General features: G+C 61.7%; 114 protein-coding genes, 4 tRNA genes and 1 pseudogene (1 of these 119 only partly in view). 46 read left to right on the top strand and 73 right to left on the bottom strand.

Annotated elements, in window-relative coordinates; all coding sequences use genetic code 11:
* The 3 genes from OXI69_15740 to OXI69_15730 all read right to left on the bottom strand — a co-directional run.
* Positions 1–846, bottom strand: partial view of a hypothetical protein gene (locus OXI69_15740; GenBank protein ID MDE2667593.1) — the 5' end (the start) only. Its footprint begins 957 nt before the window's first position; the window shows 846 of its 1,803 coding nt (coding positions 1–846); it begins with the start codon at positions 844–846; the stop codon falls past the left edge of the window.
* A 24-nt stretch (positions 847–870) separates the two neighbouring features.
* Entirely contained in the window at positions 871–1,995 is a 1,125-nt protein-coding gene (locus tag OXI69_15735) for a DUF4432 family protein (protein ID MDE2667592.1), read from the bottom strand.
* Positions 1,996–2,065: 70 nt separating this feature from the next.
* Positions 2,066–4,096, bottom strand: coding sequence for an alpha/beta hydrolase domain-containing protein (locus tag OXI69_15730; GenBank protein MDE2667591.1), 2,031 nt, complete (start codon positions 4,094–4,096; stop codon positions 2,066–2,068).
* Between the two features lie 391 nt (positions 4,097–4,487).
* On the opposite strand from OXI69_15730, the gene OXI69_15725 reads away from it, so the two are divergent.
* From OXI69_15725 to OXI69_15685, 9 genes are all read left to right on the top strand, one after another.
* A complete protein-coding gene (locus tag OXI69_15725; protein ID MDE2667590.1) occupies positions 4,488–4,916 on the top strand; it encodes a hypothetical protein in 429 nt (142 codons plus the stop codon).
* Between the two features lie 124 nt (positions 4,917–5,040).
* Positions 5,041–5,415 (top strand): DUF423 domain-containing protein, encoded by a 375-nt coding sequence (locus OXI69_15720; GenBank protein MDE2667589.1) that lies wholly within the window; start codon positions 5,041–5,043, stop codon positions 5,413–5,415.
* 53 nt (positions 5,416–5,468) lie between these two features.
* A complete protein-coding gene (locus OXI69_15715; protein ID MDE2667588.1) occupies positions 5,469–5,915 on the top strand; it encodes a DUF1801 domain-containing protein in 447 nt (148 codons plus the stop codon).
* Between the two features lie 169 nt (positions 5,916–6,084).
* Positions 6,085–7,920 (top strand): hypothetical protein, encoded by a 1,836-nt coding sequence (locus tag OXI69_15710; protein MDE2667587.1) that lies wholly within the window; start codon positions 6,085–6,087, stop codon positions 7,918–7,920.
* Between the two features lie 38 nt (positions 7,921–7,958).
* Positions 7,959–8,978, top strand: a complete 1,020-nt coding sequence (locus OXI69_15705) for an amidohydrolase family protein (protein MDE2667586.1) — start codon at positions 7,959–7,961, stop codon at positions 8,976–8,978.
* A 347-nt stretch (positions 8,979–9,325) separates the two neighbouring features.
* Positions 9,326–10,267 (top strand): alpha/beta hydrolase, encoded by a 942-nt coding sequence (locus tag OXI69_15700; GenBank protein ID MDE2667585.1) that lies wholly within the window; start codon positions 9,326–9,328, stop codon positions 10,265–10,267.
* A 103-nt stretch (positions 10,268–10,370) separates the two neighbouring features.
* Complete coding sequence (locus OXI69_15695; protein MDE2667584.1) at positions 10,371–12,140, top strand: family 10 glycosylhydrolase; 1,770 nt, start codon at positions 10,371–10,373, stop codon at positions 12,138–12,140.
* 307 nt (positions 12,141–12,447) lie between these two features.
* Positions 12,448–14,673, top strand: a complete 2,226-nt coding sequence (locus OXI69_15690; protein MDE2667583.1) for a sialidase family protein — start codon at positions 12,448–12,450, stop codon at positions 14,671–14,673.
* A 46-nt stretch (positions 14,674–14,719) separates the two neighbouring features.
* On the top strand, positions 14,720–15,883 hold the full coding sequence (locus OXI69_15685) for a CaiB/BaiF CoA-transferase family protein (protein MDE2667582.1): 1,164 nt from the start codon (positions 14,720–14,722) through the stop codon (positions 15,881–15,883).
* 46 nt (positions 15,884–15,929) lie between these two features.
* Here OXI69_15685 and eno read toward each other — a convergent pair whose 3' ends face one another.
* Positions 15,930–17,210 (bottom strand): phosphopyruvate hydratase, encoded by a 1,281-nt coding sequence (eno, locus tag OXI69_15680; GenBank protein ID MDE2667581.1) that lies wholly within the window; start codon positions 17,208–17,210, stop codon positions 15,930–15,932.
* Positions 17,211–18,413: 1,203 nt separating this feature from the next.
* Between eno and OXI69_15675 the strand changes: the two genes are divergently transcribed.
* The 5 genes from OXI69_15675 to OXI69_15655 all read left to right on the top strand — a co-directional run bounded on the left by OXI69_15675 (position 18,414) and on the right by OXI69_15655 (position 23,596).
* Positions 18,414–19,154 (top strand): acetoacetate decarboxylase family protein, encoded by a 741-nt coding sequence (locus tag OXI69_15675; GenBank protein ID MDE2667580.1) that lies wholly within the window; start codon positions 18,414–18,416, stop codon positions 19,152–19,154.
* A gap of 70 nt (positions 19,155–19,224) precedes the next feature.
* A complete protein-coding gene (locus OXI69_15670; GenBank protein MDE2667579.1) occupies positions 19,225–20,349 on the top strand; it encodes a Gfo/Idh/MocA family oxidoreductase in 1,125 nt (374 codons plus the stop codon).
* Complete coding sequence (locus OXI69_15665; GenBank protein MDE2667578.1) at positions 20,340–21,128, top strand: phytanoyl-CoA dioxygenase family protein; 789 nt, start codon at positions 20,340–20,342, stop codon at positions 21,126–21,128. Before OXI69_15670 ends, OXI69_15665 begins: the two co-directional genes overlap by 10 nt.
* A gap of 115 nt (positions 21,129–21,243) precedes the next feature.
* Positions 21,244–22,806, top strand: coding sequence for a hypothetical protein (locus OXI69_15660; GenBank protein MDE2667577.1), 1,563 nt, complete (start codon positions 21,244–21,246; stop codon positions 22,804–22,806).
* A gap of 25 nt (positions 22,807–22,831) precedes the next feature.
* Positions 22,832–23,596, top strand: a complete 765-nt coding sequence (locus OXI69_15655; protein MDE2667576.1) for a phytanoyl-CoA dioxygenase family protein — start codon at positions 22,832–22,834, stop codon at positions 23,594–23,596.
* A 601-nt stretch (positions 23,597–24,197) separates the two neighbouring features.
* Here OXI69_15655 and OXI69_15650 read toward each other — a convergent pair.
* Positions 24,198–25,742, bottom strand: coding sequence for a BCCT family transporter (locus tag OXI69_15650; protein ID MDE2667575.1), 1,545 nt, complete (start codon positions 25,740–25,742; stop codon positions 24,198–24,200).
* A gap of 307 nt (positions 25,743–26,049) precedes the next feature.
* Between OXI69_15650 and OXI69_15645 the strand changes: the two genes are divergently transcribed.
* Together OXI69_15645 and OXI69_15640 are read left to right on the top strand one after the other, a co-directional pair.
* A complete protein-coding gene (locus OXI69_15645; GenBank protein ID MDE2667574.1) occupies positions 26,050–26,286 on the top strand; it encodes a DUF2007 domain-containing protein in 237 nt (78 codons plus the stop codon).
* Positions 26,287–26,442: 156 nt separating this feature from the next.
* Positions 26,443–27,447, top strand: coding sequence for a sugar phosphate isomerase/epimerase (locus OXI69_15640; GenBank protein ID MDE2667573.1), 1,005 nt, complete (start codon positions 26,443–26,445; stop codon positions 27,445–27,447).
* A 39-nt stretch (positions 27,448–27,486) separates the two neighbouring features.
* Here OXI69_15640 and OXI69_15635 read toward each other — a convergent pair whose 3' ends face one another.
* Positions 27,487–28,380 (bottom strand): endonuclease/exonuclease/phosphatase family protein, encoded by an 894-nt coding sequence (locus OXI69_15635; protein ID MDE2667572.1) that lies wholly within the window; start codon positions 28,378–28,380, stop codon positions 27,487–27,489.
* Positions 28,381–28,485: 105 nt separating this feature from the next.
* On the opposite strand from OXI69_15635, the gene OXI69_15630 reads away from it, so the two are divergent.
* From OXI69_15630 to OXI69_15610, 5 genes are all read left to right on the top strand, one after another.
* On the top strand, positions 28,486–29,880 hold the full coding sequence (locus tag OXI69_15630) for a hypothetical protein (protein MDE2667571.1): 1,395 nt from the start codon (positions 28,486–28,488) through the stop codon (positions 29,878–29,880).
* 388 nt (positions 29,881–30,268) lie between these two features.
* The gene (locus OXI69_15625; protein MDE2667570.1) at positions 30,269–30,643 is read left to right on the top strand and encodes a type II toxin-antitoxin system RelE/ParE family toxin; all 375 of its coding nucleotides are present in this window, start codon (positions 30,269–30,271) and stop codon (positions 30,641–30,643) included.
* The gene (locus tag OXI69_15620) at positions 30,634–30,960 is read left to right on the top strand and encodes an XRE family transcriptional regulator (protein MDE2667569.1); all 327 of its coding nucleotides are present in this window, start codon (positions 30,634–30,636) and stop codon (positions 30,958–30,960) included. The genes OXI69_15625 and OXI69_15620 overlap by 10 nt, the downstream gene beginning before the upstream one ends.
* A gap of 25 nt (positions 30,961–30,985) precedes the next feature.
* Positions 30,986–31,840: a DUF1295 domain-containing protein gene (locus OXI69_15615; protein MDE2667568.1), complete on the top strand. Its 855-nt coding sequence runs from the start codon at positions 30,986–30,988 to the stop codon at positions 31,838–31,840.
* Between the two features lie 40 nt (positions 31,841–31,880).
* Entirely contained in the window at positions 31,881–32,474 is a 594-nt protein-coding gene (locus OXI69_15610) for a hypothetical protein (GenBank protein MDE2667567.1), read from the top strand.
* Positions 32,475–32,563: 89 nt separating this feature from the next.
* Here the strand turns inward: OXI69_15610 and OXI69_15605 are convergent, their stop codons facing one another.
* The 21 genes from OXI69_15605 to OXI69_15505 all read right to left on the bottom strand — a co-directional run bounded on the left by OXI69_15605 (position 32,564) and on the right by OXI69_15505 (position 47,701).
* Positions 32,564–33,538 (bottom strand): contractile injection system protein, VgrG/Pvc8 family, encoded by a 975-nt coding sequence (locus tag OXI69_15605; protein ID MDE2667566.1) that lies wholly within the window; start codon positions 33,536–33,538, stop codon positions 32,564–32,566.
* A 117-nt stretch (positions 33,539–33,655) separates the two neighbouring features.
* Positions 33,656–33,871 carry a tail protein X gene (locus OXI69_15600; protein ID MDE2667565.1) on the bottom strand — a complete coding sequence of 72 codons (216 nt, stop codon included), beginning with the start codon at positions 33,869–33,871 and terminating at the stop codon, positions 33,656–33,658.
* A 41-nt stretch (positions 33,872–33,912) separates the two neighbouring features.
* A complete protein-coding gene (locus OXI69_15595) occupies positions 33,913–34,311 on the bottom strand; it encodes a phage tail protein (GenBank protein ID MDE2667564.1) in 399 nt (132 codons plus the stop codon).
* Complete coding sequence (locus OXI69_15590) at positions 34,311–36,776, bottom strand: phage tail tape measure protein (GenBank protein MDE2667563.1); 2,466 nt, start codon at positions 36,774–36,776, stop codon at positions 34,311–34,313. Before OXI69_15590 ends, OXI69_15595 begins: the two co-directional genes overlap by 1 nt.
* A gap of 144 nt (positions 36,777–36,920) precedes the next feature.
* A complete protein-coding gene (locus OXI69_15585; protein ID MDE2667562.1) occupies positions 36,921–37,178 on the bottom strand; it encodes a phage tail assembly protein in 258 nt (85 codons plus the stop codon).
* A gap of 50 nt (positions 37,179–37,228) precedes the next feature.
* On the bottom strand, positions 37,229–37,735 hold the full coding sequence (locus tag OXI69_15580) for a phage major tail tube protein (GenBank protein MDE2667561.1): 507 nt from the start codon (positions 37,733–37,735) through the stop codon (positions 37,229–37,231).
* The gene (locus tag OXI69_15575; protein MDE2667560.1) at positions 37,735–39,345 is read right to left on the bottom strand and encodes a phage tail sheath subtilisin-like domain-containing protein; all 1,611 of its coding nucleotides are present in this window, start codon (positions 39,343–39,345) and stop codon (positions 37,735–37,737) included. Before OXI69_15575 ends, OXI69_15580 begins: the two co-directional genes overlap by 1 nt.
* A gap of 36 nt (positions 39,346–39,381) precedes the next feature.
* A complete protein-coding gene (locus tag OXI69_15570; GenBank protein ID MDE2667559.1) occupies positions 39,382–39,573 on the bottom strand; it encodes a hypothetical protein in 192 nt (63 codons plus the stop codon).
* Positions 39,566–39,814, bottom strand: a complete 249-nt coding sequence (locus OXI69_15565) for a hypothetical protein (GenBank protein MDE2667558.1) — start codon at positions 39,812–39,814, stop codon at positions 39,566–39,568. Before OXI69_15565 ends, OXI69_15570 begins: the two co-directional genes overlap by 8 nt.
* A gap of 15 nt (positions 39,815–39,829) precedes the next feature.
* The gene (locus tag OXI69_15560) at positions 39,830–40,498 is read right to left on the bottom strand and encodes a hypothetical protein (protein ID MDE2667557.1); all 669 of its coding nucleotides are present in this window, start codon (positions 40,496–40,498) and stop codon (positions 39,830–39,832) included.
* 1 nt (position 40,499) lies between these two features.
* Complete coding sequence (locus tag OXI69_15555; GenBank protein MDE2667556.1) at positions 40,500–41,228, bottom strand: hypothetical protein; 729 nt, start codon at positions 41,226–41,228, stop codon at positions 40,500–40,502.
* A 12-nt stretch (positions 41,229–41,240) separates the two neighbouring features.
* The gene (locus tag OXI69_15550) at positions 41,241–41,855 is read right to left on the bottom strand and encodes a phage tail protein I (GenBank protein ID MDE2667555.1); all 615 of its coding nucleotides are present in this window, start codon (positions 41,853–41,855) and stop codon (positions 41,241–41,243) included.
* Complete coding sequence (locus OXI69_15545) at positions 41,848–42,780, bottom strand: baseplate J/gp47 family protein (protein MDE2667554.1); 933 nt, start codon at positions 42,778–42,780, stop codon at positions 41,848–41,850. The genes OXI69_15550 and OXI69_15545 overlap by 8 nt, the downstream gene beginning before the upstream one ends.
* Entirely contained in the window at positions 42,777–43,115 is a 339-nt protein-coding gene (locus tag OXI69_15540) for a GPW/gp25 family protein (protein ID MDE2667553.1), read from the bottom strand. Before OXI69_15540 ends, OXI69_15545 begins: the two co-directional genes overlap by 4 nt.
* 7 nt (positions 43,116–43,122) lie before the next feature.
* On the bottom strand, positions 43,123–43,704 hold the full coding sequence (locus OXI69_15535; GenBank protein ID MDE2667552.1) for a phage baseplate assembly protein V: 582 nt from the start codon (positions 43,702–43,704) through the stop codon (positions 43,123–43,125).
* A 29-nt stretch (positions 43,705–43,733) separates the two neighbouring features.
* Positions 43,734–44,324, bottom strand: coding sequence for a hypothetical protein (locus OXI69_15530; GenBank protein MDE2667551.1), 591 nt, complete (start codon positions 44,322–44,324; stop codon positions 43,734–43,736).
* Position 44,325: 1 nt separating this feature from the next.
* Entirely contained in the window at positions 44,326–44,778 is a 453-nt protein-coding gene (locus tag OXI69_15525) for a phage virion morphogenesis protein (protein ID MDE2667550.1), read from the bottom strand.
* A 2-nt stretch (positions 44,779–44,780) separates the two neighbouring features.
* The gene (locus tag OXI69_15520) at positions 44,781–45,209 is read right to left on the bottom strand and encodes a DUF1320 domain-containing protein (protein ID MDE2667549.1); all 429 of its coding nucleotides are present in this window, start codon (positions 45,207–45,209) and stop codon (positions 44,781–44,783) included.
* A 66-nt stretch (positions 45,210–45,275) separates the two neighbouring features.
* Positions 45,276–46,193, bottom strand: coding sequence for a Mu-like prophage major head subunit gpT family protein (locus tag OXI69_15515; protein ID MDE2667548.1), 918 nt, complete (start codon positions 46,191–46,193; stop codon positions 45,276–45,278).
* Between the two features lie 47 nt (positions 46,194–46,240).
* On the bottom strand, positions 46,241–46,639 hold the full coding sequence (locus OXI69_15510; protein MDE2667547.1) for a hypothetical protein: 399 nt from the start codon (positions 46,637–46,639) through the stop codon (positions 46,241–46,243).
* A 102-nt stretch (positions 46,640–46,741) separates the two neighbouring features.
* On the bottom strand, positions 46,742–47,701 hold the full coding sequence (locus OXI69_15505) for a hypothetical protein (GenBank protein MDE2667546.1): 960 nt from the start codon (positions 47,699–47,701) through the stop codon (positions 46,742–46,744).
* Positions 47,702–47,931: 230 nt separating this feature from the next.
* Between OXI69_15505 and OXI69_15500 the strand changes: the two genes are divergently transcribed.
* Positions 47,932–50,652 carry an N-6 DNA methylase gene (locus OXI69_15500; GenBank protein MDE2667545.1) on the top strand — a complete coding sequence of 907 codons (2,721 nt, stop codon included), beginning with the start codon at positions 47,932–47,934 and terminating at the stop codon, positions 50,650–50,652.
* A gap of 184 nt (positions 50,653–50,836) precedes the next feature.
* Positions 50,837–51,649, top strand: coding sequence for a toll/interleukin-1 receptor domain-containing protein (locus tag OXI69_15495; protein MDE2667544.1), 813 nt, complete (start codon positions 50,837–50,839; stop codon positions 51,647–51,649).
* A gap of 292 nt (positions 51,650–51,941) precedes the next feature.
* Here the strand turns inward: OXI69_15495 and OXI69_15490 are convergent, their stop codons facing one another.
* The 26 genes from OXI69_15490 to OXI69_15365 form a co-directional block, all read right to left on the bottom strand.
* Positions 51,942–52,544: an ankyrin repeat domain-containing protein gene (locus OXI69_15490; protein ID MDE2667543.1), complete on the bottom strand. Its 603-nt coding sequence runs from the start codon at positions 52,542–52,544 to the stop codon at positions 51,942–51,944.
* A 1-nt stretch (position 52,545) separates the two neighbouring features.
* Positions 52,546–54,606: a phage minor head protein gene (locus tag OXI69_15485; GenBank protein ID MDE2667542.1), complete on the bottom strand. Its 2,061-nt coding sequence runs from the start codon at positions 54,604–54,606 to the stop codon at positions 52,546–52,548.
* A 1-nt stretch (position 54,607) separates the two neighbouring features.
* On the bottom strand, positions 54,608–56,194 hold the full coding sequence (locus OXI69_15480; GenBank protein ID MDE2667541.1) for a DUF935 domain-containing protein: 1,587 nt from the start codon (positions 56,192–56,194) through the stop codon (positions 54,608–54,610).
* Positions 56,191–57,717: a hypothetical protein gene (locus OXI69_15475; GenBank protein MDE2667540.1), complete on the bottom strand. Its 1,527-nt coding sequence runs from the start codon at positions 57,715–57,717 to the stop codon at positions 56,191–56,193. The genes OXI69_15480 and OXI69_15475 overlap by 4 nt, the downstream gene beginning before the upstream one ends.
* Positions 57,717–58,280: a DUF3486 family protein gene (locus OXI69_15470; protein MDE2667539.1), complete on the bottom strand. Its 564-nt coding sequence runs from the start codon at positions 58,278–58,280 to the stop codon at positions 57,717–57,719. Before OXI69_15470 ends, OXI69_15475 begins: the two co-directional genes overlap by 1 nt.
* A 2-nt stretch (positions 58,281–58,282) precedes the next feature.
* On the bottom strand, positions 58,283–58,582 hold the full coding sequence (locus OXI69_15465) for a hypothetical protein (GenBank protein MDE2667538.1): 300 nt from the start codon (positions 58,580–58,582) through the stop codon (positions 58,283–58,285).
* A gap of 2 nt (positions 58,583–58,584) precedes the next feature.
* A complete protein-coding gene (locus OXI69_15460; protein ID MDE2667537.1) occupies positions 58,585–58,983 on the bottom strand; it encodes a hypothetical protein in 399 nt (132 codons plus the stop codon).
* A gap of 4 nt (positions 58,984–58,987) precedes the next feature.
* Positions 58,988–59,431 carry a lectin MOA-related protein gene (locus tag OXI69_15455; GenBank protein ID MDE2667536.1) on the bottom strand — a complete coding sequence of 148 codons (444 nt, stop codon included), beginning with the start codon at positions 59,429–59,431 and terminating at the stop codon, positions 58,988–58,990.
* 9 nt (positions 59,432–59,440) lie between these two features.
* Positions 59,441–60,142: a hypothetical protein gene (locus tag OXI69_15450; protein ID MDE2667535.1), complete on the bottom strand. Its 702-nt coding sequence runs from the start codon at positions 60,140–60,142 to the stop codon at positions 59,441–59,443.
* Positions 60,142–60,396 carry a hypothetical protein gene (locus OXI69_15445; protein ID MDE2667534.1) on the bottom strand — a complete coding sequence of 85 codons (255 nt, stop codon included), beginning with the start codon at positions 60,394–60,396 and terminating at the stop codon, positions 60,142–60,144. The genes OXI69_15450 and OXI69_15445 overlap by 1 nt, the downstream gene beginning before the upstream one ends.
* Positions 60,396–60,725: a hypothetical protein gene (locus tag OXI69_15440; protein MDE2667533.1), complete on the bottom strand. Its 330-nt coding sequence runs from the start codon at positions 60,723–60,725 to the stop codon at positions 60,396–60,398. The genes OXI69_15445 and OXI69_15440 overlap by 1 nt, the downstream gene beginning before the upstream one ends.
* A 1-nt stretch (position 60,726) precedes the next feature.
* A complete protein-coding gene (locus tag OXI69_15435) occupies positions 60,727–60,918 on the bottom strand; it encodes a hypothetical protein (GenBank protein MDE2667532.1) in 192 nt (63 codons plus the stop codon).
* On the bottom strand, positions 60,915–61,427 hold the full coding sequence (locus OXI69_15430) for a mechanosensitive ion channel (GenBank protein MDE2667531.1): 513 nt from the start codon (positions 61,425–61,427) through the stop codon (positions 60,915–60,917). The genes OXI69_15435 and OXI69_15430 overlap by 4 nt, the downstream gene beginning before the upstream one ends.
* Before the next feature lie 184 nt (positions 61,428–61,611).
* Entirely contained in the window at positions 61,612–62,244 is a 633-nt protein-coding gene (locus OXI69_15425; protein ID MDE2667530.1) for a transglycosylase SLT domain-containing protein, read from the bottom strand.
* A complete protein-coding gene (locus tag OXI69_15420; GenBank protein ID MDE2667529.1) occupies positions 62,241–62,582 on the bottom strand; it encodes a hypothetical protein in 342 nt (113 codons plus the stop codon). The genes OXI69_15425 and OXI69_15420 overlap by 4 nt, the downstream gene beginning before the upstream one ends.
* A gap of 3 nt (positions 62,583–62,585) precedes the next feature.
* Positions 62,586–62,927, bottom strand: a complete 342-nt coding sequence (locus tag OXI69_15415) for a hypothetical protein (protein MDE2667528.1) — start codon at positions 62,925–62,927, stop codon at positions 62,586–62,588.
* 190 nt (positions 62,928–63,117) lie between these two features.
* The gene (locus tag OXI69_15410; protein ID MDE2667527.1) at positions 63,118–63,789 is read right to left on the bottom strand and encodes a DUF4145 domain-containing protein; all 672 of its coding nucleotides are present in this window, start codon (positions 63,787–63,789) and stop codon (positions 63,118–63,120) included.
* A 141-nt stretch (positions 63,790–63,930) separates the two neighbouring features.
* A complete protein-coding gene (locus tag OXI69_15405; GenBank protein ID MDE2667526.1) occupies positions 63,931–64,254 on the bottom strand; it encodes a hypothetical protein in 324 nt (107 codons plus the stop codon).
* A gap of 1 nt (position 64,255) precedes the next feature.
* A complete protein-coding gene (locus OXI69_15400; protein ID MDE2667525.1) occupies positions 64,256–64,801 on the bottom strand; it encodes a regulatory protein GemA in 546 nt (181 codons plus the stop codon).
* A gap of 15 nt (positions 64,802–64,816) precedes the next feature.
* Positions 64,817–65,095 (bottom strand): hypothetical protein, encoded by a 279-nt coding sequence (locus OXI69_15395; protein MDE2667524.1) that lies wholly within the window; start codon positions 65,093–65,095, stop codon positions 64,817–64,819.
* Entirely contained in the window at positions 65,092–65,616 is a 525-nt protein-coding gene (locus tag OXI69_15390) for a hypothetical protein (protein ID MDE2667523.1), read from the bottom strand. Before OXI69_15390 ends, OXI69_15395 begins: the two co-directional genes overlap by 4 nt.
* A 41-nt stretch (positions 65,617–65,657) precedes the next feature.
* Positions 65,658–66,572, bottom strand: coding sequence for an AAA family ATPase (locus tag OXI69_15385; GenBank protein ID MDE2667522.1), 915 nt, complete (start codon positions 66,570–66,572; stop codon positions 65,658–65,660).
* A 10-nt stretch (positions 66,573–66,582) separates the two neighbouring features.
* Positions 66,583–68,385 (bottom strand): Mu transposase C-terminal domain-containing protein, encoded by a 1,803-nt coding sequence (locus OXI69_15380; GenBank protein MDE2667521.1) that lies wholly within the window; start codon positions 68,383–68,385, stop codon positions 66,583–66,585.
* Positions 68,382–68,657 carry a hypothetical protein gene (locus OXI69_15375; protein MDE2667520.1) on the bottom strand — a complete coding sequence of 92 codons (276 nt, stop codon included), beginning with the start codon at positions 68,655–68,657 and terminating at the stop codon, positions 68,382–68,384. The genes OXI69_15380 and OXI69_15375 overlap by 4 nt, the downstream gene beginning before the upstream one ends.
* Positions 68,658–69,104: a hypothetical protein gene (locus tag OXI69_15370; protein ID MDE2667519.1), complete on the bottom strand. Its 447-nt coding sequence runs from the start codon at positions 69,102–69,104 to the stop codon at positions 68,658–68,660.
* Positions 69,101–69,349 carry a helix-turn-helix transcriptional regulator gene (locus tag OXI69_15365; GenBank protein ID MDE2667518.1) on the bottom strand — a complete coding sequence of 83 codons (249 nt, stop codon included), beginning with the start codon at positions 69,347–69,349 and terminating at the stop codon, positions 69,101–69,103. Before OXI69_15365 ends, OXI69_15370 begins: the two co-directional genes overlap by 4 nt.
* Before the next feature lie 1,579 nt (positions 69,350–70,928).
* Between OXI69_15365 and OXI69_15360 the strand changes: the two genes are divergently transcribed.
* A complete protein-coding gene (locus tag OXI69_15360; protein ID MDE2667517.1) occupies positions 70,929–71,531 on the top strand; it encodes a DUF1295 domain-containing protein in 603 nt (200 codons plus the stop codon).
* Positions 71,532–71,587: 56 nt separating this feature from the next.
* Here the strand turns inward: OXI69_15360 and bstA are convergent, their stop codons facing one another.
* The gene (gene bstA / locus OXI69_15355) at positions 71,588–72,130 is read right to left on the bottom strand and encodes a bacillithiol transferase BstA (protein MDE2667516.1); all 543 of its coding nucleotides are present in this window, start codon (positions 72,128–72,130) and stop codon (positions 71,588–71,590) included.
* 1,063 nt (positions 72,131–73,193) lie between these two features.
* Between bstA and OXI69_15350 the strand changes: the two genes are divergently transcribed.
* Positions 73,194–75,221 carry an acetylxylan esterase gene (locus tag OXI69_15350; GenBank protein ID MDE2667515.1) on the top strand — a complete coding sequence of 676 codons (2,028 nt, stop codon included), beginning with the start codon at positions 73,194–73,196 and terminating at the stop codon, positions 75,219–75,221.
* Between the two features lie 114 nt (positions 75,222–75,335).
* Positions 75,336–76,244 carry an acetamidase/formamidase family protein gene (locus OXI69_15345; protein MDE2667514.1) on the top strand — a complete coding sequence of 303 codons (909 nt, stop codon included), beginning with the start codon at positions 75,336–75,338 and terminating at the stop codon, positions 76,242–76,244.
* A gap of 61 nt (positions 76,245–76,305) precedes the next feature.
* On the opposite strand, the gene OXI69_15340 is transcribed toward OXI69_15345, so the two are convergent.
* Together OXI69_15340 and OXI69_15335 are read right to left on the bottom strand one after the other, a co-directional pair.
* Positions 76,306–76,698, bottom strand: coding sequence for a putative toxin-antitoxin system toxin component, PIN family (locus OXI69_15340; protein ID MDE2667513.1), 393 nt, complete (start codon positions 76,696–76,698; stop codon positions 76,306–76,308).
* Positions 76,695–76,988: an AbrB/MazE/SpoVT family DNA-binding domain-containing protein gene (locus tag OXI69_15335; GenBank protein MDE2667512.1), complete on the bottom strand. Its 294-nt coding sequence runs from the start codon at positions 76,986–76,988 to the stop codon at positions 76,695–76,697. The genes OXI69_15340 and OXI69_15335 overlap by 4 nt, the downstream gene beginning before the upstream one ends.
* A gap of 196 nt (positions 76,989–77,184) precedes the next feature.
* Between OXI69_15335 and OXI69_15330 the strand changes: the two genes are divergently transcribed.
* Positions 77,185–78,072 carry a sugar phosphate isomerase/epimerase gene (locus tag OXI69_15330; protein ID MDE2667511.1) on the top strand — a complete coding sequence of 296 codons (888 nt, stop codon included), beginning with the start codon at positions 77,185–77,187 and terminating at the stop codon, positions 78,070–78,072.
* 185 nt (positions 78,073–78,257) lie between these two features.
* Here the strand turns inward: OXI69_15330 and OXI69_15325 are convergent, their stop codons facing one another.
* Positions 78,258–78,557 carry a hypothetical protein gene (locus OXI69_15325; GenBank protein ID MDE2667510.1) on the bottom strand — a complete coding sequence of 100 codons (300 nt, stop codon included), beginning with the start codon at positions 78,555–78,557 and terminating at the stop codon, positions 78,258–78,260.
* Positions 78,558–78,604: 47 nt separating this feature from the next.
* Positions 78,605–79,945 (bottom strand): starvation-sensing protein RspA, encoded by a 1,341-nt coding sequence (locus OXI69_15320; protein MDE2667509.1) that lies wholly within the window; start codon positions 79,943–79,945, stop codon positions 78,605–78,607.
* A gap of 349 nt (positions 79,946–80,294) precedes the next feature.
* Here OXI69_15320 and OXI69_15315 point away from each other — a divergent pair, with 349 nt between their 5' ends.
* The 6 genes from OXI69_15315 (at position 80,295) to OXI69_15290 (ending at position 87,407) form a co-directional block, all read left to right on the top strand.
* A complete protein-coding gene (locus OXI69_15315) occupies positions 80,295–80,714 on the top strand; it encodes a cobalamin B12-binding domain-containing protein (GenBank protein MDE2667508.1) in 420 nt (139 codons plus the stop codon).
* A 15-nt stretch (positions 80,715–80,729) separates the two neighbouring features.
* Complete coding sequence (locus tag OXI69_15310; GenBank protein MDE2667507.1) at positions 80,730–82,160, top strand: phenylacetate--CoA ligase family protein; 1,431 nt, start codon at positions 80,730–80,732, stop codon at positions 82,158–82,160.
* 3 nt (positions 82,161–82,163) lie between these two features.
* Positions 82,164–83,138 carry a methylmalonyl Co-A mutase-associated GTPase MeaB gene (gene meaB / locus OXI69_15305; GenBank protein ID MDE2667506.1) on the top strand — a complete coding sequence of 325 codons (975 nt, stop codon included), beginning with the start codon at positions 82,164–82,166 and terminating at the stop codon, positions 83,136–83,138.
* Positions 83,135–84,826 (top strand): methylmalonyl-CoA mutase family protein, encoded by a 1,692-nt coding sequence (locus OXI69_15300; protein MDE2667505.1) that lies wholly within the window; start codon positions 83,135–83,137, stop codon positions 84,824–84,826. The genes meaB and OXI69_15300 overlap by 4 nt, the downstream gene beginning before the upstream one ends.
* A gap of 16 nt (positions 84,827–84,842) precedes the next feature.
* The gene (locus tag OXI69_15295) at positions 84,843–86,276 is read left to right on the top strand and encodes a tetratricopeptide repeat protein (protein MDE2667504.1); all 1,434 of its coding nucleotides are present in this window, start codon (positions 84,843–84,845) and stop codon (positions 86,274–86,276) included.
* Between the two features lie 213 nt (positions 86,277–86,489).
* Entirely contained in the window at positions 86,490–87,407 is a 918-nt protein-coding gene (locus OXI69_15290; GenBank protein MDE2667503.1) for a hypothetical protein, read from the top strand.
* A 264-nt stretch (positions 87,408–87,671) separates the two neighbouring features.
* On the opposite strand, the gene OXI69_15285 is transcribed toward OXI69_15290, so the two are convergent.
* Complete coding sequence (locus tag OXI69_15285; protein MDE2667502.1) at positions 87,672–88,970, bottom strand: PQQ-binding-like beta-propeller repeat protein; 1,299 nt, start codon at positions 88,968–88,970, stop codon at positions 87,672–87,674.
* Between the two features lie 593 nt (positions 88,971–89,563).
* On the opposite strand from OXI69_15285, the gene OXI69_15280 reads away from it, so the two are divergent.
* The 3 genes from OXI69_15280 (at position 89,564) to OXI69_15270 (ending at position 92,776) form a co-directional block, all read left to right on the top strand.
* Positions 89,564–90,493: a hypothetical protein gene (locus OXI69_15280; GenBank protein ID MDE2667501.1), complete on the top strand. Its 930-nt coding sequence runs from the start codon at positions 89,564–89,566 to the stop codon at positions 90,491–90,493.
* Positions 90,486–91,430 (top strand): glycosyltransferase family 2 protein, encoded by a 945-nt coding sequence (locus OXI69_15275; protein MDE2667500.1) that lies wholly within the window; start codon positions 90,486–90,488, stop codon positions 91,428–91,430. The genes OXI69_15280 and OXI69_15275 overlap by 8 nt, the downstream gene beginning before the upstream one ends.
* A gap of 74 nt (positions 91,431–91,504) precedes the next feature.
* Positions 91,505–92,776, top strand: coding sequence for a hypothetical protein (locus OXI69_15270; protein MDE2667499.1), 1,272 nt, complete (start codon positions 91,505–91,507; stop codon positions 92,774–92,776).
* 12 nt (positions 92,777–92,788) lie between these two features.
* Here the strand turns inward: OXI69_15270 and OXI69_15265 are convergent.
* Both OXI69_15265 and OXI69_15260 read right to left on the bottom strand, forming a co-directional pair.
* Positions 92,789–92,866, bottom strand: a tRNA-Glu gene (locus tag OXI69_15265).
* A 71-nt stretch (positions 92,867–92,937) separates the two neighbouring features.
* Positions 92,938–93,013, bottom strand: a tRNA-Lys gene (locus tag OXI69_15260).
* A 194-nt stretch (positions 93,014–93,207) separates the two neighbouring features.
* Between OXI69_15260 and OXI69_15255 the strand changes: the two genes are divergently transcribed.
* From OXI69_15255 to OXI69_15245, 3 genes and pseudogenes are all read left to right on the top strand, one after another.
* Positions 93,208–93,283 (top strand) — tRNA-Val (locus OXI69_15255).
* A gap of 20 nt (positions 93,284–93,303) precedes the next feature.
* A tRNA-Asp gene (locus tag OXI69_15250) sits at positions 93,304–93,380 on the top strand.
* Between the two features lie 12 nt (positions 93,381–93,392).
* Positions 93,393–93,947: pseudogene (locus OXI69_15245) on the top strand (DUF507 family protein).
* Between the two features lie 89 nt (positions 93,948–94,036).
* On the opposite strand, the gene OXI69_15240 reads toward OXI69_15245, so the two are convergent.
* The 6 genes from OXI69_15240 to OXI69_15215 all read right to left on the bottom strand — a co-directional run bounded on the left by OXI69_15240 (position 94,037) and on the right by OXI69_15215 (position 99,183).
* On the bottom strand, positions 94,037–95,047 hold the full coding sequence (locus OXI69_15240) for a M48 family metallopeptidase (GenBank protein ID MDE2667498.1): 1,011 nt from the start codon (positions 95,045–95,047) through the stop codon (positions 94,037–94,039).
* Positions 95,048–95,157: 110 nt separating this feature from the next.
* Positions 95,158–95,823 carry a CDP-alcohol phosphatidyltransferase family protein gene (locus OXI69_15235; GenBank protein MDE2667497.1) on the bottom strand — a complete coding sequence of 222 codons (666 nt, stop codon included), beginning with the start codon at positions 95,821–95,823 and terminating at the stop codon, positions 95,158–95,160.
* Positions 95,824–95,829: 6 nt separating this feature from the next.
* The gene (locus OXI69_15230) at positions 95,830–96,312 is read right to left on the bottom strand and encodes a transcription elongation factor GreA (GenBank protein ID MDE2667496.1); all 483 of its coding nucleotides are present in this window, start codon (positions 96,310–96,312) and stop codon (positions 95,830–95,832) included.
* A 182-nt stretch (positions 96,313–96,494) separates the two neighbouring features.
* A complete protein-coding gene (locus tag OXI69_15225; GenBank protein ID MDE2667495.1) occupies positions 96,495–97,568 on the bottom strand; it encodes an MlaD family protein in 1,074 nt (357 codons plus the stop codon).
* 11 nt (positions 97,569–97,579) lie between these two features.
* On the bottom strand, positions 97,580–98,404 hold the full coding sequence (locus OXI69_15220) for an ATP-binding cassette domain-containing protein (GenBank protein ID MDE2667494.1): 825 nt from the start codon (positions 98,402–98,404) through the stop codon (positions 97,580–97,582).
* Positions 98,404–99,183 (bottom strand): ABC transporter permease, encoded by a 780-nt coding sequence (locus OXI69_15215; GenBank protein ID MDE2667493.1) that lies wholly within the window; start codon positions 99,181–99,183, stop codon positions 98,404–98,406. Before OXI69_15215 ends, OXI69_15220 begins: the two co-directional genes overlap by 1 nt.
* Before the next feature lie 317 nt (positions 99,184–99,500).
* Here OXI69_15215 and def point away from each other — a divergent pair, with 317 nt between their 5' ends.
* Genes def through OXI69_15195 form a run of 4 tightly spaced genes read left to right on the top strand, consistent with a single transcriptional unit; the run spans position 99,501 to position 103,689 of the window.
* Complete coding sequence (def, locus tag OXI69_15210; GenBank protein ID MDE2667492.1) at positions 99,501–100,010, top strand: peptide deformylase; 510 nt, start codon at positions 99,501–99,503, stop codon at positions 100,008–100,010.
* Positions 100,010–100,948: a methionyl-tRNA formyltransferase gene (gene fmt / locus OXI69_15205; protein MDE2667491.1), complete on the top strand. Its 939-nt coding sequence runs from the start codon at positions 100,010–100,012 to the stop codon at positions 100,946–100,948. The genes def and fmt overlap by 1 nt, the downstream gene beginning before the upstream one ends.
* A 2-nt stretch (positions 100,949–100,950) precedes the next feature.
* Complete coding sequence (rsmB, locus tag OXI69_15200; protein ID MDE2667490.1) at positions 100,951–102,297, top strand: 16S rRNA (cytosine(967)-C(5))-methyltransferase RsmB; 1,347 nt, start codon at positions 100,951–100,953, stop codon at positions 102,295–102,297.
* Between the two features lie 48 nt (positions 102,298–102,345).
* Entirely contained in the window at positions 102,346–103,689 is a 1,344-nt protein-coding gene (locus OXI69_15195; protein ID MDE2667489.1) for a hemolysin family protein, read from the top strand.
* Positions 103,690–103,721: 32 nt separating this feature from the next.
* On the opposite strand, the gene sppA is transcribed toward OXI69_15195, so the two are convergent.
* A complete protein-coding gene (gene sppA / locus OXI69_15190) occupies positions 103,722–105,458 on the bottom strand; it encodes a signal peptide peptidase SppA (protein ID MDE2667488.1) in 1,737 nt (578 codons plus the stop codon).
* A gap of 322 nt (positions 105,459–105,780) precedes the next feature.
* Between sppA and OXI69_15185 the strand changes: the two genes are divergently transcribed.
* The gene (locus tag OXI69_15185; GenBank protein MDE2667487.1) at positions 105,781–107,490 is read left to right on the top strand and encodes a DUF885 domain-containing protein; all 1,710 of its coding nucleotides are present in this window, start codon (positions 105,781–105,783) and stop codon (positions 107,488–107,490) included.
* 132 nt (positions 107,491–107,622) lie between these two features.
* A complete protein-coding gene (locus OXI69_15180) occupies positions 107,623–108,630 on the top strand; it encodes a homocysteine S-methyltransferase family protein (GenBank protein MDE2667486.1) in 1,008 nt (335 codons plus the stop codon).
* A gap of 110 nt (positions 108,631–108,740) precedes the next feature.
* Here the strand turns inward: OXI69_15180 and OXI69_15175 are convergent, their stop codons facing one another.
* The 5 genes from OXI69_15175 to tmk form a co-directional block, all read right to left on the bottom strand.
* On the bottom strand, positions 108,741–109,610 hold the full coding sequence (locus tag OXI69_15175; protein MDE2667485.1) for an isocitrate lyase/PEP mutase family protein: 870 nt from the start codon (positions 109,608–109,610) through the stop codon (positions 108,741–108,743).
* 9 nt (positions 109,611–109,619) lie between these two features.
* Positions 109,620–110,138 (bottom strand): hypothetical protein, encoded by a 519-nt coding sequence (locus OXI69_15170; GenBank protein ID MDE2667484.1) that lies wholly within the window; start codon positions 110,136–110,138, stop codon positions 109,620–109,622.
* A gap of 68 nt (positions 110,139–110,206) precedes the next feature.
* Complete coding sequence (locus tag OXI69_15165; protein ID MDE2667483.1) at positions 110,207–110,515, bottom strand: RNA chaperone Hfq; 309 nt, start codon at positions 110,513–110,515, stop codon at positions 110,207–110,209.
* A 301-nt stretch (positions 110,516–110,816) separates the two neighbouring features.
* Positions 110,817–111,821, bottom strand: a complete 1,005-nt coding sequence (gene holB, locus OXI69_15160; GenBank protein ID MDE2667482.1) for a DNA polymerase III subunit delta' — start codon at positions 111,819–111,821, stop codon at positions 110,817–110,819.
* Positions 111,808–112,464, bottom strand: a complete 657-nt coding sequence (tmk, locus tag OXI69_15155; protein ID MDE2667481.1) for a dTMP kinase — start codon at positions 112,462–112,464, stop codon at positions 111,808–111,810. Before tmk ends, holB begins: the two co-directional genes overlap by 14 nt.
* Positions 112,465–112,724: 260 nt before the next feature.
* Here tmk and OXI69_15150 point away from each other — a divergent pair, with 260 nt between their 5' ends.
* Complete coding sequence (locus OXI69_15150; GenBank protein ID MDE2667480.1) at positions 112,725–113,444, top strand: YggS family pyridoxal phosphate-dependent enzyme; 720 nt, start codon at positions 112,725–112,727, stop codon at positions 113,442–113,444.
* Positions 113,445–113,538: the final 94 nt, after the last annotated feature.

The raw sequence follows: 113,538 nt of genomic DNA, 5'->3' as shown, positions 1-113,538 counted from the left end.
GACTTCGGTGGCAGATGCCGGCTGGACATTCGGCTTTTCGGCAGACTTGTTCAAGCGAATCTCATAGTCCACTGTCGGGAGGCGCTTCCGGACCACATAGCGCTTGAAGTCGCTCTCGACCTGATCGAGAGTCTTTCCGTAAACCCATCGAAAAGCCTCTTCGCCCGTGTCGCCGTCGACTCCCTTGAGAAAGTCCGGAAACCGTTCCCGGTATTGATTCGAAAGGCAGAGCATGTGGGTGAGCGCCCAGCTCTGAGCGTAGAAGACCTTGGTGCGGTCGCTCTCATCGAAATGAGTAGAGTTGTAATCCACCGTAATCAATTCCCGGATCGACAGCCACTGCCTGTCCCCAAGCACGCGAGCGGCCTTGCCGAACGCCACCTGCTTTCCTCGAGGTTCAAGCGTGGAATAGAGCTCGGCCAGCCCCTCGTTCAACCAGACGGGCAGTTCCGCTCCGGAGTGTTTCACCAGCAGGTGGACGTACTCGTGAACCGCTGCACTCTTGGTCTGGCGGTTCGGTGTGCCCATCACAATCAGGTCCCGCTTGGGGCTGGACATATAGAAGGCGGATGCTGCTTTGAAGGGCCGGTAGGGTTCAAACTCCTTGGGGGAACGGAATCGGACAATGCGGACGGGTGAAGAAGGTACGCTGCCCACGTTGCCGGTCCTGAGGAAAAATTCTCTGACCTGCTCGAAAAAGAGAATGGTTCGGCGCCCGCTTCTCTCTCCGGCATTGGTGAACAGCTCGAAATGCTGCGATTCGATCCGGACCCAGTTAGGGGCCGCAGCCGCGGTACCGGCCGCGACCGCCAGCACGGAGACTAGGAATAAACCCTGGAATTTCATGGCGCCGTAGTCCCGGGAACCCGGTTACAGGTCCCAACTCAGCGGTGGTCTCCCATCCAGAAGACCGTCGATTGCGGTCGGGCCGGAGTGCGCGCGGATTTCAACCTCGTAGAGTCGAGTCTGACCCGGTTCCAGCCACTGGGCGGCCAGGGGATGGTTGTCCTGGTCCTTGCCCCAGAGGGAGCCTCTGAAGGGCTCCAGCGCGGAGACGTAGGAACCGCCGGGAGCGTAATGCTGCCAGTTGGCCAGCCGGGGCAGTTGTCGAACCGGGTAACAAAGCTCCACGGCCAGGTCGAGTCCCCGGTTGACCACTGCACAGTGGGCGAGACCCTCGGCATCGCCGGCGATATCCAGGATCAGGCCCCGCGAACCGCAGGCGGCGTGCTCCGGGAGCGGTTCGGGCACGGTCAGGTAGCCTGGGAGGTCGCTGTCCGATCGGGAGAGGTCGGCCATGGACATGTCGGCGTTCATCTGCCAGCCTCCGTTGACCCGGCCGCCGTAAACCAGTTGAGACCCTGTGTCCAGCAGGGGATACCCCAGGTTGACGTGGTACAGCCAGTTGTGGGCCACGGTCGAGTTTCCAAGGTTGGCCACTTCGTCCCGCAGCCGGATCACGGGCTCACCCAGCCGGCAGGCGATCTGTCTGCGGACTTCAACCACCGGCCCATACATCTGGGTGTCGCGGATCACCAGCCCCAAACGCATGTCCAGGTCGCCGCGGCCGGGATTTGGGTTCTTCAATTCGAGCAGCGCCGCCGGGGTATTGGTGTGTTGACCGTGCAGGGCCAGCTCGAGGCCGTCTTCCTCGCGCCCGGGTCCGATGTAGCGGGGCCCGCAGGAGGTCAGGAGCCCCCCGGGCCAGGCGGCCAGCCAGTCCTCGTCGCGGTGGAGCGGCTGCCGCGGCGGGCGGTAGCCGTTGGGAGTCAGGTAGGCCAGGCTGTGGCTCCCGTAAAGCGCCTCCACAATGTCGCCGCCGCGGTCCAGCGCCACCGTGAAGCGCAGGTCTGAACCCGTATTCACCATCGCCACCCGGCACCCCGGGGCGCCTCCGGCATCGGGCCAGTCGAAGGTGGCTGTCCGGATGCCGCCCACCTGGTGAATGAGCTCGAACTTGTTGGCGTCGAAAGCGATTGGAGTGTCTCCCTTCATCGATGGTGTTATTGCTGGTCCGGCCGGTCCAAGGTCCCTGAATGAACCTCTGAGAATTGACACATGCCCGTTAGCGCCCACTCCTCAAATAGTCCCAAAGCTCGGACGCTTGCCGGGTGAGATGGGGGATGTCGCTGCCGATGATATAGCGCTGCCTCGCCAGGCGCCCGGCCTCGGTTCGAATCCGCCGCAGATAGGAATCGCGGCTCGAATAGCGCTCGGCGATGGAGAGACGGGGGTCTCCCGCCTGCAGGCGTTCCCGGCGGGTCCCGGGGAAGGGGATAAAGGATCCCACCATGCTGTAGAGCTCGTCCGGTGAGCCGATGTCGGGATGCCGGAGATTCCAGCCGGTATAGGTGGCCAGGGGCACCTGGATGACGGGAAGCCGGATGCCGGCAAGCTCGTTGCCGTCCCGGTCCACCTGAAGAACCAAAGGCCTGAAGGCCCCTCCCACCCGGGGCGGCTGCAGGGTCACAATCCCCCTGGTTCGGAAATCGGGACCGTAATCGAGGCGGTAGGGCTGCATCATCCTTACGGGAAGCCGGACACCGGGAATCCTTGGGAAGCTCATCCGGTCCAGGGGCACCATCTCTCCCTTGGAAATGCGGGGATACTGTGAGGGAGGCGGTTGCCTGTCCTCGGCCAACCAGTCCTGCAGGGCCAGCAGCAGCGCCCGCATGGGCCAGCGAAAATCGTTGGGATTGGGCAGGTTGGCGGTGCTCCTGCTTTGGGGCGGGAAGGAGGCGGGGCCGTGCTGGGTGCCGGAGAAGACATAGACCCGGGTGTTGGGCGCCAGCGGTACGTCCCGGGCGCCGTCGAGGCTGGTGTGAATCAGGGAAGCGGCCCTCCCGTAGTATTCGTAAGAGGCGTTGGTGTAGAAGATCTTCGGCGTCGACTGCTGCCGCCGGCTGCGGTCAAGCACCCCTTCGTTGAGGCCTCTTTCACGGTCCGGCAACGGAAGGTCGGCAAAAGGGTAGATGACCGTGGGATAAAAGGTGTTCATGAAGGAGTGGGCGTCCCGGGAGGGCTGGGCGAAGCGGTGGTTGAAGCTGCCGCGGCTGGCGCCGGCCACGTGGGAGATGACGCCGTCGAAGACAGGGCGCCGACTCTCGTCCTGGTTGAAACCGTAGTAGAGAAAGGTTCGAAGGAAGCGCCCGCTCTGAGACGTCCCGAAGCCGATGGCTCTCCGCACGCTGGTTCCCAAACCCCGCTCCGAACCGTCCTCCTGGAAAGCTCCGCCGTACTTCAGGAATGCGATGAAGTCGCGGGTGGCCGCCGGGCCCAGTCCCACCAGTGTCGGATTCTCGGCCGCATAGACCAGCTCGTAGATTCGACCCGGTTCGAATCCCGCGGCCATGAAGACGTGACCGTTGCTGGGGACCAGTTTTCCATTTTCCTCCCGAGCCAGGCGCCACTGATCGCGTGGCACGATCTGTCTGGGTCCGTCGGTGAGGTCTCTGACGGTCAGCTTCAGGTCGGGGTCATCGAGATCGACGGCGGGATAGGCGGGCTCCATGTTCCGGTCGGCCAGGGGAAAGCTCAGAACCCTGGTTTCGGTAACGAACTCGGCCCGTACCAGTCCCCGAATGGGGGCAGAGCCCTGCCGGGCCACCGGTGCGTACAGCCTCAGACGGTTGGAAACTCGGGGCACGTCGAACTGCCAGCCCAGCCAGGCCAGGCTGAAGCCGTGGTCCAGCGGCAGCGCGTCTCCGAATTCGGTCGGGGTGGTCAGTTCCCGGGAGGAAGTCGCCCGGCTGAACATGCCCAGCATCCCCTTGCGGCCTCGATTGCAGACCTCGTAGAGGACGGTCCCGTTTCCCTTGCCGGGATGGGTGGGTCGGATGAGATAGAAGTCGGAGGAGAACTCGACCTTGCCTCGCCGATTGCGAGGCGCCAGGTCGATGTCGCAGATGATCCGGTTCTGTTCCAGCCGGGGGTCGACTTCGAAGAAAACCCTTCCGTGGATCTTCTCGTAGGTGCCGGCCGCACCGAAGCTGCGGCCGTGCAGGACCTCCGAGCGGCCCTGCACTTCCACGCCGACCACCGCCGCGGAAGCAAGCTGTCCCAGAAGCAGCCAAAGACCGAATACGCGGAAAGCCATGCCGTGATCTTAGTACAGCCGCCGGTCTCTTTCCATCGCTTTCGGATCAGCGCCGAGGGGCGCCGTAAGGGACGATGAACCACGAATGGACACGTCGGGTGGGGCTCGGCAAAAAATGCTGTCTAACCACAAAAGGCACAAAAGTCATGATTTGTGTTTTTGTGACCTTTGTGGCCATTCGCGGTAAACGTCCCGCTGCCGAATTTTGCAAACGCCTCAACTCACCAGTCGGATTATTGTTGTTCATTGGTGTCCATTCGTGGTTCGTCGTTCCCCTGCGAGGATTTCTCTTTCCGGTCCCTCATGGATACTCCTTCAGTTGTCCTGAGCAAGCAAATCCCGGAGGATCAGGGTTGGACTTTTGGGTCGGGTTGGAGACAATAGAGGGCCCATGAGCAAATCCGTGTTTCCGCACCTGTTGCTGGCGGCGCTCCTGGCCGGCTGTGCCTCGGACCCGGATCTCCCGGCCTCTCCCGGTGACCGGGTGGCAGTCCTCAAGGAGCGAGTCCGGGAACTCTACCAGCAAGCCCGGGAGTCGGGGCAGAAGGTTCCCAAGGACGCCCTGGAGTGGGCCAGGCAGGATCTGCACCGGATCGGCGACTGGGAGTACAGGATCGTGGACCTGCCGCGGGAAGACGCCCAATCCCGCCAGGCACGGCTCAATGAACTGGGAGCCGAGCGCTGGGAAGCGTTCTGGATGGAACCTGCCGGGGACGGCATCCGGGTCTACCTGAAGCGCCGCTCCAAGAGCTGGCTGGAGAAACTTCCTCTCTCGGAGTTGCGGCGGCTCCTTCCTTCCGGCGGAGGGGGTGGAGAATAGCTGAAAATGGTCCCGCCGAAGTAGGGGTTCCAGAGGTGGGAAATGGCTCCGGAGACTCCCGGGGCGGCGGGTGCTCGAAAAGAGGTTTCCGTCAGGCGACGAGCATTTTGAAGGAGGTTCTGCAATGCCACGATTCTGGTTCGGGATGGGCTGCCTGATGGTGGGTCTGGCGGTGGCTGCCGGCGCTTTTGGCGCCCATGTGCTCAAACAGCGGCTTTCCGCCGACCTGCTCGAGATTTTTGAAGTCGGAGCCCGCTACCAGGTGTATCACGGCCTGGGCCTGGTGGCGCTGGCTCTGGCCATGGACCGGTGGGGCGGCGCCCTTTTTCAGTGGACCGGCGGCCTCTGGTTGGCTGGCATCGTTCTATTTTCCGGAAGTCTCTACGCGCTGAGCCTCACCGGAATTCGAGGCCTGGGAGCCATAACCCCTTTGGGAGGTCTCTGTTTCCTGGTGGGTTGGGGCTTGCTGGTCTGGGAGGCCTGGAGGAAGCTGGCCTGATTGCCGGCGTGGTGCGCTCCCTGCACGGGGGTGTTTTTCGATAGGGTGCGAGCATGGCAAGAAGCAGCGCCGCCACGGTTGAAGAGTACCTGCAGGAGCTTCCCGAGGAGCGTGCGGAGGCACTGGGGGTCGTGCGACAGGTGATTCTGGACCATCTGCCCCCGGGCTACGTCGAGACCATGAACTGGGGCATGATCTGCTACGAGGTTCCGCTGGCGCGCTGTCCCGATACCTACAACAAGCAGCCCCTGATGTTTGCCGGTCTGGCTTCGCAGAAGCACCATATGGGGCTCTACCTGATGTGCGTTTACAGCCACCAGGGTTCCAGGGCAAGGTTTGAAGAGAAGTTCAGGGCCAGCGGCAAAAAACTGGATATGGGCAAGTCCTGCGTGCGCTTCAAAAAGCTGGAGGACCTGCCCCTGGAGGTGATCGGAGAAACCGTCGCCGCGACCTCGGTCGAGGAGTATATTCAGTTGTACCGGGACTCGCGACGGAAGTAGGGCATCGGGCCGACGTTGGGTGGGCCAACCTGCGGTCCTTGACCGCCCGGCCGCGGCCGCCTGGATCGTTGATGCGTACGACCCTGTATGAGCGCGAGGTGGGTTGGGACAGATCCCCGATCAGGGGAGAGTCATCTGCGACTTGTCGCTGAATTGGAGGCTCATTGCCATGATCAAGAAACGGACTGATGCTGCCGAAGACCGGTGCCGCCGGTCGGCCAAGGGCCGCCGAGCCCTGGGTGCATTGACCGCCGCCGGGCTGCTTGCCGGCCTGGTTCTGGTTCCTGTAGAGAGCCACGAGGCGGCGGATGGGAAATTCAAGCTGTCTCCCGAACACATTGCCGCGGTCAAGGCCAAGCGGAGAATCGTGGTCAACCATCCGGCCGACGGCCTGCTGGCGGCCATCCAGCGCCAGGTCAGCATCGAGAATCTGATGACCTACGAGCTGGGGTTCACCGATGAGCCCGGCAGCCAGATCGACGGACAGTGGTGGTGCCTGGACCAGTTGTTCCCCATGAAGGCCCGGCCCATGACCGCCAGGGACAGCCCCCTGGCCAAGGGCCCCTACATGGGCGGCAACGTCGAGACCATCTATCGATGGGCCGATGAGGGGATCAATATCGCCAAGGTCTACCTGGAGGAAACCAAGAAGCGCGGGATCGAGTGCTTCTACTCCTACCGGATCAGCGACGGCACCAGCCACACCGAGTTCGGCAAGGAATTCGCCGAGGCTCACCCCGACTGGGTGGTGAAGGATGAATGGGGCAACGCCAAGTGGAATTTCGCCGTCCCGGAGGCGCGAGCCCGCAAGTTGAGCGTATTGCGGGAATTGGTCGAGGATTACGATTTCGACGGCCTGGAGGTGGACTTCGCCCGCGGACCCAGCAATCTGCCTGCCGGTCGGATGTGGGCCAACCGACGGGCGATCAGCCAGTTCCTGCGCGACCTGAGGGCCATCACCCTCAAGGTGGAGGAGCGGCGCGGCCGCCCCTTCCTGCTGGCGGCCCGGATCCCCGACACGCTGGTCGGCTGCCATTTCGACGGCCTGGACGTGGAGACCTGGGTTCGAGACAACCTGGTGGACATCCTGGTCCTGGGAGTGCGGTCCCTCGAGCTCGAGATCGAACGTTTCCGCCACCTGGTCGGGGACAAGCCGATCAAGATTTACGCCACCCTGGACGACCATCACTGTTCCGACGGCTACTCCTGGCCTCCCATCGAGGTCATGCGGGGAGTGGCGGCCAACTGGTGGCAGCAGGGCATCGACAGCCTGCAGGCCTTCAATTGGGGCACCGCCTCTCCGGAAGTCAGGAAAAAGACGGGGATGTTCGTCCATCAGGCCTATTTCGACGACTCCGATCGAATCCAGATCTACCAGCAGGCTTACAAGGAACTGGGCAGCCCCGAAACCCTGCGATTCCTGGACAAGACCTTCGTGGTCCAGCGCAGGGGCGGGGGCGGCTCCGGGGGACCCAACGTTCACGAGTGGAAGACACCCCGCTTTGCTTACCAAAACACCAACATGCTGGCCCAGTTGCCGGCGACTCTGAGCAATTCCGGAAGGGTGGACACCCTGTTGAAACTGCGGGTCGGAGACCGCCTCTCCGACCATGTCGCCCAGATCGGGGATCTGACCCTGGCGCTGCTGCTGTCGGACCCCGGGACCAAGAAGCTGTCTGCGGAACAAACCATCGGCAAGGCGCCCATCAATCCTTTCTGGACCATCCCGCAGTTGCAAACTTCTCCTCCCAGGGCGGGGATCGAAACTCGCCTGGAAGTGCGGGTGAACGGGGTGCTTGTGAACGACGGCAGGGTGGAGGAGGGTTGGGTGGTCTTCAGCCCCGATCCCGATCTGTTTGCAGTGGGCGAAAACCTGGTCGGCATTCTGGTGAAGGGGCGCAAGGCGGACGATCCGGCCATGACGCTGGAGAAAGTCGAGGTGCGGGTCGACTATCTTCCGCGGCGCCAGGTGGCGGCGGCCGGGACGGCCGGAGGGGTTCAGTAGCCGGGGTGAAACAGACCGGGTCCGGTCAGGGAAGGGAAATGAAGAGCAACGACCTGAAGCAGCCCGTCAACAGACGCGAGTTCCTGGAATCCACCGGCCGTTGCGCGGTGGCGCTGGGTTTGGCCGGTGCGACCTTGGCTCCGGGGTGCCGTCCCGAAAAGGAGCCGCCGGCTCCCGTGCGGCTGCCGGTGGTCGACACCCACATGCACGTCTGGGCCAACGATCCCGTCCGTTATCCCTTTCCGCACCCCTACATTCCCGACTTCAAATACGCCGACATTCCCGCCGAAGGCACCACCGAGATGCTCATCGAGGACATGGACCGCAACGGCGTGACGCACAGCATCCTGGTTCAGGTGATCTACCACGGATGGGACAATTCCTATGTGGCCGACAGCCTCAAGGCCCACCCCGACCGCGTTCGGGCCCATGGCCTCATCGACCCCACCGACCCCAAGGTGGCCGACCGGCTCGAGTATTGGGTCAAGGAGCATGGCTTTTCGGGAATGCGTTTCAGCCCGATCTACTACCTCGACGGCGACAAGGGGGGCGATGGGTGGCTCAACCATCCCGATACCGACAAGCTCTGGAAGCGGGCCGCCCAACTGGATGCGGTCTTCAACTTCTATATTTCCACCCGGCAGCTCCCCAAGCTGGAAGAGATGGTGAGCCGCCATCCGGAGGTGAAGGTCTGCATCGATCATCTCTCCCAGATCGATCTGACCGTGGAGGATCCCACCCCGGAGTTCAAGAAACTGCTGGCCTTGTCCAAGTACCCCAACGTCTGGGTCAAGGTCTCCGAGCTCACCTCGGTTTCCGGAGCCGGCTATCCGTTCCGGGAAGCCTTCTCCTGGGTGCGAAGGGTCTACGAGGAGTTCGGAGCTGACCAGTTGCTGTGGGGGACGGGGTACCCGGGCGCCTCTCGAGCCGCCTACGAGCGGCCTACACTGGCCAAGGAGCTGGCCCTGGTCCGGGAGGAGATGACTTTTTTGAGTCCGGACGATGTGGAGAAGATCCTGGGACTGAATGCGGCCCGTGTCTGGAACCTGTCCGCCTGATCACGAGGGGCGGGGAAGGAAAAGAGATATCCACCAAGGGACGCGAAGGACAACGAAGGGAGACGAAGGAAGACCAAGGGAAAGATGAGCTTTTTGCAAAATTCCCAACGAGGCAGGTTATCTGGCCGGCATACCTGAGGTTCTGCCATTTTCAATTTCGGGTGCGACCCGGTGAAAAATGCTGTCCAACCACAAAAGGCACACAAGTCACAATTTATGTTTTTGTGCCTTTTGTGGCCATTTCCGGTAAGCGTCCCGCTGCCGAATTTTGCAAAAGGCTCAGATGCGATTCTTCACCGGTATGCGGCGGTAAGGATTTCAAACGTAGCCCCGAGGGGAGGTAATGGATGTTGGATTCCAATCGATTGAGAAGCGTTCTGGCGCTGGTGGTTCTGTTGACGCTTGTTCCACAGGCTTGGGGCGGGGAGAAAGTTTCGCCAACGGAAGGCTGGGCGGCCACCCTGTTCAGTCGCTACATCGTCAGGACCGACATCACCTACCTGGTGGCCGACAACTGGGAGTCCAAGCTGGATGTCTACCGGCCGTGGCGGGCGACGTCGCCGACGCCCACGGTGGTCTACATTCATGGCGGGGGCTGGGTCGCCGGCAACAAGAGTGTCCGCCCGCTCCATTTCCTGCCCTATCTGGAGATGGGCTGGGCCGTGGTCAACGTGGGATACCGGCTGGCCAGGGTCTCGCTGGCACCAGGTGCCGTGGAGGACACCCGCTGTGCCTTGCGCTGGGTCATCCGGAACGCCGAGAAATACAACTTCGACACCGACTGGATCGTGCTCACCGGAAGGTCGGCGGGCGGCCATCTTTCCCTGATCACCGGGATGCTGCCGGCTTCCTCGAGTCTGGACCGGCGCTGTCTGGGCAGGGACGAGCTCAAGGTGGCCGCCATCGTGAACTGGTTCGGGATCACCGATGTCGATGACCTGCTGGAAGGCGAGAACATGCAGTCCTACGCCGTAACCTGGTTGGGCAGCCAGAGCGACCGCCATGAGATCGCCAGGCGGGTTTCGCCTCTGAGCTACGTCCGGCCGGGACTGCCGCCGGTGCTGACCATCCACGGGGATGCCGACAGGGTGGTTCCCTACGACCATGCCGTTCGCCTGCACCGGGCATTGGATGAATCCGGAGTCCCCAACCAACTGGTAACCATTCCCGGAGGGAAGCACGGTCGGTTCAGCCGGGCCGAGCTCCTCAGGATTCATGTCGCCACCCGCGAGTTCCTGAAGAAGCACGGATTCAAGCGGCTGGGCGATTCTCCCTCATCGGCCGAGTGACTCTGCCGAACCACTTTGGGCCGGCCGATCGATTTCCTTTAGCCTCGGGGCCGTTTCCGACCATTTTCGGCCGGCCACGCGGCCACCCCCTGGAGCCCTTCCCATGGACACCCATACCGGAGTGAGACCACGAGGTATCCTGGCCGCGGTGGTAATGGCGGCTTTTTTTTGTGCGGCGGCTTGCCAGCCGGCCGACGAGACCCCGGCTGAGGACGGCGAACGTTTTGTCCTCTCCCCGCAACACCTGGCCCAGATCGAGCGGCAGCGGCGGGTGGTGGTCAATTTCGACGCCATCCACGGTGACCTCAAATTCGCCGACATCCCTCCCAGCGACCTGGTGAAGCTGAGCTTCACCTTTGCCGACGATCCGGAGAGCCAGATCGACAGCATCTGGTGGAACTGGGGCGAAGGCCACCAGTCCCCCTATCCCAGCGAGGTGATGCCCCTCTACGACCAGGAGGGCTACCGCAAGTGGGTGGAGGAGGGCGTCGACATCATGCGGATATTCCTGGAGGCGACCAGGGAGCGGGGTCTGGAGGCCTTCTACTCCTACCGGGTCAACGGCTCGGACAACGACCTGGTGGTGACCCGGCAGATTCCGATGAAGCAACGCCACCCGGAGTGGCTGCTGGCCGGGCCCTGGGCCCCGGACCGCAAGATTTTCTGGGACTTTCGCAACCAGGAGATCCGCGACTACAAGTTGAGCATTCTTCGCGAGGTGGTCGAGAACTACGATTTCGATGGCATCGAGATCGACTTTGCCCGAGGTCCGATCACGCTTCCCCTGGGCCAACAGTGGAAATACCGGCACCATCTCACGGACTTCATGAGCAAGGTCCGAGCTCTGACCCTGGAGGCGGCCGAACGGAGGGGCCGCCCCATCTTGCTGGCTGCCCGGCTGCCGGCCAGCATCGAAGGCTGCCGCATCGACGGCATCGATATCGAGACCTGGACCAGCCGGCAGTTGCTCGACATCATTGCGCTGGGCTGCCGATCCTTCGAGGGCGACGTGGCGGCCTATCGCCGGATTACGGCCGGAACCCCCATCAAGCTGCTGGGGGGCTCGGACGAACACCATACCTCCGACGGCTACGACTGGCCTCCCATCGAGGTGTTGCGCGGGGTGTTCGCCAACTGGTGGCAACAGGGAGTGGACGGGATCTACTGCTTCAACTGGACCTATGCCATGAAGGAGGACGCGGACCGCATCGGCGCGCTGCTGCACGATTACAGGATGGCCCCGGTGCACCGCCGCCTCTACCGGGAGATCGGCGATCCGGAGATGCTCCGCCGCAAGGACAAGACCTTCGTGGTGCAGCGCCGCGGCGGGGGAGGGAGCGGCGCCCCCGGGACGGTCGGATGGGAGACCCCTCGCTTCTTTCTCAATACCAACATGTTGGCCCAACTGCCGGCCCCGCTGGACAACCAGGGGAAGGCCGACACCCTCTTGAAGCTTTCGGTAGCCGATCCTCTGGGGCGGGAAGCTCGAAACATCCAGGACATCAGTTTGCGACTCATTCTCCACGACGCCGCGGCCGGGACCCACGTCGAGAGGATGAGAACCTCGGTAAAACCGGATCCGCCGGGGCCGAACCGGATGCCCAGAGCCTTGATCGCCCTGTTCAAGCGTATCAACCACCTCTATAACAGCTCACCGCTGGATGACATGGGGAAACGGATCGAAGTGAGGATCAACAACCTGCTACTGGAGGAACCGGTTGTGGAGGACGGCTGGCTGGTGTTTTCAGGCTTGGATCCGAATCAGTTCGCCGTGGGCACCAACCTGGTGGGAATACGCGTGACCGGCCGGTCGCCTCAAGCCGACGCCCCCCTGTTCGTCGAGAAGCTGGAACTGCAGGTGGACTATCGCTAGCCAAAGAACCGGGCATGGAACTCTGTTCACCGCTCAAGAATCACTCCCCCCTTGAGGGGGAGTCGGCGAGGCCAGGGCGAAGCCCGTAGTCGAGCCGGTGGGGGGCAAACACCGCGCCTCGAAAGTGAATGTCGGCCGGTGCGGGCTGCGGCTTGACGGCGCAGCGTCGCCCCCCCACCGCATCAGCCTTCGCCATTCGGCTCGGCTTCTGTGCAATCCATTCATGGTTTACACGACAAACCGCAAACATGGTTTACATACCAAGCTGGAATTTGCCCGTGGAGCGGGCGGAGCGAGGAGATCCGGAATGCACTTGATTCGGCCGATGATTGCAATGGTGGGACTCACTGGCCTTCTGGCCGCTTTGGCGGCCTGCCGCGTCACGAGCCCGGATGGCGCCCCCGATTCAGCGCGGGGGTCCGTTCAGGCCGTGAATCTGCTGCCCAACGCCAGCTTTGAGCTCCCCTTGGGCGAAGAGCCCCGCCAGCCCGGCAACTGGGGAGACATCCTCAACCCCCTCACCATCAACCTGGCCGCCAGCCACCAGCAGCCGGGGAATTGGCCACCCCGAAGAGTGGCAGTCGAGGCGGTGGAGGGCGACCACGCCGCCCAGGTCACTCTGGATCCGGCCGGAGACGCGTTCCTGGGACACCTGACCTCTCCCGTGGTCCCGGTTCGGGGCGGCCAGGTCTACACCCTCTCGGCTTATGTGCGGAGCGAGGTTCCAGCCGCCTGGGTGAGGCTGTGCCTGTGGACCCGACCGCTGGATTGGAGACAGCCCGACCCGGCGGCTTCCGAAGGTCAATACCTGTCCTTTTCGGGCCCCGACGCCCATAGTGAAGTCATGGGGGTATCCGGGGACTGGAAACGCTACCGGTTTACCTTCGTGGTAGAGCACCTGGTCTCAAATGGGGTGGCCGACCTGGTGGTTGGCGGCCAGGGTCCCGGCAGGGCCTGGGTGGACGCCGTTCAGCTCGAAGAGGGACCGCGGGCTTCCGAGTTCCGGACGCGTTATCCGGTGGAAGCGGTGTTGGCGGGACGCCGCCAGCCGCCCATGCTTCACCTGGTGGACGAGCCGCTGGAACTGGTTCTGGCCAGCTACAACAGCAGCGGGTCCCCCTGGAGCGGGGGAGTGAGGCTGAATGTCGAGACCCTGGAAGGGAAGGGCGTGCTGGAAAAGCGCCTGCAGGCGCCGGTGCCGGCCGGGTATGGGGAGCGGAAGCTGAGCTATCCCTTCGAGCGGGTGGGAGAGTTTCGCGCGCGAGTCCGCTCCCGCTCGGGAGCGCCAATCGGGCTGGAGGACTACCTGTTCGTGGTCCATCCGGTCATGCACCGCGATCTTCAGGCCGTGACCTATTCCCGGCGGGGGCGAGTCCACCAGCTTGCGGCGGAGCGGGTCTGGATTCCCTGGGGGGACAAGGAGGACTTCTTTGCCGATCCTCAAGCCAACCTGACGGTCACGCGGCAGGGGGCCATCTATGCCGGGCTCAAGGCGGGGGTGGTGGCCGTCACCCGGGACGGGGGGCGCAGTTGGAAAATCATCCACGCCAGCAAGACGCTGCTGTCGGTGCTTCCCGACGGCACCTTTCTCAACGCCACCCATGAGCCGGGCGGGCTGAGAATGTACCGCTCCCAGGATGAGGGGAGCACCTGGACGGCATTGGGATTCATCCCGGTGACCGGGCCTCAGGCGGGTCCGGTGACTCAAATGAAGGACGGGACTCTGGTCTGGCCCATCGGCCATCCCCGCCCGGGAGCCCCCCATACGGTCTATGCCTATCGGTCAGAGGACGGCGGCCGCACCTGGTCAGAGGGCTATCCCATTGTTCCGGGAGGGGAACCCGCTCTCATTCAGCTCGATTCCGGGAGACTGCTGGCGGTGGCCCGCCACAATCCCTCCCGGGCCCCGGGAGAGTGGGAGAAGTTTTACCGAAACGAGTCCCCCTGGCGGCTCTGGCAGTGGGCCACCAGCTACTACGATCACCACCGCAACCGCTTGAGCTCCTACGAAAAGAACCTGTTGATGGCCGACTCCGACGACGGCGGCATCACCTGGAAGAACCCCCGGGCGGTGACCCACCTGCTGGACGAGATGCACGGGTCGGCTGTCCAGCTTCCCGACGGCCGAATCGTCCTCATGTACGTCCACCGCCTGCCGGCTCTGCACGGGGGCGAGCGGGCCAAAGTCAGCCGGGACGGCGGCTACACCTGGGAAGAGGAACTGTACTACCTGAACACGGTGGCGGCTCCCAACTGGAAGGAAGTGTTGACCGCCCTGAAGAACGCCGACGAAGGGGTGTTCACCTTCGAGGAAAGCAGGCGGCGCAGCTTCCCGAGGGAAGGACAGACGCTGAAGGGCATGTGGTACATCAACGACCATGTGACCAAGCCCGGGTACTCCGCCAGTTGCGTTTTACCGCCCGAGTTGGCCGATGGAAAACCGGGCATGATCCTGTCCATCGTGGGGGAGCGGAAAGGGAAGGATCTCCCGGCCCGCATGCAGGCCATCCGCTGGCGGCCTCTGCCCAGGTAGGTTGAGCCGGGACACTCCGGCACAGGAGAAAGGCGAGGACAGTCACATGGGAGTCTTGTCGGGCTACAGGATCGTTGAGTTCGCCGGTATCGGACCGGCGCCCATGGCGGCCATGCTGCTGTCGGACATGGGAGCCGAGGTGCTGCGCGTCGACCGGGTGGAGGAGTCCCACCTGGGGATACCCATGGAGCATCGCTACAACCTGCTGTGCCGGGGCAGGCGATCGGTGGCCATCGATCTGAAGCATCGGAAGGGAAGGGAGTCCGCGCTCAAGCTCATCGCCGGCAGCCACGGGCTGATCGAGGGTTTCCGGCCCAGGGTGATGGAGCGTTTGGGGCTTGGGCCCGACGACTGTTTGGCCCGCAATCCCAGGCTGGTCTACGGACGGGTGACCGGGTGGGGGCAGGACGGGCCCCTGGCTCAGGCCGCCGGCCACGACATCAACTACATCGCCTTGACCGGGGCGCTGCACGGCATCGGAGAGCGGGACGGACCGCCCGTGCCGCCCCTCAACCTGGTGGGGGATTTCGGCGGCGGCGGGGTCTACCTGGCCCTGGGTCTGGTGGCCGGGATGCTGGAAGCGCAAACATCGGGGAAGGGGCAGGTGATCGACGCGGCCATGGTGGATGGAGCGGCATCCCAGATGACCTACGTTTACGGGCTGCGGGCGGCCGGGCAGTGGACCGACGGCCGAGCCGAGAACACCCTGGACGGGGGCGCCCCCAACTACCGGGCTTACGAGACCAGGGACGGAAAGTACATCGCCATCGGTCCGGTGGAGCCCAAGTTCTGGGCCCGGTTGCTGCAACAGATCGGAGCCGCGGAGGAGGGTCTGCACCAGTTGGAGGACCGATCGAAGTGGCCGCGAATGTGCGAGCGCCTGGCCGAGATCTTTCGCACCCGGACCCGGGAAGAGTGGCGGCAGCTTCTGGAGGGAAGCGACGTCTGCTTTGCCCCGGTTCTCGACATGGGCGAGGCCCCTCGGCATCCCCACAACCGGGAGAGGCAAACCTTCGTGGAGGTGGAGGGTGTGCCGCAGCCGGCCCCCGCGCCGCGCTTCAGCCGCACACCCAGTCGCATCCGGCGTTCTCCGGCCGAACCCGGCGAGCACACCCGGGAGGCCCTGAAGGATTGGGGTTTCAGCGAGACGGAGCTGGACCGGCTGCAGGAAGCAGGAGTGATCGGACGACGGTCGGTGAAGCCGGATTGAGGTTTGGCGTCTATCGCCGGTGCGTTGGAGCCGGGCCGAAACGCCGTCAACCCTGTCTGAAGGACTTCCCCCGGAAAAGGGCTTCCGCCCCCAGGTCCTCCTCGATCCTCAGGAGCTGGTTGTACTTGGCGATGCGGTCGGTGCGACTGGCGGAGCCCGTCTTGATCTGGCCGGTGTTCAACCCCACCGCCAGGTCGGCGATGAAGGTGTCCTCGGTCTCTCCTGATCGGTGGGAGATGACGGCCGAGTAGTGGTGGGTCTTGGCCAGCTCGACGGCTTCGATGGTCTCGGTCAGGGTCCCGATCTGGTTGACCTTGACCAGGATGGAGTTGGCGACCCGGCTCCGGATGCCTTGCTCCAGGCGCCGGGTGTTGGTGACGAAGAGATCGTCCCCGACCAGCTGCACCTTGGCTCCCAACCTGCGGGTGAGCAGGGCCCATCCTTCCCAGTCGTCTTCGGCCAGGCCGTCCTCGATGGAGGCGATGGGATACTGGCGCACCCAGTTCTCCCAGAATTCCACCATCTGCTCGGCGCTCTTCTCGGACCCGTCCGACTTCCTGAAGCAGTAGCGTCCCTCTTCGTAGAACTCGCTGGAGGCCGGATCCAGCGCAATCAGCAGTTCCTCCCCCGGGCTGAAGCCGGCCTGGGCGGCAGCCTCCAGGATGACTTCAATGGCCTCCTCGTTGCTCTTGAGGTTGGGGGCGAAGCCGCCCTCATCGCCGACGGCCGTGGCGTATCCTCGCTTCGTAAGCACCCGCTTCAGGTGGTGGAAGACCTCGACGCCCATGCGCAGGCTGTCGCTGAACCGGGAGGCTCCCACGGGCATGACCATGAACTCCTGGAAGTCGACGTTGTTGTCGGCATGGGATCCGCCGTTGAGGATGTTCATCATGGGCACGGGAAGCAGCCGGGCGTTGACACCTCCCAGGTAGCGGTAAAGGGGTTCGCCGCAGGCCTGGGCGGCGGCCCGGGCCACGGCCAGCGACACCGACAGCAGGGCGTTGGCGCCCAGGTCTGCCTTGTTGGGCGTCCCGTCCAACTCAATCATCTGGCGGTCGACTTCGACTTGCCGGCAGGCATCCAGTCCCTGAAGCGCGCCGGCGATGCTTTGATTGACGTTGGCCACCGCCTGCTGAACGCCTTTGCCGAGATAGCGCTGGGGGTCCCCGTCTCTGAGCTCGACGGCTTCGTGCTCACCGGTGGAGGCCCCCGAGGGGACGGCCGCGGTACCGGTAGCTCCGCCTTCCAGAACCACCGTGGCCTCGACCGTCGGGTTCCCCCGCGAGTCCAGAATCTCCCTGGCCTTTACGTCGGTAATGGATGTCATGAGTGCCTCTTCCAGCGGAATGGTCCAGCGCCTGGCGCCGTTCCTGCCGGCCGCATTCTAACCCAGGCGGCCGCGTGCGGGAAACCTTCGGGTGGGAGGGCGGACGCCGGGACGGGGAATAGGGGACTTTGTTGAATTACTGGAATAAACTGGATCGACGGCACCTAGATTCCAGCAATTTAACAACGTCCCCTACACTCCCCTCCGTCCCCTACACTCCCGCGCTGCTGCTTGGCGCCCTGTCGTCCCTCCCCACCGCATGAGCCTTCGCCAGTCGGCCCGGCTTCTGCGTCCCTTCCATTTCCATCGGGACTGGGGGCAGCGAGCGGAGATGCGACCCGCGGTGTCGGAACGACGTGCCAGATTTTCAATAAACTCCTACTTGGCTCGGCGCTGAGACGTGACTAGCTTGGTAGGAAGGCTTGAGTAGCGCACCCGGGTTACCTGGGGTCTAACAGATGGACCAGGTGCAGGAACATGATTCGAGAGTACTGAAAGATCCAGGGAGAAAAAAGAATCAGTTCTCCCGTGACCACAAGCACCAAAACCCCTGTCGAGAATCCCTGCCACGAAAGATAGATAGCAGGAGGAGCGACCAACAGTACCCCCAGTCCGTAGGCGAAGTACATCGCACCCACAAAGAATCCCTGTTTCTGACGGTCGAATCTCAGGTCGCAGACACCGCAGTTCTGCCTCATACGAAAAAGCGAGGCGAAGACCTGCCCACGCAAACATCGCGGACATCTGCGTTGTAGGATCGCTTTGAATCTCATCCGCTGGTGAAATTATCCTCGCTATCCCAGACCCCGCAAACCTCTGCGGCGTCATCTTGTCCAGGGAAATACACTATAGACGAGGACTTCCATTTTGCCCCTGGCATTCGAAGCGTAGGGGACAGGAAGCGTAGGGGACGTTGCTGAATTACTGGAATTTACGTGCCGGGTTCCCAAGTTTTTCCAGTAATTCAGCAACGTCCCCTACGCACTCTGGCTTTTCCGACCCTTGGCGGATCCCTATTGAGGCTTCTCCAACCCCTTAGTGTGTCTTCGTGGTCCTTAGTGTGACTTCGTGGATAACTCTTTTTTTCCTGCCAACGGGGCCGAAGCACCGCCTCGCCCGGGTTTGCGCCGGTTCCGGGGGATGGGATAAGATCCAGCCGCTGCAATCACGCCCAGAAGCGACTTCCTTTCGCAGGAGCCAGCCATGACCATTCCCATGGATCAAATCACCAGCATGCCGGCCTTTTCTCCCTACTATCCCCCTCCGCCGGTGCGCTATCGCAACGCGCGCTTTCAGTTCGTCTTCTTCCGGGCGGACCCTGCCGCCGTGGACCGGGTGCTCCCCTCTTGCCTGGAGCCGGCCGAGGACGGCTACTGCGTGGCCATCGGCATCTCCATCCCCTGGGCTTCCAGCTACGGGGCCTTCGACGAGAGCGTGCTGACGGTCAAGTGCACCTTCAGGGGAGAAACCGGGTATTTTGCCCCGGTGGCCTTTCTGAACTCCCGGTCCAGCATCCCGGCGGGACGCGAGATCTACGGCACTCCCAAGGTGTTTGCGGAGTTCGAGTGCGGCATGGATGAACGGGTGGCCTACACCGATACCCGCCTGGCGGGGGCCTCGGTGCTGGCCATCCGTTCCACCTTCCACCGGGAGGCCCGGGTAGAGGAATTGCCCAACCTGACTCCCTCCTGGCGGCTCAAGGCGATTCCCCGGGTGGACGGTCGCGGCGCCGACGTGCTCCAGCTGATCGACGGCGCCAATGTGACCTCCGACGTCGACGTGCACATCTGCCGGGCCGGGGACGGGGTGGTCCAGTGCGACCCCTCGCCTATTTACAACCTGGCCGACTTCACGCCGCGGGAGTACTACGGCGCCTTCTACCTGGAGCAGGACTACACCGAGGGATACGGTGAGGTGGTCCACGACTTCCTGAATCCCGCCTGAAGCCGAAACGGGCTGGTCGCGCCGCTATGGGACAGCAACAGAAATCACCGGCCAGGCTGAGCAACTGAACATGGAACCAGTGAAGTTGGGGGTGGTGGGGGCCGGGCTGATCGGCAGCAAACACGCCCGGCTGGTCCACGGGCAGCCGGAGTGCTCCCTGGTCGGGATCTGCGATCCGGATGTCGGTCGCCGGGGGGTGGCCGAGGGGCTCGAGGTGCCCTTCTACCGGGACCTTTCCGATCTGCTGGACGAGCAGCAACCCGAGGGGGCCATTGTGGCCACGCCCAACGGCACCCACCTGGCCGTGGCCGAGGTCTGCGCCGGGAAGCGCGTCGACCTGCTGATCGAGAAGCCCATTGCCGACACCCTGCCTGCCGCCCGGAGCATCGTGGACGTAGCCGCTGCAGCCGGCTGCCGGGTCCTGGTGGGCCACCACCGGCGTCACAATCCGCTGATTCGGGAAGCGCGCTCCCAGGTTCAAGGCGGGGCGCTGGGGAGGCTGATTGCGGCGTCGATGATGTGGACCCTGCTGAAGCCGGCGGAATATTTCCAGGTGGGTTGGCGTTGCCGGCGTCCGCAGGGCGGGCCCATCCTGATCAACCTCATTCACGAGCTGGACATTCTGCGCTACATCTGCGGCGAGATTCGCCAGGTGTACGCCCAATCGTCCTCCATGGCCCGCGGGCTGGAGGTCGAGGACACCCTGAGCATCACGCTTTCCTTTGCCAATGGCGCTTTGGGCTCCATCATCGCCTCCGACGCCACACCCTCGCCCTGGTCCTACGAAATCGCCAGCGGAGAGAACCCCTACTATTTTCATACCGGCCAAAACTGCTATCATTTTCTGGGCTCGGAGGGGGCCCTGGCCTTTCCCCGGATGGAGCTGTGGCGCTACGGAGACCCATCCCGGGCCGGCTGGCAACACCCCTTGAGCCAGACTCGCCAAGAGGTGGCCCCGGCGGACCCGCTGGTCCTGCAACTGCGGCACTTTTGCCGGGTGGTTCGGGGGCAGGAACCTCCGCTGGTGGACGGAGCCGACGGGGCCCGTACCCTGGCAGTGGCGCTGGCGGTCCAGGAATCGATCGACCGGCAAGCTCCCGTCCTGCTGACTGATATGGACGCCTCAGGGGGAGGGTTTGCCGACTCAGCCCAAGGGGTGGGAACCAAGCCTTCCGAAACGGATTCATGCAACTGACCCGGAGCCAGATCGAAAAGTTCAACGACCGCGGCTACGTGTTTTTTCCGGGCTTGCTGGACGGCGACGAGGTTTCCGCGCTGCAGCAGGCGATGCCCGACATTCTCAGGCGACCGGGGCCGGAAGTCGTTCCCGAAAAGGACAACCCCCAGGCCGCCCGGCTGGTCTTCGGCGCCCACCTCTACTCCGAACCCTTTCGGCGGCTGTCTCTGTTGCCGCGGTTGCTGGGTCCGGCCCAGCAGTTGCTGAAGGAAGAGGTCTACTTGCACCAGAGCCGCATCAATCCCAAGCCGGGAATGGCGGGAGGGGCCTCCTGGGACTGGCACCAGGATTACGGCGCCTGGCACGTGGTGGACGGCATGCCGGAACCTCGCTGCCTGATGGTGGCCGTGTTCATCGATGAGTGCACCCCGGTAAACTCTCCATTGCTGGTGGTGCCGGGTTCCCATCGGGACGGGTTTCTGGACTCGATCCAGCTCCACCGGGACGCCAAGGGCTATTCCCTCTACCACATCGGTGAAGACACCTTTCGCCGGCTGGCGGAGGAGAACGGAATCGAGGCCCTGATCGGTCCGGCGGGATCGGTCTGCTTCTGCCACAGCATCGTGGTTCACGGATCGGCCAACAACGTCTCGCCCTGGCGGCGGGCCATCATGTACCTGATCTACAATGCCGTCAGCAACGCCTGCACCGGCACCGAACGGCCCTGGTTCCAGAACCACCGGGATTTCACACCCCTGCGGCCCATCGAGGACGACAGCCTCAGGCAGCGGTGCTGAAGGGGCACTCCGGAGGCGTCGCCCCGGTTGGAGTTTGCTCCCGATCCGGAAGCTGCTGTCGTCGACGACCCGGCTGTGACCGGTCGAGTCGGCGCTCAATGACATGGAGGAGTGAATGAATCGAAGGAAGTTCCTTTCCCATTCGGCGGTAGCCCTGTCAGCCGGACCCTCGGTTCTGGGGGCTGCTCGATCCCGAGCAAACCGTCCTGACTGCAACTACCGCATCGTCTACAACGACGACGGCCACACCCTGCAACGGGTGTCCGGAGTCGGGGAGCTGTTGGAGAAAGGGGTGGACCGCTTTATCGGGACCCAGGTGGATGCCCTGTTCTGGAGCATTGGTGAAGCCGACGTCTTCTACTTCAGGACCAGGACTGCCGAGATGTACGGGGAGAACCTGAAGCGGTTCCAGAGTGCCGCGGGCCTTCGGTTCATACAGGGCCTGGAGAGCGTTCTCAAGGAGCGGGAGGACTACTTTCAGGCCATGGCCGATCGCTGCCGCGAGATCGGTATCCAGTTCTTTGCGACCGTGCGGATGAACGATGCCCACGACAGTCCCAAGGGTTGGAACGCCGTCGATCTCTACAGCCAGTACAAGAGGGCTCACCCGGAACTGCTGCTGGGAGACGCTGTCCATCCCAGTTTTGCCACCGGATTCGATTTCGCCTATGAGCAGGTACGGCAAAACAAGTTCAAGGTCATCGAAGAAATCGTCCAGGATTACGATCTGGATGGCATCGAGTTGGATTTCCTGCGGCACCCGGCCTTCTTCAAGCCCGAGGAGGCCTATCGCAACCGCCACCTGATCACCCAACTGGTTCGCAGGGTGCGAGCCCTGGTGGACCGGGCCTCGGAGAGTCGCGGCAAACCCTTTCGACTGGCCGCCAGGGTCCCTTTCACCTTCAACCTTGCCTTCAAGCTGGGATTCGACGTCCCCACCTGGATCGAGGAAGGCCTGTTGGACGTGGTGACGGCGGGAACCCCGCGGGGCCATGAATCCGACTTGTCCATGCGAGAATACGTGGAGTTCGTTGGAGGTCGCGATCTCACCCTGCTGGGACAGATCGGCTTGTATCATCCTGCGGAGCAGACCCGGGCCACGGCCTTGAACTATTGGAAACAGGGCGTGGACGGGATCTATCTCTTCAATTGGTACGCTCCCCTGTGGGACCGGGAGCTTTGGCGCAAGTCACTGGTGGAGATCGGAGACCCCGGCCTGTTGAAGCACCGGGACAAGCGCTACCTCATCGATGAGCAGGTCGGCTCCCTGTGGCGGCGATCCCACCCCAAGGCCCAGCTTCCGCTGAAGATCCAGCAGGAAAAGGTGGGAGGACCCGCTCGGATCCGGTTTTTCGTTGGCGATGACGTGCCGGCGGCCGCGGCCGAGAGCAAGTCGGTCAAGGCCAAGCTGGTCATGCGCCTGGAACAGCAAATGGATGACGACGATCTGCAGTTCCGGTTGAACGGTGTGGATCTTTCCAGAGAAAAGGAGGAGGTTCGGCGGGAGCCCACGCTCTTCGGCAGTCGAGACTTTCTCCACCTGCCGTTCCGGGCCGACATCCTCAAGTGCGGATTCAACCGGTTGGAACTGGTTCTGAAAAAGCGCAACCCGCGCCTGGCGGTACCCCTGGTCCTGGCGCAGATGAGCTTGGAGATCGACTACGGCAGCAAGGGATAAATCACCGGGAATCGAGGGCAAGGACATGGTCAAGGAAAACGGAAGCTACGCCGAGCAGTATCGGGAGCAGGGCTACCTGGTGGTGGAGGGTCTGCTTACAGCCGAAGAAGTGCAGCGGGTGAGGCAACGGACCGAGGATCTGATTTCCGGCGCCGTTCCGGGATATCCGATGGAGGATATCGAGCTGGAGCCGGGCGCCGAGAGGGTGGAGCTGGCAACGGTGCGCAAGCTGAACCGCCCCGCCGACAACGATCCGGTTTTTCTGGCTCATGCCGGCCATCCCCGGATTCTGTCCATCGTGGAGTCCATGATCGGCCCCGACATCAAGCTCTACAACAGCCAGTGCTTCATGAAGCCGCCGGGAGGGGTGGAGAAGCCCTACCACCAGGACTCGGCCTACTTCGCCATCGAGCCCATGGACCTGGTGACCTGCTGGACGGCGCTGGACGACGTCACCCTGGAGAAGGGACCCATGTATGTGATTCCGGGAAGCCACCGGCAGGGGGTTCTGGATCACAGCCAGCCCTGGGTGGTGCGAGACCGGCGAGACAAGCAGGTGCCCGACGAGGCCCTGGACCTTGGCCGGGAAACGCCCCTGCTCATGCCGGCGGGTGGTTGCTCATTTCACCACAGCCTGCTGCTGCATCGCTCCACGCCCAACCGTTCCACCACCTCGCGGCGCGGCCTGGCCGTTCACTACATGTCGGCCCGCTCCCGCTGGACCGACGACACCCGGCCCCGGCCAAACTATGTGCTCCTGCAGGGGAGGGAATACCCCGGCTGCGTGTAAGATTGGAGATCGGTTCCTTCCGCATCGGCCGGGATGCGGCCCGGCAAGCCGGCGCGCGTCCCCTCGAGGAGCAAGAGGGGGTGGAGGGTGCACCCCACCCGGGAGCGCGGGCGTCCCGCCCGCATGCACTCCCGTTACGTCCCGCTCAGTTTCCCTGCGATGGGGCACCCGGCCACCCTGCGTGGAAACGGCATGGGCTTGGCCGAAGCAGAGTCCTGGCGCCACCCGGGAACGCGGGCGTCTCGCCCGCATGCTGTCCCGTTGCTTGCCGCTCAGTTTCCCCTCGATGTGGCGCCCGGCCACCCTGCGTGGAAACGGCATGGGCTCGGCCGAAGCAGAGTCCTGGCGCCACCCGGGAACGCGGGCGTCTCGCCCGCATGCTGTCCCGTTGCTTGGCGCTCAGTTTCCCCTCGATGTGGCGCCCGGTCACCCTGCCGGCCGAATCCGCATGGGCCCGGCCGGAACACAGTCCTGACGCCGTTGCCGGTCGACCCGGGTCGAGGAGATGGGCAAGGCTGCGGGACGATGTGTGCGGGCGGGACGCCCGCGCTCCCGGGTGGCCTTCATCCCATGACGTCTTCGCAGCATTTGCCTGCGTTTCTCACCGGGCAGCGCGCAGGCCCTTCCAGATGCTGTAGCACATTCCCAACAGCACCAGCGCGAACGGAAAGCCGGTCACCAGCGAAGCCGTCTGCAGCGCCACCAGTCCGCCGCTGATGAGCAGAGTGATGGCGACGATTCCTTCGAATACGCACCAGAAGACGCGCTGAGCGACCGGTGCATCCAACTTTCCTCCAGCGGTGATGGTGTCGATGACGAGCGAACCGGAATCGGACGAAGTGACGAAGAAGATGACTACCAGGATGACGCCGATAGTCGAGGTGACGCCGGCGAGCGGCAGCGCCTCCAGCATCTTGAACAGGGCCAGTTCCGGTTGCTGGGCCTGCACCGCCTCGACCACCGCGGTATGGCCGCCATTGAGATAGTGCGACAGCGCGGTGGCCCCGAAGACGTTCATCCAGAGCGCGGAGACCAGCGTCGGGACGATCAGCATGCAGCCGACGAGTTCACGCACGGTGCGGCCGCGCGAGACCCGGGCGATGAACATGCCGACGAAGGGCGACCAGGAGAGCCACCAGGCCCAGAAGAAGGTGGTCCATCCGTGCATGAAATCGAAGTCGGTCCGACCCGCCCAGTTGCTAAGGGGTCCGATCGCCGCCAGGTAGTGGCCAAGGCTGTCGGCGAACCCGGCCAACAGGTCAAGGGTCGGCCCCACCGCCAGCACGAACGCGAGCAGCAGCAGGGCCAGCAGCAGGTTGGCCTGACTCAAGCGCTTGACTCCTTTGTCCATCCCGGCGACCACCGATGCCACGGCGATGAACGTGATGATCGCGATTATCAGCACCTTGGTGGTCCCGGTGGCCGCTACGCCGAATATATGAGCCAGCCCCGCCGCCGTCTGCTCGGCGCCCAGGCCGAGCGAGGTGGCCAGTCCGAAGAGCGCGGCGAACACCGCCAGGACATCGATCAGGTGGCCGAACCGGCCCCATACTGCCTTGCCCAGGACAGGGTAGAACGCCGACCGCAGCGTCAGCGGCAACCCGAGATTGTAGGCGGCGAAGGCGAGCGCGAGCGCGACGATCGCGTACATTGCCCATGGGTGCAGGCCCCAGTGAAAGATAGCGGCGGCGAATGCCATCCTTTGCGCGGCGGCGGTGTCGGCGGCGTCGATCCCGAGCGGCGGATTCCGGAAATGGGTAATCGGCTCCGCCACCCCGAAGAACATCAGGCCGATGCCGATCCCGGCCGCGAACAGCATGGCGAACCACGACCAGGTGGAGTAGTCGGGTTTGGCATCCGGACCGCCGAGGCGGATGCGGCCGAGTGGAGTCACCACCAGCAGCAGGCAGAACAGGATGAAGATGTTGCCGGCGCCCAAGAACACCCAGTCGAACGTCGAAGTGAGCCAGGCGTACAGCGCGTCGAAAGCGGCGGCCGCGACCTCCCGAAACGCCAGCACGCCGCCTACGAATGCGATGATGGTGAGGCTGGATACGGCGAAGACCGGATTGTGGATGTCGAGCCCCAGGAACTGGATGTTGTCACTGCCAATCCGGTAGTCGGTCTGGGTGTCGTTGGGGGGCATGTGAGGTGTGAGCCTTACCGGGTCTCCCGGAGATCTCTCCGTTGACTCCGGCCGCCGGGGCCGGAGTTTCTGTTGCCAATCATACCCCTGCTCGCAACCGATCCCCAGCCTAGGGACGGGCCATCCCGGCTGAACCCCACAATGTAGGGGCAACCCTTGTGATTGCCCGGTTGTTTCCAGTCGCCCAACCAACGCCGCGTCGGGGACCCACAAGGGATGTTCCTACGGTCTATTGAGCGATTGTAGGCGTGCTCCCGGACTGATAGAGTACCTCTCTTGCTTCACTCGGCAATGGAGAACATCGCGGGTGCTGATTACCATCGCCAGCTTCGACCACCCCATTGAGGCCAATCTGGCCAAGACCCGGTTGGAAGCAGAGGGAATCGAGTGCGTACTGACCAATGAGCATATCGCCGGCATGAATTGGGTCTGGGCCCCGACCATTGGCGGCGTGGGCCTCCAAGTGCTGGAATCGGATGCCCGCAGAGCCATGAAGATTCTTGAAGGCGAGCCCGACGACGAAGATGGGGTGGATGAGGATTAACCGGCATTTTTTGACCCCGCCGCCGCACTTCGGAGAAAAGGACAGGTACTGACCGAGGCACTCCCGGCTGAGACATCAAGATCAGGTCTGAAGAGAATGGAGGAGACCGTCGGGCTCCGCAGGGCTCGACGCAACTCAAAGGAGGACGGGACAAACATGGAAATCGCATTGATGGCGGCAAGCATGCTGGAGAGATCCTGGGAGGAGATGCTGGACTCCTGCAAGAAGCACGGCATCCGATTGGTCGAGGCCTGCGCCGGCGGGCACATTCCCAAGGTCCACTACGACCCGGTCAAGCTGGCATCCTCGCCAGCCGAGTTCGAAGCCTTCAAGCGCAGCCTGGAAGAGAGGGAGATGCAGATCTGTTCCTTCGGCTGCCACGGCAACCCCATCCATCCCAACCCGGCCATCGCCGAGGGCGCCCATGCCGACCTGGTGGCCACCTGCAAGTTGGCCAGCCGGTTGGACGTTCACCACATCAGCCTGCTGGCCGGCACTCCCGCCGGCGGTCCCGACGACCAGACACCCAACTGGATCATCAACTCCGCCTTCGTCATGTGGAAGGATGCCTACCGCTGGCAGTGGGAGGAAAGAATCATCCCCTACTGGAAGAAGGCCGCCGCCATCGCCGACGACTACGGGGTCAAGCTGTGCATCGAGCCCCATACCGGCGATTGCGTCTACAACACCCAGACCTTCCTGCGCCTCCGCCGGGAAGTCGGGCCCACCATCGGCATGAACCTGGACCCCTCCCACCTGTGGTGGCAGGGTATCGATCCCATCGTTTTCGTCGAGACCATCGGCGAGGCCATCTACACCTGCCACGTCAAGGACGTGGCCCTGGACCCGCGGTTGACCGCCCGCGACGGCCTGGCGTCCAGCGCCTACTACGACGAGTGGGACCTGAGGTCCTGGAGCTACCGCACCCTGGGCTACGGCCACGACGAGTTCTTCTGGCGCAACTTCATCGTCAGCCTGCGCCGGGCCGGCTACGACGGCCCCCTCAGCATCGAGTGCGAGGAACCCTACCTCACCGTGGACGACTCGCTGGCCAAGGCCGTGGAGCTGCTGAAATACGTCCTGCCCAATGAACCGGCGCCAACGGGCAACTGGATGGACGCCTACCAGTTGGACGACTACGAGAAGAACCTGGGGGGATAGGGGAGGGAAGGGGCTGCCGAGGGTCGCGGATATCTTGCCTCAGAAAACGAGCCGTATGGAAATGGGACAGTGGTCGGAAAGACGCTTGCGCCAACGGAAATAATTCCTCTCGCTATAGGTCAATTCTTCGAATGAACGGGGCTTCACAGCTTTCCCCGTGATCGGTCCGACAATAATGTGATCGATGAATTCAGGGAACCTGGCACCCCAACACCTCGGCTTCTCGCCGGCGTTGACCCTGTATATCGGCTTTGGATTGCCATCGGCAATAAAATGCCAGAGATCGTCGCTCCGCCGGTCCATGCGCCGATTGAAGTCGCCCAGCAGAACAAAGGCCCGGCCCCGTTTCAAACGTCGGTCGATCCATGACTCGAGCGGCCTCACCTGGGACTTGAGTTCGCGGCAACTCCTGGTTGCGGGGCGGTCCAGGTCCCGGTCGAAGCAGCCGGACTTCAGGTGCACCGACATCAGGTCGATTTTCCTGCCGCCCACCTCCAACTCGATCACGGTGCCGTAGCGCAATCCCCATTTCGTGCTCAGCTCTCGATAGTCGGGCAGGCGCCGGTATCGGATACCCCTGCGGATCGCGAAGCCGGTCCGTTGCCTGGTGTCGTCACGGTGCGATAGTTCAATTCGGTACTGCTGCAGAGGAAACACCTTGCGGACAAATCCCGCATCGACTTCCTGCAAAGCGATGACGTCCGCGTCCAGGTCATTTGCGTATCCGGCCAACCGGGTGTAATCGCCGGCCTTGCGTCTGTGATGATCCGGGTCCTCCGAGGTGAGCCAGTAGATGTTCCAGGATGCGATCTTGACCTCTGCCGCGCTGGCGCTGACCAAAAACGCATTGACCATGAACACCAGCAGGGCCAATGACGTCGGGAATCTCACGGGTAGCTTGTTGGGCATGGCGCCTGAAGAATTGCCGTTCAAGATCTGATCTCTCAGCGGTCGAAATTTGGCCACTGTGACATCTTGGCGCAAACCTGCCTATAATGAGTGCTCCTTTCAGCTTTCGTCAAAAAAATGGAGTCGGCCATGCCCTATTCCAACTCTTCCGGAAGAAATTCTGAATCCGAGTCCGGCATTCTCACCCGCCGCGGCTTTTTTGCAGGTCTTGGCGGCGCCCTTCTCTTGAACGGCTGGAGGCCGGTCTGGGCGGCCAAAAAGGAAGCCGAATCCCGGCATGGATCCATCCGGGTCACCGACATCGAGGTCCACAACATCACCGAGGAGTTCGTGGACTGGATCGCCTATGAGCTCAACCACTTCTACGGTCCCTGGAAACGGACCATCTACGTGGTGCATACCGACGCCGGCCTGACCGGACTGGGCGAGAGCGGAAGTCCGGAGCCCGAGGAGACCATCGAAAAATACATCGGCACCAGCCCCTTCGACTGGGTGGGGGACGAAAACTCGCTGGGATTGGGGACGGCCATGTACGACCTGATGGGCAAGGCGGCCGGAGTCCCCGTCTACAAGCTCTTCGGGCAGCGCTACCGCCGCTGGGTGCCGGTGGCCTCATGGACGGTCTCGACCCATCCCAAGCGCATGGCCCAGGCCGTCAAGAACTTCTCGTCCATGGGCTACACCTGGATGAAGTACCACCTCTCGCCCTTCGAAAACGTGATGGACCAGATGGACGCCATGCAGGAGGTAGCTCCCGAGGGGTTCCGCATCCACCACGACATCACCATGCACGGCACCAACGACCACATGTTCGAGCTGCTGGAAAACATCTCGAAGTATCGCATCGCCGGCTGTTTCGAGGATCCTCTGCAGGAACGGGACATCGAGGGCTACGCCGAGCTGCGCAAGCGCTGCCGGCTGCCGATCGTCTACCACCACACTCCATTGGGCGCCACCTTCGAGGTGCTGAGGCGGGCGGCCGACGCCTACATGCTGGGACACCAGAAGATCGGAACCGCCCGGCGGCGGGCCGGCCTGTTCGCGGCCGCCAACATCCCCTTCATGCTGCAGAACGTCGGCGGAAACATCACCCGGGCCATGACAGCCCACATGCATTCGGCCTTCAAGACGGCCAGCTTCCACTTCGTCAACACCTCCGAGAGCAAGAAGTCGGATGTGGTCAAGGAGCGGCTCGATCCGGTCAATGGATTTGTCAAAGTTCCGGAACGGCCCGGGCTGGGGGTGACCCTGGACCGGGCGGAACTGGAACGGCTGGAAAAGCTGAAACTGCCCGAGCAACCCAAGTGGATCATCAAGACCCGCTTTACCAACGGCACCCGCATGTACAACATCGCCGACCCCGAGCGGTCCCTCTTCATGGTGCGCCCCGACCGCTGGCGCCTCATCCCCATGAGCTACGACTCCCCCCTCACCACCGAATACTGGGACGACGACGGCTCGGAAGAGTACCGCAAGATGTTCGCCCGGATTGAAAAGGAAGGCGTGGTTCTGATCAAGCCGTGAGGGTGGGTCAGTATCTGCCGCCAGCAAGGGGTGTCTACTTTCCAATGGGGTAGTTCCTTTGCAGGGCCGCGATCCGGGCAGGCTGGGGGCTCCCGGTTGGAATAGGCTCCGGTACTTCAGGGTCGGTGTTTCTCCCTCCGTAACGAGGATCCTGCCATCCCTATCAGGATCTGAACAGCAGTAGTGATCGTCGTAGCGGCCCGCGGCCCCGCCTTGCGACGTTTCCGAGGGCGGCACAATGGTCCTGCCTGAGTGCGTCTGCCACCGGGAAATCAACGATATCTTATTCATATTCAACAATGTACAAGTATTGTCCTAGTGTCGGAATAAGTTCAAGGTACTATAATATGTATTTGAAATCATATGTAGTGTATAACATACTTTGAATGTGGCCTGGATAGTTGCGATTGGTGATGAATTTGAGCCGGAATTCGACGATCTGCACGATGACGTCCGGACGGAGATTCTGGCGATGTCGCGGCTTCTGCAGCGGTTCGGGCCGCAATTGGGGCGGCCTCGGGTGGACACGCTGAACGGTTCCCGGCACGCGAACATGAAGGAGATTCGGTTCAGTGCGGCGGACGGCGAATGGAGAGTTGCCTTCGCCTTCGACACCAAGCGGGAGGCGATCCTGCTGGTCGCAGGGGACAAGTCAGGGAAGAGTAAAAACCGGTTCTACCGCAGGTTGGTCCGCAAGGCCGATGAGCGTTTCAAGGCCCATCTGGACCGTTTGAAGAAGAAGGAAAGGAAATCATGGCTGTGAACGTAGACGACAAAATCAGGAACCTGAGCACCACTCAGCGCAAGAAGGTGGAGGTGCGCGCTGCGGAGTTGATTGCAGAGGAAATGACTCTACGCGAGCTTCGCAAGGCCCGCAAGCTCACGCAGGTACGCTTGGCGAGTCGGCTTGGAATCACGCAGGATGGCGTCTCGCGGCTCGAGAAGCGGAGTGATCTGCTGTTGTCCACGCTACGGGAGACCGTAGAAGCGATGGGAGGGAACCTTTCCCTGGTTGCCCAATTCCCGGACCGTGCGCCAGTCGTTTTATCGGGCATCCTCGAGGAAGATTCACATACCTGAAGCCCGCCGCCACTTCATTGTCAATATGAACGTCCTCAACTTTGTTGACCATCCGCTCGTAGGCACCCCGTACGGTATCGCGCTGGATTTGTGCATCGTTCTGGCCATTGCGTGCTGGGTGCTTTCAATCCTGACAAGGGAGTATTCCTGGGTGGACCGGCTGTGGTCGGTTGTTCCGGCGGTTTACTGCCTGATCGTTGCTGTGGATCTGGAGTTTCAATCGGCTCGGGTCAACGTGATGACCATGCTGGCCACAGTCTGGGGGATACGATTGACGTTTAATTATGCCCTCAAGGGAGGGTACTGGATCGGCGGCGAAGACTATCGGTGGATCTATCTCAGAAAACAGATGAGCGGCCTGCAATTTCAACTGATGAACGTGATGGTCGTCTCAATCGGTCAGATGGCTGTTGTGTGGTTGTTCACCTCGCCCATTCATCAGGCCTGGGTGTATGCGGAGCGCCCCATGGGCTGGCTGGATTTCGTTGCCCTCCAGGTGTTCCTGGTATTGCTGACTTTTGAGAGTATCGCCGATGCTCAGATGTGGCAGTTTCAGCAGAACAAGAAACGTCTGATTCAAGAGGGGGTCGAAGTGAAGCGCCCGTTCATGGACAGCGGGTTGTTTCGATTCAGTCGCCATCCCAGCTATTTCTGCGAAATGGGGATGTGGGTGACCTTTTACGTTTTTGCGGTTTCTGCATCAGGCCAGTTCTGGCACTGGACGGGACTGGGCTGCGTTCTGTTGATACTGGTTTTTCAAGGCTCCACACGACTCGCAGAGCAAATTTCCAGCGAGAAATACCCCACCTACAGCAAGTATCAAGCCTCGGTGCCAAAGCTCATTCCGTTTACGCGCCTGGGCTGTATCCCTGAAAAGTAACCTTGTTCTTTCGATTCTTCCCATAGTTGCAATCACCCTCATGACTGAATGGCTTGGCATTGGCCACCTTTTTGAGTTTTCCCGGACGGAAGCGATTGCGGGGTTTTTCACGCCGCTGGTGATCTTTGCCGTGTTCTTGCTGGCGCAGCTCATTTTGCCGGGAAAGCGGGTCCCCGGCTATGTCATCAATCCTGAGACCGGCAAACCGCGCAACTATCGGCTGAACGGTATTCTGGTGTTTGCGATCGCGCAGATCGTGTGGGCTCTCGAGCTCACCGGGATGTCACGTGAGTGGTTCTACCGGTCCTCGATCTATGCGGTGGCAGGCGGAACGGTCCTTACCACCATCTTTACGTTTCTGGCGGTGTTCAGCCAGCCCCAGGGCAAGGTGAGGAATCCGATCCTGGCGCTGTGGTTCGGGCGTGTCCAGGAGTTGTCGTTCTTCAATGAACGCTGCGACGTCAAGATGTACTTCTATGTCGTCGGTGGAACGATGTTGTCGCTCAACGCACTGTCCGGGGCTGCGTACCACTACGAACTCTTCGGCCAAGACTCCAACCCGGGCGTCATCCTGTTTGCGGCATTCTTTACATTCTATGTACTGGACTACTTTGTAAGCGGCAACTTGATTTGAGACATTTGGCAACTTGATTTGAGACAAATCGCGTCGCTGGTGCTCAAAGAACCGTCAGGAACGATCCCTTAACCTACCACAAACGCCCCCTAAGCGGCCGGGACCTCGCCCTCCAAGCTGGTGGAATAGCCGCTGCTGCCGTACTCGTGCTCCACCCGTTGAGCGACCCATTCTCCATTGATCCCAGAACGAAAGCCCTCCAGCGTCACCCGGGACTGAGCCCGAAGCCGCGGCTCTCCCCGGGATAGCGTGAGACTCACGGTGGAGCGACCGCGGGCGAGCTGGTCCAGGCGGGCCTGGGCCGCGGCCTTGGCTTGCTCAGCGTCCGCGTATGTATGCCGCAACACGAATACCGGTTCTCCCTTGCCAGCGCGCTCGGTGACCTGCTCGCCCTCCTCCTGGTCTTGCCAGTGGGCCTCTACGGATCGATACTTCCCCCTGTCGGACAGAGTGGCTCGATATTCCTTGACCTGGTCCGGCCGGATAGTCACGTCAGACACCTGCTCCCCGCTGGCCGACAATCCGCGGCCGGCGGGCACGAAGGCCAAGCGCTTCCCTGAGATCTTGAGCGTATAGTCCCAGCGCCGAGCCAGGCGGGTGAGCAGGTGCAAGTCGGACTCGTTGGACTGGTCCAGGTGGGCCAGGTGGATCGTGGGCGGCGGGGGAGGCATCCGCAGATCGAGCCCGTGATCGGCGGCGACCGCGGCCACGACTTCACGGAGGGTAGTGTCGCTCCAGGAGCGGGTCTTCTGGTCCTTTAGCTCATCCCGGAGATCGGCCGAGCGGGCCCGGACGATAAGCGTGGACGGTAGCCCCTCCAACTCTACCTCGTCGACGATAAAGTCGCCCATCGTGGCTAGGCCGGTCTCCAGGAAGCCCAGGCGGATGGACAACGTCACCCCACGCCTGGGGAGAGCGATCCGGCTACCCCGGTCGTCGAGGCGGATCTCCAGAGTGTCGGACTGATAGCCGGCCTCGTCGGTCAGGGTGACGGAGATCAGGCGATCGCGCATGACAGCGGTCACGTCGGCCTGGCCAGCGATGATCTCGTGGATGGGCGTCATATTTGGCCCCTGGGCGCTTCAGTTGCGCCAACCCGGCCGCAACTACCGCGGGCCCCGTAGGGCCGCGACACGGGTTAACTGTGGCGCAAGATGGCGCTATTCTCGGCCCTGCCCAGCTCAATCCCAGAGGCTCACGGTCTCGATTTGCGGGGCAGTCTGGGGCAACTCCGGCAGCCCTATGACGATACCAGCGGGGAGGACGGGTCCGACTTCGGAAAGGCCAGGATTAGCCTCAAGCACGGCCTCCACAGCACCGGCTTGGCGGCCATAGTGCTTCCAACAGACGGCGTCCAGAGAATCGCCGTCACGGGTACGGTAACGCACGCCGACCAGAGGAGCACTCGCTTTTATCGTGAGTGATTGCTGGGTGGCCATTATTGATTGTCCTCCCCATAGTGGACAATCTGCACGCGGAACTCCTTCTTGCGGGGCACGCCATCGGCATGGAACAAGCTCTGGGATTCCTCGACCCGGGTAATGCACCACTTGCCAAGAACCTCTCCGTTGCCGCTGGTCAGCATCAGGGGCTGCCCCTTGCCAGCCTCGGACCGCATGGCGTCCAGTTGGCCCAAGCCGCCCTTGTAGACCGGATAGATCACCCCGGGCAGCTCGATGGATTCCTCACCCGGTCCAAGATACTGGTATGCTGGACGCTTCCCCAGCCGCTCCTGAGCCTGCCAGCGGTACTCCGAGGTTCGGACCAGCTCCTTGTAGGCAGCCGTATCCACCGAGAACCGGTAATCCCCCAGGGCCAGCATGTACTCGGTCGGCATCAGTCTCCCACTGGGTCGTAGAGCTCCCCACGGCGGCCGCGGCCGTTGCGCTGATCGATCTCGCGAATGATCCGGTTGGCCAAGGCACGGGCATCCTCCCCGGGCTGCTGGGCGATGGTGATCCGGTAATAGTTATTGACCACAACGGAGCGATTGGAGCCAGGCGATGGTTCGCTGGATAGTGCAGCAATAGAAGATAAAGCGGGGCCAGGCGCGGCCGGAGCGGCAAGGGCCAGCCCAGCGGTGGCTGCGCTCAGAGAAGCCGCCAGGGGGCGCCGCAGGGGGCCAGGACCTGCCTGCCGCACCCCTTCGCCCAATGCCGAAACTAGACCCCGCCCGCTGCGGGTGAGGCCTGAGAGCGGTCCCTCGCGGGCATCGGAGGAGGGCAGCAGGCGCCCGACGGGTCCCAGGACTGTCTTCAGGGCAGCGTAGACCGTACCCGGGGCAGAGGCGATCCCCTCGGCCAGGGCCGAGAGCAGCCCCGCTCCGGCCGACTTCATCCAGTCCCACAGCTCCGCAAAATAGGCCTTGATCGGCTCCCAGTGCTTGATCACCATGCCGAGCGGATGGAAGTTGAGAAAGGCTGCTTTGATCGATTCCCAAGCGGTATTGAAAGCCGCTTTAACGGGCGGCCAAAGGCCAATAAAGAAGGCTTTAATCGGCTCCCAGTACTTCCAGACCAAGACAGCCGCGGCGGCGACGGCCGCCCCTATCAGCACGAACGGATTGGACAGGGCCGCTAGTGTCAGGGCTTTGAGCCCTCCGACGGCCAGCGGGATGGCACGGGTAGCCATCAGGACCAGCGCACTGCCGAACTTTCGGAGGGCACCCCCAACCGCCAGGGCCTTCATTCTGGCCTGTGTGATACGGGCGGTGATATTCAGCTCAGTTAGCCTGTCCCACAAGGCCGTGGCCCCTGGAAGCGTCGTGGCAAACTGGTGTGCCAGTCCGGCTAGCTTCCAGGTTCCGAGCATGGCACCCACGATCCCGATACCATGCGCGAAAACCGGGTTTGCCTCCATCATCTTACCCATCCAACCGAAGACCTCGCCCAGCGGGGGCGCCACCGCGCCCAGGGCCGGCACCAGCATCCCCGCAAAGTTCTCCGCCAGCAGGCCGATTTGGTGGCCCATGATTTTGAGCTTGCCCCCGGAGGAATCCAGAAAATCCTGATAGGCCTTATCGACGATCCCGCGGGAGGTCCCTTTTAGCCGATCGAGGCCCTTCCGGTAGTCGTCCAGCTTCTCAAGCAGCGGGACCACCCCCACCTTGCCCTCGTCGCCGAACACCCTTTGCAGAACACTGTCCCGCTCGTCGACATCCCGGATGTTGGCCAAGCGCTCCCGCAGCCCGTCCAGAGTGGCCAACAGGTCCAGCTCTCCGGAGGCGTCCCGGACGATCTCGAAGTCGAGCTCCTCAGAGGCCTTGCCCAGTTGACGCAGGATGGCGCGGAAGGCGGTCCCGGCCCGGCTGCCGGTCACCATCGAGCTGTTGAGGATGCCGAGGGCCGTGGCCGTTTGGTCCAGGGAGACTCCGGCGGCAATGGCGCCGGCTGAGGCCTCGGCCATGCCCTCGCCAAGCTGGCCGAAGTTGTCGATCTGGTAGGCGAACTGGGTCTGGGTGAGCACGTCGCCGATGCGGCGGATCTTCTCCTCGACGCCGGCGCCCTCGATGGAGTCCCCCAGGTTATTCAAGGTCCCGGCCAGGACCTTGCCGACCTGCTCGGGGATCCCCTGGGTGACGGTGGCCACCTTGGCCGTCACCTCGGAGCCGATGCGGGCCGCGGACTCAGACAGCCCGGCCGAGCCAAGCTGGTATTGGATGCCCAGGATGTCGACGTCGCTGGCCAGATTGCGCCGCGCGTAGTCCCGGGCGTGTTGGCGGGCCCGTTCCACGGCGGCGGCCGCGTCCCCCTCGTCGGGAATGATGACGGTCTTGAGGCGGACCTCGGCAGCCTCCCGCCCCAGCGATTTCTTCACCACCCGCCCGACGGCGTAACCGGCGCCCAGCAGTCCCACCGCCTTCCCTTGCAGACGGGAGCGGGCCTGGCGAGCCTTCTCCTGCCGGTTCAGGCGGTCCAGGGCGCGCTCGGCATCCTTGGCCGTCCGGGCGAACTCCTTCTGACGTCGGGCGGCGTTGCCGATGGTGACTCCGTACTGCTTGGCCGTCCTGGCGGCCTCCTTGTAGCGCCGCTCGGCCTGGGAGATCTGCCGGGCGAGCGTCTTGCTGGATCCGCCGGCCTCGGCCTGCTTGCGCTTGAGCTGGTCGAGCGCCCTCCGGTACTTCAGGACGTCCCGGCTGGCTGCGGAGCCCAGCTGGGCCTTTTTCATGGCCTGGCCCAGCTTCTCGGCGCGCTGCTCGGCCGACAGAAAGGTCGACTTGAAGGCCGACCCCAGGGAGGCGTCGATAACAATGCTGGTTTTGAGGGTGTTTTCCGGCATGGCTGAGAGGAGGGGGCGAGTCACCTGGCCGTGCTCACCGTGCGCCGTATATCGCCTTGATCAGGCTCCGGGCGTCGGCGGCCAGATCGGCCAGCTCACCCGGATCCAGGTCGTCGATCTCGGAAAAGGGCTGATGGAATACGTGGGCCACCAGAAGCCGGGCCTGGCTCAGGTCTTCTTGGGGGACAAAAAATTCTGATAGGCCTCCTGGATCTTTAGGTAGTCGGCCATGTCCATCTCTTCGATGGCCTCGGGCGTCTGCTCGCACAGGTTGGCGAACAGGCGAATCTCCCGCGCTCCGTCACTGCCGCCGCTCTTGTCGGCAGCGCGCACGTCCCGCACCTTGGGCCGCCGCAGGGTAAGCTCGGTCACTTCCACCCCGTCGACGGTGATGGGGTGCTCCAGCGTGATGGTAGTTGTAGTCATGGGTCCTCCGTTTCAGAATCGGATCAAGGCCTCCATGATGCTGGGAGTGCCTAGATTCCCAGGGCTTGGCGCTGCGCCTGGAGTTGGTCGGTTCCGTTGACCACCCGCTTCATGTTCTCCACGTCGATATCGTGGATGACCTCTCCGCCCTGGGTGTACTTGTAGTAGCGCAGGGCTACCATCCACTTGAGTGGTGCTTTCTCTCCCGGCTTCCAGGTTCCGAAGTCCAGCTCCTTGACCTTGCCCCGCATCCGGATCTCGACCGGGGTGACTGTCCCGTCCTCGTCCACGAGCGCCGCACGCAGCGTCAGCGGCGTCGACGCCGAGGTGTAGACGCCCCAGAGCTTGACGACCTCCTTGTCGATGCCCGATATCGTCAGAGTGGTTTCGAGCTTCTCCATACCCATATCCAGTTCCACCTCGGCATCCATGCCCCCGGCCCTGTACTCCTCGGTCTTGATGGTGAGCTTGGGCGGGTCGAACTCTTCCACCCGGCCGGCATAGCCCCGGCCGTCGACGAACAAGTTGATGTTGCGAAGAATGTCTTTGATCGGCATCAGGCTAGCTCCTTGAGGTACTCACTGGACAGATGACTTCGGAAGGTCACCCGCTCGGCCGGATAGGGCGGGGTGAAGTCAAAATCGAAATAGACCTTGCCGCTGGCCAGCACCGCAGGGGAATTCAGGTCGGCGTCCACCCAGCAGCGGCCGCCCAGGATCGCTCCCAGCCCGACCAGCTCGCGCAGGTAGGCATTGACCCCGTCCACCACATCCTCCAGGTAAGTCTTGGTGATGTTGCGATCGACGGCCCACAGGTGCGAGCGCAGCAGGCTCTGGCCGATCTGGTCGGCGGTGCGCACCACCGAAAGAAACGCCCACTTGGGATCGGCCGAGCAGGTGCGGTTTCCCCAGAGGCGGTAACCGTTCTGGCGAATCACGGTGGCGACCTCCCGCTCATTGAGCAGGTTGGCCCGGGCATTGGGATCGCCCAGGGCAAAGTCCACCGGGCGGGCGGTCCCTAGGATGCCGAGGACCTCGCGGTTCGAGGGGCTCCACCAGAAGCCGCGCTCGTTGTCGGAGCGGGCGATGACGCCGGCGACGCGGGCCGAGCTCCACCCCGTCCCGCCGGCCACCTTGACCTTGGGATCCACTAGATAGACCCGCCGGGATCCGAAGTGGCCGCGGTAGGCGATGGCCTCGGCGTCGGTGGTCGAGGGGCCGTCGATCACGGCCACGGCCTTCAGGCGCTCGGCGACCCCCTCGAGCTCTGCGGCCACCGGCGACTTGTCGGTCCCGGTGCGCGGTCCGGAGTATCCAGGCGCAATCAGGATCTTGGGAGCAAATCCCAGGGCCGATTCGGCGCCCAGCAGGGCGTGGGCTCCGGTGAAGCTGCCGTCTCCGGCAGCCTCGCCGGCCACGTCCTCGTATGTCACACTGTCCGGGGAGGCGTAGCGGTAGCTGACTTTGACCGTAGCGCCGGCGTTAATGGGCCCGCCATCGATCCGGGTGATCAGGCCGCTGGCCGTGTCCACCGTGTAAGCGTCAGAGCCGTAGATGGGGTTGCCGGTGGCACCGGCGACCACCACGTCGACCAGCTCCTTGTGGGGGAGCTGGATGTGGTCGTTGCCGTCGAAGGTCTGATCGGCCGCCGCCACCGCCACGAAGTGCGGCTTCGGGTTGGGGTAGCTGAAGCTCACCCGCACGGCGGCATTGGCCGCAATGGATCCGGTGCCCAGGCGGGTAATGGTTCCGGCTGCGGCACCCAGGGTATAGTCGGTGCCCGCCACGTAGATCGTGTTTTCGGTGGCGTGCTTCACCACCACCGCAGATACGTCGGTCTGGCCCAAATCGATCTCGCCGGGATCGCCGGCAAAGGCCTCTTCCTGATCGGCGACACTGGACAGGTGACGGGCGGGGTCGAGTACGTTGACCACCACCACCGAGGCGCCGATCTGGTCGAAGATCGCATCCAACGCGGCGGGGATCGAGCCGGTTTCTCCGAAGATCCGCGCCCCCTCCGAGCGCGACCCGGCCACCAGCGTGGGGGCGTTCACCGGTCCCCGTCCGGCGGTGCCGACCAACCCGATCACGCTGCTCTTCACCGTTCGGACCGGCCGGACTCCTTCCTGGACCTCCAGGACTTCGACTCCATGCAAAAAGTCACCCATCGTTCATCCTCCTTGGTTGTCCCGCTTCGTGTTGCCCTACTCCTTGGGGGGATCGGACCAGGCGTCGGTGTTGCGGTCGTAGACCTTGCCCAGAAAGGGGCCGTCTGTGCGGCCGGTCACGTCCACGTGGTTGGCGGCCAGCACCGGCTCCTCCCGGCCCCGGTAGTCGAACTCGTGAAAACAGATGTTGTCGGCGTTAATTTCGACTATTTTTCTGTGCTCAGACATATTCGACTACCTCGTAATAAACGGTATTGTTGGTACTTCGTCTGTTGATGCCGAGCACCTGCGTAGCGGATGACAACTCCACATCCGCATCTACACCGAGCCGGTTGACCCATGTCTTAGAAGGGTCGACCGTGCTGATGGTCACGGTTTGAGACCTCCCACCACTAACTGCGAACTTTCCCCGCTGGATCGACTTGATCACCGACGGCTGACTCGGATTGGTGCTGGTAATTGATCCCATTAGCCCCTTCTCCTTCTATTGCGTGATCTCATACCCCGAGCCGTGAATCGTCAGCGCGCTCCCCGCGCTGGCCAGCACGCGAATCTTGTCGCCGGCATGCAGCACCTGGCGCAGACTGAAGGTTACGGTCGCGCCGGGCTCGACCGGCATCGCCGGAGCGAAGTAATTACTCCCTGCCGCCGAACCTCCCGACGGCACCAGCCAGCCGCTGAAATTGACGGCGGCATTCCCCCGGTTGAGCACGGCGATCTCAGGGTTGATCAGCGTGTGCAGGGCCGGCACGGTATAGCGGTCGGCGCCACCCACGCCCACACCCACCGAGGTCCACAACCGGCGCGGAACGGCACCGGCGGCGGCGATCTCCACCCCGCTGGCGTGCAGCGTCAGAGCGCCGGCGGCCGAAGCGGCCGCCCAGAGTCCGAATCCCGCATCCAGGACTTGCCGGGAGGAGATGACGGTGACGCCTTTTGCCGGGATCTGCATCTTGTCGGACCGGCGGTCGAACAGTTTGGTGGTGTCGGAGGCGGCCGCTCCGATCCACAGGTCCAGGCCCACCGCCGCCCCGGAGGCGTTGCAGACCAGCAGCTCGAACCCGTCGATCCGCTTGCCGGCCGGGACGGAATAGTTGCCCAGCCGCGCAGCGGCGTTGGGAACAGTGATGGGGTTGAAGAGCCGTTTGATCAAGCTAGTCCCTCCAGAAATAGTGCAGGGCGTCCAGCGTGTTCAGCCGCGTCGTCAGTCCGCTCGTGCCTGTCGCAAGGGCCGCGGTCAAGCGTTCATTCAGCCGCTCTGCAGTGACCGCGACACCGGCCTCGCCACGGGTCACCTGCAAGGCGGTAGCCAGCCTGACTATTCCCGCCCGGCCTTCGCCGGCTTCGGGTAGATCGCCAAACTCCACGCCGTCGCCGCCGGCATTGCCGCGCAAGTACTGCCGGGCGACGATCGCGGGGAAATCAGCCAGCCCGGCCAGGCTTCCTCCACCGACCGCGATCGAAGGGCTTAGCGTCACCGTCAGCTCGGCGGCTGACTGCACCAGCTCCAGGATCACCGAAATCACGAGCAGCGTCTTGGTCTTGGCCGCAATCGCCAAGGCGGCCTGGGGGCGCACATCGTAGGCCAGCAGGAATTCGGCGCCGACAGCGCCCACTCGGGCGAACACTCCTAGCTCGGTCACCGAGTAGGCATGGGCGCTCTGGAAATCGCCGCGCAGCACCAGGCGCCCAGCTTGGGTAGCGGCGCCGCTGGCGGCCACGCTGTCGCGCTCGGATCTCAACGCCGTGCGGGAGTCGTTGGCCGCGCCTTCGGCACCGGTGCCGTCTCCCAGCGCCAACCGGGTTACCTGCAGCGCCCGGGTGCCCCGGTTGGTGCCGTCGATCAGGTTCTGACGCCCCAGGGTGGTGATTCTCAGAGCCACTGCTTCTCCTATCTACGCCGACCAGCGCACCCACAGCGGAGCGGGGGCCAGCAGCGCCGCCTGGCCGACGGCGATTCCTGGACGGAGCGATAGCGCCAGGGGCGCCTCGATCCGAAGGCGCAACGGCTCGGGAAAAACGAAACCGGCAATCCCGGCAGCCGCCTGGATGGCGCCGGCGGTCGAGGCTGCGATCCGCAGCGTGTAGTGAACCGAGGCCCGCTTGACCCTCTCGACGGTCGGTACGATCTGCGACACGCCGTGCAGCGCGAGCTCGGCCGAGTTGCGCAGCGTGAGCCGGATGCGGTGGTGATCCGCCCCACTCAGTTCCTCCAGGTCGTAGATCGCGCCCAGGGCGTCCAGGGCCCGCCGCAGCGAGCCGGTGGTCCCTTTGACCCGGTGAACCGCGATTGCCTCCGACACCACCCGGCGCTTGGTCTGCTCGTCCCAGGCCGGGTCCCAGGCATCGACGCTCAGCGCCCAGGCCAGCCAGGGCAACAGCGGCAGCGGACAGGTCTGCGGGTCCCAGAGCGATCGCAGCGGGACTTCGATCCGATCAAGCCGTTGACCGATGGCCTCCGACCAGGCCTGCTCCAGCGGGGTCGCGTTGGGCGGCAGAAGATCAGCCAATCGTCACCTCGATGCCGTTTGCCGGATGGCCGTCCGGACCCGGGCTGGCCGTATAGGCCGCGTTGGCTTCGGTAGTGGGCCAGGGAGCCTGCCTGGCAGTGCAGACCACATCTGCCGCAGGGTGGGTCAGCTGCACGCGGTCCACCCCGGGAACGTGCGCGCCGGCGAGAATGCCTGAGCGCGCTACTGTCCCGCCGAGACGGTGCTGCGCCAGGGCGTAGGTGCGGACGGCCTTTTCGGCCGCTGTCCTCACCGCTTCGGAGTCGGGCCCGTCCGGGATTGAAAGGACGGCGGCAATCTGGTAGGGCACCATCTCCGGACCCTCGACCGTCACGGTATCGGTCAGCGGCCGGATCCGGCTGTTGCTGAAATAGCCCCGCACCACCTGGAGCAGGTCCCCTCGCAGGATTCCGTCCCCTTCGTTCGAGAGCAGGGTCAGCGTGACTTCGCCAGGTGCCGGCGAGCGGACCGAGACGCTCCTCACACGGGGGTCGGCGGTGAGGGCGTGAAACTGGTAGGCTCCGGCCGAGCCGGCGCTGGTAAACCCCTCGATGGCCTGCTGAGTCCGCTCGCGCAACCGGGCATCGCTTTCGAGCACCGCTTCGACGGGCGGACGGGCGTCCGGATCGGCTGGGATCACGATGGCTCGCTCTACCGCAAACAGCGCGGCCAACTGGTCCAGATCGGCGCCGGCGGCCGTGGCCAGCATCACGCTTCGGGCGGCGTCGTTGATCCGCTGGCGCAGCAGCAGTTCGCGGTAGCTGGTGGCCTCCAGGAGCTTGATCACCGGCTCGGATTCCAGTTCCTCCGCATCCAGTTCGGGCCAGTAGGTGCGGAGGTTGGCGATCTGCTCGGCCCGGATCTGCTCGAAGCTTAGCGACTCCACTACATTCGGGGCGGGTAATTGCGACAGATCGAGAGTCACTGGATCAGCACCCCCTCCAATCGGACCGTTTCACCCGACACCAGATACTCTCCTTCCAGGTCCAGGCTGACTTTGCCGGGGCCGGCCTCGCGGGCCCGCACCCGCACCAAGCGGAAGCGCGGCTCCCAGCGGTCCAGGGCCTCGGCGGTGGCGGCGTAGATATCGGTCAGCAGCCCTCCCGAAAGTGGCGCGTCCACCAAGCGCCAAAGGTTCGACCCGTACTCCCGCCGCATCACGCGCGAGCCGATCGGGGTGGTCAGGATGTCTCGGATGGACTGGCGGAGGTGATCGATGCCCTCTAGTCGGCGGCCGGTTTTGGCGTTCATTCCACTCATCGATCTCTCAGTCCATCTGCGGCGTCACGCCAGTCGGCGGGTGCCTGTGCTGGTTGTAGGTATCCCGCATCTCCTGCATGGTGCCGTTCTTGTCCTCGACGTTCTTCTCGGATTCGATGTCCTCGGTCGCGTCGATCCGGCCGGTCACGGCCACGTTGCCGGCGACGGTCACGTTTCCGGTGATGGAGACCCCGCCGTCGGCGACCATCACGGCCGTGCCTCCCGCGGGAAGGACTGCCTTCAGCTTGTGCGCTCCGGCGTCGTATTCGATCCGAGCCCCGTCCCGGTAGAGCCTGGTGTGCTTGCCGGGATCGCTTTCCGGAGCGGGGTGCGCCTTCCGGTAGAGCGCCGGCAGGACCACCCCGGCTGCCAGCTCGCCCGAGGGCGACAGGATCAGGACCTGCTCACCGATGCTTGGCGCCCACCAGTTCCTGTCATCACCGGCCCTGGTCGTCATCCAGGGCAGCCAGCCGGTCAATACCGGCAAGCCGTCATCGGTCTCAGCGTATTGGACTCGGGTCCTGGCCTTGTCGGCTTCGACCTCGGCAATGGTCCCGATCCGGATGAGATTCTCGAGGCGGCGGGCCAGCTCACTGAGGTGGAAGTCCTGGTAGCGCTTCAGCTCACCCTCTCATAGTCCGCTTCGTGGCCGGTCCCGATCTCGGGCGCCTGGCCCAGGTAGACGTGGCTGGGGATGGGGCAGTCTTCCTCCTCGGTCAGCGGCCGCAGGCTCAGTGTCTGCCTCCAGGACACGGCCCACAGCGCCACGCCCTTCTTGTCGATGGTCCCGCTATAGAGGTTCTGGCTGCGGAGCTGCTCGGGCTGTCCCACGCCCCTGAGACCCCAGCGGTTGGACTGGCGCTGGACTCCGGTCTTCTCCTCTGTCCGGATGGCTCCCAGAAGGATCAGAAACTCCAGGGCGTCGACTAGGTTGCGGGCGGCCTCGCCCCGGGAGAGTCCCGGTGCGTCCCTGGTGAGCACGAAGGCGGTCCACTGACGAGTAGAATTGATCCCCTCGTCGCCCCGCTCCTCAACTGATGTGGTCCCGCCGCAGGACACCAGGACGGCTGGTGTCTTCAGCGCGCGGCGCTTGAGCTCGGCCAGATCGAAGCGGCCGTCGTGGCCCTCGCAGGTCTTCAGCTCGGGGAGCCAGGCCTGGATCTCGGCCGCCACGGCCTCCAGGAACTCATTGGTGCGGGTCCTATACATGCTAGGCGGCCTCCAGCTGTTTCTGCTCCCAGTCGCTGATGATCTCAAGCACCTCGATCTCCTCATCCGGGCTGATGCCCAGGTAGGGACGGGCCGGGATGGGGATGCCGACATCCTCGCCACCGGCTTGGTGGATGGCGGCATAGATCACGTTCGAGCCCACCTCTACCTGCTCCGGACCCGCCTGGTAGGTGATCGACCCCGCCAGACGCTCCGAGTCCATCAGCATGGCGCCGCCCTCGCGCTTGGCTGCGTAGGCCTCCGACCAGGGCGCCCAGGGCGTGCCCTCGGGACTGTCGGCCCGCTCGAAGCGAAGAAGGGTGGATGAAACCAGGTGCTCCCCGATCTCCTCCATCAGGTCCTGAAGGTTGTTGAACTTGGCAGCGGTTTCCCTCAGTCGGCTGGAGAGCCAATCCGTCTCCTTCGTATCGAGCTTGAGCAGGACGCCTGCCATTGTCAGGTCCTCAAACCGGCCATGCTTCCCCGCTTGAACCGGGGAGGCGATCCAGTGAACTTGACCCCGCCGACCGTCTTGGGCTCCGGCTCGGGCAGTCCCAGGGTGACGGTGCCCTTGGAGATCTTCTCCAGCAGCTTCACCGCGTCCGTGTAGCGCAGCCGCAGCTCGTCGGTAGCCTTGTCGGCCTCGCTGGCGATTTGGTAGAGCGCGATGTCGATCGCATAGCGCTTGAGCAACTTGGGGGCGGTGGGGAGCGGCAGGGTGTAGCGGGCTCCCAGGTAGCCGTCGATCTCCTGGGTCGCATCGTCGAGGGCCTCCCCTAGCTGGGCGGAGGAAGCCAGATCCGCGGGCTCGGTGAGGTCCAGCAGGACTAGCAGCAGGTCCTGGTCCTTGCGGTCGATGCAGTCCTGGACGGTTGCGTAGGCCATAAAGATCAGCGGCCAGGATCCCCGGCGAACCGAAGATCCTGGCCGCGTGCGCAGGAGTAGAAGCGATTATCCGGTGCCCTTGGAGCCGTGGGCCATCTGCCAGAAGCCGTATCCGCCCGCTCCCCGGCACTCCACCGAGTAACGGTACTTCCGCTGCATAAACACGCTGTCGGGCGCCGACCCGCCGCTCATGTCGGTCTGCTCCAGGAAGACGGGCTTCTTGCGCTCCTGGTAGATCAGGGCGCCCATGGGCTTGGAGGTGTCGAGCAGGTGCCACTCGGTGGCGGTTGCGAGCCTTGGGTCGGACACGACCACGCACTCGCCCCTGTAAGGGTTGGGCTCCCGGTTCTTGAAGAACTCGGCACTCATCAGGACGCGGGCCGAATCCCTGAGTGCCGGAGGAACGACCAGCACGTTCGGCATGATGTTGAGCGGCCGGCCCTCGTCGTCCTTGAAATTCTGCATCCGCACCACGGCCGCGCCGTAGCTCTCCTTGGCCTTGGCGTAGGTCGAGACGTCCAGGGCCTTGGTGAACTGGTTGGAGGCCGCGCCGCCGCCGACGGGGTGGTCGTCGGCGTAGAACTTCTTGCCGTCGAAGCACTCGCCATTCCAGCCGCCCGACAGGACCGCGAACATCAGCTCGTCCGGCAACTGGCGGGCCGAGTAGCCAGCCATTTCGGCCATGGGCCTGTAGATGCCGAGCTGGTCGTCCTCGATATGGTTGCGGTCGACTTCGATGGTGGCCTCGAAGTCCTTGTTGCGCAGCTCGTAACGCTTGCCCGACAGGCTCTTGATGACCTTTTCCCCGACCCACTCCCGCATCTTCGGGAAGTACTCGATCCAGGAGTAGTCGTTCAGCTCCCCCGTGGAGGGGATCAGCATGGCGAACTTGGGCCACTGGACCTCGGCGGCGTCGAAGGACTTCTGGAAGCTGGTCTTCAGGTTCCTGAAGATGATTTGCAGATTCGAGCGGTTAACAAGCATCGCTCCTCCTTGTAATGGTTGACGTTGCCGGCGAAAAACCGCCCGGCCTAGAGGACCCAGACGCCGTCGCTGTCGACTTCCAGGACCTCGCCCACTGAAGTGGCACCGGCGGCGGTCTTGGTGACCGTCTGGTCATCGACGGCGTAAGCCTTGGCTCCGACGTCGGCTTGCTTGATCGCACCGGCCGCGGCAGCGTTGGCCCACTTGAAGGCCACTCCCCGCCGCACAAGGACCATCTTGTCGCCGGCGCTGCCACCCGTGTTGTCGACGAACTCCTCGGCCCGGCCGGCCAAGGCCTTGTCAGCCTCCTTGACCATGGCCTTGGCGTATCCGCCGTCGAGGGAAACCATACTCCCGGCGAAGATCTTGGCGCCGGCGGCGACCTTGTAGGTCACCAGGCTGCCGTCCCGATAGGGCGTATTCCTGTCAGCTTTCAATGCGGCCATCTTGGACTCCTTTGATGTTGACCAAAACTGTCCGAAAACTCCTTGCGCACTCCGAGCAACCCGTCTCAGCACCGCCCGATCCAATACCGGCGCTCCAACGCCTCAATTGGCTGGGGCGTGCTTGTTGAGCTCCTCGGCCGAATTGCCGAACATGGCGCTGATCTGCTTCTCCTCGGCGTTCAGGGCCGGACCGCTCGAGGGCGGATCGCCCTGGATGCCCGATGGGTCGGCCAGGACGGGGGCCGCTTCCACGAATTTCTTGAACCGCTCCAGGCCACCCTCCTGGCGGCACTGCGCCGTGTGATAGTCCTTGGTGGCCGGGGTGATCTTGCCGGCTTCCAGGGCCTTGGAGATCTCGGCCTCGATTTCCCTATCGCGGGCTTGGGTCTGGTGCTCGGTGAGCTTCTGCTCGGCTTCCGTCGCCCGGTTGAGGGCCTTGTCGTAGTCGGCCCGGGGGACGAACCGCTCCAAGCTGGGATTTTCGGCCTGATTGCGGGCGGTTTCCAGGTCGGCCTTCTGCCGGTTGAGCGCCTCCAGTACCTGGTCCTCGGTGGAGGTCTCGGCCAGTCCCAGCGCCTTGGCGATCTTCTTTAAGAATTCCATGGATGCCTCCTGGCGGTTTAGCGCCTGCATGTCGAAGTTGGGGCTATTGGTGAGCCCGGCCGAGGTCAGCCGGTGAATCTCTCCGGACTCATAGTCAAAACGAAAGACAGGCGACAGATAGCGGTACTCTTTGGACTCGACTGCATGGCGCCCGCGTTCAGTCCACTCCACCCGGCCCCAGATGGCTTCCTCCCGAACCTCCAAGGCAACGATCCAGCCGGCAGCCGGCGCGGGCTCGCCCTTGGGCGCCTTGAGCTCGGTTGAGTGCTCCTCGTCCAGCGGCAGCCGGTCCCTGTCGGCCAGGCTGAGCGCGACCACCGCCTCGGGAGAGTGCATGGTCCAGGAGCGGCCGTCCCGTCCCTCAACCTTGGGCCCGGCCGGGAGCAGTTGCACCCATTCAGGGGCTCCTTCAGCCGCCAGCGCGGCCAGGTCGATGCACAGGGCGGACCGTCGCTTCATGGGGGCATGATGCGGGGCGTGGAAGGGTGAAACAAGATGAAGATTTCAGGGGTGAAGCTGCGGACAGAGTACCCGAAAAGGGTGGTTTCCGGCGGTGGGACGAACTGGTACAGGGTGGTAGTGTCTCTTCATTCTAGACGGATAATGCGAGTGGACATGGGAATATGGTAGGCTCCACGCATGATACTGTGAACCACAGCGGCAGCTCGCCATCAGGAGAGATCTGATTCATGTTGCCCTTCGGTCCACCGAGGAGGACGATTCTGGAGGATCTGGGCGGTTCAGCTCGCAATATCTTCTGTCGTTCGTCCGATCTCAACAACGAAGCCTCCGTAGAACATTTCTTTGTTTCACGCCTGTTGAAGTACCTCGGCTACGCCGACAATCAAATCAAAACCAAGCACAGCCTCAGTGCCCTTAAGGTGGGTCTAGGGCACAAGCTCGTGAAGTACAAGCCGGACTATGCCCTATTGTTCCAGGGAGTTCCACGTTGCATCGTTGACGCAAAGGGAACAGACGAAGACCTGAATGACTGGATAGAACAATGTAGCGGCTATTGCCTCGCGCTTAACAGAAAGTACGCCGACGAGAACCCAGTGCGGTTTTTCGTCTTGTCGAATGGCTTGAAAACGGTCCTCTATGAATGGGACAAGGACGAACCGCTCATCACGCTGGACTTTACCGACTTCGCTTGGGGAAATCCGCGATGGGAGCACCTGAAGCGCACCATCGGACCCCAATTTGTTTCAACTTCGGTAGCTGCGCCACTGGCGACCGAGGCGTTGAAGTTTAAGTTTTCACGCGTTACTACCTCCCGCGCAGTGCAGCTCTTTGTCCAGTGTCACAAGGTCATCTGGAAGTCGGAGGGATATGGTCCAGGCCCCGCGTTCTTCGCTTTCGTGAAACTGATGTTCGTGAAGCTGTGGGCTGACCAGATTTTGCGGAACAACCACCTCACGGGGTACTTATTCAGCGGTAGTCCCACCGACGTCGCGCTCCCGCGGAGTGCCGTAACTTTCTCGGCACACTGGGTAGAGGAACGAAACAAGGAGGGAATAGAGAACCCAATCAACGACATGTTCATCCGTCTTCGCGGGGAAATCGAGAAGGAAATAGGGCTACGAAGAAAGAAGCGGATATTTAACCAGAACGAAGACCTGGGGCTCCGGCCCGATACGATTCTTGACGTCGTGAGGCGCTTGGAACATGTCGATCTGTTCGGTATCGACGAAGACTTGAATGGGCGGCTATTTGAGACATTTCTGAATGCAACCATGCGCGGTCGTGAACTTGGACAGTTCTTTACGCCCCGCTCGGTGGTGAAGATGATGACGGAAGCCGCTGACCTTCGAGTTACCAGAGAGCATCAGGACAAGGTGATAGACGGTTGCTGTGGATCTGGCGGCTTCTTGATTGAAGCCCTTACGGTAATGCGAAATAAGGTGCGGAGCAACGCCAGCCTGTCCACAGGCGAGAGAGAGACCCTTATAGAGAAAGTTGCAAACGAATGCATATTCGGCATCGATTACGGGAAAGACCCGCCGTTGGCTAGGATTGCCCGAATCAACATGTATCTGCACGGAGATGGCGGCAGCAGAATCTACTACGCGGACGCCCTCGACAAAATCGTAGACGATGGGGCGATGGATGATCCAGAAATCATTCAGAACATGGAGGAACTACGCGACAAGTTGGGCCAGGTCCGTTTCGATGTAGTGCTGACCAATCCGCCGTTCTCAATGGCGAAGGAGTTCAAGAACCCTTCCGAAAGGCGGGTTCTTGAGCAATACGCACTATCTAGACGGTCGGCTACATCCTCTGCGATAAGGCCATCCCTTCGCTCAAGTGTCATGTTTCTAGAACGATATTGCGATGTGTTACGACCTGGTGGTCGACTTGTGACCGTCATCGACGAAACCCTATTGTCGAGCGGTGATTTTGGCTACGTGAGGGAATTCATTCGGTCGCGCTTCCTAGTTCGCGCGATAGTCTCGCTTCCGGGTGACACGTTCAGGAGATCCGGATCGAGGGTCAAAACCTCCGTCCTCATTCTGGAGAAGAAATCATCTTCGGGAGATACGCAACCGGACTGGTTCTACTTCTTTGCAGAATATATTGGCAAGGACAATTTGAACTCGAAGGCATCAGAGGGTGACGTGCAGGAAGCACGGCGAAAAGCAGAGGAGGAAACGAAACGCATCGTCTCTGGTTACCATCGCTATCTCCGTGGTGACAATGCTGCCGCCGCTGACGGGAGTATGGGCGTCTTGGGTTCGGACCGCTTAGATGATCGGCTTGACCTGCGCAATTGCGTCCCGCTATTCGGTCGCATGGCCGCTAAGTGGAGAACGCAAGGGGTGTCGACCAGAAGGTTGGAAACAGTGGTCAATGCTGTAGATAATCCCATACGTCCGTCCGATTTCCCTGATGTACGGTTTTCAATGCTGAAGGTGTCCTACGAAGGAAAGTGCAAGGTTGAAAAGAAGCAGATCGGACAGAAGATCCGCGAGGCACTCATGCAGAGAGTGACTGCAGGGCAAATCGTCTTCTCCACCATCCGTGCAACCGATGGAGCAATAGGTGTCGTTCCTCCTGAGCTGGATGGCGCACTTGTATCACGGTCGAGCTACACGGTTTTCGATTGTGAAACGCTTTTTGACGCCGCGTTTTTGTGGTCGGTCCTGCGGTCCCACGAATTGCGGGCTGACATGCAATCCATGTCGCCGGGTTCTGGTCGGTATACAACCTATTGGCCCGACGTGGGGAAACTCCTTGTCCCGTGGCCATCAGCGGACCGCCGAAGAGCTATAGGTGACGAATTGATCGAGTTGTGGAAAGAAGAACGCGAGTTACCTAAACGTGCGCAACGAGCCTTAGCCCACCTTGAACTGCTCGGCATCGAATCGGGAGAAAGCCGCAAGAGGTGGTTAGCATCCAAGGCTCCGCAGTGAGGGTGTCCGAATCGGTCAAAGGGGTCGTTTCCGAGGATGGGAGAATTCCGGGGGTCGCTACCCTCAAAGCTTATAGTACCGAGACTTTCTTGGCCATCCGCATATAGAGCTCCGAAATGACGCCGGGTGTCAAACCGAAACCCAATAGCAATTGTCTCTTCAAGGAGACGATGAGAGGTGAACCATGAAGGTGTTCATCAGTTGGTCGGGAAAAAGAAGTCGGCATATTGCAGAATGCCTTAGAGCTTGGCTTCCCTTAGTGCTTCAGAATGCCGCCCCATGGATGTCAGATCAAGACCTGTCGGCAGGTTCTCGGTGGTCTTCAGAGATGGCTAAACAACTCGCGGAGTCCAAGGCAGGGATTATTTGTGTTACACGAGACAACATGTTAAATCCTTGGATCATGTTTGAATCAGGCGCTCTCTCCAAGGTGTTCGATGAGGCATTAGTATGCCCTTACTTGTTCGATATCCAGCACTCACAGCTTGACGGGCCTCTCACCCAGTTTCAGGCTACTCTAGCAGACAAAAGCGGAACCCTTAAATTAGTTGAGACGTTGAACAACGCACTCGGAGATCGACAGCTTCCCAGTAGCTCTCTCGATCGGCTATTCGGTGTTCTTTGGGGTGAATTGGAGGCGAAGCTCAATGAGGTTCCTCAGGATACTAATCCCCAAGAACGACCAGTTCCCGAAATACTGGAAGAGATCCTTAAGCTTTCCAGAGAACAAGACCGACAAATGCAAAATACCAAGGAAGAGATATTGGAGCATCTCACCCAAATGGACGAGTCTTTAAGGGCAAACACTGTTCGGCCCCTGGGGGCGATCAGTCCTAAGGGGTTCGTTGGTAATCCCTATAACCCATGGAATTTGTCACCGACAGCGTTCTCCCCGAAGGTTTCCGATGTGGATGAAATCTTGGAAGCGTTAAAGGGGATTAAGTTTAAAGATGACGAGGGGAAGGAGAAGGATGAGGACGAGAATGAGGAGGAGTAATCCACGCCTCACCCCACCAGATTACAATACCGCAACTACTTGCCATCCACCCCGGTAACAGCAACTATCATCCGATCCACGACGTCGAGTGACCACACAGTCATCCAGGTGATCGTAAGGTCCGATCTGTGTGCACCTCTCCCCTCATTGCCGAAACGCCGCCCTACGTCAACCCTCACCCAACCGCTCTTATCTCCTGCTACTAGGTATACACGGTCGGCGACGGAGAGAATTGAGCGTACTCGGGGATCAAGCAGATTGGGGGAACGGGTGTTTGCGAGTAGGCTGGGCGCTAATTCAATTCAAAAGCCTGCCGAAGCCCCTGCGCTAGACTGGCGTCTTCGGAGGCTTCAGCAAGGGCGATCCGGTCCTCAGCATAGTCCCAGGGGGTGCGGCCGAACCGGTCCCTGGCGTCCCGGTCAGCTCCGGCCTCCAGCAAGGCCTTGATCACGGACGGGGTGTCGTTGAACCACGCGGCCATGTGGAGGGGGGTGTTACCCGCCGGATCCTTCGCTTCCAGGTTGGCCCCAAGGTCCAACAGGGCTCGGATTACGGCAGGGGTATTGTTGAACCACGCGGCCATGTGCAGCGGGGTCCGGCCGAACTGGTCCCGCTCTTCCAGGCCGATATTATGGAAGTCTGCCACGAAGTCGACCCCCCAAGGGTCGGTGACCTCCGCCGCCGCCTTGTGGAGTTCGGGTTCCCGGGCTTGCTTCCAGGCTCGCTCCTGCTTTGCGTTCCTAGGTCTCAGCTTCCGAGCCACGTCGGCCTGGTCCTGGTCGCCGTCGAACTTCTCCAGGACCCTCGCCTCCATCTTTTCGGCCAGGCTGAAAAGATCCTGCGCTGCCTGGACATGGGTTTGTTCTTCGGGTGTGAGGTCTGCCGCTGTCGGCATTTTAGTCCACTTGCTCCACGACGAATTTATAACGCCGGCCGCCCAAGTGCTCGACTTCCAGGACTTTGAACCGGCTCCCCGCCGCGAATAGCACCTCGTTCTCGCTACGGTAGGCTGAGTATTCTTTGACCGAACGTCCGTTTCTTGATTGTACCACAAGAAAGTGATCGCCGCCGAACCTGGTCTGCCCGGTCGCGCTGCTGGTGAAGGCCTCCTCGGTTACCGTGTTGCCCACTCGCTTGTATTCCTCCACCTTCCCGGCAGGAAGCGTGGCGCCGCGTGTCATCCTCCCCGTCTTGACCGGCAGCTTGCTCAGGGCGGAGTTGAGGGTGTCTCGATAGTCGTTCTCCGTTCGGCGACCCGCCCGCAAGGCCCGGTTTATGCGACCGTAACCCCACGTCCCGGAGGTTGTGTAAGCGTAGAGGACCGCCAGTTCGGCGTCGCTCATGCCGTGGCGCGGGGCGCCGGCTCTGATTTTTGAGAGGCCGGCATTGAGCAGCTGCCGAAATTGGGCTCCCATTCGCCGCTTGATGCTGAGCTCGTGGGCCGGTAGGTCGCCAGCCTGTTTCAGCGCTTCGCGGATCTGTGGGATGATCTGGGTCTCAAGCAGCCTGGCCCGCCGCCGTAACAGGTCCAGGATCGCCTTGCGGTCGTCCTCCGATATTCCCTTGACCTTGGGCACCAGGTCGGCGAAGTTGCGGGTCCGCTTCCCGAGCTTCTTGATCTCGTTTATCTGGCGGATCGCCCTATTGCCCAGCTCGTCGGCACTGGCCAAGCCGGCTTTTTCGAACACCTTGGTATAAGCAGGATTCCGCCCGCCAGGGGCGAAGCCCTCCCACTCGGACAGCTTCTCCAGGCGCTCCAGGGGCTTGCGGCCTGCCCGGGCGCGGAACAGCAGAGACCCTCCCTGGTCGATCCGGGCGAGCTTGTTTCCGGCCAGGACAATATTGTCGAGCGAGAGACCCACGGCGTCCCAGTTTGCGAGCCACACGTCAGCAGCGAAGCCTTGCAGAACCTTCTCGGCGCGGGCCTTGGTCAGGGTCCGTGCCGTCTTGCCCAGAGTCCCGCTGTTATCAATGATCTCCGACGCCAGGGCGAGCTTTCCTTCGCGGCGAACCAGGGCCGACTTCGGGGCCTGAATTCCCAGTTCCCGATAAATGCGGTTGGCCACTGCCTCGTTGTAGGACTGGGTCGAGTCTTGGTAGAACTTGACATATCGGGTGACGCCGTCACCGCCCCGATAGAAGCCGCCCTCGTTGCTACCCTTCTGACCGGCCACGTGTCTCTCCAGGGCCATCTTGGGGTCCAACTCTGGGATCTTGTTGGGATCGGGGGGAGGCGCGGGCGGTCCCTTGAAGCCGCGGCCCTTGCCCGGGTTGTAGGCAAAGCCTGGGTCGATCCCCTTGGGAACCTGGAGGACCTCGCCCGTTCGCTTGTTGGTCCACTCCCGCACTTCGACGGACGGATCGGGACTCTGCTTCCAGCCGCGGCGCTTCATTTGCCGCTCGGACAGGGAGATCACCTTGCAACGGCAAAACCAGCCATTAGGCGGGGCGTGAGTGTTCCACCAGGGATGATTTGCCCGGAGGATAGTCCCGTGCCAAGCCCTATGCTGGGGCCGGTTGCGGTCATCAAGGACAGCGGTGTAGCGCAAATAGGGACGGGTCTTGGCTTGGCGCTTGATGCGCTCCCAGCGCCCCGTGGCGTAGGCCATACGGAGGTTGGTGTCGAAAACGACGCGAAGACGTCGGGGGCTGCCGAGCTGGGCCTTGACTTGCTCGCCGGTGTTGGGGTCAGTGACGAACTTCTTACCCCACCAGCCTTTGGCTTGCAGGATGGGGGTGAGCTGCTTCTGAAACTGCCGGAGGGTCGTTCCCTGGGTAAGTGCGGCCTCGACCTCCTGGCGGATGTCGGCCAGCAGATCCGCCCTCATGGCCTTGGCTACGGTGAAGGCCTGGGAGTGTTCTTCCTGCCAAGCGTCCCTCCAGTCGAAGCCGAACTTGTAGCCCTTGCTCTTGAAGAACTCGACGGCCTCCTGGGGTGGGAGGGCCTTATACTCCACCTTAGCCAATGTCGGCTCCCACGTTGCCGCCCAGGCGGGTGGCGAAGCCGGCTCGGGCCAGCAGATCGGCAACTTGGTCCGGCTTCAGGGTAGCGACCAGCTCGACCAGCCTGGCGTGGAAGTCCTCCAGATCTTTGGCGGATTCGAGCAGCTTCTGGACTGGCTCCACCAAAGGGGCCATCATTTCCTCCCAGTCCTCCAGCTCCTGGTCGAGCAGAGCGTCGATTGCGTCGGGCGGCGGGACGGGCTTTGCCTGTGCGGACAAGGCCGTCCTGATTGCCCGAAGTCTTAGTGCTCTGGCCTGAGCCGCGGGGTCCTGCAGCGCAGAAGGCTGTCCCAGGACCTCCGCGTCTTTCGCGGGCTCGGGCAGGCCTATGCGGTCCCGGATAGTCGAGGCCCCGACACGAAGGCCGAGCGGCACCAGCTTCTCCAAGGCGGAGGCGAGGACCTCAATGTCTCCAGAGTCTGGCAGGGGCAGGGTCAGCACGGGATAGGCTTCCTGGGGACCCCAATTCAGCTTGATATAGGGCTCGATCAGATCCCTATTGAGGCAGGCGGCCAGCTGCGGGGCATCGGATTCGGTGATCTCCTGGCGCACCAGGTCGTGAACCTCGGCCTGGGAGCGGGAGGACCCCTCGTCGGCCGTCATGGTCTGTCCGACGACTCCCTTCGAGACCTGCCGGTCGAGATAGAGGCAGAGCTTCTCGTAGGTCAGGCCGCCACCGGAGGAGGCCGAGCCTCCCGCCGTAGCGAATTCGATCATCATGGATTCGGGGACGACGGCCGCCGCGTCGGTCCCCAGGTTGGCCAGGGCGGCGATCAGGCGGCCGATGTCCTCCTCGGTGGCATCGGGGCCGTACTTCCCCACCCGGAAGGGTTGTCCGAAAACCTCCGAGAACCTCACCCAGTCGGTGACGGTGAAAGACTTGCAGAGGTAGGCGATCGCGGCCAGGCGGGCGAGGCCGCCTCGGATGAGCAGCCCGGACTTGATCTTGGGGCGAAACTGGATCCACTTGTAAGGCTCAAGCGGCACGCCGTAGACCGGTTCCGCCTCGTCATAGAGTCGGAGCGTGGTTCCGTCATCCCGGTCCGGTACGAACCAACGGGGATCCCGCCACTGATAGTGCTCAGGCTCCCAGCTTTTCCCCCGGCTCCAGAGGATCTCGATCAGGGAGTAGCCCTTGCCCAGGGCGTCGAGTGCGTCGATTACCATGGAGGAGAACTGCGGCCGGCGGACCAGAGAGCGGACGGCGTCGGCAAGCTCAACGTCTTTGGCATCATCAGAGGCCGCCTCGACCACCGGTTTGAGGCGAGCGACGGCCCGCTTGCGGGTGGCCAGGACGGAGCTGTAGTGCAGGTCCCGCTCCTCCATCTCCTCGGCCAGGGTCAGGAAGTCGCGGGGGTTGCCCTCGTCGGCATCCCTCAGTACCGCCGCCAGCCGCTCGGGGGTCAGACCGGAGGCAACGGTCTCATGCTGCCAAACCCGCCGCAGCCCGGTCCACGAGGGACGGGCGCGCTCCCGGGTCAGGCTGCGGAGTTGGATGGGGCGACCGTCTGGTCCGTAGAGGGTGCCCGGTTTGTCGTTCATAGTGACCCTCTGTGAAAGCCGCCCGTTGTCCGCACCAGCCGGGTCCTGTCCGCGTCACGGAAGCGGCGGTCCCCCCTCCAAGACCGGCTGCCAAGCTTGGGGACGCGGTGGAAGTCATAAACCGCTGGGCTGTGCCGGGCGGCGTAGTCGGCCATGGCCAAGGCGATGGCGCCGTCGCCGTGGCGGTTTCTGCCCTCGCCGGTCTTGACCTCCGGCAGTTTCGGGATGCCCTTGATAACCTGGAGTGCCCTGAGATCGTCCAGCAGGTCCCGGTCCCGGGGGATCTCCATCTCCTTGTCCTCGATCTTGGCCTTGAATGGGGGCATATTCTCCAGATACCAGGCCTGGGTGACCTGAACCGGCTCAATCCGGGTGCGGCCGTAGCGGTAGGCGGCCTGCTCGGCCAGGTAGCCACCATTTCCCCGGGCATCGAGGGCCCCGGACCGGAATCGCGGCAGCCGGTCGACCACGTAGTAGAGGATCTGCTCCTGCTGCTTATAGGGGACGTTGCGGAGTTCGACCATAAACGGGACTCGGTGGACCAGCTTGTGGCCGATGGCAATGGGGGCCAGGACGGTGAGATCGGCCACCCGTCCAAAGTCCTCTCCGAAGCAGTGGGGCTCCTCCGGGTCAAGCGTTTCGAGAACGGGGTCCAGGTACTCCTCGCACCAGTCGGACACCTCCTGCTGGCGCTGGAATTCGGACCAGAGATCGAACTCGGGCGGGCCCTCGAACCGCAGGACGGGGGCCTCTGTCATGCAAGCCTCGATCAGGGCGCGGGACAGATAGGCCCCGCCGGATTGCTTCGGGATGCAGTAGTACTCCTCGAAGGCATCCTCGCGGGTGGCGGTGTCGGAGAGCAGGTTCTCCTTCCACTGCTCTTCGGCCTGAGGGCTCCATTCGGCCCCGTTCACCCCGCAGATTCGGCGATACAGCCCCTGGCTGCAGGCATCGTCCAGCGTGACTCGGTGTATCGAGTAGCGTTTCCTGCCGGCCCGGCAGTCTTCGATCAGCTCATTGAAGGGGTTGCCGACCCCGTTGTGGGTCGAGATCAGCCGGACCTTGCCGCCCCACATGGTCAGGGCCAGGGCGGCCTTGAGGACCTCCGGCAACCGATCGTGGAAGGCCGCCTCGTCAATCGTCACATTGCCCTTGCGGCCGCGCAGACCGGCCGGCCGGGAGCTGAGGGCCTGGATCTTGTGGCCGCTGGAAAAGCGGATCACGAAAGTGAGGATGTCCCGGCCTTCATCCTCCAACAGTTCCTCCTCGATCTCGCCGGCAGCCTGGTCGAACTTCCTGGCCCACATGGCGGCCGCCTCAATGAACTCCTGGGCCATATCCTTCCCAGCCCCGAGATAGCTGTGATTCCTGCCTCCATTGGCCGCTCCGGCTTCAAGTACCGCGTCAGCCGCCTCGGCCCAGGTCAGGCCCGTCCGCCGGCTTTTTTCGGCGATCTTGACCTCGGACTTGTCCGCGATCCAGCGGCTTTGGTAGGGGAGCAGGACGCCCCTGGTCCCGGTCATCAAGAGATCCCCAGGATGTCGCGCTTGATGGTTTCGATGGTGTCCGGGGAGAGGCCCTTCTGCCTGGAGAGTGATCTGGTGGCGATATCGGCGGCCTTTTCCCGCTCGGACTGGCGGATCTTGGCCTCGCGGTTCTGGCTGATGTCAGAGGCCCGCTCGACCCGCTGGGCTGTCAGGGCGAGCTTGTTGACCAAGCTGACAACCCCTGGCAGGGACTCCTCGGTGAGCTCGCCCTCCTGGAGCTTGAGCGACAGGTCGAAGGCCAGACTGCGGATCAGCTCGGTGACCAGATGGCCCAGGCGGCCGCCCGGCTCGGACCCCAGCTTGGCGATCCAGACCTCCGCAACCTGGCGGCTTTCCCTCAGCTTCTGCCCCACCGACCGCATCCTGAGATCGTAGCGGTTGACCGCGTGGCGGCTGATTGGGGGTGCCCCAAACTCGTCGAGCAAGAGGTTGACGCGCTCGGTGGCCTCGGTTTGGGTGATGCCCGGGTCGCGCAGCCACCCATTCAGCGCGTCGCGCACTTCCGGGGGGAGCCGGTCGATGGTGCTGGGTCGGGACACGGTCACCCTTTCGGGCGGGGTCGAGCGATTCCTGGAACCTGCGCCACTCCACGGGCCACGTCCGCGCCGCGCAAGTTCAGCCGAACCACCTGGACGTCGCGCACCTCCTGAACGGCGAGCAGCCCCTGCTCGGCCAGCCAGGCCAGCTCGGTCCGGAGCTGGTCCGAGCTGACGCCGTGGCCCAGCTGCCCCAGAGCGGAAGACAGAACCAGCTCGTTGTGGGCGTAGTCGGAGTCTTCGGCCAGGATCTGAAGCACCGCCAGGCGCAGGTGCTCGGTTTCGAACTTTCGGAAGCTGCTCATGGCTAGCCCTTCCCCTTATTGAGGAGGTATTCGTGAATCAGGCCGAGCGTCCGGTTCGAGGCCCGGAACTCTCCCTCCAGGCGGGAGACCATGCCCTTGGTCTCGTCGATGCGGTTGTGGACTTGGCCCACACTCTTGCTGAGCTTCTCCAGGGTCGGCCGGTTGCCTTCCACCTGGGATAACCGCTCGGATAGGCCGCCGACCTGCTCTTGCAGGTCTTTGTCTTCCTTGGCAGCCTGCTGGGATAGTTGGTCCAACCGCTTGCAGAACTCGTCCTCCAGGGCGTCGATCCGGTCGGAGTTGACCTGCGACTTCCGGGTCACGAAGAGGTAGATGCCAACGCCCGCACTGATCAGGAAAAGGATCACGTCCGAGGCGATCTGGAGATAGACTGGGTTCATATATTTAGAACCAGATGAAACCGCTGGTCTGACTGTATCCGGGCCGGGGGGCAAATATGAGCCGGTCGTTCTGCGGCTCCACAAACGCCACCTTGCAGCCGCCCCCGTCGTTCACCAGGATCACGTTGTAGGCGTGGCCGGCGGACATGTCCACGACGATCCCCACCCCGTTCAGCCCAAGCTTGCGGCCGCAGGCTGCGGCGAACGCCTTGGAGAAGTCATCGCAGTCGTACCGCTCACTGCGGTACTGGCCGGCATCGACCCCGGTGTACTGCAAGATGTCTGTCCAGACGTCCTCGGGAACCCCATAGTATTTGCGGTCCAGAAAGGTGGGACTCAAGCGGGAACCTGCCGCTCTCAGGGCGGCCACGATCTCAGCCGGGCTGAAAGCCCGCTCGGTCCTGGCGATTTTCCGGACCAGGCTGCGTTTGGGAATTCCGTTTGCCACGCGCGCTCCTCAAAACACCTTCATGCCCACGTACACGCCTGCTGCGGCGCCCGCGATCGCGACGGCTATCTTGGTCTTGCGATTGCCGAAGCGGCCGATATGCCGCTCGGCTTTCTCGTACCGCTCTTTCCACAGGATCAGGTTGCGCTCGTACTGGGCGATCTCACTCTTGAACTCGGCGATGACCAACTCCTGCTTGAGGATCACCTTGGCCTGTTTTTGAACCACCCCACGCAGCCACTCGTTCTCCTGGTTCAGCAGGTGGACGGTTTCGGCGGCCTTGGCCTGGATTTCTGCGGCCTGTTCGGACTGAGCAGGCTGCGTCAGGACCTCCATCAGATATTGCTCTGCGGTCTCAGATTGGCGCCGCAGTGACTCGATGGTTTTATTGGCCTGGTCCAGCTCGAGCTGCGCCTTGGCGGCTTGGGCGTCTTTCTCAGATTCAATGCGCCGGGCCTTCGCTTCCTCCAGAGACTCCTTCAATTCGGCGGCTTCCTCAGCCAAACGGGCCTGCATCTCCTCGTACCGGTTGATGATGGCTGAGCCGGTCGCGTCAGAAATTCCGGACAGAAGCCTATAGGCACCCTCGGGCGTGAGTGGGGCGTTCAGACTGGCGTACCAGTCCCCCGCCTTAAATCCACCCGCTCCGGCCAGCAGTACGGCCAGGACACCAACCAGGGCGTTGCGCTTCTTTGGGGTTGGCTTGGTCATCAGAACAGGGCCAGACGTCGACCGATCCTCATCAATGGAAGTCCGACCAGATAAAGGGCGATGCCGAAGTCGGCCCAGAATCCGCCGAAAATCACGATGGCGGCCAGACCCGAATGCAGTCCCAGATGCAGCAGGTCGCGCAAGGTCAGAACCTTGGAGATGAGGCCCTGGCCGGCGACGGCTCCGGCACCCGCGCCGACTGGCCTGGCTACCTTGGCGAACCGCTGGACGAGTTGACGGAGTTTCCCTTTCATCACGTTTGCTTCATAAGGTCCGCGAAGGGGTGCAGCTTCTCCAGCTCCCGCCCCCCGAGGGGAAGCATCTCTTTCTTGTCAGCCGAGCGCAGAACTACCCGTCCCACTTCGAGAGAGACGATCTCACACGGTCCCATCAGCTGGACGCCGCTGGACGAGTCAACAACCCGTGTAAGCCTGGCGCCGACATGGATGGTCGGCTCGGCCACCAAGCGCTTGTAGGCGTCCTTCTTCCGCCAGCCGTCGATCCAGCGGTTGGTCAGGTAGGTCGTGACCGAGCCGAACACGGCCAGGACGGTAGCGGTAATCAGGGTGGGAATCAGTTCCATGTCAGTCCTCGCATTGGCACTTGCACTTCTTCCAGCAGGTTTTGCAGCCCATCGCCGCATAGAGGTAGTCCAGGGCGTACCTCAGCTTGTTGCTGGACACCGACCAGCTACCGTTCACCTCAAGGCGCCCCTGCACGTTCGAGATGTGATGGATCGCCTTCGCAATCCGGCAGCTCTCCTTAGCGGCACTCATACGCCCCTCCGCCCAATCATCAGGGACCGGATCTGCCCGTTCTGGAACAGGTGCAGACTCCCGCCCTCATCCTTGACGGTAATCACCCGGAAAGTCATGTTCACCACCGTCCCGGCCACCCCGTTGATCTCCACCTGGTCCCCCAACCGGAAGCGGTCTTCCACCAGGATCCAGAGGCCGGCCAGCAGATCCTGCACCATGGCTCGGGCCCCGAATCCCAGGGCAACTCCAAACACCCCGATAGCAGCCGACAGTGGCGCCGTATCGACGCCCAGGACCTTCAGCAATCCGATACCCGTCAGGATCCGAATGGCAATCACCCCACCCTTGCGCACGGCCAGCCCCAGGGTCTTGGCACGGGGTTCGATGTCCTCGGGAGTCCTGTCCTGAAACTTGGCTACCACCCGGCGCCGGATCAGCGGAACGCACCAGTTGATGAGCCTCCCGCAAAACAGAAAGGCCACCAGCAGGAGAGCGATCGTGAAAAGAGCTGGAGGGAGGGTGGTCATGGACAATCCTCTGGTTGGACCGTCACCTTCAATTCAGGGCAGTCCCGGCACTTGATAACCACCACTCCGTCCGGTCTTGTGATCGTGACGGTGTTACCCAACAGGCAACTAAGGGACGTGATCAGAACAGCCCAAGCTACCACGCCAAGAATCACCGCTCCGCACCACCAGAAAATTGCGCCGATCACTGCTCGCATCGAGGTAGCCTCGCCATGCGCTGGGGGTTCCGTAGAACCCGGTTGATCTTGACGGGGTAGGCCCGGTTCTCGCGGCAGGCAGCAGGGTGCCTTAGACAAACACCCTCGACGTGTCCCCACCAGCGCCGGCTATCGCACCCAGACCGTCGGGCGCAGGCCCGCTCCTCTTTCCATAGGTTGCCGATCCCACCGTTGTAGGCTATGTCCTGCTTGGCCTTGAGATCCTGGATCGTCAGGGATCGGACAGCGACCATGCGGCGTAGCATCCGGGTGTAGCGGATCTGAGCCCGGGCCGAACAAGCGGGATCGGTCGCGGGCACACCCGAGCAGCTTGGATCGGTCCTGGCGCTTTCTTCCTGCCAGGTCAGCGGCATAAACTGGCTCCAGCCGGCTGCACCGACCGGGCTGACGGCATCGGTCCGGAAGTTGCTCTCCACCCAGGTCCGGGCAGCCAAGCGGTCAGACCTATCCCAAGCTGCGGCGCGGTCGACTTCCTCGCAGAAGATTTCCTTGTGCTCGGAAGAGATGTTCTGTGCTTGTCCCGGCACGACTGAGATGAAGACCAAAAGGACGATTAGAACCGCCAGACAGAGCAGGGCAACGGCGACGTCTCGAATCATGTCAGTCCCTCAACTTGTAACAGGATCTCAGTAAGCCGCGGCGTCAGCCGATAGAGGCCGTAGCAACTTAACCCGAGACCAACAGCCCAACTGATCCAGTCAATTACCGACTTCCCAACCCATCCCCCTCGGGAAACATCCCAGATTTCCCGGCTGGCAGCCAACATGAAGCAAAGCGTGGCCGGCAAGGCCAACTGCCACCAGCCGCTCAAGGGTTCCCACCAGGAGAAGCGCTCCAAGCCCCAGAACAGCCAGATAGCCAAAACCAGGAAACCCGTCGAACTAAAGACGTGGATCACGAACCGTTCAAGGATGTGCTTCACAGTAGGCTTGGCCACAGCTTAAGTCCCGACCGAGAGAATGACGGCCGCCAGGATGCCGAAGTAGGACAGGATCACGGCGGCCCGGATCATGTCTTCACCCGTCTTGGACCATTCTCCAGCGCCCAGGATGACTTCCACGATGTTAATCTTGGGAAACAGGACCACATCGAGTAGCGCAAAGACCAGCAGGGCCATCGAAACGTCGAACAGCCACTCGCCCTGACCGTGAAGGGTCAAGCCCCAGACCGAGGGCGCTTCAAGCGCCGAGGCTTCCTCCAGCAGGTTGCTGCCGATCTCCACAAGCACCAGCGAAACCGCCAGGACGCCAACCATCCACCAGATCAACGAAAAATGTCGCATGCCGCCTCCTCCGTAGGCCACGAATCCAGGTAACTAGGGAATTGTGGGGGAGGATCGGGCGGGGAAAAAAGATGAAGATTTCAGGTTAGTTTGTGATCAGCGGTTCATCGACTCCAAGTCTGCCGAACTCGAAGCTGGGTGGGAGGGTGAGATGCCACTACGGAAGCAGTGGCGGAGATGTTCATACAATCTATTTCAACAACGGCTTTCCTGCGTCCTTCAACTTCTTATTTAAGGCTGCCTTTTGCTTCTTTAGTCTAGCTGGCTCAACGAAGTAGAACTCAAATAGCTGCTCCAATGTGTCAAGCAACCACTCCGCCTCCGCAGGCTCGACATCAATCACTTCTCCTGTGTTTTTGCTCTTGACAGGATGAGTTGCAAAATTTCCGACTTGTCTGACTGCGTCAAGTGACTCATTAATTCGATTTGGCAACTGATTGGAGGCGATCACATCCTGGATCTCCTGTACGAGATGGCTTGCCTTTACCCTTGACTTTTCCCGCAACAAGTTTTGAAGGCACCGGCGGCTGAGAGCTGCACTCGCTTTCTCGCTAACTGCAATGACAAGGCATGCTTCTCGGAAATCCTGAGCGAATTTTTCGTCGACTTCTGGAGGAACCGGGCGGGAATTGTGTTTCGGATAGACGATTATTTTCTCTGTTCTCCTATTGCTTCGATTGATTCGAGACATTTTGTGTAATCTAAAAATCAAATTGAGACACTCTGGACATTGCGCGCAGAAAACGCGCCAGCACACCCCTGATCCGTCGCAAACTTCTTTAGACTCGTCGCCATCATCGTCGTAGTAATACCAGTCAAACCAGTCGTCGTGGAAAGCAACGGAACAGTAGGGACATTTCATAAGCTTTAACCCTTGTGTTGAAGACGAAGATACACGTATCTATTTCAGAATACAGCCTTTACTGAGATATCTCGACGAGGCACCAACCAGAGCAAACAACTTCGTTGGGAGGTTACCACAAAATCAATTGGGAGCCGGGAACTAACGACTGCTTAGGACGTTCCAGATCTGACGTTCGGTGAGGTTGAAGAGCGGAGACAGGTCCTTGATCGAGTAGCCCTCCTCGAACCTGAGCCTGCGGATTTCGCGATTACGGCCGGGACGGTCCGGAGTCTTGGCTATGTAGACCCTTTCGCCCCCAAAGTGCTCGGAGAGCTTGCCGGCTGCGGCGTCTCCTACGGACTGGGCCATGCGTGTGCCGGTGGCGCGCTTGGGGATCCCGATGGTTCTGCCCCCAAAATCCCGGACCAGGCATTGGGTGGCGTCCCTTCCGATCAGGTCTTCGATCTCCCTCAGGTCGTTCACTTCACGCCTCCAGGGCCAGCAGAATGAGAGACCAGGCGGCAAAAGCGGCTACACCGAGAAGGAGAGTCAAAACGCCGTCGATCAGCAGATCCGGATCCACTGCGCCGCGCTCGTTGGCCGCCCGCTTCGCCTTGCGCATCCGGTCATATTCGAGGGCCGCCACCACCTTGTGGAGCTGGGTGGGAGTAGCCCATTCCAGGGCATCCGGGCCGCCTTGGTTCCGCAGAATGGACACCGCGTACTTCACCGGCCGGTCACCCAGAAGTTGGTAGATCTTCCACAGCAGGCGGCGCTTTTCCCGGGGTACCGAGGAGATCGTCGATCGGCGGCCGCGGCCGCGGAACTTCGCACCCCGGTCGGCCAAGTGATTTAGGACCTTGCCGAGGTCGCGCATGTCCAGGTCGGCCGCGGAATCGACACCGACCACTTCCTGCAGCATGGCCCGGTAGGTCTCGTCCTCCATCCCCAACTGCTTCTTGGCGATGTGGATCTTCGCCAGCGCGGCCCGGCGTTTGTACGCCCGTACGGATGTCTTCCTCTTACCCATGTACTTCTCACGCCTCTACATAATGTCCGACGGCTCGTTGTCCTGAATCCTCGCTTCCAGCCGGGCAAGCTGCTCTTTGAAGAGCACCCTCATATTGAGCCGGTCGGCATTCGACACGTAATCCATCACGCGCGGTTCGGCAGCGTCGCCGAACGGGAAGACCAGCAGCGCGAATCCCCACTCCCGGTTTTCGACCTTGGAGTCTCCGTTCAAGCGGGCATCGATGATCCGGGCAAGGCCTTGCAACAGGTCGGCAGCCTCTTTTCGTTTCTTCTTCCTCTTGACTCGTCTCACTGCTTCGCCACCTCCTCATCGCTCAGCAGTGCATCGACCAGCTTGTCGAGGTCGTCGTTGGCCGCGGCGATGACAATCTGGTCGTCCACCTCGACCACGGTGACACCGATTGAGGCCAACGTCTTGGCGTCCAGGTTCTTGAGCGCGGAGCGGACCAGCGATTCCCGAACCCGGACCAAGTCCGCCTCGCGGTCGGGGTGGAGCTTGCGGATGCGGGCGATCGCGTGCTCCTCGTCGCACTCGATCCGCCCCGGCTGTTTCCTGTAGCCTACCTTGACGCCCTCAAGCGCCCTGGTGCGAGGTCGCTCGAACAGCTTCGGGTTGTCCTCAACGGCTTCCCGCAGGCGGTCCCGCGCCACCGAGACCTCCGCCACCCGGGCCTTGAGGTGGCGCAGGCGACGGCGCAGGGCCCGGCGCTGGTCGGCGCGGATGTCCTCGGTGGTATCCGCCAAGCGCTCCCTGGCGGCCGTGTAGGTCTTGCAAAGCTCGGCAATGCCCTCCAGGGTGGTCGCCTTGGTCATTGTTGCTTCTAACTCCATTTCCACTTCCCTCCTTACGTCTACTAAGCCGCCAGCTCTCGCCAAGCGGATTTCAGGTGAGTCTCGGCCACTGCCTGCCCTGCCGCCATCATGGCCGCCAGTCGCAGGGCCTTGGTCAGTCCCCTAAGCCCTCCCGGCTGGCGGGCAATTTCAAGAGCCTGGGCGCGCTCTGCGGCTCCGCTGATGGACCACGCTCTCAAGATGGCATCCACGTCGGCCTGGGCGGGACGGGTCAGCCGGACCCGTTTGCCGACTCTGGAGAACAGTTGGGCGAACTCGGCTGCCCGCCTGCCCCCCGTGAGGCGCGAATAGAGCAGTTCATTTCCCATCAGGGCCAGACCGATGCCGGCTTGGTCGTGCAGGCCCCGTAACGCCTCCAGAGCTCGGGTGTCCAGGTGCTGGGCCTCATCCACAACCAGCAGGCCGTGAGTGCCTGAGGTGCGGTCAACAATCTCAGACTCAAGCCTCCAGGGCCGGACGTTGACCGAGCGCACCCCGCAGGCCATCGCTACCCGTTCCAGGCAGCCAGCCATGCTTCTTCCGCCAGCCGTCATCACTGCAACCCAGACGTTCGGGCTCGAGCCGGCATAGTGTGTGGCCGATATGCTTTTCCCCAGCCCAGCTCCGCCGTAGACAATGGCAAGGTCGGCAGCCATTTGCGCGTAGCCCAGGCCGCCCAGGATTCGCTTTGCCGTGGGCGTTTCCACCCACTCAGGGGGATCCGGCATTCGGGTCACGAGTTCCGAGCGCTTCGCCGTGGAGTCCAGCCATCGCTGAGCCTTGGCCGTCAGGGCCGTGGCGTCGCCCTTATATTTGCCGGCAATCCACTGGGACAAAGCCGAACCGGAAATGCCAATTTCAGCAGCTGCCCGCGTCTGGGAGAGCCTGGCCTTCTCGATCTGCTCCTTCACCCGCCGCACGACCAGCGATTCCGCCATTCAATCCTCCTTATCCGAATTTCTCTTTCTTCCAGTCTTCCAGGTTCTCAAGGACAAACCGATCGACCGGGCTCAGCCCCACGTCGTCCTCCGTTGGAGAGTCCCCACCGACCACCCGGCGCTTCTCGTCGACCTGCCGCTTTTGCCCAAAATTTCCAGCAACTAAACCGGGAGCGGGAAGCGGGCCCGGCTCGGCCTCGGGGTAGGCGGCTGCCACTTCCAGGTCCCTCATCCGCCGCTCGGCATTGGCGGCTTTCTTCTGCGCCTTGATCATCCGGCCCTTGTTCTTCATCCACTCACGGGCCGCGGCCGTGTCGCCGAAGCCCGTGTCGGCCAGCAGTTCGGCCTGGGCGACATAGCGGCCCTGCGGCGTGTAGACTGAGATCGGCCGGGTGAGATCCGCCGGGTCGTAGTAGGCCGTCAGCTGCCTCCCCTTGAATTCCGTCAGAGCTTCGGTCCAGTACCGGCGCTGCCCCGTCGGACCCTGGCCGGCCTTGAGGCGGATCTCTCCGCTTTTGCTATGGGCCCTTACCGCCTCCGGCATCAGTAGAAGCAGCGCCCGCTGGGACTCGGTGAGCTTGGTTGGAATGGCCTTGGCAAAGAGCTCCCGAAAGGCCTGCTCGTAAGACAGCACCCCGCGGCAAGCGGCGGTCCGGCGCTTGGGCTGTTGATTGAAACGTGTCACTTCTCCCCGAACCACCTCGGCGAATTCCTCATAGGGGATGGCCGTCGCCCGGCTGTAGCCGCGCTTGAGAAAGCGAGGATGGGTGGCTACCTTGTCGTGGATCCCGCCGATGCCGAAGCTGCGCTCGATGGGCTTGGCTCCCGGGGATCCCATCTCTTTGTCCGGGTTGGTGAAGCGGACCTCGATGCCGAGTTGGGGGAGCAGGCCGACCGGATCGTCCGCCTTGTCTCGCCCTCGGCGTCGGTTGGCAGCCCCCGCGGTCATGGCCTTGCTGGCCGCGACCATGGTGTTGTCAACCCAGGCCAGCTGCGGCTTGAACAGGCCCGTCAGATCGTAGGTCGCCAGGCGGAACAGGTCGGTGGTCTCGGTCTTCGCCAGCCGCCACGCGGCGATGTAGCCGGTCCGGATGTCTGCCCAGAACCAGCCGGTCGCCGTGTTGATAGCCTCGCCGTCCGGCCAGATGACCCAGAGCCTGTCGAACTTGAGGCCGTCGCCAGAGACTGCGTCCCCCGCTCTGAAGCTGCGCTTGTCCCTTCGCTGGGACGGATAGAGTCTGGCCAGGGCCTCGCCTCCCTCGCGCAGGAAAACCTGCCTGGTGTAGGTGACGTCGGTTTTCAGGCGGTTAGCGAAGGTCCGCCGGGAGGGAATCTCTCCCCATCCCCGGGCGACAGCCGTCTCTGCCGTGCGGCGGTAGGCCTCGGTCAAGGTAGGCTTGGCTCGGGTGAGATAGTACGAGGTGAACCAGTCCCAGGCCGGCGAGGGAATCTCCTGGCGCACCACCCGGCCCACATATCCCGGGATCAGCGCCGCAGCCCAGTCCTGACTCTGATAGTTTCGCGCCTGGTAGTACCAGCGCTTGAGCGTCCCGAGGCTCACCTGCTCGGCCCGGGACACCGACTGACAGGCCGCCTGCAAGGTCTCACCGTGTGCCGTCAAGGCCACCACTTGGCGCAGCACCCCAGCTCGGTATTCCCCCTCCTCCCTCAGTTTCCCGGTGCGCGACTTGGCCCATTCCCAAAGCGCCTCCGAGTCATAGGCGAAGGCGGGTCCACGATCTACTTCGGCCTGGCCGGCTGCGTCAGGATTGGGCGGCACGGCAGTCATTCGCACATCGGTGAGACCCTTCACGCAGCCTCCTTCAAAAGTTGGGCATGGATCTCGGCGGGAGCCGGGGTCACCATCCGATAGAGCCAGCGGCGCGCACCCGTCTCGGCAGACCTGGTCTGCCGGCAGGTGATCTCGGCGCCCTGGATGCGGATCTCGGAGATGATCGCGCTCACCGCGACCACCCCGCACCGGATGGAAATCTCTAAGGTCGAGTGCTCCTCACCGTCGGCTAGCAGGCGATAAACTCGCTGCAGCCGGTCAGATTTTGAGAGCTTGGCGTATCGGATCGGCATTCAAACCCCCGAGCGCTCCAGCTGATCCCGACCAATCGAAGACGGAGCACCTGAACTCAGGCCCTCCTCGCCGTGCCAGACGGTCTTGTGCGTGTCCTCGGCCGACTTCTTCATCCGGGCCCGGTTTTTCCGCGCTCTGGCGTTGTTCAAGAGCCGCCTGCACTCCTTGCACTTGATGTCTTTTCTCCTGCGGGGACTCTTGACCATGTTTGCGCAGTCGGGCCTGTCCTTGGACCCAGTGCAGCGCAGCAGGATCAGCTTTGGCGAGCCGGGCTTCTCCGGGTTGGATGGGGCCTGGTCGGTTGTCTGTTCAGTGGGCTCTGCGTCCAGGCCATACTCGCGGGAAAGAAAATCGGCTGTTTGTTTCAGGTGCCCCGCCCGGGACTCCAGTTCCTCGGCTCGGTTCCGCAGGTCAGCCACCAGTTGTCCCATCGTTTTGGTTCTCATCGTTTTTTCACCCTTCCTGGGTCCAGCATGTAGTCGGACCGGCCCAACAGGTAGTCAGTGGAGGTGTTCAGTACATCGGCCAGGCGGCAGAGCGCCCAGAGGTGAGGGACGGAAGTCGCGGTCTCGAAAAGGGAAATTGTGGACTCCGCGTTCTGCAGACCCGCCCGGACTCCCAACTCCCTCCTGGTAAGCCCCAGCTTGGTCCGTGCGATTGCCAGGCGCTGGGGTAGTTGGTACTCCCTCACGCGGCCTCCTGAGGATCTATCGCGGCGGTTGGTGTCGGCCGTGGGATGTCGTCCGGCCAGGGGAGATCAGCGGGCCAGTGGTCGGAGAACCACTGTACAAACCGTCTTAGCCGCCGAGTGGTAATGTCGTGACCCCGACTCAGACGCGCAAGAACATCTCCTGACCCGGACATATAGGTGGACACGCTATTGAGCCGAAGGTTTTTGCTCTTGCCATAGATACTGGCTAATCGGAGCAGTGATTCGCTATCCATAGCGGCATTATCCGCTACACATAGCGCATTGTCAACATAAAATCGCTATCGGTAGCGAGGAAATATCGCTACAATAAGCGAGTGACCAAAGAGGAAATCATTGAGGCTATTCGTCGAGAGTTAGACCGACGACAAATCACGCCTTATCGCGCAGCAATTCGGGCCGGCTTGCCGGAAAACGCGGTTAGATATGTCTTGGAGGGTCGTGACTGCAAGACTAGCCGCCTGTCTGCAATCTGCTCTAGTCTTGGTCTAGAGCTATACATAGGTCCCCCGCGTAGTCGGGTCACCAGCGAACAGTCAGAGAGAGAGACGGAAAGGAGAGACTTAGTCGACGAGATCAGATCCGGAATCCGCGAAGACTTGGCTGAAGCTCTTACCCAAGCCATCGAAACACATAAACCAGACTTAACGGCACCATCTAGACAGGTCGAGGTGCGGGAATTGGCTGCAGCGGCTGGAGGAGGTGCCACCGAACTGGATGAAAGAGTGGTGGGCTTTGTGTCCTTCCAGCGCAGTTGGCTGGATCGTGAAGCCATCGATCCAACTCTATGCACCGTGATCAGCGTGAGCGGAGACTCGATGGAGCCAACCTTACCGTCCGGTAGCAAGATCCTGGTGGATCGCTCCCAGCGCCGTCAAAGGACCAATGGGGTCTATGTTGTTTGGACTGGGGACGGCTTGGTCGTAAAGCGGGCAAAGAAGAATGCTGCTGGACAGTGGTTGCTCTCGAGCGATAACCCCTCATCGCCTACGACGCGTTGGCCTAAAACAGCCCGGGTGATAGGTGAGGTGAAGTGGGTCGGACGCAGACTTTAAAGGACTTATGTCCTGCGGATCGGATTGTGAATACAAAAACTAGACCCATCGAATGCAAATCTTGCAAACAGCAGATAGCCCGGAACGCAGACACTTGCCCGCACTGCGGGGAGAAGTCGCCGGGTCGGCCATGGTATGCGCCACTCGTAGGTTGCCTTACTGTTTGCAGCATCATTTTCTTGATCGTGTGGATCATTTCTTTGTTTTAGCGTTGATAGACAGCCGCAACTCCACAACCTTGAACGACCGGACCGCTCGTGTTCCCTTCGAATTCTCGACCTGGCCACCCAAATCGGCCGCGTCCGACCGGTAGACTAACGTTAACTCCTTTGTTAAACCCGCCTTAAACGTTTTTAGACGTGTCTCAATTCAAGTTGCCACCATCCGCCACGATTGCACCCGACCGTTTTTGTCTCAAACCAAGACACTCCGGCCATCACCGCCTCTAACCCATTGATTTCCTGCATGTTATTGCGCGGCATTGCGCGGCATTGCGCGGTTGCAGATTGTCTCAAACCAAGTTGCCACGCACAGACTACTTCATCTTTGAGCGAGTCCAGCTATACACCTACGATGTGATCCATGAGAAACTCGGCTTCAAGATGTTCTGGGGTGGCCTCATGGTCTACGGGTGGCTGTTCATTCTCCCGTTGTGGGGTATGGCTGCTTACCCATCCCCCGGATTCTCCCCGGCATGGACCTATGTGTGGTTGATCGGAACGGCTGGGCTGTTCCTGCTCGGTTGGGCCATCTCCCGCGGCACCAACATGCAGAAATACACCTTCAAGCGATGGCCCGAGCGCAAGTTTCTCGGGCTCATCGAGCCTGAAACCATTGAGGCCGGTGACCGCAAGATCCTGTGCAGTGGTTTTTGGGGTATCGCCCGCCACTTCAACTACATGGGCGAGGGGTTCATGGCCCTGTCAATTGCCCTGGCATTCGGTTACTTCACCAACCCTTGGGCCTGGACCTACTTTGTCTTCATCGTACTGCAGTTTATTTTCCGTCAGCGTGATGACGACAGGTGCTGTGCCGAGAAGTACGGCGCCGAAAAGTGGGCAGAGTACCAAGCGCGGGTGAAATACCGGATCATTCCCGGTGTTTATTGAGAAGACTTCCGGCAGAGCCCCTCGCCATCGGATGTCCGTTAAACGCAGAGTCACTATCAGCAATTCCACCCTTCGCGACGGATAGTCTCCCGGATGTGTGCCAGGTGGTGCCGTCCGTGCCAGGCATAGGAACCGATGGTTTCCGCCAGGTTGGCAGGACCGGATTCGGGGTGATTGAAAGTCCTGTCAAGGTCCTGACGGGTCAGGGAACGCAAGAGCGCCACCCAACGCCGATGTAGGGCCTCCAGCAAGTCCAGAGATGTCAAGACCGGAGTCACTGCGTAGTCCGGCAGTTCCGCCCACCGGTCCTCGAAATAAGCCTTGATCTTGGGCCGGTCCTCGGTCAGCGCCCATTTGAACCGGATGAAACTGTTCATGTGACTGTCCGGCAAATGGTGAATCACCTGGCGGATGGTCCAGCCCCCGGGACGATAGGGCGTGTCCAGTTGGGTTTCCGTCAATCCCGTGACGATTCTCCTAAGGTCGGCCGGAAGGGTTTCGATGTCGCTGATCCACCTCTCGATTTGACCCTCGTCTATACGGGACGGAGGTTCAAACTGACCAATCGGATAGCGTAGACTCTCCAAGTCTTCAGACATCTTGCCTCCTGGTCGTCCTTGATAGTTCCACTTTTTCGACCTTTCGAAAGTTTGCAGTCCGCTTGTTCGTCACCGGAAAACGGCTGGAAGGCATGTTCGAAGTCTACCTCGGGCCAATTCGGGGTCACGTCATGGCGAGTATGCGGGGCAATTGCCCTGATGGTTGCTACTGATTTGATCAACTTTGATCAACTGGCTTCGTACAATGCCTTCCAATTGACGTACGGACCGATTCGTTCAAGACCACTAGAGTCGATATACCGACGCTTCAATTCTTTTCTGCAGTCGTCAATGTATTGAAGGACAATCGAATAAATTTCGTCACTAGGTGCAGAGTTCGGAATCTCTCGTTCCGGAGCTAACTTCCATGTTCGAAATACAAGAATTTTTTTGCGAGTTCGGACGATGCGTTGGCGATCCACGGCGTAGTATTCCCCTCTTATCTGAGTTCCAAGGAAATGAAGCCGTATGTACCCAATAATTTCGTTGTATAACCACGCACCGCCATACGAATATTCCAAAAGGCCTGATAAGTTCAGTTTGGACTTGGGGTCAGCATCCTCTATTGATCTGAGTTCGTCCCTAAGTGGGCAATCATTGGGATACAAGACACTCTCTATAGTCTTCTCTCTATTCCGATAGTATTCCTCTTCCTCTAATCTATAAACGGGCACATCGAAGAAGAAAATTTCAGGAATTTTGAGTGGCGCCGATTTGTCGGGGGCCTCATGATTGTGGCTAGGGTGTTTCATCGGTAGTCGTCTAAGGGGGCTCTTTGAGGTTCACTCGACAACCCCAACGTATCACCCATTGTAATGGCACGCGCGTCAAAGATTGCTCAAGTGCTGTCCAATCGGTACATACGGAAATTCTCTTCGTGAACCAGCGGTAGTGCATTTCCGGTTCAGTTGTATCTTTCCGAACATCGCAAAAGATTCTCTACTGGGATAAAATTTCCGGACCTAGTTCGTAGGCCGCATGTTAGCTTCCAGCAGCTGCTGAGACCCATTGGCAATGAGTTGTCGCTGGGTTCGGATGACGGTCCAACTGGGGTGAGGCATCCATGATCTCTGGCAAAAAGATCTTGCTGGCCGGTGCGGGTCTTCTGTTTCTGAGCGGACTCGCCAGTGCCCAAGCGATGCCCGGATTGCCGGAAATGGACCAGCGAGCCACCAGGATACGCCACCTTCACCTGCCTTATACCTTCCAGCCGTTTCTGAACGAAGAGGCATGGTTGCGACGGGCCGGGGATCTGCGGCGCCAGATACAGGTCAGCGCCGGGTTGTGGCCGCCGGTGGAGAAGAGTCCCCTGAAGGCGCGGATCTTTGGAAGGGTTTCCAAGGGGGACTACTCCATCGAGAAGGTCTTCTTTGAAAGCTATCCGGGGTTTTACGTTACCGGAAACCTCTACCGTCCACTGGGGAAGAAGGGGCCCTTCCCGGGAATCCTGACTCCCCATGGTCATTGGGCTTACGGGCGGCTGGAAAATCAGTCCCTGGCCTCGATGCCGGGCCTCGCAATCAACCTGGCCAGGCAAGGCCACGTGGTTTTTGCCTACGACATGTTGGCCTACAACGACAGCCGCCAGGTCAAGGATCACCGCCGTCCGCTGGACCGAAGCTTCAGCCTGTGGGGCATCGACTGGCTGGGGATTCAGCTCTGGAACAGCATCCGCTCGGTGGATTTTCTGCAGTCGCTGCCGGACGTGGACCCCGACCGGATTGGTTGCACCGGGGCTTCGGGCGGCGGGACCCAGACCTTTTTGCTGACCGCGGTCGACGATCGGGTCAAGGTCTCGGCGCCGGTCAACATGATTTCCCACTACATGCAGGGCGGCTGCATCTGCGAGAACCAGGCCAACCTCAGGCTCGACACCAACAACATGGAGATCGGGGCCCTGATGGCTCCCAGGCCGCTGTTGATGGTCTCGGCCTCGGGAGATTGGACTCGGGAAACTCCCCGGGTGGAATTTCCCGCCGTTCAGAGCGTCTATCGCCTGCTGGGCGCGGGCCACAAGGCGCAGACCATGCAGTCCATGGCCGATCACAACTACAACCGGGAAAGCCGGGAGGCCGTCTATGCCTGGTTCGGCCGCTGGCTGCTGGGGGAGACAGACGCCAGCGAGTTCAGCGAGAAGCGCTTTCGCCTGGGAAGTCCCTCGGAGTTCCTGGTCTTCTTCGGTCGTGACCTTCCCGAATCCGCGGTCACCGAGGAGGAGATGCTGGCCTCGCTGAAGGACAGCTACCGGCGGCAGATCGACGATCTCCGGCCGCGGGACTCCGAAGGCCTGTCCCGCTTCCGGGAGCTCATGGCCCCGGCGCTGCAGTACGCCCTGGCTGTCGGCTATCCGGATCCCGGCGAAGTGGTGGCTGTTCCCGCCCCCTCTTCCAAGCCGGGTGCGAGCCAGGAGTTTTACATCGGCCGGGCAGGTCGGGGGGACCGGGTGCCGGCCGCTCTATGGTTCCCAAGGGGGAAGCGCAGGAATCTGACGGCCACGCTGCTGGTCCACGCCGAGGGCAAGGCGGCGCTGGAGGCGCCGGGCGCATCCTGGGTTCAGCCACTTCTGGACCGTGGACACCTGGTGATGGCCATTGACGCCTTCAACACGGGCGCGGCCAAGGCCAGGCGGGACATGAGCGACCCGTTTTTCACCACCTACAATCGGACCGACGATTCCAATCGGGTTCAGGACATTCTGACGGCCGTCGCCTACCTCGAGCGCCGGCCGGATGTGGCCCAGGTGAACCTGGCGGGTGTGGGGAAGGGGGGACTGTGGAGTCTGCTGGCCCGGGCGCTTGCTCCGCAGCTCCACCGCACCCTGGTGGACGTGTCCAATTTCTCAAGCGAGGAGGACGGGGCCTATCTGGAGCATCTCTACGTTCCGGTGCTGAGGCGGGCGGGAGACTTCAAGACCGCCGCCATGCTGGCGCCGGCGACGCCACTGCTGATTCACAATGCGGGCGAGTCCTTCAATACCGATTGGTTTCGGCAGGCCTATGAGCTGGCCGGCAAGACCGATCTGTTGGAGATTGAGTCGGACGAACTCCCTCGGGAGCAGATCCTTTCCTGGCTGACCCAATCGGGCCCTTGAGGTCGGTAGGATCCCGGGTCCGAGCAGGCATGCGGAGGAAGCGCTCTCCCGGGGTGAGTCGGCCGGCCTGTCGCGCTGGAGCCCCTGGAACGCACCGAACCGGAGTCCCAAGCCATGGAGCATCACTTCACTCCCACCCGATACTACACCACCCTGGGGCCGCATCCGCCGGTGTTGCGGGTGGGCGACGGCGATACCCTGCTGACCACGACGGTGGACGCATGGGGGGTCGACCACCGGCGCGAGAAGGTGACGCCCAGAAGCAACCCTCAGACCGGGCCCTTCTACGTGGAGGGGGCCGAGCCCGGCGACACCCTGGCGGTGGACCTGGAGGAGATCCGGCCCAACCGCGCCTACGGGTTTTGCTATTCGGCAGTCGCGCCCAACGTGGTGGATCCCGATTACGTGCGCCAGTTGCCCCCGGCTCTGGTGGCGGAGTGGAAGGTGGATGCCGAGGTGGGGACCGCCACCCTGGTCGGCCCGGAATCCAAGCTGGGGCAGTTGGCGATTCCGCTGGAGCCCATGCTGGGATGTTTCGGCGTGGCGGCCAAGGGCGGGCAGGCCATCTCCACCGCAACCTCGGCCGAGCACGGCGGCAACATGGACTATCGAGGGTTTGTGGCCGGTGCCACGGTTTATTTTCCGGTCTTCGAGCCGGGAGCCCTGTTTTTTCTGGGAGACGGACACGCCGTGCAGGGGGACGGCGAGATTGTGGGCACCGGGATCGAGATTTCCATGGATGTCCGCGTCACCCTGCGGGTTCTCAAGGGGAAGTCGATCGGGTGGCCGCGGGGGGAGAACGACGAGTGGATCTTCACCGTCGGGAACGCCCGGCCGCTGGATCAGGCCACCCAGCACGCCACCACAGAGATGCTCCGCTGGTTGCAGCAGGATTATGGCCTGGACGGGCTGGGCGCCAATCTGCTCTTGTCCCAGTGCGTCCGCTACGAGCTGGGGAACATCTTCGATCCGGCCTATACCATGGTCTGCAAGTTGAACAAGGGGTTGTTGAGTGGACGGTGAGCGGGTTGACCGTGGCTTTAGCTAACCCGTATTTCCCATCGGAGGTCTGCCCGACGGCCCCCTATGTCGTCCGATCGAGAAAGACGCGCGGGGACCAGACTTCGACTGACCCATATCGCGTCTTTGTAAAGTCCCGTGTGTTGCCGGTGATCAGTACGGCGCTGGCAGCCGTGGCAGTCGCCAGATACACCTCATCGTCAGGGTCCCGGAGACCGAACAGGATGTTCGCCGGCTCTACGAAGACGGCCAACCGTTCAAGCTCTCTGATGACGAATTCCATGGCGTCTCGATACGGTGCTTGGCCGTGCCGTCCAGCGACAGCCTTGTATTCGGACAAGATGGGCTCGGACAGGACGATTTCGTGCCGTCGCACCGCCCTATCGATGACTTCACGGCAAGTGCCGTCGATTCGTGCCGCAGACACTAGAATGTTGCAGTCCAAGACAACCCTCATGTCCCGCGGTGGCTGCGTTCACGGCGCGAATTGGCTATTTCGGCGATCGTGTCTCTCATAATCTCGTCCTCGGAGCGCCCGAGATCCCTGGACGAAGGCTGAGCCGCCGCTAACTTGGCGGCAATGCGGTCGGCGGCCGCATCCCGGTCCACCACCTCTTTAGGTCTAAACAGAATGCCGTCGCCGACAAGGGTCGCCTCCATGATGTCGCCTTCACGAAGATCAATCCCTCTTCGGAGCTTGGCTGGAATGGTGACTTGGAACTTCGGCTTTACGGTTACGAACGGCATAGTAGCCTCACGGGCAATTTGTTGGAAAGTTGTACATTCATACCACTATTATCGGAATGTTGCAATTGGTAGATTGCAGTTGCCGCTTCGCGGATTGCTGGAATCCCCGGGCTGGCGCCCGGTACGCGTTCAGCGTTCTTCCGGGATCGCATTGGTTCCCCGGTAACTGAATATATTTGCGAAGGGAGGCATGCCCATGAGAACGATTTCGAGGCGTACCTTTGCCAGGAACATGGCTGTGCTGGCCGGGGCGGGGTTGTTGCCGTTCCAGGCAGGCTGTCGGAGGAGAGCAGCCAGTTCCCTGATTGCGGGCGTTCAGATCGGGGTTCAGAGCTACAGCTTTCGGGATCGGCCCTTCGAGGATGCCATCAATGCCATGGTCGAGGTGGGTATCGACAGCTGTGAGCTCTGGCAGGGACACATCGAGCCCAGGGGGCTGGAACCCGCCGACCTCCGCCGGTGGCGGCTGGAGACCCCGCTCAGCTTCTTCGAGGACAAGGGCCGCAAGCTGGAGCAGGCCGGCATCCGGCTCAACTCCTACAACTACAGCTTTCGGAAGAGCATGAGTCCCGAGGAAGTGGATCGGGGCTTTCTCATGGCCAGGGCCCTGGGCACCGATGTGATCACGGCTTCGGCGAGGCCCAGCCTGGCGTCCCTGATCGATTCCTTCGCCGGCAAGCACCGGATCAGGGTGGGGATGCACAACCACGCCCACGGAGACAAGGAGGATGTCTTCGACGGTCCGCAGGACTTTGCGGCGGCCATGGAGGGGAACTCTCCCTACATCTGCGTCAATCTGGACATCGGACACTTCGTGGCTGCCGGATTCGATCCGGTCGACTACATCGATCGGCACCACCAGCGGATTGTCGCCCTGCACCTCAAGGATCGCAAGAAGGGACTGGGCCCCCGATCGCCGGTGTTGAAGTTCGGGACCGGGGATACGCCCATCAGGGAGGTCCTGCAGCAACTGAAGGCGGGGAAGTACCCGATTCCAGCCAACATCGAGCACGAGATCAAGGGGCAACCCGCCCTGGAGGGAGTCAGGGAGTCCCTGGAGTACTGCAGGCAGGCACTGGCCTGATGGAGGTAGTTTTACACCCTCGCTCTCCCGCCCTCCAAACATCGCCCTTCCGGCTCAACTATTCAACCCCCGAACTTGGGGAATATCCTCTTTCCCTTGTAGCTTCTCAGCCCGCAGGAGCCGGCCGTCCGGAATCCGTTCTTCTTGAGTAAGGCCGCGGCACGCGCGGCGCGTCCACCGCCGTTTCAGGCGGTGACGATCAGCCTGTCTCTGGGCAGCTCGTCCAGGCGCTGCTCGAGCTGGCCGATGGGGATATTGATGTAGCCTTCCAGGGTACCCAGCTCTTCCAGCTCCCTGGGCTCCCGGACGTCCAGCAGCAGTGCCTCCTCCTGCATGAGCTTGTCCAGGTCGGCGGCGGCGACCCGCGGGGGCTTGTCGTCGGCAGGCACCGCGCCGGCACCGCCCGAGGAGCCCTCCGGTTGGCAGCCGGCGGCAGCAAAGGCCAGGAAGGGCAGGGCCACCCAGCCGGAAATCTGTTTTTTCATGGGACCTCCAGGTTGATAGGGGAGTGCGGAAGCTCCTTGGGGTTGGTTCAGGGTTTTACGATACTTCCGTCCTTGCGCCGCAGGTTGCCCCAGTGCAGGTCGAAGCTGGGATCGTCCCTGATCGGGAAGCGGGCCGCCAGCTTCTCGTCCAGGTCTACCCCGAACCCGGGCGCTTCATTGATGTAGACGTAGCCGTTCCTCTCCTGCGGGCTTCCGGGGAAGACGTCTCGCTCCGACTGGGTGAGGCCGTGAAACTCCTGGATGCCGAAGTTGTTGACGACCAGACCCAGATGAATATTGGCGGCGTGCCCCACCGGCGAGGTGTCGCCGGGGCCGTGCCAGGCCGTGCGAACCCGGAAGAACTCGCACAGATGGGAAAGCTTGAAGGCCATGCTGACGCCGCCGATCTGGGAGATGTGGACCCGGATGAAGTCGATCAGCCGCTGGCTGATGATGTCCAGCCATTCGTTGGGGTTATTGAACAGCTCGCCCATGGCGATGGGCGTGCTGCTCTGCTGGCGCAGGTGCTTGAAGTATCCGACGTCTTCCGGGGAGAGCGGATCTTCCAGGAAAAACATCCGGACCGGTTCCAGTTCCTTGGCCAACTGGATGGCCACAATGGGAGGCAGCAGCTCGTGGACATCGGTCAACAGTTCTACCTGTTCGCCGAACCGCTCCCGCAGCTTCCCGAAGAACCGGGGAAGCGCCCGGGCGAAGGGGGCCGCCTCCCAGATGCGTGTGCGCTGGTTGGCGGGTCGGGCCGCGTTTTCCGGACCGAGGGGAGGAGAGGCTTCCGGCACCACCGGCTCGCAGCGAATGTGCCGATAGCCCTGCTCCCGCAACTGCTGGAACGAATCGACCAGCTCTTCGAAGGTCCGGCCGCCGGCCGACCTGTAGGTGTCCACGGCCTGGCGGCTCTTGCCTCCCAGCAACTGGTAGACGGGCAGGCCGGTCCATTTTCCCAGGATGTCCCACAGGGCTGCGTCGACCCCGCCGAGGGCGTTGTTCAGGACCGGTCCGTTGCGCCAGTAGGAGCTGACGAAAGAGGACTGCCAGATGTCCTCGATATCCCAGGGGCTCTTGCCCACCAGAAACTGCTTCAGGTAGACATCCACGGCTGTCTGCACGGTGCGAATCCGCTGAGTGAAGGTGGCACAGCCCAGGCCGTACAACTCGGGTTCGCTGGTCGAGACCTTGACCACGGCCAGTCGGCGTCCGGCGGGCGCCGTGAGGATGCACTTGACATCGGTGATCTTGATGGGCGGGAGTCCGGAACGCTTCTGTTGAGCCGCCAGCAGGGAGGCTCCGGTGACAGACGGCCCAAGGGAACCCATTCCGGCGGCCAGCGCGCCCAGGGATCCGGCTTGCAACAGTTGGCGGCGTTTCATGATTCGATTCCTCCAGGAGAAATGGGGGCGGTCTCTATGGCAGCCACCCGAGAGCCGGCCCTTGTTTGGGTTGAGAACCAGAAGATGGGGCCTATCCTATCACGGCCGTCCGGGATTCTCGTGACGAGTAGAGGTCACCCCAATACCGGGAGCGTAGGACCGCCCCGGGACGGCGATTGACCCCGACAGGCGTATCGTTTAGGATGCGCTACGTTAGAGGGCTGGCCGCGTCCCGGAAAGTGGGCACGGGACGGGCCGGCCGGTAGCATTGGGAGCGTGGCCGCGCGCCTCCTGCCCGGCCAGGTAAAGTTCGGGCGGCGTGGTCAACTCAGGTTTAGGGAAGCACGGGATGGAAGGACCGAACACCCAACCAATTCGCGTGATGATCGCCAAGGTCGGATTGGACGGTCATGACCGGGGGGTCAAGATCGTGGCCCGCTGCCTGCGCGACGCCGGCATGGACGTCATTTACACCGGGCTCCACCGTACTCCCGAGGAAGTGGCTCTGGCCGCCGTCCAGGAGGACGTCGACATCCTGGGCATCAGCATCCTTTCCGGAGCTCAAATGACAGTGTTTCCCCGGGTTTTGGAGCTGCTTCGCGGGCAGCACGGCAGCGACATCGCCGTCGTGGGCGGCGGGGTGATGCCCGACGAAGACGTGGCGGAGCTCAAACGGTTGGGTGTGAGCGAGATCCTTCTCCAGGACACGCCGCCGCAGGCAATCGTCGAGTCCATGCGGCGCCTGGTTCAGGAGCGAGGCCCGCGGTGACGGAGGAGGTTTCCCATCGAGGACTGGTCGTTCCCACCGAACTACAACCCGGATTACCTGCCTGATCCCACCAGCAAGTACTGGTTCCCCCGGCGCGAGACCATGCCGCCGGAAGAGCGCAACGCGCTGATCCTGGAACGGCTGCAACGGGTCACGCAATACGCCTATGACCGTTCCTCCTTCTATCGCAGACATTGGGACAGGGCCGGTTTCCATCCCGATCACCTCGGGAGCCTGGAGGACTTCGAGGAGAAGGTCCCGGTTATCACCAAGAAGGACTTGAGGGAGTCCCAGGCCAGGTTCCCCAGTTTCGGCGACTACCTCTGCATTCCCGAAGAGGAGATCCACCACATCCACGGCACCTCCGGGACCACGGGGCAGCCCACCGCCTTCGCCGTCGGCAGAGGCGACTGGGCGACCATCGGCAACGCCCACGCCCGGATCATGTGGGGTATGGGACTGCGGCCGGGAGACACCATCTTCATCGCCTCCCTCTTCAGTCTCTATATGGGATCCTGGGGAGCCCTGATCGGCTCCGAACGGTTGCGGGCCAGGTCCTTTCCCTTCGGAGCCGGCGCGCCCGGGATGACGGCGCGTGCGGTGGGGTGGCTGCGGCAGTTCAAGCCCACGGCCTTCTATTCCACGCCCTCCTATGCCCTCCACCTGGCGGAGACGGCCAGGAGCCAGGGAGTCGACCCCGCTGAACTGGGGCTCAGGATCATGTTTTTCTCGGGGGAGCCGGGGGCGTCGGTGCCTGGCGTGCGGGACCGGATTCAGCAGGCCTTTGGAGCCCGGGTGATCGACTCCGGATCCATGGCCGAAGTGACCCCCTGGATGAGCTGCGCCGGCACGGCCGAGACCGACGGCATGCTGCTTTGGCAGGACCTGGTCTACACTGAAGTGTGCGATCCGGCTACCTTCCGGCGGGTCCCCTTCGGTCAACGCGGCACGCCCGTCTATACCCATCTGGAGAGGACCTCGCAGCCCATGATTCGATTGCTCTCGGGGGACCTGGCCCTGTGGGAGGAGGGGCCCGGTCCCTGCGGGCGCACCTATCCGCGCTTGCCCAACGGAATCTTTGGCCGCATCGACGACGCCTTCACCATTCGAGGCGAGAACGTCTATCCCAACGAAATCGATGCGGCGCTCAATTCGATGGCCGACTACGGGGGAGAGCACCGCATCGTGATTTCCCGAGAGCGGACCATGGATGAGCTGTTGGTCCAGGTGGAGCCCACCCGGGCGGTCATGGGGTCCGGTCAAGAGGCCCTGAGGGCTTTCCGGGACGAGACGGCCGGCCTGCTGCGGCGGATGTTGGGGATTCGGGTTCGGGTGGTAGCGCTGCCCCCCGACTCCTTGCCCAGGACCGATTTCAAGGCGAGGCGGGTGGTGGATGATCGCGACGTGTTTCGCGAGCTCAACCGGAAACTGGAGAAGGAGCGTTAAATCATGGTAAGGGCGATTCCGCCTCTGGCGCTGGTGCAACCGGTTCTGGAAGGACGGCTGTCGGCCATCGCCAGGATGATCACCCATGCGGAGTCGGGGGAGGAAGACTGCCAGGACGCCCTGGCCGAGATCTACCGCCATACCGGCAAGGCGCACGTGGTGGGAATCACCGGCGTGCCCGGAAGCGGCAAATCGGCGCTGGTCACGCAGCTCTGCAAGGCCCTGAGAGCCGGCGAGCGTAGCGTGGGAGTGATCGCCATCGATCCCTCCAGCCCCTTTTCGGGCGGGTCCATCCTGGGAGATCGGATTCGCATGAACGAGCTGGTGACCGACCCCGGCATCTTCATTCGCAGCATGGCCACCCGGGGAGCCCTGGGCGGGTTGGCCCGGGCCTCGCTGAGTGGAGTCGACATCCTGGACGCCGCCGGATACGATGTGGTCCTGATCGAGACCGTTGGCGTGGGTCAGGATGAGATCGACGTGGTCCAGGCCGTCCATACCACCCTGGTGGTGTCGGCCCCCGGCCTTGGCGACGACATTCAGGCCATCAAGGCGGGGGTGCTGGAGATTGCCGACATTCACGTGGTGGGCAAGTGCGATCGGTCGGACGCCCATCGAACCGTCACCGACCTCAAGAACATGCTGGCCATGGGTCATCGCGACGGCCAGGGGTACGGCTGGCAGGTGCCCCTGATCCCCACCAGCTCCGTCAGCGGGGAAGGCATTCCGGAGCTGCTGGCCGCCATTGACGACCACCTGGAAGCGCTGACCTCCTCGGGCGAGCTGGAGCAGCGCCGCCGCCGCATTGCCCAGACCCGGTTGTTGAAATCGGCCGAGAACATATTGAGAGACCAGTTTCACCGCCACCACGATCGCCAGATCTCCGAGCTCACCGACCGGATGATGTCCGGAAGGGCCCATCCTCATGCGGCCGCGCAAACCCTGCTGAATCAATTTCGTAGCGAGAGGAAGCCATGAAAGAGACCAAAGAGGCCCAGACCATCGAGAACCTGGCCGAGCAACTGCAGGACTGGGAAGGCGGGGAGGTCGCCAGCTTCCTGGCCCGCCAGCCGGAGCGGCAGGAGCAGTTCTCCACCCTCGGCGGATTTCCGGTCAAGCGGGTCTATACGGCCCTCGATTTACAGGATGTTCCCCAGGAGGAGGTCGGCCTGCCCGGTCGCTATCCCTTCACCCGGGGACCCTACCCCACCATGTACCGGGGCCGGCGGTGGACCATGCGCCAGATTGCCGGCTTCGGGACCGGGGCCGATACCAACAAGCGCTTCAAGTACCTGATCCAGCAGGGCCAGACGGGACTCTCCACCGATTTCGACATGCCGACCCTGATGGGATACGACTCCGACCATGCCATGAGCCGGGGAGAGGTGGGGCGAGGGGGAGTGGCCATCGACACCCTGTCCGACATGGAGGATCTCTTTGCCGACATCGACCTGGAAGAGATCTCGGTTTCGATGACCATCAACCCGTCCGCCTGGATCCTGCTGGCCATGTACGTGGCCCTGGCAGAGAAGCGCGGGTTCGACCTCAATCGCTTGTCGGGGACGATTCAGGCCGACATGCTGAAGGAGTACATGGCCCAGAAGGAGTGGGTCTTTCCCATTGCTCCTTCGGTCCGGATTGTCAGGGACTGCATCTCCTACTGCGCAGAAAGAATGAAGCGCTACAACCCGGTCAACATCTGCGGGTACCACATCAATGAGGCCGGGGCCTCTCCCCTGCATGAGCTGGCCTTCACCCTGGCCAACACCATCGTCTACGTGGAAGAGGTGGTCAAGACCGGCATGCCGGTGGACCAGTTCGCCCCCCGCCTGTCCTTCTTCTTTGCCTGCGGATCCGACTTCTTCGAGGAGGCGGCCCGCTTTCGCGCCGTACGACGGGTCTTTGCCACCATCATGCGCGAACGCTTCGGGGCCACCAATCCTGCCTCCATGCGCCTCCGGTTCCACTGCCAGACAGCCGCGGCGACCCTCACCAGGCCCCAGTACAAGGTCAACATCGTCAGAACCGCCCTGCAGGCCCTGGCGGCCGTGCTGGGCGGGGCGCAGAGCCTGCACACCAACGGCATGGACGAGGCCTTTTCCATTCCCACCGAGGAGGCCATGAAGATCGCGCTGCGCACCCAGCAGGTCATCGCCGAGGAGTCCAACGTGGCCAACGTGGTGGATCCGCTGGGCGGCTCCTACTACGTGGAAAAGCTCACCGACCAGTATGTCCAGGCCATCCAGGCCATCCTGAAGGAGGTGGATGAGCGGGGAGGCACCGTGAAGCTGATCGAGGAGGGATGGTTCCAGCGGAAGATCGCCGAGGACGCCTACGAGACGGCCCTCAGAAAGCAGTCGGGCGAAAAGCCGGTCATCGGAGTCAACCGCTACGTGGAGGAAGAGGAGACCCTCGACTTGGAGGTGCACCCCTACGATCCCAAGTCGGCCGAGCGCCAGATCGAACGGACCCGGCAGGTCCGGGCGAACCGGGATGAGGCCGCGGTTCGGGAGCTGCTGGAGCGGCTCAAGGCGGTGGCGCGGGACGAGTCGCAGAACATCCTGCCGGTAACCGTCGAGCTGGTCAGGCAGGGAGCCTCCATGGGCGATATCGTCGAAACCCTCAAGCAGGTCTGGGGAACCTACCGGGAGACTCCGGTATTCTGATTCCTATTCAGACGCCATGAACTGTCGCAAACCATGGATCCGGCTGGCAGCCGTCGGGTGTTGCTTCCTGGCGGGAGTCCTGCTGCCGGCCGCGTCAGCCGCCCAGGACCCCAACGCGGTCTTTTCCAACCCCCGCCACCAAAAGGCAACCGAGCTGATGCGTGTCGGCAACTACGCCCAGGCCGAAGCCGTTCTGGACGCCGCGGTCAAGGCTGCACCCACGCCCGACGCTTACGGTCTGCTGGGCTACGCCCGCGAGATGCAGAACCGGTTCGCCGCCGCCGAGAAGGCCTATCGGGAGTCGATGCGGCTTGGCCCCGACTTTTTCTTCGGCCGGGTTCGGCTCGGCATTGTCCTGACCAGGCAGAAGCGGAACCGGGAAAGCATCGAGGTGCTGCGGCCGATCGAGACGGCACTCCACCGCCATCCCGAAGCGCTCTTTCATCTCTGCCTGGCCTACCTGGAAACAGGGGATGCGGCAAAGGCCGCCGCCGCGGCTGAAAAAATGGAGGCCTTCGGTCCGGAAATGGCGCTGCGGGCGGCCAAGCTGTTTGTCTGGAAGGAGAGGTTTCCGGAATCTCTGCCTCTTCTGAGCAGAGTGGCGGAGGCCAGTCCCGGGTCGGCCGAGGCCAACTATCTGCTGGCAACCGCCCTGTTTCGAACCGACCAGACGGGACGGATGTGGTCCTACCTGGAGAAGGCCCACCGGCTGGATCCCAACTCGGTGCCGATCCTGCTGCTTTACGGCAGCGGGTTGCTGGCCGAGGGCAAGTTCGGCCAGGCCAGGGAGCGCCTGTTGCAGGCTCAAGCTCTGCGGCCGCAGGATCCACGCCTCCGCTTTCTGCTCGGCAAGGCCCTGATTGGAGAGGGCGACCATGCCGGGGCCATTGCCCAGTTGGAGGCTCTGGTGAAGCAGGATCCCGACAAGCCGGAGGTCCATCTGCTGTTGCTGAGCGCCTACCGCTCCAAGGGAGACATTCAAGCCACCACCCGTCAGGCCCGCCAGGCGGTGCGGAAGTTTCCGGGGCACCTCGAGTCCCAACTGGAAGCCGGGATGGACTTGCAGACGGTGGGTGAGTTCGAGTTGGCGGAGCAGGCTCTGCGGCGGGCGGTGGATCTATCCGAAGGCAAGCCGGCGGCCCGGCGCAAGGCCCGATTCAACCTGGCGACGGTGCTGGTCAAGCTGGGCCGGGACGATCGGGCCGTGCCGCTCTTGAAAGAAGTGGCGGATGCCGATCCCGGGGAAGTGGACGCCCGGGTGGAGTTGGGAGACAGCTACCTGCGGACGGGCGACTACGACCAGGCCGTCAAGGTGCTGCAAGAAGCCGTTGCCCGGGATCCCAAGAACAAGCGGGGACACCTGCTGTTGGGCAAGGCCTTCACCCGGCTGGGCCGCCATGAGGAGGCCGGCCGGTACTTCCAGGCCTTTCAGGAGTTGGAGTTGGAGTAGGGGGCGTTGTTGAACAACTGGAATTACTTGGATCGGCGGTTTCTGAATTCCGGTTATTCAACAGTGTCCGCCGCCCACTGACCGAAGTTATTCCAGTAATTCAACAACGTCTCCCTGTTACGATCCCTATCAATCTTGACTTTCCTCTCCCTTGCCCCATAGCCTATTTCCCCAAAAAACCAAATATCCAAGAACCAAAAAGAGTAAGGGACCATGAAGCTTATTGGCTTGATTCTTGTTGTGCTTGTGTCTTCTTTACATGGAGAGGAACTTGATTCAAAGGACCTGAATATTCCTGTGGATCGAGACGGGCGGTCGATTTTCCGATATGCTTTTCCGATTCATGTAGTTCCAACGATGGCCAACAGTCCTGGTCGATTTGGAGCGTACTTCAAAACCCGAGTGGTGATCTATAACCCAACAGACTTTCAGTACACAATCTATGCGACTTTGTACGGGAAGAATGGGGAGATCGATACTAGAAGTATCGAAATGGACTCGGATTTCTTTTGGGTTTGGGACAATTTCCTAGAGCAAGTGTTCGGGTATCGTGGTACTGGAGCGGTTGAATTTGATGCGTGGTTCGATCCCCCCGGAGGGTCAAGCGACTTTGATTTTACCGTGCAGGCCGAGGTGTACACGGATTCTCCAAATGGCCGTTACTCTACTCTAGTGGTGAATGGGGAGGGCGCAGAGGATTTTAGACTAGGGACTTCAACAGTTTTGGAGGACGGGCAGATTGCAATCAATCCTGGTCTGTCTTCAACTTCTGACCAGAGGGTCAATGTCGGCATTTTCAATGACGATCGCTCAAGAAAGACTTTTGTTGCATTTGTCGTCAATCAAGGGGAGATCGTTCAGACCATTGAATTTGATGTTCCAGGCAAAGGCTGGTCCCAGAAGGCGGTCACGGCCAAGTTCGAAACTGGAGCCATTGGTTGGGGATGTTTGCAGGAATATTGCAGTGGGTATCCGTGGGTAGTGACAGTTAACAACAAGTCAAACGACGGTGTTCTCATACAACCCATGACATACGATCCTCCAGAGAATTCGGCCTCGTCATCATCCAAAACGCATCGGTTGCTGCGGCAGCAGTTGTGGCAGATTCGGGACATTCGCTCTCCCAAGTAGACGAATAGAAGAAAGTCATGAATCTTGCAACAGACGTTGAAGCCGGGAGGCTGGTTCGTGAGTCTTTTAAACTGATAGCCGTGATTTTTGACCACCTGGATTGATAATTCACTGTTCTTGAATTCTTTGGCCACTCGTGGGTAGTAGGGGACGTTGTTGAATTACTGGAATTACTTGGATCGGCGGTTTCTGAATTCCGGTTATTCAACAGTGTCCGCCGCCCATTGACCGAAGTTATTCCAGATATTCAACAACGTCCCCCTGTCAGTTCCCAATTGCCAGCAAGTGCCGGTCGGTTCTGAAGTACCAGCGGCCCTCCACCAGGGCAGGGGATGCCAGCACGGGGGCCTCCAGTCGATTCACCCGGAGCAGCTCGAAGGTTTTTCCCGCCTTGAGCACGAAGGTCTCGCCGGCGTCGTTGGTGAAGAACACCTTGCCGTCCACTCCAACAGGGGAAGCAGAGAAACCCTCTGACTTGGGCTCGCCCAGGCGGCCCTGCCAGAGAACCTTCCCGGTGACGGCCTGATAGCAGGTGGCCACGCTCACCATGTCGTTCACCTGGTACAACAGGTCGTCGTAGAGCAGTGGCGAGGGGACGAAGGAGGCTCCCTTGGACTGCTTCCAGGCCAGGTGGGTCTGGGTGACATCCCCCGACCCGCCCGGACGGATCGCCAGCGTTGGCCCGGCCCGGCCCGACACACAGAAAACCAGCCCGTGACCCACTACCGGAGTGGGGATGACCTCGGCCAGATTGCCCTCGCAGTGCCAGAGCGCCTTGCCGCTATCCGGATTGTAAGCGGTGACCCGCGCCTGGCTGCTGACAATCAGCTCGTCGCGGTCTCCGGCCCGGATGACGATGGGCGTGCCCCAGCCGACGCTGGCCTTGCGTTCGGTCTTCCAGAGCGTCTTGCCGGTCCGCTTGTCGAACGCGGCCACGAAGGCCCCCTGGCGCTGGTCCTCGTAAAGGTAGACCTTGTCCTTGTAAAGAACCGGCGAGCCGGCCGACCCGTGGTAGTTCTGGATCGTTCCCAGGCTGTGGCGCCACACGACCTTCCCCTGGAAATCCACGGCCGCCAGCCCCTGGTTTCCGAAGGAGGCGTAGACGATTTGCCCGTCGGTGACCGGCGTGCCCGAGGCGTGAGAGTTTTTCCAGTAGACCTTGCCGGGCTCGCCTGCAGGGAGGGTGGATTCCCAGAGGAGCTTTCCGTCGGATCGCCGATAGCACAAGACCGAGGGGAGTTTTCCGCCATCCCGGGCCGTGGTCAGAAAGATCCGGTCCGCCCACACGATCGGGGAGGAATTGCCTCGCCCCGGTACCTCGACCTGCCACAAGACGTTTTGGGTGGCCGACCAGGTATCGGGGTAGCCCGTTCCCACCGCCAGGCCCTGGCCGGTCGGACCTCGCCAGCGGGACCAGTATCGATTGGCTTCTCCGCCGGAAAGTATCATGTGGATGCCGTCCCGGGACGGACTGCCCGGGAGAGGGCCGGCGGTTTCGACCTCGACGGCGATAACGGCCGTCAGGAACAGGGCCAGGGTAATTGACAGGTACCGACCGGACATGGGGCGACCTCCGTGCTGGACTGGTGAAATGGGGGCAAGACCCACTATAGGGACAAGGGGGCTGGTTACGCCACGGAAAATTCGGCACGGAGGGATATTCCTCCCACCAGGTCAGTGCTGATGCAGTGGGGGGCACTGGGTCGGCGCCGAGGATCGAATTTTCCTCATTATGAAAATCGATGCACAGGATGCCCAGGATGGACAGGACGAGAGGGTCCTGCACGAGAAACCGGCTTGGCAGATGATCCGGTTAAGGTTTAGGGATGCCCAGGGTTACAGGACGCCAGACTCCTAAAACCGAATCCCGTAAATCCTGTTCATCGATGTAAATAGTCCCTCTCTTCCTCGTAAGATTGTCGGGCACCCGGAACGAGGAGATCTTTTGGCGAGTGGCGACGGGTGTGCCACAATGCTCACGCAGACGGTGGCTTGCCGGAATGGCTTGAATCCTATAGATTTCACCGGGCCGCTTGCCCTAAAGGAAACGGTCGACTCCATCCCGTCGGGTCCCCATTGATTCGTTCGGGACGCTCCTTCGGCATCGAGACGCCGCCGTCCCCCGGCTCGATCCTCATTCCCCTTCGGCCGACCTCATGAACTCCAGGCTCAAGCAATTCCTTCTTTCCCTGGCCAAGGTGGTACTGGGGATCGCGGTCCTCGTGGCCGCGGGGAACGAGGTATTGGGATCGCTGTCCAGGATGGAGTCCTCCCAGGTCCGGTATTCGGCACCGATTCTAGGCCTCAGCCTGCTCTGCTACCTGGTGGGAATGGCCGTGTTTGCCGAGTTCTGGCGGCGGGGGGTGGGCGCGCTTGGAGGGAAACTGCCCCGATTGGATTGCCATTTCGCCTATTTTGTCAGTCAATTGGGCAAGTATGTTCCCGGCAAGGCCTGGGTGATTCTGATCCGATACGGACTGATCGGAAAGAACCGCTTGAGCTTCAGGGCGGTGACCGCCTCCAGCGTCTACGAAACCTTTAACGTGATGGGTTCCGGGGCGCTGCTCTCTTTTCTGGTGTTGCTGCTCCTGGGTGGCGATACGGTCCTGCTGTGGCTGGCGCTTGGTCTTTCCGCGGCGCTGTTGGTTGCTTCCCATCCCCCGGTATCCGGTTGGATTGCCAAAGTGGCAGGTTGGGGATCGGGCAGTGAGGAACAACCCTTGCCGGTGCCTTCCTGGAGGGTGTTCTGGAAAGCGACTCCTCTGCTGATTCTGGGCTGGATCCTGGCCGGCGCCAGCTTTCCCCTGGCGGGAGCCGGCATCGGAGTGCACTACCCCGGGCCGAGTGAAGTGGTGTTGGCGGGAGCGGCTTCGGGGCTGGCGGTTGCCGCCGGGTTCGTGGTCCTGGTGGCTCCGGCGGGTTTGGGGGTTCGCGAATGGCTGCTGGTGCAGGCCCTGGGCCCATCGGTAGGGGAAGGACCGGCGGCGCTGGTTGCGGTTGCGGCCAGGGGCTTGCAGGTTTGCGGCGAGTTGGGGATGGCGGGCGTCCTCTATGGCCTGAGAAAGACAGGGGGACCGCATGCTTAGTATCGTGATCCCCGCCCGCAACGAAGAGGACAGCCTGGAACCTCTCCACCGGGAGATCGACTCGGTGCTGGAGGCGGCCGCCCTGCAGGCTGAAATCATCTTGGTGGATGATGGGTCCACCGATGGCACCTGGTCCAGGATCGTGGCCCTGGCCGAGAGGGATGCCCGAGTGCGAGGCATTCGCTTTCGCCGAAACTTTGGCAAGGCAGCAGCCCTCAACGCCGCATTCGCCAGTGTCCGAGGCGATGTGGTGATCACGCTTGACGCCGACTTGCAGGACGATCCCGCCTCGATCCCCCGGCTGATTCAGAAGCTCGAGGAGGGCTTCGACCTGGTTTCAGCCTGGAGAAGGGAGCGCTTCGATCCCTGGCACAAGCGGATTCCAAGCCTCCTGTTCAACTGGCTGGTCGGAATCTTCAGTGGCCTGAAGTTGCATGATCACAACTGCGGCCTGAAATGCTACCGGTCCGAGGTGGTCGAGGAGATCCGCCTGTTCGGGGAATTGCACCGCTTCATCACCTTGCTGGCTCATCGGAGCGGATTCCGTGTCACCGAAATTGAAACACTGCATAGACCCCGGCTCTTCGGTCGCTCGAAATACGGGGCGTCCCGACTCTTGACGGGGTTGCTGGACCTCTCGACCCTGGGCTTTCTGGGCAGCTTCCGGCAGCGTCCCATCCATCTGCTGGGCGGGGTGGGACTGCTGGCCTTTGCCGCGGGGGTATTGGGATTGGCCTATCTGGCCGGCGTGTGGTTCTCGGGTGGGGAGCCCATCGGCTCCCGGCCCCTGCTGATCTACTCGGTGGCCGCCCTGGTCGTGGGGGGGCAGATGATGACCCTGGGCATCCTGGCGGAACTCATCACCTCTGCAGGTTCGAGGTTCGGGCAGGGGGACCCGCTCCCCTACAGCATCTCCGAAAGGATCGGCGAGCCCTGAGGGGGCAGGCCCTACTCTTCATCGGATCAGCGGATACAATCCGAAGTTGCGAAGGCCAAGCCCTGCGCAAAATCATGAACAACCAAGGCAATTTCACCTCGCTGATCGTTTTGGTGGCCGTCGGACTGATCTTTGGATCGCTGCTTCGGCTGCAACCTGTTTCCAGCTCCAACGACAGGTCCCGCTGGAGCACGGTCTGGAGTCTGAACGCCGGACAGGGCTACGTCATTGACGAGACTCCCTACCCGACCATCGACAAGGTCAAACGCGGGGACCATTTCTATTCCAGCAAGCCGGCCCTGATGCCGACTCTGATCGCGGGCCTGGTCTGGGCCATCGGCCCGGTAACCGGAATGACACTTCCGGAAAACCAGGACTTTATCGTGCGGTTCGTGCTGGTCCTGGTCAATCTGATCCCTTTTGCCTGGCTGCTGGTGCTCTACTCCCGCCTGCTTCAAAGGCTGGGCTTTGACACCTCCACCGTTCTCTACTGTCTTTGCGCCGCCGGCCTGGGCACCTATCTGACGGCCTACAGCGTAACGCTCAACAACCACACCATGGCGGCCATCGCCGTCTTCTTCGCGCTCTACTGTTTCATTCGGATTGTCTATGAAGGGCAGAGAGAGTGGAAGTACTTCGCGGTCTGCGGGTTGTTCTCCGCCTGGGCCGTGGCCAACGAGATGCTGGCCTTGCCCCTGGCTCTGGTTGTGATGGGATGGCTGTTTCGGACATCCCCCAAAGCCACGGCCACCTGGTTTCTGCCGCCTGCCGTCCTGTTGGGCGCCGCCTTCATGATTACGCTTTACCTGTCGACCGGCGGGTTGCTTCCTTACTACCTGTACTTCGATACGCCGCTCTACCAATACGAAGGGAGTTATTGGAACCAACCCAAGGGAATCGACGCTGCCGACGACCCCAAGTGGTTCTACCTGTTCAATCTCATCCTGGGGCACCACGGAATTCTGAGCCTGACCCCGGTGTTCATCCTCTCCTTTGCCGGATTCTTCGTCAAAGACAGGTTGCAGGGAATTCACCGGTTGGGGGCGGTGCTCACCGCGGCCATGGTGGTCTTCTACACGCTGCACACCAACAACTACGGAGGGAATTGCCAGGGTGCGCGGTGGCTTTTCTGGTTGATCCCCTTCTGGTTGCTCACGCTCCCCGCGGTCGTCCGACAGGTTTTGCCCATCCGTCGCTACAGGTGGATTGCCTATCTGCTGTTGATCGTCTCGCTCGCCTCGATTGGCTTTGCCATGAGCGGGCACAAGGAGATCGGACGCCCGGGCCCCTGGAGTTCCTCCTGGCTGCATCTGGCCATGCGCTCGGCGGGATGGATCGATTACTGAAATCGACAAATATGGCGTCCCGTAGGGGATTTGAACCCCTGTTGCCGCCGTGAAAGGGCGGTGTCCTAGGCCAGACTAGACGAACGGGACGTGGAGGTGGGTTCGGCAGGCAGCCCGTGTGGCGGTCAGGCCGGCTGCAGGTTGCGGTCATTGGTTGGGTCTGGTGAGCCGTGCTGGGCTCGAACCAGCGACCCTCTCCTTAAAAGGGAGATGCTCTACCAACTGAGCTAACGGCCCCCGCAAAAACTGAGCTATCTTAGAGGCAACTCTCAGGGCTGTCAAGGTCCGCTTGAGGATCGTTGGAGATGGCAGTGGCCGCCATTCTCTCCCGCACTTTGCCGCGCCCTGACGCCCCGGTTCGGTTCCTTGACTTCGGGTACCAACCATTGTATATTCCAGTCCGTTTTGAGCCGGGCTCGCCGGGCTGTAACGGGCGGTTAGCTCAGCTGGGAGAGCACATCCCTTACAAGGATGGGGTCACTGGTTCGAGCCCAGTACCGCCCACCAGGGTGAGGCGTCATTTACGCGGGGTCGTAGTTCAGTTGGTTAGAACGCTGGCCTGTCACGTCAGAGGTCGCGGGTTCGAGTCCCGTCGGCCCCGCCATCTATCGCGCCTATGGGGCTGCAAAAGGAATATGTCCGCTACCTCTCGCAGCGGGTTGTGAATGAGTTGGTCAAGCGGGAAATGATTGAGATTCCCGTTCAGTCCCCTCTGCGGGATCAGGTGTTGGCGGTGATGGCTGAAGAACTGAGCGTGGAGGATCGCATCAACGAGGAGGCCAGAACTCTGCTGCAGCAATACGCGGAACATATGCGACAAACCGGAGTGTCCTATCACGAGATGTTCAAGATGGTGAAGAACCGGCTGGTCAAGGAAAAGAAGGTGATTCTTTAAGCCCCCATGCGCTTGAGCCGCGACAAGATCAACAAGCTGGCTCATGTGGTGACGGATGAGCTTGTGGTTCGCGACGAGGTGGAATTCGTCGAGGACCGGAATACCATTCGCCTGGAAATCGTGAAGATTCTGAACGAGGAGATGAAGAAGGAGGAGGGTCTGGACCAGGAAGCCAGAAGGAAGATCGAGTCCCAGAAAAAGACGGTTCCCGAAGGCAGCCTGGAGTGGGACATCCTCTATCGCAAATACTACGCCGATGAGTTGAAGAAGCTGTAGCCCGATTCGATTCCTGTGGAATCCTCAAACAAAAAAGCCAGCGAACCGAAAGGTCGCTGGCTTTTTTGTTAGGTGTTTCCGCAGTTGCCCTACTTCCTGCGTTTCAGGGTGGGACGCTCCTCGTCGTCCGCCGGGTCGTCCGAGACTTCCTCCACTTCCCCGCTAGTGCGCCGCTTCAGGGACGGGCGGCCCGATTTTTCGTCCTTCTTGGGTCTGCTGGCATTTTCCAGCGCCAGGAGCTTGGCCTTGATCCGGCCAAACTCCGAGGTGTTGATGACGTACTGATCCTTTTCCGGGAGCAAGTTGGCGATGTTCTTCTGGGTCTTGACGATACGATCGCCGGTCGGGGGATGCGTCCGAAAAGCCTTGGCCAGCTTGCCCGGCTTCTTTTTCTCCAGAGACTGAATCTTCTCGAAGAAGGAAACCGAGGAGGTCGGATCGTACCCGGTCTTGTACAGGTACTGCAGCCCCAGAAAATCGGCTTCGGTTTCGGCTTTCCGGCTGAAATGCAGGAACTGCAGGGGGATCAGGAATCCGGCGGCCTGGTAGAGACCGTAACCGAGGGCGCCGCCCATGAAGATCAAAGGCAGCATGGCGTAGTTGGCGATCTGGCCCTTGGTGGCGTTCTCGGTCCCATGGCGAGCGGTGACGTGGGCTATTTCGTGGGCCATCACGCCGGCCAGCTCCGACTCCGAGTCTGCCGAGGTGATCAACCCGGAGTTGACGTAAAAGAATCCGCCGGGCAGAGCGAAAGCATTGACCTGGTCGGAATCCACCACCTTGATGGTGAACGGCACCTTGGAATCGGAATTGCGAACCAGGTTCTGGCCGACCCGGTTCACGTACTCATTGATTTCCGGGTCGGTGACCAGCTTGACCTGCTGCTCGATCTGCATGGATAGCCGCTTGCCCAGGGCGATCTCCCGCTCGATCGAGTAGAAGTTCAAGCTGCGTTTGTTGATTTCCCGGTTGCCGACGTTCTCCAGGTCGGCATTCTTCTTTTTCTTTTTCTTCTTTTCGGCCAGAAGGGGACTGTGGATCCCGAATCCGAGAAATGCCGCCAAGGTCATGGCCAATAGCTGCCTGAGCCTACGCTTCATCGAACTCGCTCCTCTCGTGGTCATCACCGCCGGTGACCAATCCTGGTAAACCGACAATCAAGGATATTTTAACACCAATACAGCCTCTTGTCAGATTTCCGCATGGGAAATCAGTGGAGGCTCTGTGGCGCGGATTCGTGGGGTTTCGGCGGGGCGGGATCGGAACTTGGGGAAGGGGCCGGCTGTGCATCGGGGCTTTCCCGGGGGGCTTGCTTCCAGGTGTAGACAATGCGGTGGATGACGGTCAGGTTGCTCATGACGGCCATGACCCAAAGGACCGGAGCCATCTTGCCGGACAGGGCGCCGATGATGATCAGAACCAGCCGCTCCGGGCGCTCCATGAAGCCGACCTTGCAGCGCTCGATCAATGACTCTGCCCGGGCGCGGGTATAACTGGTCATGACGGCGCCGATCATGACGATGCCGGAGAGCAGCAGATAGGTCATCTGTTCTGCTCGGGCATAGTGAATCAGCAGTCCCAGGAAGAGGGCCATATCGGAGTAGCGATCCAGGACCGAGTCGAAGAACGCGCCGAACTTGGTGACTCTGTTGGTTATCCGAGCCAGGCGCCCGTCCAGCATGTCGAAGATGCCCGAGAATATGATCACGATTCCGGCATCGAAGAACCTCCCCTGGGCCAGAAACCAGGCCGCCAGCAGAGTGATCAGAAATCCGACAAAGGTGAGCACATTGGGACTGACCCCCAGCCGGGATATCAACCCGACCATGAAGTTGAGGATGGCTCTGCATATCCTGCCGATGGTTTGGCTCAGCATGGCGGACTATTCGGTGGCCCCTGATTGATCGTGAAGGGTGGTGAGGCTCAAGATCTCGAATTCCTTGAGGCCGCCCGGCGTGTGCACCCTGGCCGTGTCCCCCTCCTTCTTGTTCAGCAGGCCCCGCCCTATGGGGGAGGTCGTCGAAATCAGGCCTTTTTGAATGTTCGACTCTTCGGACGACACCAGCTTGTAGGTGATCTCGGTATTTTTCTGAAAGTCGTACAGCACGACGGTGGATCCATAAGAAACGCGGTCCCTGGGTATCCTGTCGAAATTGATCATGGCCACGTCGGCCAATCTCTTGCGGAGTTGAGCCAACTTGGCGTTGAGGATCTCTTGCCGCTGCTTGGCCGACTGGTATTCCGCGTTTTCGCTCAGGTCCCCCAGCGCAATGGCTTTCTTCAACTCCTTGGGGAGCTCCTTGGTCAACTCGTCCTGAATCACACGAATTTCTTCTTCCAGTTTCTTCTTGATGTCGATGGTCATGTGAGTTGTTTTTCGGCCTCGGGAAGCCGCCAATAATAGTCGTGATCGACTGAACAGTCAAAACATGCCGACATTGAGCCTCCTCCGCTTCAGATCGCCGGCGGACGACGAGAAGGCTGCGGCGATTGGCCGGAGCCCGCTGCAACCCGTGGGAGGCAGCCCGACAAGATGCGGCCCGGGAATCACCACAAGCTCAACTTGATGCGCAGGTACTTCTTGGGATTTTCCCGGAGGTCGTGCATGAACTTCACCAGCTCGGCCGACGCCAGGTCGAGGTTGGAGTAAAGGGAGGGATCTTTCAGAAGCCTGGAAACGGTCCCGTCCCCGTTGCTCATTTTTTCGGCCACAGTGGAGAACTTCCCAAGGCTTTGGTTGAATTGACTGTAAAGCGTGTCGTCCTTGGACAAGCGGCCCAGGAATCCCTCTCCATCCTCGATTCTCTTCACCACCTTTTCGAATCTGGCCAGCATGCGTTCGGCCCGGTCATAGATTGCGGGATCGTTGACCGCCTTGCCCAGTGTCCCCTCCCCCGAATCCACCTTGGTCACCACGTTCTGGCCCAGTTGAAGCGTCTGCCTCAGTTCCTCGTAGAGCCGGGGGTCCGAGACGAGCTGCCCGATGGTCCCTTCTCCGGCTGTGATCCTTTTGACCAGATCCTGCAGCTCCTCCGTTGTTCCGGTGAGGTTGTTGAAAATGCCCGGGTCGTTGATCAGCTTTCCCAGGGTCCCTTCCTGGACGTTGATCTTGCCGGCGATTCCGGTGACTCTCTCGACCAGGTCGCCGACGTTGGCCATCAGGTCGTTAGTCCCCTGGATGATCCTCTTGATGTCGGGCGGGGAAGAGCCGTCGATCTCGCCACCATCCGAGACCACGGGCTCGGATTGGGATCCGCGGGAGATCTCGATGTACTTGTCCCCCAGTAGGCCGATGGAACCCAGCGTGGCTTGCGAGTCCCGGCGAATGGATTGCTGAAAGGCCCGATCGATTTTCATGTGGACCTCGACGGCCCTGCCGGGATCGTCCGAGCGGGAGACGCGAACCTCACCCACGCTGCCCACCTCAACCCCTGCCAGCCAGATCAAGGATCCCCTGCGCAGCCCGGAGGCGTTTTCGAGATGGGTCTTGACGGTGTATTTGGGCGTGAAAAGCCCCCGTCCGCCGCTGACCAGCACCAGGGCGGCAGCCAGGATCACGAAGCCTGATATGGCCACAATACCGACACGCAGTTCTTTCCAAGCCATTGATTGTCGAGCCATGGTACCTCCTCTCAAATAAGGAATCTCTTGATGTATGGATCGCGGCTGTGCCTCAGCGCCTTGTCCGTTCCCTGGAAAATGATTTCTCCGTTCTTGAGCATGATGAAGTGCGTATTGATTCGGCCGGGATCGGTGAGCTCCCGGCGGACGACCCAACGACCATTTTCCTGGATAAAGCGTTCATTGGCAAGCGTATAGGCATCGTTCAAGCGATGGGTGACAAAGACGGAGCTGACATCCTCCAGGTCTCTCAACTTGATGACCAGCTCGTTGATGGTTCGAGCCGTGATGGGGTCCAATCCGGCCGTAGGTTCATCGTACAGCATGAGGTTGGGGGTCCCCACCAAGGCCCGGGCGATGGCCGTTCGCCGGCGCATGCCGCCTGAAAGCTCGGAGGGCATCTTGTCTATGGCGTCTTCCAGGTTCACGAATCCGAGGGTCTTCCTTACGACCTCCAGGATCTCGTCCTCTTCCAACTCAGCCTGCTCGTAGAGCCGAAAACCGACATTCTCCGCCACCGAGAGAGAGTCGAACAGCGCCCCCTCCTGAAACACCATGCCGATGCGCTTGCGGACCTCCATCAGAGGTCTTTCACCAAAGCGGGTGATGTTGCGGCCTTCCACCCAGATTTCTCCCTCGTCTGCCTGAACCAGGCCGATAATCAATTTGAGAAGGGTGGATTTTCCCGAGCCGCTGCCTCCCAGGATGATCTTGGTTTCCCCACGCATTACGGAGAAGGAAATATCCTTCAACACAGGGGTGTCATCGTAATACTTGGTGACGTGCTTCAGCTCTATGGCAGGAGCTTCATCCGCATGGTCGTGGCGTTTGTTCATCACAGGATGGTCAGGAGGATGCGGGTGATGAAAAAGTTGGAGATGAAGATAAGAATCATGGAGGTGACCACGGCTTGAGTGGTCGATCTCCCCACCCCCTCCGTTCCTCCCCAGGTTCCCAGTCCCCGGTGGCAACCCACAATGGCGATGAGAAAACCGAAAATGGGAGGTTTGGCCAGCCCCTGCACCAGATCGGCATAGTCCAAACGGTCGTAGGCGGATGTCAGGAAGAGCGAGGGACTGATTCCCAGAAAAATCGTGGCCACGAAAAATCCACCCATAATGCCGACCAGGTCGGCAATCACGGTCAGAACCGGAACCATGGTTGTGCAGGCCACCACCCGCGGTGTCACCAGTTTCTTGATCGGGTCGGTGCCGAGGGACCGCATGGCGTTTATCTGCTCGCCGATCAGCATCGACCCCAGCTCCGAGGCGATACCGGAGCCGACACGCCCGGCAACCACCACCGCCGTCAACACCGGCCCCAGCTCCCTCACCAGGGATACCGCCACCAGTTGACCGGTGTATCCGACCGCTCCGAACGAGGAAAGCGTGTTGGAAGTCTGCAGAGCCAGCACCGCCCCCGTGAAGAAGGCGGTGAGACAAGAGATGGAAAGCGAGCCCACCCCCACGATGTCCATCTGCTGAAACGTTTCCCTCAGGTAGAACGGCCGTCGAAAGAAGCTGGCGATCGACCGCGCCCCCAGCAGGGTGAAGTCCTGAACTTCAAGAACCCAACTCTGCAGCAGCGTGGTCGATCTGTCGGAGAGGCCGTTCATCAAGAAATCGTAATCGATTGGAAAAGGCTAAGTCAAGATTCCATCCAAATGAAAAAGCTTGCTACCAATTCTCTATATCATTTATTATCAATAGATTAAAGAAACGATCCCCGGGCCGTGCCGACCTGTGAGGCCTTGGGAGCGCACTGTCAATCCCAAAGGACTCCAAACACCGCCACGTGTCTCGGGAGTCCAGTCAACCGGGAAAAAGTGCCTGCCAATTTGACAGCCTGGTACCGGTGGGAGCGGTTGACGGTGCCCAGGGTCCAACGATAAAATCGCACCGCAAGTAGCCTTTCGCCACTGGACCCCTCCCTATGATTCTTCCCGTCGTCAAGTTCGGAAACTCGGTCCTGCACCGGGTTGCCGAGCCGGTCACTGCCTTTGACGAGACCCTGGAGCGGTTGAGCAAGGACATGGCGGAAACCATGTACGCGGCTCCGGGAGTTGGCCTGGCTGCCCCCCAGGTCGGGGTGCTGACCCGCCTCATGGTGATCGATCCCACGGGTGGAGAAAAAGCGGATTCCTTGATTGTCCTGGCTAATCCGGAGATCCTGGAGTCCGAAGGCGACCAGTACGAGGAAGAGGGTTGCCTGAGTATTCCCGAGTTCACGGCGCGGGTCCACCGACCCCGGAAAGTGGTCGTCAGGGGGAAGCGGATCGATGGCAGTCGGACCATGGTGGAGGGAGAGGACCTGCTGGCTCGGATCCTGTCCCACGAGATCGACCACTTGAACGGGGTACTCTTTATCGATCACCTGAGCGTGATCAAGCGCGACATCATCAAGAGAAAGATACGCAAGAAGGTTCGGGCTGGGGAGTGGTGATGCGCCTGCTCTTCATGGGGACCCCCGGCTTCGCAGTACCTACCCTCCTAAGACTCCTCTCGAGTCGACACCAGGTCAACGGGGTCTTCACCCAACCCGACCGTCCCTCCGGCCGGGGCCGCAAACTGGCCATCGGTCCCGTCAAGCAGGTGGCTCTCCACAACGGGTTGCCGGTCTACCAGCCGGAAAGGCTGGTGGGGGAGGAGTGGAAGTCCCTGGTGGAAACCACCGCCGACGCCCTGGTGGTGGTGGCTTACGGCAAGATTCTGCCTTCCTGGCTCTTCACCCTCCCGTCTTTTGGCGCCATCAACCTGCATGCCTCGCTGCTGCCGCGCTACCGGGGCGCCGCACCCATTCCCTGGGCGATTGTCCGCGGCGAGACTCGAACCGGCGTCACCACCATGAGGATCGACCGGGGCATGGACACCGGGGACGTGCTTCTGCAGAAGGCGGTGGAGATAGGCGAGGAGGAGACTTCGCTGCAGCTCGGAGATCGCCTGGCGGTCTTGGGGGCGGATCTACTGGCGGAAACGCTGGACCGGCTGGAGGCGGGCCAGGTCCGGGCCCGGCCGCAGGATCCTCGACTGGCTTCCTATGCTCCATTGCTGAAGAAGTCCGACGGTGAAATCGACTGGAGCCGGTCCTCCCGTCAGATCTTCAATCGGGTGCGGGCTTTCAATCCCTGGCCGGGCGCCTTTACCCATCGGAAACGCTCCCGGTTGCGCATTTTGAAAGCGCGGCCGGTCACCGTGCCCGCACAGGAGCAGGCAGCCGGTTCGCTGTGGCGGTGGGATTCCCGACGTGCCCTGGTCGCTTGCGGAGAGGGCTGGCTGGAGCTGTTGGAAGTTCAGCCGGAAAACCACAGGCCGCTGGCGGCCGCCGATTTCCTGAACGGCCTCCGATTGCAATCCGGGCACTCCATCCCGTTGGGAGATTGAGCGTGTCTCCTTCACCGGCGCGACTGGCCGCCTTCCGCATCCTGATGAAAATCGAGCAGGGGGGCGGGTTCGCCGTGGACATGCTTCATGACGATCCTGTCAGCCGGTTCAACTCGGCCGACCGCCGCTTGGCCACCGAGCTGGTCTACGGAGTCCTGCGGCAGAAGAGTTGCCTGGACTGGCACCTGGCCTCGCTGGTGGAGCGGCCCCTGGAACGGCTGGACAGGGAAGTCCGGATGGTGCTCCGGTTGGGAGCCTACCAGATCCTGTTTCTCGCTCGAGTTCCCGTGCGTGCAGCCGTGCACCAGTCGGTGGAACTGGTGAAGGAATCCGGAAAGCGTTCCGCGACCGGCCTGGTAAACGCGGTGCTGCGCAAAACCGACGAGGCCGGTTTCGAGCAGGCATGCAGCCGGTTGCCGCTGGATTCCAGCTGGGGGCTCAGCCTCCGTTGTTCCCACCCCGAATGGTTGGTGAACCGCTGGATCGACCGCTGGGGTTGGAAGCACGCCTCCATCGTTCTGCACGAAAACAACTGTCCTCCCAAGGTGCATTTCCGTTCCAACTCGCCCCGATTGGGGCAGGAAGAGATGGTCACCATCCTGGAGGGGGAGGACTGTCGTGTATACCCCCATCACCTGGGGAAGGGGATTTGGGTAGTCGATGAGGGAGACCTGACCAAGTCGTCGTTATACCGGAGCGGACAGCTGGCCATTCAGGGCGCCGGGTCCCAGGCGATTGCCCGCTTGCTGGAGCTGAAGCCCTCGGATGTGTGCCTGGATCTGTGCAGCGGCACCGGAGGCAAGGCCTCCCACATGGTCCAACTGGGGAAAGGACAGGCGAGCGTTGTCGGACTGGACTCCAATTACGCTCGCCTCCGGGTTTCGAGGGAGCGTCACGGGAAGCAATGGCCCGGCTTGAGCTGGGTGGTGGCCGACGGAACCCGGCCTTTGCCGCTGTCGCCGAGGTTCGACAAGATTCTGGTGGACGCGGTCTGCTCGGGAACCGGGACTCTGCGACGCAATCCCGAGATCCGCTGGCGCCTGCGGGCGGAAGATCTCACCAGGCTGGCCGGGCTGCAGTTCAGTCTGCTGGACAATGCCGCCGACCTGGTGAAACCGGGCGGAACCCTGGTCTACGCCACCTGTTCCCTGGAACCGGAGGAAAACGAACAGGTGGTGGAGCGCTTCCTGGCAACCCACCCCGGATTCCGGTTCAAGGCCGCCTACGATGAGAGGTTGAAGCCCTACGAGGAGTTGAATCCCTTTTGCCGCGACGGGTTCCTTTGGTTGCCGCCGCTTGTGACTCAATCGGACGGTGTCTTTGCAGCCGTGATGGAGGCTGCGGAATGAAATTGGTGGTAAAATAGATTTTCTGCTGGATTCTGAATCCCGGAATCGATGGACGACCCTCCACATTTAACCTTCCTCGGCGTTTCACTCAGGCTGCTGGCCATCTTCTTTCTGGTCTTTTTGAACGGCTTTTTCGTTGCAGCCGAATTTGCCATCGTCAAGGTCCGTTCTACTCAGATCGAGACTCTGGCCAGAAAGAGGCATCGGCGGGCCAAGGTCGCCGAGAACGTCATCCGCCACCTGGATACCTACCTGTCGGCGACCCAACTGGGCATCACCCTGGTCAACCTGGGTCTCGGCTGGCTGGGAGAGCCTTTTGTGGCCGAGATGCTCCGGCCGGTGCTCTCGGGATTGGGCGTGCACTCACCGGATCTGGTCACTTCTCTTTCCGTTGTCATCGGGTTCGTCTTCATCACCTTTCTAGTCATCGTCGTGGGTGAGCTGGTGCCGAAGTCGCTGGCCATCCAGCGGGCTCAAGGCACCGCGCTCTGGGCAGCCATCCCCCTGACCCTTTTCTACAAGGCCTTTTATCCCGCCATCTGGCTGCTGAACAGGGTGGCCAACCGCATTCTCAGGGCGGTGGGCCTTCGACCGGCCAGCGAGCATGAGGTGGGGCATTCCGAGGAAGAACTGCGCATGCTTCTTTCCGAATCGGGGACCGGAGTCTCCCACGACTCGTTGAGCCGCCGCATTCTCCGCAGAACCTTCAGCCTGAAGAGCCTGCAGGCGCGCAACATCATGCTGCCCCGAAACAAGATCGACGCCCTCTACCTGGAGATGTCGCCGGAACAGAACCTCGAGATTGTCAAAGCCTATCGCCATACCCGGTTTCCGGTCTGCCGCAAGACGCTCGACGACGTGGTCGGAATGGTCCACATCAAGCACCTGCTCTGGCAGATTCAGTCCGGGACCGAGCCAGTCGACCTGGAATCGATCTGCCGGGAGATCCTGTTTTTCCCGGAGTTCGCCTCGCTGGAGACGATGCTGAAGACCTTCATGCAAAGGAAGTGTCACATGGGAGTCGTGGTGGACGAATTCGGGGGGACTTTGGGCCTGGTTACTCTGGAAGATGTTCTGGAGGAACTGGTAGGAGAGATCCAGGACGAATTCGACCAGGAAGCTCCCTTAATCGTCAAGCTCGGCGAGGGTAAATTTCTGGTGGATGGCTCCACGCCGCTGCACGACCTGGAGGAAGCCTTTGGAATCCAGTTCAACGGAGACCACGACGTCACCACACTTGGCGGTTACCTGGTAAACCACTGGCGGAATATCCCTTCCGAAGGGGCCGAGTCCATCCATGGCAACCTCAAGATGGTGGTGCGCCGGGTGGAGAAGCTTCGAGTCAGCCAGGTCCTGGTGCAAATCCTGGAATCGGATCCCACCGAAACCTGAAGCGGGCCCGCATTGCTCAAGGGGGGCGGCGGTCAGTGAATCCTCAGCTCGGGGACGATCAGCCAGGGAGCCGGATGGGTGACCTCCGACAGCCGCTCTTTGAGCAATGCCTCCAGGGTTTGCCCGCGCCTGGAGACTTGAGCCCAATCCCCTTCGAGCAGGCTCTCCCACAGGCTCTTGGGCTTGGGGTAGAGCACCAGTTCCACCTCTTCCTCCGCGGGAATGTTCAGTTCCTGCTTGAGCAGATCCAACGCCGTATTCAGCCCACCCACCGCATCGATCAGTCGGCGCTGCCTGGCCTGGTGCCCGGTGAAGATACGGCCGCCGGCCTGACGTTCCAGCTCCTCCACGGAGAGGTGGCGTCCTTCGGCCGCCTTCTCGACAAAGGTGGTATAGATGTGGTTCATCCACTCCTCGACTTCGTCTCTCTGACTGGAGTTGAGGGAGGTCGTGGGAGAAAGGATGTCGGCATTTTCGGCCAGCTTCACCCGGTCTACGGTGATTCCCAGCCATTGATCGAATAGCCCGCTCACGTTGAATTTCATGAAAATCACCCCGATAGAGCCCGTGACGGTTGAAGGCTGAGCCACGATCTTTCGGGCCCCCATGGCGATGTAGTACCCACCTGACCCTGCCACTCCTCCCATGCTGACCACCACCGGTTTCCCGGCCTCTTCCATGAGTCGAATCTCGCGCCAGATCTTGTCGGATCCCACGGCGGAGCCCCCCGGGCTGTTGACGCGAAAGAGCAGACCCTTCACACTCTTGTCCTTCCGGATCTTCCTCAACCTGGACACGATGGTGTCTCCTCCCATGGTATTCTCCCAGGTCTCATCGCTTCGTCCGGTCATGATCGGACCGATGCCGCCCAGCAGCGCCACTTTGTTCGGTCGAGAGCTCTTTTTCCGGCGCTTGACGGCTTTCAGATAGTCCGACGCCGAAATGGAACGGTACTCAGGTTCCCCTTCGGCAGACTCGGTTCTCAACCGTTTCCGAATTTCATCCTCGTATCCGAGGTGGGTGACCAGGCCCGCGGCCAGAGCCGAGGATGAGCTCAGGATGCCGTTCTGCATCAGGCGACCCAATTCCTCCGGCTCGATCCGGCGTTCCTGGCTCAGGGCCTGGGTGAGGCGTTGCTGAATGTCGGACAAGAGGCTCCGGTACATGGAGCGGATCTCCGGGGTCATCCCGGATCGGGTGAAGCTTTCGGGACTCTTGTATTCCTTGAACTGGAGCACGTCGGGTCGGACCTTCAGCTTGTTCATCATCTTGCTGTAGAAACTGACTTCGGCCACCAGGCCATTGACCATCAGGGCCGAATCCTGATTCAGGTGGATCTCGTCGGCAGCCGACGCGAGGTAAAGGTCCTTGTCGCTGACCAGGTCCAACGACAGGTAGGTGTAGATTTTCTTGCCGGATTCCCTGAAGTGGTGCATGAAGGATCTGATCTCTTCCAGGCTTGCCCAACTCGATTGCACGGGATAGATTCGGCAATAGATCGAGGCAATGCGCTCATCCTCGGCGGCGGCCCGCAAGGCCTGTCCCATCTCCAGCAGGGAGAGTTTGCCTTGCCCCGTGAATTGCGCCAGGGGAGAGGTTGGTGGCAGGTCCGACAGTTCACCGGCGATAGTGAGTTCCAGTACGGAGTCGCTCCGGACCTTGACTTCGGCCGGACGGGTGAAACGAATCAGTGCAAAGACCATGATTCCGAACAGGATCAATAGAATTCCCAGAATGACACCAAAGATCTTTACGCCCTTGCTGGCCATGAATCCTCCTTGTCTCGACGTTCCGGCGGCAACCGGACTTTCCATTTCCCGCGGGGCCGACCGGGATCAGAGCTTGCAGGACCGGTCCCCGATTCCATCGCTTCAGGCTGCCGGCCCTGGCCGATTGAACGGGACCAGATTCAGGGGTTTTTCCGGCAGCCCTCCTCGTAAATGAGGCAAGGACTGGGGGTTAGGCGCGCAAGCTGCGGCTATGCTACCATCCCCTGGCAGTTTTGGGAATGGACTGGGGCCGCTGGAGACAGATGGGGCCGGATTCCCGGTTCGAGAGGTGGAAACCCCGTCCGAATTTCGTGAGGGACGCATGAAGAGATGGACAGCCTGGGTCTTGCTGCTTGGCGCGGGATGCTGGTGGAGGCCCGGTCAGGATGCCGGGTTCGAGTCCTTCGCTGAGACCTACGTGGAGGAACTGCTGGCCATGAGGCCCGAGTGGGCCACCCAACTGGGAGATCACCGCTACGACCACCGTCTCGACGATTACTCCAGTGACGGTGTGGACCGGGAACTCTCCTTTCAACGCCGATCTCTCCAGCGGCTCGAGACCATGGATCCGGCGCGGCTCAGCGAAGTCAACCGGGTGGACTATCGGATCCTGAAAGCCAATATCCAGTCCATGATTTTCCGGCTGGAGGACTTGAAGGAATACCAGTGGAATCCCATGGTCTACAATGTGGGCAGTGCCCTCTATTCCCTGGTAGCGCGCGAGTTCGCGCCCTTGCCGGAAAGATTGGCCAACCTTCAAGAAAGGCTTCAGGCAGTTCCGGCGGTAGTGGCGGCGGCCAAGGCCAATCTGGCCAATCCCCCCAGGATCCATACCGAGACCGCAATTCAGCAGAATCGGGGCACGCTGCGCCTCATTGCCGAGGGGCTGCAGCCCTATCTGGACCGGATACCCGACCTGGAGGAGTCGTTTTTCCAGGCACGCCAGCAAGCCGTCCAGGCCCTGGAGGACTTTGGCCGATGGCTGGAAGAGGACCTGCTCCCGAGAGCGCGAGGCGACTTCAGGCTGGGGGAACGGCTGTACAGGGACAAGCTGAGGCACACCCTGGAATCGGATCTGTCCCTGGAGGAAATTCGCCAAGCCGCCATGCAGGATCTGAGGCGTACCGGCGCAGACCTTGCTGCAACCGCCCGCCTCCTCTATCCCCGCCTCTTCCCCCATGGGCGCCTGCCACAGGATTCGAAGTCCCTGGTCACCGAGGTGCTTGACAAGCTGGCCGATTCCCATCCGGACAATGAGACCATTGTGGGCAAGGCCCGGCAGTCCCTGGACGAGGTGACCCGTTTCACCCGGGAACAGGAGCTGGTGACGGTTCCCCGGGAACCCATCCGGATCATCGTGATGCCGGAGTTCCAGAGGGGCGTGGCCGTGGCCTACTGCGATTCTCCCGGGCCGCTGGAGACTCGGGGTGAGACCTTCTACGCCATCTCTCCAACTCCTGCCGACTGGCCGGCCGATCGCGTGAGGTCGTTTTTTCGGGAGTACAATGACTATATGCTGCAGGAGTTGACCATCCATGAATCCACTCCGGGGCATTACCTGCAGATCGCCCATTCGAACCGGTTCCGGGCGCCTACCAGGATACGGGCGATCTTCAGCAGCGGAACCTTTGTGGAAGGGTGGGCGACCTATGCCGAGCAGCTCATGGCGGAAAAGGGCTTTGGCGGGCCGTCAGTCAAGATGCAGCAGTTGAAGATGCGCCTGCGGCTGATCATCAATGCCGTCATCGATCAACAGGTCCATGCCGGCAGCATGAGTCGTGAAGAGGCCATGGATCTGATGATGAACGAGGGATTTCAGGAAGAGGGAGAGGCAGCCGGCAAGTGGCGCAGGGCATGCCTGACCTCGACCCAGCTCTCGACCTACTATGTGGGCAACCGTGAAGTCAATGCCATACGAGATGCCTACGAAGCCAGGCATGGACCCCTGAAGGACTTCAAGGCCTTTCACGACAGAATGCTGTCCTTTGGGTCGCCGGCCCCCAAGTACGTGCGGGAACTGATGGATCTCTGAGCAACGGTCGGGTCTCGGAAGATCGCTGACGGCGGCAGGCGTTGAGTTTGTCTCCGTCAGCCGTGGTGCGCGGGCGGCTTGACGCGGGAAATTGCAACGGCGAGCTGAAGCCTTCATCAATAAAGGAGCTCCATGATTCCTCTATCGGAAAGACTCAAGCAGCCGAAGCCTCTCCTCTATGACGGGGGGTTCGGCTCGCAACTGTTCGCCAGAGGCATTGAGCTGCCCAACAGCAGCGTGGCCAACGAGTTGCATCCGGAAGATGTGATCAGCATCCATTGCGCCTATATCGAAGCCGGAGCCGATGCCATCGGCACCAACACCTTTGTGGGATCCACCCTGCACCTCAAGATGGCGGGGAAAGATCCTGCCGGTTGCGACGGTCTGGCCAGAGCCGCCGTGGAACATGCCAAGGCCGCGGTCGAGAGAAGCGGTAAGGAGACCTATATCGCGGGCTCGCTGGGGCCCTCCCCCGGAGCCATCGAAGCCGACAGCGGCGACACCACCTTCGGGATCGCCAACCACCTGGTGAGAGATGCCCACCGAAGGCTGGCTGACGCCCTGGCGGAAGGCGGCGTCGATTTCTTCTGCATCGAGACCATGTTTTCGGCCCGGGAGGCGTCCATCGCCGCCGATGTGGCCCGCCAGTACGGACTTCCGGTCGCCGTCAACCTCACTTACAAGTACACCCGGGACCGTAACAGCGGCAAGCTGACCTACAAGACGGACTGGGGACATTCGGCCCCCGATCTGCTGGAAGTTTTTTCGGCGGGCGAGTTGTCGGGGGGAGACAATTTGCTGGAGCACGTGGACCTGCTCGGACTCAACTGCGGCGCCGAATCCAGGAGGGAGGAACATACGGGCATGCCCTATGCCATCCAGGGGGTGCGGCAGCTACGGGAGGCCATGGTCTCCAGGCAGATGGAACCGAAACGGATGATGGCCTACCCCAACGCGGGAATGCCTCAACTGGACGACGACCTCAGGAGCTACTACACCCAGACCCCCGAGGAAATGGCCGGCCATCTGCCCGACCTCCTGAAGGAAGGAGCTTACTTCATCGGCGGTTGCTGTGGCACCACCCCGGCCCATATCCGGGCCTTTCGCTCGGCGCTGGATGCTTCCGCTCAGTCAAGCTAGCGGGACGCGCCTCGAACCGACAAGCCAGGGAAAGAGTTATCCGCGAAGGGACAAGATAGGGATATCCACGACGGGGAGATTGATGGGGGAAGTCCGGCGCCCGGCGCCGCTCATCCGTTCGGCTGGCGGAACCGGTTTTCCCACTGACGCCATTCCGGGAAGCCCAGCAGTTGATCCAGTTCCTCGAAAGTGGCCAGGTCGTCCAGGTAGTCTTCGGGTAAGCTCCCTTCTTTCAACTTCGACAAGGCGCGCTCCATGGCCCGGACCGAGGCCATCAGGGTGGTCAAGGCGTAGGCGACGACCTTGTATCCCAAAGTCTGGAGTTGTTCCAGGGAGAGCAGGGGAGTCTTCCCCCGTTCGACCAGGTTGATCATGAGCGGTTTGTGAAAGGAAGCGCTGATCCGCTCGATCTGATCCAGGCTGGTCGGGGCCTCGATGAAGATGATGTCGGCTCCCGCCTGCTGATAGAGTTCTCCCCTGCGAATGGCATCGTCGAATCCGGTGACGGCTATGGCATCGGTTCGGGCGATGATCAGAAATCGATCGCTGCGCCTGGCGGCGACGGCTGCCTCCAGCTTATCCGCCATTTCCGAAGCTTCAACCAACTGCTTTCCCGGCGTGTGCCCGCACTTCTTGGGGATCAACTGATCTTCCAGTTGGATGGCCTGGGCTCCGGCCGCTTCGTATTCCTCCACGGTCCGGCGCACATTGACCACTCCGCCGAATCCCGTGTCGGCGTCTGCCAGGACGGGGATGTTGACGCTGCGGACCAGGTGGTGCAACCGCTCCAGCATCTCCGAAAAGGAGATCAAGCCGGCATCGGGGAGGCCAAGGTGGGAGGCGGAGTGCCCGAACCCGGAGAGGTAGACGGCCTCGAAGCCGCAGCGCTCCACCACTTTGGCGGAAACCATGTCGTAACAGGCGGGGACCAGCAGGGGTTGGGGGAGCGCCAGGCGCTGCTTGAGAATGGTCGAGCCCACCGCGATTCCTCAGGCTCCGGGAGCCGGAAGAGAGAGGATCCCCTCGACCGTTCTGGATCCGAACGCCACCGAGAGAATCAGCTTGCCGTCGGTGTCGCCGTGCCCGCTGGTCAAGTCCAGATTCAGGTGGTGGGCCTGGTGGTCTCCCATTGCCGATCGGCTCTCGAGTGGGATTTCGCGGCTTGAGCCCTGCTGGCCTCCGGAGCCTTCGGGGGCCTTGGGAATGAGCAGCAGGGTCCACTTGTCGCCGGCTACGGCCTTGGCCCGCAGATCGTATTGTCCGGTTGAAACCTTCACTCCCGCGCTTTCCACAGATCCACTGATCTCCAGGGTGGCGCGGCCACAATGAAAGACGAATCCCTCCTTGATATCGGCCAGATGCTCCGCGTTGTAGGGGAGGGTGAAGTAGCTCAACTTGAGCTGAACGCCCTCGGCTGAAGCGCCGACGGTCTTGCGGATATGAGGGTGAGACAGAACCAGCGCCGTCAGGGTGAAGAGCAACGCAACCGACAATCCAAGCTTTTTCATGGGGAAACTTCCTTTCGCGGTCCGGGAGTGGGTTGGATCAAAGAGGAGCTGTAACACCCATACCGATCTCAATCGTCGGCGGACTTGTCCTCGTCCTCCTTGTACATGTAGCGGATGCCGTGTTTGAAGACCAGAATATTGGGTTCGGGATCACGGTTGAATTTGATGCAATTGCGGTCGTACCACTCGATGACTCCCTCCATTCGTTCTCCGTCGTGGAAGACCAGAACCATCGGCGTCCTGTTCTGCATCTGCTTCAGGTAGTAGAAGCTTTCGGCGTTGGTCTGTTCCGGAGGAGTGGGGCGCTTCTTTTGAGATCGCACGGTCATCTTGTCTTTGATGTCCGATAGCGACGGACGGATGAGCCGACGATTCATGGAAAATCCTCCTCCCGGCTTTGCCTGGATTGTGTGCAGAGTCGCGGCAGGGCGACTGCCCCGCCGCCAGGCTTCCACCCAACTACTGCCGCTTGTCAAGAGAACTCAAGTCTTCCGCGTTACGAAGGACACTCGGAATCCTGCGATCATTTCAGGACGGGCGATAAGAAACTCATTGGCCGGCAAACGGCCGTATCACAGCGCTGACCCGCGGGGTAATTTCAAGGTGGCCTGTGAGCGTCAAGATTGAGGGTAGTTTAGCATGGGGCCCCATTTCGCCACAAGTCCCAAGAAGGCAGCCTCAGGTTGGAGGCGTGGCGCTCACGCCGCTCAGTCGGAAGAGGAATCGGTCCAGAGCCAGCGACTTGTTGAGATTGCGCCCCAGTCCCTTCATCAAGTGGTCGAGAGAGCCAACGGCATCGACTATCTGTCTGAGAGTCAGGAGGGAGCCGATTTCGGTCAACTCCGAATGCAGATCGATATTGGTAAGGCTTCCGGTAGGCGCGTCCAGTTGAATCAGCATCAGGTCGCGCAGCAGGTCGTATAGCACACCCGTCTTGAACTCGAATTGCCCCTTTTGCCTGGGCGAGGCCAGAGGCTCGGTGACTTGCAGAGCCCGGTGATAGGACAAGGCTCCGGCGCAGGCCCGGATCGCCTCCACCATTTCCCCGCGGGCCTCCTGGTACTGCTGCAGGTCCAGATTCAAAGCCTTGCCGAGGCTACCCCGGGAAATTCGTCCCACCAGGGGCAGATCCTGGGCCGGGTAGATCGATCGTTGCCGGAGGATGCGTTCCAACTCCGCCGGAGAGAAGGGATGGAACTGGATGCGCTGGCAGCGCGACCGGAGGGTGCCGGGAAGATCGTTGGGGGAATCGGTCACCAGGATGAGGAGGGATGTCTCCGGCGGTTCCTCCAGGGTCTTGAGAATGGCGTTGGCGGCTTCCAGGCGCAGACGATGGGCCTGGTCGATCACAAAGACGCGGCGACGGCCTTCAAAGGGTTTGAAAAAGACCTCGCGAATCAGATCTCTCATCTGATCGATCTTGATGAAGGCTCCGTCGGGTGCGTAGCTACGAACGTCGGGGTGCGACCGCTGATCGATCTTGCGGCAGCTCCCGCAGTCGTCGCAGAAGTCATCCTCGAGTTTCTGGCAGTTGGCCGCCTTGGACAGGAAGTGGGCCAGGGTCCCCTTGCCGACTCCCGCGATGCCTGCAAAAAGCAGCGAGGAAGGCAGGCGGCCTTCGACAAGACTTCGCCTCATCAGGTCCCGAACGGGGGCGTTTCCCAGAAAATCACTCCATCCCATCAGACCTGCCCCCTGGAAGAAGGGTCGAAATCAGCCCCAGGATTTCCCGATGCAGCGCTTCGATGGTCCGGCTTCCGTTCAGGACCCGGACCCGGCCGGGTTCCCGCGCTGCAATCTGCAGGTATCCTTCCCGGACGCGATGGAAGAATTCCAGAGACTCTGCCTCGAATCGGCCTTCGTCCAGCCCGGTTCGACGGTTCCTCTCCCTGGCCCGGGCCAGGGAGAGAGAGGGCTCGATGTCAATCAGGAGCGTGAGGTCCGGCTTCCTCCCGCCGTTTACCATGCGATCGAGAGTTTCAACCACCGAGAGATCGAGCCCGCGCCCGTATCCCTGGTAGGCGGCGCTGGCATCCGCAAAACGGTCGCACAAGACCCACTTTCCCTCAGCCTGAGCCGGAATGATCTGCCGGTGGAGGTTCTGGTTGCGCGCCGCGTAGTAGAGCAGCAGCTCGCTCAAGGGCAACAGTCCCCGGTTTCGGGAGCTGAGCAACAGTGAGCGGATGGCTTCTCCCACGGGAGTTCCGCCGGGCTCCCGCAATTCGGCCACCTGGATGTCGCGTCGGGTCAGGTAGTCGGCCAGCAGCCTCACTTGAGTGGTCTTGCCGCAGCCGTCCAATCCCTCGAAGGAAATGAATGGAGGCATGGAGAACCCAGGGTTCGGCCCCGACTTCGGGGCCGGGATCCTTGGCAAAATAGCACATATTCGAAGGGTGCAACAAGGCGCGCACCCTGGTGCCGGCCCGCTTGCCGGGGCGTTTGGAATTCGGCCGGGACTTGAGGTAAGATGGCCCCTTTTTGAAGCTGCGGGATCGGGTGGTCAGCGGGGTTCGGAAATCGCCGGAGTCGGAAAGGGGCGAAGAGTTCCTCGGGTCGGCGATTCTGTTTTGCGGGAGCTTCAAACCGATGGGTGTCATCGCTGGAAATGTCCAGCGGGTGATGGAGACGGTTGCCGAAGCGGCGCTGAAATCCGGCCGCCGCCCGGAGACGGTGCGGCTGATGGCAGTGTCCAAGCTGATGGCTGCCGACCGGATCCGTCAGGCGCTTGCGGCCGGCGTTGACTGCCTGGGCGAGAATCGCGTTCAGGAAGCCCAGTCCAAGAAGGTTCATCTGGCGGGACTGGATTTTGAGTATCACCTGATCGGCCCACTCCAGAAGAACAAGGTCAACCGCGCCGTGGCCACCTTCGATTGGATCCAGACTGTCGACAGCCTCGATCTGGCCAGGCGGATCGATCGTTCGGCGACCAGACTGGGCAAGGTGGTCTCGGTGTTGATCCAGGTCAATATCGGAAGAGAGCCGCAAAAGGCGGGGGTGGCGGAAGAAGAGCTGGAAGAAATGGCCGGGCGTTTGGTCGACCTGGACTTCATCTCGATTCAGGGACTGATGGCCATTCCCCCCTATCTGGAAGATGGCGAGGCCGTGCGGCCCTATTTTCGGCGGTTGAGGCAGTGGTTCGACCGGTTGGCGAATCTTGGCGTTCCGAAGGTACGCATGAAGGTTCTGTCCATGGGAATGAGCCACGATTTTCCCGTGGCCATTGAGGAAGGTTCCACCATGGTTCGGGTAGGCACGGCCATCTTCGGGAGACGTCCGCCGGCCCGCACTTCTCACCAGGGGGTGTGATCCTGGCGCAGGCATTTTCCCCTCAGCGCGTGCTCGGGAACGAAGAGCGTAGCGGTCACTACGGTCGAGCGAGCATGGATGCGCTGAGGGGAAA

Source organism: Acidobacteriota bacterium, from assembly GCA_028875575.1.
Taxonomy (GTDB): domain Bacteria; phylum Acidobacteriota; class Terriglobia; order Versatilivoradales; family Versatilivoraceae; genus Versatilivorator.
Note: the sequence above shows the minus strand (reverse complement) of the source record. Positions and strands in the feature narration are given on the sequence as shown.

Coding starts and splice junctions, on each gene's coding strand:
- OXI69_15735 (MDE2667592.1), bottom strand. CDS start 1,995: ATGAAGGGAGACACTCCAATCGCTTTCGACGCCAACAAGTTCGAGCTC.
- OXI69_15730 (MDE2667591.1), bottom strand. CDS start 4,096: ATGGCTTTCCGCGTATTCGGTCTTTGGCTGCTTCTGGGACAGCTTGCT.
- OXI69_15725 (MDE2667590.1), top strand. CDS start 4,488: ATGAGCAAATCCGTGTTTCCGCACCTGTTGCTGGCGGCGCTCCTGGCC.
- OXI69_15720 (MDE2667589.1), top strand. CDS start 5,041: ATGCCACGATTCTGGTTCGGGATGGGCTGCCTGATGGTGGGTCTGGCG.
- OXI69_15715 (MDE2667588.1), top strand. CDS start 5,469: ATGGCAAGAAGCAGCGCCGCCACGGTTGAAGAGTACCTGCAGGAGCTT.
- OXI69_15710 (MDE2667587.1), top strand. CDS start 6,085: ATGATCAAGAAACGGACTGATGCTGCCGAAGACCGGTGCCGCCGGTCG.
- OXI69_15705 (MDE2667586.1), top strand. CDS start 7,959: ATGAAGAGCAACGACCTGAAGCAGCCCGTCAACAGACGCGAGTTCCTG.
- OXI69_15700 (MDE2667585.1), top strand. CDS start 9,326: ATGTTGGATTCCAATCGATTGAGAAGCGTTCTGGCGCTGGTGGTTCTG.
- OXI69_15695 (MDE2667584.1), top strand. CDS start 10,371: ATGGACACCCATACCGGAGTGAGACCACGAGGTATCCTGGCCGCGGTG.
- OXI69_15690 (MDE2667583.1), top strand. CDS start 12,448: ATGCACTTGATTCGGCCGATGATTGCAATGGTGGGACTCACTGGCCTT.
- OXI69_15685 (MDE2667582.1), top strand. CDS start 14,720: ATGGGAGTCTTGTCGGGCTACAGGATCGTTGAGTTCGCCGGTATCGGA.
- eno (MDE2667581.1), bottom strand. CDS start 17,210: ATGACATCCATTACCGACGTAAAGGCCAGGGAGATTCTGGACTCGCGG.
- OXI69_15675 (MDE2667580.1), top strand. CDS start 18,414: ATGACCATTCCCATGGATCAAATCACCAGCATGCCGGCCTTTTCTCCC.
- OXI69_15670 (MDE2667579.1), top strand. CDS start 19,225: ATGGAACCAGTGAAGTTGGGGGTGGTGGGGGCCGGGCTGATCGGCAGC.
- OXI69_15665 (MDE2667578.1), top strand. CDS start 20,340: ATGCAACTGACCCGGAGCCAGATCGAAAAGTTCAACGACCGCGGCTAC.
- OXI69_15660 (MDE2667577.1), top strand. CDS start 21,244: ATGAATCGAAGGAAGTTCCTTTCCCATTCGGCGGTAGCCCTGTCAGCC.
- OXI69_15655 (MDE2667576.1), top strand. CDS start 22,832: ATGGTCAAGGAAAACGGAAGCTACGCCGAGCAGTATCGGGAGCAGGGC.
- OXI69_15650 (MDE2667575.1), bottom strand. CDS start 25,742: ATGCCCCCCAACGACACCCAGACCGACTACCGGATTGGCAGTGACAAC.
- OXI69_15640 (MDE2667573.1), top strand. CDS start 26,443: ATGGAAATCGCATTGATGGCGGCAAGCATGCTGGAGAGATCCTGGGAG.
- OXI69_15630 (MDE2667571.1), top strand. CDS start 28,486: ATGCCCTATTCCAACTCTTCCGGAAGAAATTCTGAATCCGAGTCCGGC.
- OXI69_15620 (MDE2667569.1), top strand. CDS start 30,634: ATGGCTGTGAACGTAGACGACAAAATCAGGAACCTGAGCACCACTCAG.
- OXI69_15615 (MDE2667568.1), top strand. CDS start 30,986: ATGAACGTCCTCAACTTTGTTGACCATCCGCTCGTAGGCACCCCGTAC.
- OXI69_15610 (MDE2667567.1), top strand. CDS start 31,881: ATGACTGAATGGCTTGGCATTGGCCACCTTTTTGAGTTTTCCCGGACG.
- OXI69_15605 (MDE2667566.1), bottom strand. CDS start 33,538: ATGACGCCCATCCACGAGATCATCGCTGGCCAGGCCGACGTGACCGCT.
- OXI69_15595 (MDE2667564.1), bottom strand. CDS start 34,311: ATGCCGACCGAGTACATGCTGGCCCTGGGGGATTACCGGTTCTCGGTG.
- OXI69_15585 (MDE2667562.1), bottom strand. CDS start 37,178: ATGACTACAACTACCATCACGCTGGAGCACCCCATCACCGTCGACGGG.
- OXI69_15580 (MDE2667561.1), bottom strand. CDS start 37,735: ATGCCGATCAAAGACATTCTTCGCAACATCAACTTGTTCGTCGACGGC.
- OXI69_15575 (MDE2667560.1), bottom strand. CDS start 39,345: ATGGGTGACTTTTTGCATGGAGTCGAAGTCCTGGAGGTCCAGGAAGGA.
- OXI69_15570 (MDE2667559.1), bottom strand. CDS start 39,573: ATGTCTGAGCACAGAAAAATAGTCGAAATTAACGCCGACAACATCTGT.
- OXI69_15565 (MDE2667558.1), bottom strand. CDS start 39,814: ATGGGATCAATTACCAGCACCAATCCGAGTCAGCCGTCGGTGATCAAG.
- OXI69_15540 (MDE2667553.1), bottom strand. CDS start 43,115: ATGAGTGGAATGAACGCCAAAACCGGCCGCCGACTAGAGGGCATCGAT.
- OXI69_15530 (MDE2667551.1), bottom strand. CDS start 44,324: ATGTATAGGACCCGCACCAATGAGTTCCTGGAGGCCGTGGCGGCCGAG.
- OXI69_15525 (MDE2667550.1), bottom strand. CDS start 44,778: ATGGCAGGCGTCCTGCTCAAGCTCGATACGAAGGAGACGGATTGGCTC.
- OXI69_15520 (MDE2667549.1), bottom strand. CDS start 45,209: ATGGCCTACGCAACCGTCCAGGACTGCATCGACCGCAAGGACCAGGAC.
- OXI69_15515 (MDE2667548.1), bottom strand. CDS start 46,193: ATGCTTGTTAACCGCTCGAATCTGCAAATCATCTTCAGGAACCTGAAG.
- OXI69_15510 (MDE2667547.1), bottom strand. CDS start 46,639: ATGGCCGCATTGAAAGCTGACAGGAATACGCCCTATCGGGACGGCAGC.
- OXI69_15505 (MDE2667546.1), bottom strand. CDS start 47,701: ATGAAGCGACGGTCCGCCCTGTGCATCGACCTGGCCGCGCTGGCGGCT.
- OXI69_15500 (MDE2667545.1), top strand. CDS start 47,932: ATGTTGCCCTTCGGTCCACCGAGGAGGACGATTCTGGAGGATCTGGGC.
- OXI69_15495 (MDE2667544.1), top strand. CDS start 50,837: ATGAAGGTGTTCATCAGTTGGTCGGGAAAAAGAAGTCGGCATATTGCA.
- OXI69_15490 (MDE2667543.1), bottom strand. CDS start 52,544: ATGCCGACAGCGGCAGACCTCACACCCGAAGAACAAACCCATGTCCAG.
- OXI69_15480 (MDE2667541.1), bottom strand. CDS start 56,194: ATGAACGACAAACCGGGCACCCTCTACGGACCAGACGGTCGCCCCATC.
- OXI69_15475 (MDE2667540.1), bottom strand. CDS start 57,717: ATGACCGGGACCAGGGGCGTCCTGCTCCCCTACCAAAGCCGCTGGATC.
- OXI69_15465 (MDE2667538.1), bottom strand. CDS start 58,582: ATGAGCAGCTTCCGAAAGTTCGAAACCGAGCACCTGCGCCTGGCGGTG.
- OXI69_15460 (MDE2667537.1), bottom strand. CDS start 58,983: ATGAACCCAGTCTATCTCCAGATCGCCTCGGACGTGATCCTTTTCCTG.
- OXI69_15450 (MDE2667535.1), bottom strand. CDS start 60,142: ATGACCAAGCCAACCCCAAAGAAGCGCAACGCCCTGGTTGGTGTCCTG.
- OXI69_15445 (MDE2667534.1), bottom strand. CDS start 60,396: ATGAAAGGGAAACTCCGTCAACTCGTCCAGCGGTTCGCCAAGGTAGCC.
- OXI69_15440 (MDE2667533.1), bottom strand. CDS start 60,725: ATGGAACTGATTCCCACCCTGATTACCGCTACCGTCCTGGCCGTGTTC.
- OXI69_15435 (MDE2667532.1), bottom strand. CDS start 60,918: ATGAGTGCCGCTAAGGAGAGCTGCCGGATTGCGAAGGCGATCCATCAC.
- OXI69_15430 (MDE2667531.1), bottom strand. CDS start 61,427: ATGACCACCCTCCCTCCAGCTCTTTTCACGATCGCTCTCCTGCTGGTG.
- OXI69_15425 (MDE2667530.1), bottom strand. CDS start 62,244: ATGATTCGAGACGTCGCCGTTGCCCTGCTCTGTCTGGCGGTTCTAATC.
- OXI69_15415 (MDE2667528.1), bottom strand. CDS start 62,927: ATGCGACATTTTTCGTTGATCTGGTGGATGGTTGGCGTCCTGGCGGTT.
- OXI69_15410 (MDE2667527.1), bottom strand. CDS start 63,789: ATGAAATGTCCCTACTGTTCCGTTGCTTTCCACGACGACTGGTTTGAC.
- OXI69_15400 (MDE2667525.1), bottom strand. CDS start 64,801: ATGGGTAAGAGGAAGACATCCGTACGGGCGTACAAACGCCGGGCCGCG.
- OXI69_15390 (MDE2667523.1), bottom strand. CDS start 65,616: ATGACCAAGGCGACCACCCTGGAGGGCATTGCCGAGCTTTGCAAGACC.
- OXI69_15385 (MDE2667522.1), bottom strand. CDS start 66,572: ATGGCGGAATCGCTGGTCGTGCGGCGGGTGAAGGAGCAGATCGAGAAG.
- OXI69_15375 (MDE2667520.1), bottom strand. CDS start 68,657: ATGCCGATCCGATACGCCAAGCTCTCAAAATCTGACCGGCTGCAGCGA.
- OXI69_15370 (MDE2667519.1), bottom strand. CDS start 69,104: ATGAGAACCAAAACGATGGGACAACTGGTGGCTGACCTGCGGAACCGA.
- bstA (MDE2667516.1), bottom strand. CDS start 72,130: ATGTCTGAAGACTTGGAGAGTCTACGCTATCCGATTGGTCAGTTTGAA.
- OXI69_15350 (MDE2667515.1), top strand. CDS start 73,194: ATGATCTCTGGCAAAAAGATCTTGCTGGCCGGTGCGGGTCTTCTGTTT.
- OXI69_15345 (MDE2667514.1), top strand. CDS start 75,336: ATGGAGCATCACTTCACTCCCACCCGATACTACACCACCCTGGGGCCG.
- OXI69_15340 (MDE2667513.1), bottom strand. CDS start 76,698: ATGAGGGTTGTCTTGGACTGCAACATTCTAGTGTCTGCGGCACGAATC.
- OXI69_15335 (MDE2667512.1), bottom strand. CDS start 76,988: ATGCCGTTCGTAACCGTAAAGCCGAAGTTCCAAGTCACCATTCCAGCC.
- OXI69_15330 (MDE2667511.1), top strand. CDS start 77,185: ATGAGAACGATTTCGAGGCGTACCTTTGCCAGGAACATGGCTGTGCTG.
- OXI69_15325 (MDE2667510.1), bottom strand. CDS start 78,557: ATGAAAAAACAGATTTCCGGCTGGGTGGCCCTGCCCTTCCTGGCCTTT.
- OXI69_15320 (MDE2667509.1), bottom strand. CDS start 79,945: ATGAAACGCCGCCAACTGTTGCAAGCCGGATCCCTGGGCGCGCTGGCC.
- OXI69_15315 (MDE2667508.1), top strand. CDS start 80,295: ATGGAAGGACCGAACACCCAACCAATTCGCGTGATGATCGCCAAGGTC.
- meaB (MDE2667506.1), top strand. CDS start 82,164: ATGGTAAGGGCGATTCCGCCTCTGGCGCTGGTGCAACCGGTTCTGGAA.
- OXI69_15300 (MDE2667505.1), top strand. CDS start 83,135: ATGAAAGAGACCAAAGAGGCCCAGACCATCGAGAACCTGGCCGAGCAA.
- OXI69_15295 (MDE2667504.1), top strand. CDS start 84,843: ATGAACTGTCGCAAACCATGGATCCGGCTGGCAGCCGTCGGGTGTTGC.
- OXI69_15290 (MDE2667503.1), top strand. CDS start 86,490: ATGAAGCTTATTGGCTTGATTCTTGTTGTGCTTGTGTCTTCTTTACAT.
- OXI69_15285 (MDE2667502.1), bottom strand. CDS start 88,970: ATGTCCGGTCGGTACCTGTCAATTACCCTGGCCCTGTTCCTGACGGCC.
- OXI69_15280 (MDE2667501.1), top strand. CDS start 89,564: ATGAACTCCAGGCTCAAGCAATTCCTTCTTTCCCTGGCCAAGGTGGTA.
- OXI69_15275 (MDE2667500.1), top strand. CDS start 90,486: ATGCTTAGTATCGTGATCCCCGCCCGCAACGAAGAGGACAGCCTGGAA.
- OXI69_15270 (MDE2667499.1), top strand. CDS start 91,505: ATGAACAACCAAGGCAATTTCACCTCGCTGATCGTTTTGGTGGCCGTC.
- OXI69_15240 (MDE2667498.1), bottom strand. CDS start 95,047: ATGAAGCGTAGGCTCAGGCAGCTATTGGCCATGACCTTGGCGGCATTT.
- OXI69_15235 (MDE2667497.1), bottom strand. CDS start 95,823: ATGCTGAGCCAAACCATCGGCAGGATATGCAGAGCCATCCTCAACTTC.
- OXI69_15230 (MDE2667496.1), bottom strand. CDS start 96,312: ATGACCATCGACATCAAGAAGAAACTGGAAGAAGAAATTCGTGTGATT.
- OXI69_15225 (MDE2667495.1), bottom strand. CDS start 97,568: ATGGCTCGACAATCAATGGCTTGGAAAGAACTGCGTGTCGGTATTGTG.
- OXI69_15220 (MDE2667494.1), bottom strand. CDS start 98,404: ATGAACAAACGCCACGACCATGCGGATGAAGCTCCTGCCATAGAGCTG.
- OXI69_15215 (MDE2667493.1), bottom strand. CDS start 99,183: ATGAACGGCCTCTCCGACAGATCGACCACGCTGCTGCAGAGTTGGGTT.
- def (MDE2667492.1), top strand. CDS start 99,501: ATGATTCTTCCCGTCGTCAAGTTCGGAAACTCGGTCCTGCACCGGGTT.
- fmt (MDE2667491.1), top strand. CDS start 100,010: ATGCGCCTGCTCTTCATGGGGACCCCCGGCTTCGCAGTACCTACCCTC.
- OXI69_15195 (MDE2667489.1), top strand. CDS start 102,346: ATGGACGACCCTCCACATTTAACCTTCCTCGGCGTTTCACTCAGGCTG.
- sppA (MDE2667488.1), bottom strand. CDS start 105,458: ATGGCCAGCAAGGGCGTAAAGATCTTTGGTGTCATTCTGGGAATTCTA.
- OXI69_15185 (MDE2667487.1), top strand. CDS start 105,781: ATGAAGAGATGGACAGCCTGGGTCTTGCTGCTTGGCGCGGGATGCTGG.
- OXI69_15180 (MDE2667486.1), top strand. CDS start 107,623: ATGATTCCTCTATCGGAAAGACTCAAGCAGCCGAAGCCTCTCCTCTAT.
- OXI69_15170 (MDE2667484.1), bottom strand. CDS start 110,138: ATGAAAAAGCTTGGATTGTCGGTTGCGTTGCTCTTCACCCTGACGGCG.
- OXI69_15165 (MDE2667483.1), bottom strand. CDS start 110,515: ATGAATCGTCGGCTCATCCGTCCGTCGCTATCGGACATCAAAGACAAG.
- holB (MDE2667482.1), bottom strand. CDS start 111,821: ATGGGATGGAGTGATTTTCTGGGAAACGCCCCCGTTCGGGACCTGATG.
- tmk (MDE2667481.1), bottom strand. CDS start 112,464: ATGCCTCCATTCATTTCCTTCGAGGGATTGGACGGCTGCGGCAAGACC.
- OXI69_15150 (MDE2667480.1), top strand. CDS start 112,725: ATGGGTGTCATCGCTGGAAATGTCCAGCGGGTGATGGAGACGGTTGCC.